The sequence below is a fragment of the Vibrio sp. D401a genome, from assembly GCF_030248515.1.
GTDB lineage: Bacteria > Pseudomonadota > Gammaproteobacteria > Enterobacterales > Vibrionaceae > Vibrio > Vibrio rotiferianus.
This window is the reverse complement of sequence record NZ_JAHGAI010000008.1, coordinates 173015-288357: the sequence shown is the minus strand read 5'-3', so window position 1 is coordinate 288357 and position 115343 is coordinate 173015. Positions and strand designations below refer to the sequence as shown.

Annotated in this window: 91 protein-coding genes (2 of these 91 running past the window's edge); 64 read left to right on the top strand and 27 right to left on the bottom strand. The window is 43.5% G+C overall.

What is annotated here, in order from left to right; translation table 11 throughout:
* The 7 genes from rbsA to KIV41_RS05435 all read left to right on the top strand — a co-directional run.
* Nucleotides 1-19: the 3' end of a ribose ABC transporter ATP-binding protein RbsA gene (gene rbsA / locus KIV41_RS05465; protein ID WP_285335851.1), read on the top strand. It extends 1487 nt beyond the left edge of the window; only the last 19 of its 1506 coding nucleotides appear in the window; the start codon falls outside the window, past its left edge; the stop codon is at nt 17-19.
* On the top strand, nt 16-999 hold the full coding sequence (gene rbsC, locus KIV41_RS05460; RefSeq protein WP_005452248.1) for a ribose ABC transporter permease: 984 nt from the start codon (nt 16-18) through the stop codon (nt 997-999). Before rbsA ends, rbsC begins: the two co-directional genes overlap by 4 nt.
* Before the next feature lie 91 nt (nt 1000-1090).
* On the top strand, nt 1091-1969 hold the full coding sequence (gene rbsB, locus KIV41_RS05455; RefSeq protein ID WP_252042626.1) for a ribose ABC transporter substrate-binding protein RbsB: 879 nt from the start codon (nt 1091-1093) through the stop codon (nt 1967-1969).
* Between the two features lie 200 nt (nt 1970-2169).
* The gene (gene rbsK, locus KIV41_RS05450) at nt 2170-3087 is read left to right on the top strand and encodes a ribokinase (RefSeq protein ID WP_045389065.1); all 918 of its coding nucleotides are present in this window, start codon (nt 2170-2172) and stop codon (nt 3085-3087) included.
* Nucleotides 3088-3104: 17 nt separating this feature from the next.
* On the top strand, nt 3105-4109 hold the full coding sequence (locus KIV41_RS05445; protein WP_010452383.1) for a substrate-binding domain-containing protein: 1005 nt from the start codon (nt 3105-3107) through the stop codon (nt 4107-4109).
* A gap of 146 nt (nt 4110-4255) precedes the next feature.
* Nucleotides 4256-4987, top strand: coding sequence for a nucleoside phosphorylase (locus tag KIV41_RS05440; RefSeq protein WP_045389062.1), 732 nt, complete (start codon nt 4256-4258; stop codon nt 4985-4987).
* 146 nt (nt 4988-5133) lie between these two features.
* Nucleotides 5134-5814 (top strand): Crp/Fnr family transcriptional regulator, encoded by a 681-nt coding sequence (locus KIV41_RS05435; protein WP_010452378.1) that lies wholly within the window; start codon nt 5134-5136, stop codon nt 5812-5814.
* Nucleotides 5815-5931: 117 nt separating this feature from the next.
* Here KIV41_RS05435 and KIV41_RS05430 read toward each other — a convergent pair whose 3' ends face one another.
* Nucleotides 5932-6087 (bottom strand): DUF3012 domain-containing protein, encoded by a 156-nt coding sequence (locus KIV41_RS05430; protein ID WP_005452237.1) that lies wholly within the window; start codon nt 6085-6087, stop codon nt 5932-5934.
* Nucleotides 6088-6333: 246 nt separating this feature from the next.
* Here KIV41_RS05430 and KIV41_RS05425 point away from each other — a divergent pair, with 246 nt between their 5' ends.
* Genes KIV41_RS05425 through vctC form a run of 4 tightly spaced genes read left to right on the top strand, consistent with a single transcriptional unit; the run spans nt 6334 to nt 9901 of the window.
* Nucleotides 6334-7242 (top strand): siderophore ABC transporter substrate-binding protein, encoded by a 909-nt coding sequence (locus KIV41_RS05425; protein ID WP_045389056.1) that lies wholly within the window; start codon nt 6334-6336, stop codon nt 7240-7242.
* A 22-nt stretch (nt 7243-7264) separates the two neighbouring features.
* Complete coding sequence (gene vctD / locus KIV41_RS05420; protein WP_010452373.1) at nt 7265-8200, top strand: iron chelate uptake ABC transporter permease subunit VctD; 936 nt, start codon at nt 7265-7267, stop codon at nt 8198-8200.
* On the top strand, nt 8193-9143 hold the full coding sequence (vctG, locus tag KIV41_RS05415) for an iron chelate uptake ABC transporter permease subunit VctG (protein ID WP_285335848.1): 951 nt from the start codon (nt 8193-8195) through the stop codon (nt 9141-9143). Before vctD ends, vctG begins: the two co-directional genes overlap by 8 nt.
* Nucleotides 9144-9145: 2 nt before the next feature.
* Nucleotides 9146-9901, top strand: coding sequence for an iron chelate ABC transporter ATP-binding protein VctC (gene vctC / locus KIV41_RS05410; protein WP_285335847.1), 756 nt, complete (start codon nt 9146-9148; stop codon nt 9899-9901).
* Nucleotides 9902-9925: 24 nt separating this feature from the next.
* On the opposite strand, the gene cueR is transcribed toward vctC, so the two are convergent.
* Together cueR and KIV41_RS05400 are read right to left on the bottom strand one after the other, a co-directional pair.
* On the bottom strand, nt 9926-10312 hold the full coding sequence (gene cueR, locus KIV41_RS05405; protein WP_010452367.1) for a Cu(I)-responsive transcriptional regulator: 387 nt from the start codon (nt 10310-10312) through the stop codon (nt 9926-9928).
* Nucleotides 10313-10401: 89 nt separating this feature from the next.
* Nucleotides 10402-11373 carry a helix-turn-helix transcriptional regulator gene (locus tag KIV41_RS05400; RefSeq protein WP_285335846.1) on the bottom strand — a complete coding sequence of 324 codons (972 nt, stop codon included), beginning with the start codon at nt 11371-11373 and terminating at the stop codon, nt 10402-10404.
* 116 nt (nt 11374-11489) lie between these two features.
* Here KIV41_RS05400 and KIV41_RS05395 point away from each other — a divergent pair, with 116 nt between their 5' ends.
* A complete protein-coding gene (locus KIV41_RS05395; protein ID WP_285335845.1) occupies nt 11490-13496 on the top strand; it encodes a TonB-dependent siderophore receptor in 2007 nt (668 codons plus the stop codon).
* Nucleotides 13497-13812: 316 nt separating this feature from the next.
* Here KIV41_RS05395 and KIV41_RS05390 read toward each other — a convergent pair whose 3' ends face one another.
* The 5 genes from KIV41_RS05390 to yccS all read right to left on the bottom strand — a co-directional run bounded on the left by KIV41_RS05390 (nt 13813) and on the right by yccS (nt 30334).
* A complete protein-coding gene (locus KIV41_RS05390) occupies nt 13813-14061 on the bottom strand; it encodes a YgjV family protein (protein ID WP_010452360.1) in 249 nt (82 codons plus the stop codon).
* 743 nt (nt 14062-14804) lie between these two features.
* A complete protein-coding gene (locus tag KIV41_RS05385; protein ID WP_285335843.1) occupies nt 14805-27218 on the bottom strand; it encodes a VCBS domain-containing protein in 12414 nt (4137 codons plus the stop codon).
* A gap of 204 nt (nt 27219-27422) precedes the next feature.
* Nucleotides 27423-27716 (bottom strand): hypothetical protein, encoded by a 294-nt coding sequence (locus KIV41_RS05380; RefSeq protein WP_285335842.1) that lies wholly within the window; start codon nt 27714-27716, stop codon nt 27423-27425.
* A 78-nt stretch (nt 27717-27794) separates the two neighbouring features.
* Nucleotides 27795-27989 (bottom strand): hypothetical protein, encoded by a 195-nt coding sequence (locus tag KIV41_RS05375; RefSeq protein ID WP_010452353.1) that lies wholly within the window; start codon nt 27987-27989, stop codon nt 27795-27797.
* Nucleotides 27990-28180: 191 nt separating this feature from the next.
* The gene (gene yccS, locus KIV41_RS05370) at nt 28181-30334 is read right to left on the bottom strand and encodes a YccS family putative transporter (protein WP_010452351.1); all 2154 of its coding nucleotides are present in this window, start codon (nt 30332-30334) and stop codon (nt 28181-28183) included.
* Between the two features lie 292 nt (nt 30335-30626).
* On the opposite strand from yccS, the gene helD reads away from it, so the two are divergent.
* The gene (gene helD / locus KIV41_RS05365; protein WP_285335840.1) at nt 30627-32696 is read left to right on the top strand and encodes a DNA helicase IV; all 2070 of its coding nucleotides are present in this window, start codon (nt 30627-30629) and stop codon (nt 32694-32696) included.
* 51 nt (nt 32697-32747) lie between these two features.
* Here helD and KIV41_RS05360 read toward each other — a convergent pair whose 3' ends face one another.
* Both KIV41_RS05360 and torT read right to left on the bottom strand, forming a co-directional pair.
* On the bottom strand, nt 32748-33203 hold the full coding sequence (locus KIV41_RS05360; RefSeq protein WP_010452347.1) for a methylglyoxal synthase: 456 nt from the start codon (nt 33201-33203) through the stop codon (nt 32748-32750).
* Between the two features lie 69 nt (nt 33204-33272).
* Nucleotides 33273-34277 carry a TMAO reductase system periplasmic protein TorT gene (gene torT, locus KIV41_RS05355; protein WP_038886757.1) on the bottom strand — a complete coding sequence of 335 codons (1005 nt, stop codon included), beginning with the start codon at nt 34275-34277 and terminating at the stop codon, nt 33273-33275.
* Between the two features lie 88 nt (nt 34278-34365).
* Between torT and torS the strand changes: the two genes are divergently transcribed.
* Nucleotides 34366-37323, top strand: coding sequence for a TMAO reductase system sensor histidine kinase/response regulator TorS (gene torS / locus KIV41_RS05350; RefSeq protein WP_285335837.1), 2958 nt, complete (start codon nt 34366-34368; stop codon nt 37321-37323).
* A 119-nt stretch (nt 37324-37442) separates the two neighbouring features.
* On the opposite strand, the gene KIV41_RS05345 is transcribed toward torS, so the two are convergent.
* Both KIV41_RS05345 and KIV41_RS05340 read right to left on the bottom strand, forming a co-directional pair.
* Nucleotides 37443-37634, bottom strand: a complete 192-nt coding sequence (locus tag KIV41_RS05345) for a hypothetical protein (RefSeq protein ID WP_138954636.1) — start codon at nt 37632-37634, stop codon at nt 37443-37445.
* A gap of 18 nt (nt 37635-37652) precedes the next feature.
* Nucleotides 37653-40010 (bottom strand): fatty acid cis/trans isomerase, encoded by a 2358-nt coding sequence (locus KIV41_RS05340; RefSeq protein ID WP_285335836.1) that lies wholly within the window; start codon nt 40008-40010, stop codon nt 37653-37655.
* Between the two features lie 370 nt (nt 40011-40380).
* Here KIV41_RS05340 and KIV41_RS05335 point away from each other — a divergent pair, with 370 nt between their 5' ends.
* The 4 genes from KIV41_RS05335 to KIV41_RS05320 all read left to right on the top strand — a co-directional run bounded on the left by KIV41_RS05335 (nt 40381) and on the right by KIV41_RS05320 (nt 46380).
* Nucleotides 40381-41493 carry a PEGA domain-containing protein gene (locus KIV41_RS05335; protein WP_285335835.1) on the top strand — a complete coding sequence of 371 codons (1113 nt, stop codon included), beginning with the start codon at nt 40381-40383 and terminating at the stop codon, nt 41491-41493.
* Between the two features lie 90 nt (nt 41494-41583).
* Complete coding sequence (locus KIV41_RS05330; RefSeq protein WP_088880016.1) at nt 41584-43404, top strand: formylglycine-generating enzyme family protein; 1821 nt, start codon at nt 41584-41586, stop codon at nt 43402-43404.
* A gap of 624 nt (nt 43405-44028) precedes the next feature.
* The gene (locus KIV41_RS05325) at nt 44029-44958 is read left to right on the top strand and encodes an SRPBCC family protein (RefSeq protein ID WP_285335834.1); all 930 of its coding nucleotides are present in this window, start codon (nt 44029-44031) and stop codon (nt 44956-44958) included.
* Nucleotides 44959-45090: 132 nt separating this feature from the next.
* On the top strand, nt 45091-46380 hold the full coding sequence (locus KIV41_RS05320) for an alkaline phosphatase (protein WP_285335833.1): 1290 nt from the start codon (nt 45091-45093) through the stop codon (nt 46378-46380).
* A gap of 106 nt (nt 46381-46486) precedes the next feature.
* Here KIV41_RS05320 and KIV41_RS05315 read toward each other — a convergent pair whose 3' ends face one another.
* The 4 genes from KIV41_RS05315 to KIV41_RS05300 all read right to left on the bottom strand — a co-directional run bounded on the left by KIV41_RS05315 (nt 46487) and on the right by KIV41_RS05300 (nt 50809).
* Nucleotides 46487-46933: a hypothetical protein gene (locus tag KIV41_RS05315; RefSeq protein WP_285335832.1), complete on the bottom strand. Its 447-nt coding sequence runs from the start codon at nt 46931-46933 to the stop codon at nt 46487-46489.
* A gap of 12 nt (nt 46934-46945) precedes the next feature.
* On the bottom strand, nt 46946-48724 hold the full coding sequence (locus KIV41_RS05310; RefSeq protein ID WP_088880066.1) for a S8 family peptidase: 1779 nt from the start codon (nt 48722-48724) through the stop codon (nt 46946-46948).
* A gap of 255 nt (nt 48725-48979) precedes the next feature.
* Nucleotides 48980-49315: a hypothetical protein gene (locus tag KIV41_RS05305; protein WP_010452324.1), complete on the bottom strand. Its 336-nt coding sequence runs from the start codon at nt 49313-49315 to the stop codon at nt 48980-48982.
* 3 nt (nt 49316-49318) lie between these two features.
* Nucleotides 49319-50809, bottom strand: coding sequence for a diguanylate cyclase (locus KIV41_RS05300; RefSeq protein WP_373417595.1), 1491 nt, complete (start codon nt 50807-50809; stop codon nt 49319-49321).
* Nucleotides 50810-51423: 614 nt separating this feature from the next.
* Here KIV41_RS05300 and KIV41_RS05295 point away from each other — a divergent pair.
* Entirely contained in the window at nt 51424-51792 is a 369-nt protein-coding gene (locus KIV41_RS05295) for a PilZ domain-containing protein (RefSeq protein WP_138955392.1), read from the top strand.
* Nucleotides 51793-52160: 368 nt separating this feature from the next.
* Here KIV41_RS05295 and KIV41_RS05290 read toward each other — a convergent pair whose 3' ends face one another.
* Both KIV41_RS05290 and KIV41_RS05285 read right to left on the bottom strand, forming a co-directional pair.
* Complete coding sequence (locus tag KIV41_RS05290) at nt 52161-53417, bottom strand: aromatic amino acid transport family protein (protein WP_252042647.1); 1257 nt, start codon at nt 53415-53417, stop codon at nt 52161-52163.
* A 220-nt stretch (nt 53418-53637) separates the two neighbouring features.
* Nucleotides 53638-55851, bottom strand: a complete 2214-nt coding sequence (locus tag KIV41_RS05285; RefSeq protein ID WP_252042648.1) for an EAL domain-containing protein — start codon at nt 55849-55851, stop codon at nt 53638-53640.
* A 347-nt stretch (nt 55852-56198) separates the two neighbouring features.
* On the opposite strand from KIV41_RS05285, the gene KIV41_RS05280 reads away from it, so the two are divergent.
* From KIV41_RS05280 to nirD, 11 genes are all read left to right on the top strand, one after another.
* Complete coding sequence (locus KIV41_RS05280; protein ID WP_252042649.1) at nt 56199-56633, top strand: N-acetyltransferase; 435 nt, start codon at nt 56199-56201, stop codon at nt 56631-56633.
* A 290-nt stretch (nt 56634-56923) separates the two neighbouring features.
* A complete protein-coding gene (locus KIV41_RS05275) occupies nt 56924-59587 on the top strand; it encodes a nitrate reductase (protein ID WP_285335830.1) in 2664 nt (887 codons plus the stop codon).
* Between the two features lie 20 nt (nt 59588-59607).
* Nucleotides 59608-60513: a uroporphyrinogen-III C-methyltransferase gene (cobA, locus tag KIV41_RS05270; RefSeq protein WP_285335829.1), complete on the top strand. Its 906-nt coding sequence runs from the start codon at nt 59608-59610 to the stop codon at nt 60511-60513.
* Nucleotides 60510-61463 (top strand): glycosyl transferase family protein, encoded by a 954-nt coding sequence (locus tag KIV41_RS05265; protein ID WP_104037393.1) that lies wholly within the window; start codon nt 60510-60512, stop codon nt 61461-61463. Before cobA ends, KIV41_RS05265 begins: the two co-directional genes overlap by 4 nt.
* A gap of 229 nt (nt 61464-61692) precedes the next feature.
* A complete protein-coding gene (locus tag KIV41_RS05260; protein WP_009704599.1) occupies nt 61693-62610 on the top strand; it encodes a dienelactone hydrolase family protein in 918 nt (305 codons plus the stop codon).
* A 73-nt stretch (nt 62611-62683) separates the two neighbouring features.
* Nucleotides 62684-63265 carry an ANTAR domain-containing response regulator gene (locus tag KIV41_RS05255; RefSeq protein WP_012129218.1) on the top strand — a complete coding sequence of 194 codons (582 nt, stop codon included), beginning with the start codon at nt 62684-62686 and terminating at the stop codon, nt 63263-63265.
* 265 nt (nt 63266-63530) lie between these two features.
* Entirely contained in the window at nt 63531-64895 is a 1365-nt protein-coding gene (locus tag KIV41_RS05250; protein ID WP_005387573.1) for a CmpA/NrtA family ABC transporter substrate-binding protein, read from the top strand.
* Between the two features lie 72 nt (nt 64896-64967).
* Nucleotides 64968-65933, top strand: a complete 966-nt coding sequence (locus tag KIV41_RS05245) for an ABC transporter permease (RefSeq protein ID WP_005375889.1) — start codon at nt 64968-64970, stop codon at nt 65931-65933.
* An 11-nt stretch (nt 65934-65944) separates the two neighbouring features.
* Nucleotides 65945-66781, top strand: a complete 837-nt coding sequence (locus KIV41_RS05240; RefSeq protein WP_005450080.1) for an ABC transporter ATP-binding protein — start codon at nt 65945-65947, stop codon at nt 66779-66781.
* 10 nt (nt 66782-66791) lie between these two features.
* Nucleotides 66792-69311: a nitrite reductase large subunit NirB gene (gene nirB / locus KIV41_RS05235; RefSeq protein ID WP_285335828.1), complete on the top strand. Its 2520-nt coding sequence runs from the start codon at nt 66792-66794 to the stop codon at nt 69309-69311.
* Nucleotides 69312-69647, top strand: a complete 336-nt coding sequence (nirD, locus tag KIV41_RS05230) for a nitrite reductase small subunit NirD (RefSeq protein ID WP_031412669.1) — start codon at nt 69312-69314, stop codon at nt 69645-69647.
* A gap of 98 nt (nt 69648-69745) precedes the next feature.
* Here nirD and KIV41_RS05225 read toward each other — a convergent pair whose 3' ends face one another.
* Both KIV41_RS05225 and KIV41_RS05220 read right to left on the bottom strand, forming a co-directional pair.
* Nucleotides 69746-70150 carry a PPC domain-containing DNA-binding protein gene (locus KIV41_RS05225; RefSeq protein ID WP_064354658.1) on the bottom strand — a complete coding sequence of 135 codons (405 nt, stop codon included), beginning with the start codon at nt 70148-70150 and terminating at the stop codon, nt 69746-69748.
* A 1-nt stretch (nt 70151) separates the two neighbouring features.
* Entirely contained in the window at nt 70152-70727 is a 576-nt protein-coding gene (locus KIV41_RS05220; RefSeq protein WP_005387553.1) for a TetR/AcrR family transcriptional regulator, read from the bottom strand.
* 284 nt (nt 70728-71011) lie between these two features.
* Between KIV41_RS05220 and KIV41_RS05215 the strand changes: the two genes are divergently transcribed.
* The 4 genes from KIV41_RS05215 to KIV41_RS05200 all read left to right on the top strand — a co-directional run bounded on the left by KIV41_RS05215 (nt 71012) and on the right by KIV41_RS05200 (nt 73821).
* On the top strand, nt 71012-71626 hold the full coding sequence (locus tag KIV41_RS05215) for a glutathione S-transferase (protein ID WP_005450075.1): 615 nt from the start codon (nt 71012-71014) through the stop codon (nt 71624-71626).
* A gap of 254 nt (nt 71627-71880) precedes the next feature.
* Nucleotides 71881-72141, top strand: a complete 261-nt coding sequence (locus KIV41_RS05210; RefSeq protein WP_005443088.1) for a hypothetical protein — start codon at nt 71881-71883, stop codon at nt 72139-72141.
* Nucleotides 72142-72162: 21 nt separating this feature from the next.
* The gene (locus KIV41_RS05205; protein WP_045388969.1) at nt 72163-73344 is read left to right on the top strand and encodes a PP2C family protein-serine/threonine phosphatase; all 1182 of its coding nucleotides are present in this window, start codon (nt 72163-72165) and stop codon (nt 73342-73344) included.
* Nucleotides 73345-73359: 15 nt separating this feature from the next.
* Nucleotides 73360-73821, top strand: a complete 462-nt coding sequence (locus tag KIV41_RS05200; protein WP_045388967.1) for an ATP-binding protein — start codon at nt 73360-73362, stop codon at nt 73819-73821.
* A gap of 38 nt (nt 73822-73859) precedes the next feature.
* Here KIV41_RS05200 and KIV41_RS05195 read toward each other — a convergent pair whose 3' ends face one another.
* The 4 genes from KIV41_RS05195 to KIV41_RS05180 all read right to left on the bottom strand — a co-directional run bounded on the left by KIV41_RS05195 (nt 73860) and on the right by KIV41_RS05180 (nt 78252).
* Nucleotides 73860-74045: a hypothetical protein gene (locus KIV41_RS05195; protein WP_045388965.1), complete on the bottom strand. Its 186-nt coding sequence runs from the start codon at nt 74043-74045 to the stop codon at nt 73860-73862.
* Nucleotides 74046-74097: 52 nt separating this feature from the next.
* Nucleotides 74098-74433 (bottom strand): Hpt domain-containing protein, encoded by a 336-nt coding sequence (locus tag KIV41_RS05190; RefSeq protein ID WP_252042657.1) that lies wholly within the window; start codon nt 74431-74433, stop codon nt 74098-74100.
* 10 nt (nt 74434-74443) lie between these two features.
* The gene (locus KIV41_RS05185) at nt 74444-75991 is read right to left on the bottom strand and encodes a response regulator (protein WP_285335827.1); all 1548 of its coding nucleotides are present in this window, start codon (nt 75989-75991) and stop codon (nt 74444-74446) included.
* 131 nt (nt 75992-76122) lie between these two features.
* A complete protein-coding gene (locus tag KIV41_RS05180) occupies nt 76123-78252 on the bottom strand; it encodes a serine/threonine-protein kinase (RefSeq protein WP_285335826.1) in 2130 nt (709 codons plus the stop codon).
* A gap of 315 nt (nt 78253-78567) precedes the next feature.
* On the opposite strand from KIV41_RS05180, the gene tagH reads away from it, so the two are divergent.
* From tagH to KIV41_RS05070, 22 genes are all read left to right on the top strand, one after another.
* Entirely contained in the window at nt 78568-79752 is a 1185-nt protein-coding gene (gene tagH / locus KIV41_RS05175) for a type VI secretion system-associated FHA domain protein TagH (RefSeq protein WP_045388957.1), read from the top strand.
* A 15-nt stretch (nt 79753-79767) separates the two neighbouring features.
* Complete coding sequence (gene tssJ / locus KIV41_RS05170) at nt 79768-80217, top strand: type VI secretion system lipoprotein TssJ (RefSeq protein WP_285335825.1); 450 nt, start codon at nt 79768-79770, stop codon at nt 80215-80217.
* Between the two features lie 16 nt (nt 80218-80233).
* The gene (gene tssK / locus KIV41_RS05165) at nt 80234-81559 is read left to right on the top strand and encodes a type VI secretion system baseplate subunit TssK (RefSeq protein WP_269429121.1); all 1326 of its coding nucleotides are present in this window, start codon (nt 80234-80236) and stop codon (nt 81557-81559) included.
* Nucleotides 81560-81570: 11 nt separating this feature from the next.
* Nucleotides 81571-82857, top strand: coding sequence for a type VI secretion system protein TssL, long form (gene tssL, locus KIV41_RS05160; RefSeq protein ID WP_285335824.1), 1287 nt, complete (start codon nt 81571-81573; stop codon nt 82855-82857).
* A 17-nt stretch (nt 82858-82874) separates the two neighbouring features.
* On the top strand, nt 82875-86393 hold the full coding sequence (tssM, locus tag KIV41_RS05155; protein ID WP_285335823.1) for a type VI secretion system membrane subunit TssM: 3519 nt from the start codon (nt 82875-82877) through the stop codon (nt 86391-86393).
* On the top strand, nt 86375-87070 hold the full coding sequence (gene tagF / locus KIV41_RS05150; protein WP_285335822.1) for a type VI secretion system-associated protein TagF: 696 nt from the start codon (nt 86375-86377) through the stop codon (nt 87068-87070). The genes tssM and tagF overlap by 19 nt, the downstream gene beginning before the upstream one ends.
* Before the next feature lie 4 nt (nt 87071-87074).
* Entirely contained in the window at nt 87075-87866 is a 792-nt protein-coding gene (locus KIV41_RS05145; RefSeq protein ID WP_038886809.1) for a PP2C family serine/threonine-protein phosphatase, read from the top strand.
* Entirely contained in the window at nt 87863-88993 is a 1131-nt protein-coding gene (tssA, locus tag KIV41_RS05140; protein ID WP_252042664.1) for a type VI secretion system protein TssA, read from the top strand. Before KIV41_RS05145 ends, tssA begins: the two co-directional genes overlap by 4 nt.
* A 12-nt stretch (nt 88994-89005) precedes the next feature.
* Nucleotides 89006-89530, top strand: coding sequence for a type VI secretion system contractile sheath small subunit (gene tssB / locus KIV41_RS05135; RefSeq protein WP_010452261.1), 525 nt, complete (start codon nt 89006-89008; stop codon nt 89528-89530).
* Nucleotides 89530-91023 (top strand): type VI secretion system contractile sheath large subunit, encoded by a 1494-nt coding sequence (gene tssC, locus KIV41_RS05130; RefSeq protein ID WP_171357244.1) that lies wholly within the window; start codon nt 89530-89532, stop codon nt 91021-91023. Before tssB ends, tssC (KIV41_RS05130) begins: the two co-directional genes overlap by 1 nt.
* Before the next feature lie 52 nt (nt 91024-91075).
* The gene (tssC, locus tag KIV41_RS05125) at nt 91076-92581 is read left to right on the top strand and encodes a type VI secretion system contractile sheath large subunit (protein WP_252042665.1); all 1506 of its coding nucleotides are present in this window, start codon (nt 91076-91078) and stop codon (nt 92579-92581) included.
* 10 nt (nt 92582-92591) lie between these two features.
* A complete protein-coding gene (locus KIV41_RS05120) occupies nt 92592-93386 on the top strand; it encodes a type VI secretion system accessory protein TagJ (protein WP_285335821.1) in 795 nt (264 codons plus the stop codon).
* 3 nt (nt 93387-93389) lie between these two features.
* A complete protein-coding gene (gene tssE / locus KIV41_RS05115; RefSeq protein ID WP_010452256.1) occupies nt 93390-93851 on the top strand; it encodes a type VI secretion system baseplate subunit TssE in 462 nt (153 codons plus the stop codon).
* Nucleotides 93848-95671 carry a type VI secretion system baseplate subunit TssF gene (gene tssF / locus KIV41_RS05110; protein WP_252042666.1) on the top strand — a complete coding sequence of 608 codons (1824 nt, stop codon included), beginning with the start codon at nt 93848-93850 and terminating at the stop codon, nt 95669-95671. Before tssE ends, tssF begins: the two co-directional genes overlap by 4 nt.
* Nucleotides 95668-96633, top strand: a complete 966-nt coding sequence (gene tssG, locus KIV41_RS05105; protein ID WP_285335872.1) for a type VI secretion system baseplate subunit TssG — start codon at nt 95668-95670, stop codon at nt 96631-96633. Before tssF ends, tssG begins: the two co-directional genes overlap by 4 nt.
* Nucleotides 96634-96644: 11 nt before the next feature.
* Nucleotides 96645-99200, top strand: coding sequence for a type VI secretion system ATPase TssH (gene tssH, locus KIV41_RS05100; protein ID WP_285335819.1), 2556 nt, complete (start codon nt 96645-96647; stop codon nt 99198-99200).
* Between the two features lie 207 nt (nt 99201-99407).
* Nucleotides 99408-99887, top strand: a complete 480-nt coding sequence (locus tag KIV41_RS05095; protein WP_038886696.1) for a type VI secretion system tube protein Hcp — start codon at nt 99408-99410, stop codon at nt 99885-99887.
* An 83-nt stretch (nt 99888-99970) separates the two neighbouring features.
* A complete protein-coding gene (tssI, locus tag KIV41_RS05090; protein WP_045388924.1) occupies nt 99971-101806 on the top strand; it encodes a type VI secretion system tip protein TssI/VgrG in 1836 nt (611 codons plus the stop codon).
* A 9-nt stretch (nt 101807-101815) separates the two neighbouring features.
* Nucleotides 101816-102106 carry a PAAR domain-containing protein gene (locus tag KIV41_RS05085; RefSeq protein WP_010452246.1) on the top strand — a complete coding sequence of 97 codons (291 nt, stop codon included), beginning with the start codon at nt 101816-101818 and terminating at the stop codon, nt 102104-102106.
* A gap of 1 nt (nt 102107) precedes the next feature.
* Nucleotides 102108-102938, top strand: coding sequence for a hypothetical protein (locus KIV41_RS05080; RefSeq protein ID WP_252042669.1), 831 nt, complete (start codon nt 102108-102110; stop codon nt 102936-102938).
* 125 nt (nt 102939-103063) lie between these two features.
* Nucleotides 103064-104203: an exonuclease SbcCD subunit D gene (locus tag KIV41_RS05075; protein WP_252042671.1), complete on the top strand. Its 1140-nt coding sequence runs from the start codon at nt 103064-103066 to the stop codon at nt 104201-104203.
* 9 nt (nt 104204-104212) lie between these two features.
* The gene (locus KIV41_RS05070) at nt 104213-107269 is read left to right on the top strand and encodes an SMC family ATPase (protein ID WP_285335818.1); all 3057 of its coding nucleotides are present in this window, start codon (nt 104213-104215) and stop codon (nt 107267-107269) included.
* An 88-nt stretch (nt 107270-107357) separates the two neighbouring features.
* Here the strand turns inward: KIV41_RS05070 and KIV41_RS05065 are convergent, their stop codons facing one another.
* Nucleotides 107358-107738 (bottom strand): cystatin domain-containing protein, encoded by a 381-nt coding sequence (locus KIV41_RS05065; RefSeq protein ID WP_252042673.1) that lies wholly within the window; start codon nt 107736-107738, stop codon nt 107358-107360.
* 375 nt (nt 107739-108113) lie between these two features.
* On the opposite strand from KIV41_RS05065, the gene KIV41_RS05060 reads away from it, so the two are divergent.
* The 7 genes from KIV41_RS05060 (at nt 108114) to KIV41_RS05030 (ending at nt 113161) form a co-directional block, all read left to right on the top strand.
* Nucleotides 108114-109799, top strand: coding sequence for an immunoglobulin-like domain-containing protein (locus KIV41_RS05060; protein WP_252042674.1), 1686 nt, complete (start codon nt 108114-108116; stop codon nt 109797-109799).
* Between the two features lie 184 nt (nt 109800-109983).
* Nucleotides 109984-110526 (top strand): (d)CMP kinase, encoded by a 543-nt coding sequence (locus tag KIV41_RS05055; RefSeq protein WP_252042676.1) that lies wholly within the window; start codon nt 109984-109986, stop codon nt 110524-110526.
* Between the two features lie 117 nt (nt 110527-110643).
* A complete protein-coding gene (locus KIV41_RS05050) occupies nt 110644-110889 on the top strand; it encodes a hypothetical protein (protein WP_005444063.1) in 246 nt (81 codons plus the stop codon).
* A gap of 70 nt (nt 110890-110959) precedes the next feature.
* Nucleotides 110960-111613: an amino-acid racemase gene (locus KIV41_RS05045; protein WP_285335817.1), complete on the top strand. Its 654-nt coding sequence runs from the start codon at nt 110960-110962 to the stop codon at nt 111611-111613.
* Nucleotides 111600-112028, top strand: coding sequence for a hypothetical protein (locus KIV41_RS05040; RefSeq protein WP_252042677.1), 429 nt, complete (start codon nt 111600-111602; stop codon nt 112026-112028). Before KIV41_RS05045 ends, KIV41_RS05040 begins: the two co-directional genes overlap by 14 nt.
* A gap of 27 nt (nt 112029-112055) precedes the next feature.
* Nucleotides 112056-112583 carry a histidine phosphatase family protein gene (locus tag KIV41_RS05035; protein WP_252042678.1) on the top strand — a complete coding sequence of 176 codons (528 nt, stop codon included), beginning with the start codon at nt 112056-112058 and terminating at the stop codon, nt 112581-112583.
* Nucleotides 112584-112639: 56 nt separating this feature from the next.
* Complete coding sequence (locus KIV41_RS05030; protein ID WP_252042680.1) at nt 112640-113161, top strand: lipocalin family protein; 522 nt, start codon at nt 112640-112642, stop codon at nt 113159-113161.
* Nucleotides 113162-113178: 17 nt separating this feature from the next.
* Here the strand turns inward: KIV41_RS05030 and KIV41_RS05025 are convergent, their stop codons facing one another.
* The gene (locus tag KIV41_RS05025) at nt 113179-113958 is read right to left on the bottom strand and encodes a helix-turn-helix domain-containing protein (RefSeq protein WP_244663155.1); all 780 of its coding nucleotides are present in this window, start codon (nt 113956-113958) and stop codon (nt 113179-113181) included.
* Nucleotides 113959-114086: 128 nt separating this feature from the next.
* Between KIV41_RS05025 and KIV41_RS05020 the strand changes: the two genes are divergently transcribed.
* A complete protein-coding gene (locus KIV41_RS05020; RefSeq protein WP_285335814.1) occupies nt 114087-115208 on the top strand; it encodes a multidrug effflux MFS transporter in 1122 nt (373 codons plus the stop codon).
* A 112-nt stretch (nt 115209-115320) separates the two neighbouring features.
* On the opposite strand, the gene KIV41_RS05015 is transcribed toward KIV41_RS05020, so the two are convergent.
* Nucleotides 115321-115343 carry the final stretch of a succinylglutamate desuccinylase/aspartoacylase family protein gene (locus KIV41_RS05015; protein WP_038867648.1) on the bottom strand. It continues 973 nt past the right edge of the window, so the window shows 23 of its 996 coding nt (coding positions 974-996); the start codon falls outside the window, past its right edge — the gene reads right to left on this strand; its stop codon occupies nt 115321-115323.

Sequence of the window (115343 nt, the reverse complement as noted above, 5' to 3'; positions counted from 1 at the left end):
GAATGAGGAAGCAGCATGAGTACTAATACCATGAGCAAACCAAACGAAACTGGCAGCAAGAAGCTGTTCACCAAAGAGTGGCTGATTGAGCAAAAATCATTGATTGCACTGCTGTTTTTGATTGTTGTCGTGTCATTTTTAAACCCGAACTTTTTTACGGTAGACAACATTCTTAATATCTTGCGTCAAACCTCTGTCAACGCGATCATCGCAGTGGGTATGACACTGGTTATATTAACAGCGGGTATTGACTTAAGCGTAGGCTCTGTACTTGCGTTATGTGGTGCCTTCGCAGCGAGCATGATTGCGCTAGAAGTGCCAGTACTCATCGCGGTTCCAACAGCATTGTTTGCTGGTGCGGCACTGGGTGCGATAAGCGGTATTATCATTGCCAAAGGTAAGGTGCAAGCCTTTATCGCAACGCTGGTTACCATGACGTTACTGCGCGGTGTAACCATGGTTTACACAGACGGTCGACCTATCTCAACAGGCTTTACTGATACTGCAGACGCATTTGCATGGTTCGGTACAGGTTACGCTCTTGGTATCCCAGTTCCAGTTTGGTTGATGGTGATTGTCTTTGCTGCGGCATGGTATCTACTAAACCACACTCGCTTTGGTCGCTATGTGTACGCACTTGGTGGCAACGAATCAGCAACGCGCCTTTCTGGTATCAATGTTGATCGTGTGAAGATCGGTGTATACGCAATTTGCGGTATGTTGGCAGCGCTTGCAGGCATTATCGTGACGTCTCGTCTGTCTTCAGCACAGCCAACTGCGGGTATGGGCTACGAGCTAGACGCTATCGCAGCGGTTGTTCTTGGCGGTACTAGCTTGATGGGCGGTAAAGGTCGCATCATGGGTACCTTGATTGGTGCTTTAATCATCGGCTTCTTGAACAATGCGCTGAACCTACTCGATGTTTCTTCTTACTACCAAATGATTGCGAAAGCAGTGGTTATCTTGCTAGCGGTACTGGTAGACAACAAAAACAAGTAATCCATAACAACTAATACATTAAAGCTAAATCCTGAATACAAACCGAGCCAGAGGACGTGTGCTGGCTCACCCTACACAAAGGACTAGAACGATGAAAAAACTCGCAACTCTTATCTCTGCTGCACTTCTTTCTTCAACCGTATCGGTAGCGGCGCAAGCTCAAGATACCATGGCGATTGTAGTTTCTACGCTAAATAACCCGTTCTTCGTAACGATGAAAGACGGTGCAGAAGCTAAAGCGAAAGAACTGGGATACGACTTGATTGTACTGGACTCGCAAAACGACCCGAGTAAAGAACTGTCAAACATCGAAGACCTGACGATACGCGGTGTAAAAGCGATTCTGATCAACCCAACAGATTCAGACGCTGTGTCAAACGCGATTCGTATGGCGAACCGTTCTAAGATCCCTGTATTGACACTTGACCGTGGTGCAAGCCGTGGTGAAGTGGTTAGCCACATCGCTTCTGACAACGTAGTTGGTGGCGAAATGGCGGGTCACTACATCATGGAAAAAGTGGGCGAGAAAGCGAAAGTCATCCAACTCGAAGGTATTGCTGGTACGTCTGCGGCGCGTGAGCGTGGTGAAGGCTTCATGACAGCAGTGAAGGGTAGCAACATGGATCTACTAGCAAGCCAACCTGCGGATTTTGACCGTACTAAAGGTCTAAACGTAATGGAAAACTTGCTTGCAGCGAACCCAGACGTTCAAGCGGTATTTGCTCAAAACGATGAGATGGCACTGGGTGCGCTTCGCGCAGTTCAGGCATCAGGTAAAGATGTACTTATCGTCGGCTTCGACGGTACTGACGACGGCATTGCAGCAGTTAACCGTGGCAAGCTCGCAGCAACCATCGCGCAGCAGCCAGATCTTATTGGTGCTTTGGGCGTAGAAACGGCCGACAAAGTATTGAAAGGTGAGAAGGTTGAGGAGTACATTCCTGTTCCGCTTAAAGTCGTGACTAAGTAAGTTTAGCGCCCGACTCAGTGATTCTCTTTGTTGAAGTAACGGAATGACCCAATGAGTGTGTTGGGTCATTCCAGACAATGAAAGCGTTAAGTTACAAATTAAATCTAGTTGAATCGTAATACGCTTACGTTTTTTCAAAGAGCGTAAACCTATTACTCCTGTTCAAATATAAAGGGTTCAATCAGAACCGAGGATACCGTATGAATAAGTTAGTGGTGTTAGGTAGTGTAAACGCTGACCATGTTCTTCAAGTGCCTTCTTTCCCTCGCCCTGGCGAGACGCTACATGGTCGCAACTATCAAGTTATCCCAGGTGGCAAGGGTGCCAACCAAGCTGTTGCAGCAGCTCGATTAAACGCAGAAATCGGTTTTATTGCGTGTGTGGGTGACGATTCGTTCGGCATCAACATTCGTGAGAACTTCAAAATGGATGGCATCGACATCACTGGTGTGAAGATGCAGCCTAATTGCCCAACTGGCATTGCCATGATTCAAGTAGCAGACAGCGGTGAGAACAGCATTTGTATCTCCGCCGAAGCGAACGCCAAACTTACCGCAGAAGCGATTGAACCCGATTTAGAGCGCATTCGTCAGGCAGAATACCTGTTGATGCAATTGGAAACGCCAATGTGTGGCATCGAGAAAGCTGCGCGAATCGCGAAGGATGCCAAAACTAACGTGGTTCTCAACCCTGCGCCAGCACGTGAATTGTCAGATGAGCTGTTGTCTTGCATTGATGTTATCACACCCAATGAAACGGAAGCCGAAGTGCTAACTGGTGTGACCGTAACTGACGATGATAGCGCGCAAGAGGCGGCAAATATTCTGCACTCAAAGGGCATCGAAATTGTGATGATTACGCTCGGGGCAAAAGGTGTTTGGCTGAGTCAAAATGGCCGTGGTGAAATCATTCCTGGTTTCCGCGTAGAGGCAACGGACACGACCGCAGCTGGGGATACGTTTAATGGGGCATTCGTCACTGGTTTATTGGAAGACTTACCTTTAGAATCAGCGATTAAGTTTGCTCATGCAGCAGCAGCGATCTCTGTGACTCGCTTTGGCGCGCAAACTTCGATTCCAACCCGTCAAGAGGTTGAGGAGTTCCTTGAACAACAATAATCAAAAGGAGAAATAGCATGGCAACGATGAAAGACATCGCAAAACTGGCAGGGGTTTCCACTTCAACTGTGAGCCATGTTATTAACAAAACTCGCTTTGTCAGCGAAGAGATCTCAGAACGAGTCAACAACGCTGCCCAAGAGCTTAATTACTACGCGCCTTCAGCATTGGCGCGTAGCCTCAAAGTCAACCGCACCAAAACCATTGGTATGTTGGTGACTACCTCAACAAACCCATTCTTTGGTGAAGTCGTAAAAGGCGTTGAGCGCAGTTGCTACCACAAAGGTTATAGCCTGATCCTGTGTAACACTGAAGGCGATAATGAACGCATGCGCGACTCCATCAATACGTTGCTACAGAAGCGCGTTGATGGGCTTATTTTGATGTGTTCATCGTTAGAAGGGGAGCGCATTGATGTATTCGAGCGTTACTCTGACATTCCGGTTGTAGTGATGGATTGGGGGCCAATGTTGTTCACGAGCGATAAGATTCAAGATAACTCGCTTCGTGGTGGTTATCTGGCTGCTAAATACCTTATCGACTGCGGCCACAAAGAGATTGGTTGTATCACGGGGCCATTAATTAAGCACCAAGCGCAAATGCGTTATGAAGGCTATAAGCGTGCAATGATTGAAGCTGAACTGGATTTCAATGCCAACTGGATTGTGGAGTCCGATTTTGAGTGTGAAGGTGGTTATCAAGCCCTCAAGAAAATGGTTCAACGCGGTCCGCTACCAAGCTCGATTTTTGTATCCAATGATATGATGGCGATGGGCGTAATTAATGCAGCAAATGAGCTTGGAATCAAAATTCCTGATGATCTTTCGATTATCGGATATGATGACATTCATATCGCAAAATTCATGTCTCCGTCACTCACTACTATTCACCAGCCCAAGTATCGCTTGGGTCAAGCCGCAGTCGAAACCTTACTGACTAAACTCGAAAATTATTCTAAAGAGCCGAATGTAGTGCAACTAGAGCCAACACTCGTGGAGCGAAACAGTGTCCTGCACAAATAGATTTAAGGCTTAAATTAGGGATTGCATCCGGTTAATGCCGAATTATGATCAATCGCGAAATTAGGGGGACAAAAGTCCTCCTTTTTTATTGTCCAAAGCTCCTAAACTGCCTTGAGTTAATTTGTATTAAAGCTTAAGGATTCAAAGTGAGTAAACAACCACATATTTGTGTCGATAAAACACAGGTTGCACCACGAGTTATTGTTTGCGGTGAACCAAATCGAGCTAATCGTATTGCATCTTTATTGGAACAAGCAGAATTGGTCGCTGAGAACCGAGAATACCGCGTCTTTACTGGCACTTATAAAGGTCAACCTGTTTCTATTTGCAGTACCGGCATTGGCTCACCCTCTATGATTATTGCAGTAGAGGAGTTAAAGCAATGCGGTGTGACACATATTGTTCGTGTAGGCTCCGCGGGTGCGATGCAAGAAGGCATTCAGCTTGGTGAGTTGATCGTAGCCGAAGCGGCTGTACGCGATGAAGGAGGCTCTAAGTCATATGTCGAACCGTCATTTCCCGCTTATGCAAGCTTCGAGTTACTTGCCAGCTTTGAACGCTTTTTAAATAACCAGCGGGTCACATATCATCGTGGTGTTGTACGCTCTCATGATAGTTTTTATACCGACGATGAGGAGCGAATTTGCCAATACTGGAATAGTAAAGGTGTGCTAGGCGCTGATATGGAAACTTCTGCTCTATTCACCGTAGGCAGATTACGTGGTATCGAAACTGCCTCTATCCTCAATAATGTTGTTCTGTACCAACAGGATGTTAAAGAAGGTGTAGGGCAGTATGTCGATGCTGAGCGAGATATGATGGATGGTGAGAAGCTTGCATCCATTGCCGCGTTAGAAGCGTTGATGACTCGGAACTGATAGCGACCAATGAACCGTTAATAGAGTGTGTTCTCGCTTTGGAAAAGTGCAGTACAAGATACGGCTGATTCTTATCGCGACATCGTTCTCCCAAATACGTAGAATGTGTCGTTTACGTGTTATAGCTCAGACAATATGGCGGCGTTATGAGAATTAGTCCGTACTCAACGGGGCGTTTCAAATCTTTCCTTAGTGATCAAAGCAAAGCGTTTAAAGACCTTGTTTATCAATGCCAAATCAGTACTCGTTACTTTGATGCTGGTCAGGAGATCCTCCAGCAAGGTGCAAAGTTAGACTACTTATACATTGTTCCTGTGGGTCGTGTTTCAATGAGTATTCTCGCGGCGAACGGACGTAGATTTCAGCTAGGTGAAGCGAACTGTGATTATCATGTTTTTGGTGAAATGGAGTTTTTTACCAAAACCGCCTGCCAGTGGAATGTGATTGCAGACGAGCACCTTCAGGTGGATGTGATTTGTTTAAACCTTCTCACTGAAGCATTACACAAACACCCTGAAATGATGTTCTTTTTTGCTTCTGCATTAGCGGAAGATTATCAAGACTCGCTGGATATCTATACCAATCGACTGTTGCATCCTATCACTTACAATATCGCCTATGATTTGCTGGTGCAAAAGCAGACCAATACAATGCTAGGTGGGTTTGGCAAGGTAAACCAAGAGGCAGAACGATTTGGTACTTCAGGTCGGGTTTATCGCCGTGCAGTAAAAGATCTGATGGACAAAGGTCTGATTAGAAAAGGTGAGCAGGGGCTTGAGATTGTCGATGAAGTAGCGTTAAAAGCCTTTCTTGATGCCTACGAATAAACCGCAATGAGCAAGTCTATATAGCGAAGCTGCGGACTACCGTACTTTGTTTGTTTCGGAACATACCCAAGCATCTCAAGATTACTTGGGTATAAGATCATTTAGCGTTTATTTAGTCTAGAAAACGCAGTGCTTAGCAAAATCAGAAGCTTCGTTGGCAGTCCAATCGCCTTTTGGTTTCTCTTTCATGTCATTACACCATGCCTCGCTGCCCACTTCAGTACACGCCATCAGTTGTGCTGCTACAAATAAAACTAATGCTAACTTCTTCATTCTCTAGTCCTTTTTAATGAGTTGTTTAAAAGTAGTATAAAATAACGCTAATGTGATAAATACTAAAATTATAACTTTGCGCTTATCGTCTCAAATTCTGTATAGGATTAGAGTAATTCGTTGATTTATTGAGCCAATTAAGAAGTGTAACGAATGTAAAGTTGTTAAATAATCGGTTGAATGCCTGAATGAGTAACGATATATTGCGAATGCGCATGATAATGGATCTCATTTAAGGCTAAAATAATGGAAAAACTCGTCAGTGCGGCTCTTATTTCGCTGCTCACAATCTCACCTTCTTTTGCTGCAACCGTCAAAATCGATCACTACATGGGAACAACAGAAATTGAGCAATCGCCCAAGCGCGTGGTTGTAATTGGCTTTGGTCCACTCGATACTTTGGATAGTTTCGGTATTGATCCTGTGGCGGTATCTAACGCTTCCCACCTGCCTAAATATCTCTCTAAGTACGGTAAAGACAATTACACTTCTGCAGGTAGCTTGTTCGAACCAGATTTCGAAACCATCTATATGCAAAAGCCGGACTTGATTTTGGTTGGACCCCGAGGTTCAGCAAAATACGACGAGCTTAGTGAAATTGCACCAACGGTTGTCTTTGCATCAGGTGAGAACGAAGATTATTGGCAGGGCACAAAAGCGCAATGGCGCAATGTTGGCAAGATCTTCAATATTGAAGGCAAGGTTGAACAAAAGATCGAAAACTTAGACGCTCAGTTCAAGGCGATTCGTGACTATAACCAAGCTCATAATAACGATGCGCTTACGATTCTAAGTATTGGTGACAACATCAGTGCATTTGGCGCGAAATCTCGCTTTGGCGCGATTTATACGGACTTTGGTTTTAAGGAAACTGTACAAAACCTGAAAACAGGAACACATGGCGACGTTATTTCTTATGAGTTTATTCGTGAAGCCAATCCAAAGAACATCTTAGTCATTGATAGAAACTCTTTGCACGCAAAATCCGATCACGACTTAGCAAAAGCGCTGAATAACGATCTGGTTAAAGCGACTTCGGCTTATAAGAACAAGAAAATTACTTTCCTAGACGTGGATGCTTGGTACTTAGCAATGTCCGGTGTAACTGCAACGGAAAAGATGGTGAGTGAAATTAAACACACCATCGATCTGTAAGCGAAGTACGCTGAGGTTAACTTTGAAAAAGTTATTGCTTGTTCTTGTTGTTCTAAGCGTCGCATCGTTGTTTGTTGGGGTGGCAAATATGACACCCCAACAGTTGTTTTCAGGCGATGCAAAGGCACTAGAACTTTTCTTTACGAGTCGGATTCCACGTTTATTTGCCATTCTCCTTGCTGGGGCAGGGCTTAGCATCGCTGGATTAGTGATGCAGCAAATTAGTCAAAACCGATTCGCCGCACCTTCGACGACAGGCACCATTGAATGCGCCATGCTCGGTTATGTCATGAGTGTTGTGTTCTTTGGCAATGGTGAACAACTGTGGCTTGTTTTCGCCGTCTCCATTTTGGGCACCTTAGTGTTCATTCAGTTCATTCAACGAATTCAGTTCAAAACCGTGGTGTTTGTGCCTCTCGTCGGAATCATCTTTGGCAACGTTGTGGATGCTGTCACTACTTTCATTGCCTACAAATACGATGCGCTGCAAAGCCTTTCAGCTTGGAGCGTCGCAAACTTTGCTAACATTCTGCGCGGGGATTTTGAGCTGCTTTATATTGCTGTGCCTGTCGCGCTTTTAAGTTACCTGTTTGCTGCTCGTATCTCTGCTGTGGGCATTGGCAAAGACTTTGCGGTAAACCTTGGTCTTAACTATCAGCAAGTGGTGACGTTAGGCGTACTTTTGGTGTCGGTAATGTCAGCCAGTGTGGTGATGATCGTTGGTCAACTGCCGTTTCTTGGACTTATCGTGCCAAACTTAGTCAGTTACTTCTACGGTGATAATCTTAAACGCAATATCCCGCTTACTGCTATGTATGGGGCGATTCTCGTTTTAGCGTGTGACTTGGTTAGCCGAGTGATCATCTTCCCTCATGAAATGCCGATTTCGATTGTGATCAGTATATTGGGTGGTGTTGTGTTTATCGCGATGTTGTTGCGAGGTAAGCAAAGTGCGTGATTCCAATAAACTTCTTTTATTGGCGGCCATAGCGCTGCTTTTCGCATTTTTGTTCATCGGTATTGGCTTAACCGACGACAACTACCAGTACTTCCTGTCACGACGCGTGCCTAAAGTATTGGCCATGGTGTTGGCTGGTGTGGCGATTGCTCAATCTTCGTTGGTATTTCAAACGATTACCCATAACCGAATCCTCACCCCAAGCATAATGGGGTTTGATGCTCTGTATGTATTAACACAGGTTCTCATTGTTTTGCTGTTTGGTGGCTTGAGTGCTCTGGTACTCAATGTATATATCAACTTCTCCATTGCGGTATTGGTGATGGTGGGCTTTTCACTGTTGTTGTTTGGGTTCTATTTCTCAAAAGGTGGACGCAACCTTATTACGTTGCTTTTGGTCGGATTAATCTTTGGGCAATTGTTCAACAATATTGCCGTGTTCTTTTCCCTTCTGATGGACCCAAATACCTTTGCATTTGTGCAATCTAAACTGTACGCGAGTTTTAACAATGTAAAGGTGAATTTGGTATACCTAAGCTCACCAATGTTGCTATTTGCCTGTTGGTTACTGTATCGCATGCATCGCACTCTCGATGTGTTTTGGCTCGACCAAGACAATGCAAAGAGCTTGGGTGTGGATGTGCCAAAAGTAACGCGCAACGTTTTCGTTCTCTCTGCGGTGCTCATCGCTATTTCTACTGCATTGGTTGGGCCCATCATGTTCTTTGGTTTATTGGTGACGAATTTGAGCCGTGAAATGTTCCGTTCTTACCAGCATCGAACCTTGTTGGTTGGTTGCTCCTTGATGGCAATTTGTGCCTTGCTTTCAGGGCAATGGATTATTGAAAACATCTTTTCATTTGAAACGACGCTGAGCGTAGTGATTAACTTTATTGGCGGTATCTACTTCTTGTATCTATTGCTGAAAAACAAAGTCGTATAAACATGATTATTATAGATAAACTAACTAAAGCATTTGGTTCCAACAAAGTGGTTGATGAGGCCGATACTCAATTTGAAAAAGGGAAAGTAACGTCAATTATTGGCCCTAATGGGGCAGGGAAGAGTACCTTGCTCTCGATGGCATCGCGATTGACCGATCGAGATGGCGGGAGTGTCATGATTGATTGCAAAGAGATTGCTGAATGGGACACCAAAGAGCTCGCGAAAAAGTTGGCGGTGCTACGCCAAGCAAACATGATTACAATGCGTTTTACTGTCAAAGAGTTGGTCTCATTTGGACGTTTCCCGTATTCGAAAGGTAACCTAACCAAAGATGATCACACGCTAATCAACCAAGCCATCGATTACTTAGACCTGAAAGAAATCCAAGATAAGTTCTTAGATGAATTGAGTGGGGGTCAACGACAATTGGCGTTCATTGCGATGGTGATTGCCCAAGATACGGATTATGTCTTTCTTGATGAGCCCTTGAACAACCTTGATATCAAGCATTCATTGCAGATCATGAAAGTGGTTCAGCGTCTTGCGCACGATATGAACAAAGCCATGGTGGTAGTGATTCATGATATTAACTTTGCGGCTTGTTATTCCGATGAGATCCTTGCTCTGAAGAAGGGAAAAGTGGTTGCAAGTGGCGGGGTTGAAGAGGTGATTCAGGCATCCACGTTAGAAGATATCTACGAGACACCTTTTAATATCATCGAGCTTAATGGTAAGCGTATGTGTACTTACCACTAAGTGTCTTTTCAAATGCTGGCGAGCTTACTTGGTGAGCTCGTCCATGATCGGGCAGCGGCTCTTTGCATCCCCTGGGCAAGAAGAAACCCAGCCTTCCAACTGCTTTTTAATCTCCAATAAGTGGGCAATTTTTTGCTCCACTTCATGAAGTTTGTCCATGGTTCGTGCTTTTACTTCGCTACTTTTACGGTTTGGGTTGTGTGCCAAGTGCACGAACTCTTTGCACTCTTGTAGTGAGAAACCTGCGTTCTTTGCTCGAGAAACCAAGTTGAGTTCTTGAATGTGTTTTTCCGAATATTCGCGATAGCCTGAGTCGCTGCGTGTTGGTGACGAGATAATACCTTTATCTTCGTACATACGAATGGACTTAGATGATAGGCCCGTTAATTTGGCCACTGCACCAATATTCATGATGACCTCTGTATTTCAGATAACCTTTATCGCGAGTATAACCTCAAGTGTTGCTTGACCCAAAGGGCTTTACACGAGCCAGTCCTTTCTTAGTGGCTATTAACCACTTCATGGGGCGCAACGCCGAATACTTTCTTAAATGCGTTCGTGAAGTTTGATGGGTGGTGGTAGCCAGCCTCATAAGCGGCTTCAGTTATGGACATGAGCCCATGCTCCAAGTTTTGACGCGCAATCTCTAAGCGGCGATGGCGTATATAACCATTAACCGTCATGTCTAGAGACTGTTTAAAGCGGCGTTGGAGATTTGAAACACTCATCGAAAACTCCTCAGCTAAACGTTCTAAACTCAACTCTTCTTCAAGGTGTGTTTCGATGTAGCTAATGATATTTTCAATTCGAGCATCGACCGAATGTTTCTTCTGTTCGGATTTTTCACAGTATTCGTCAGGCATTTGGCCTATCGCATAGGTGACAACTTGGTAGATTAGACTTTCAACTTCTAGGCGTTCTTTTACGTTGACTGGAGGCTCACGCCGAGAGAGTGTAAGGATAAGATCAATGACTGCCGAGTTAAGCTTTAGTTGATAAAAGGCGTTATGCGTTTCAATAAAGCGTTGATGATCAATACTGCCTTCTATTCTCGACTCTAACCATGTGGGTTTGATGGCTATATTGATCTTGTTCATATGATTATTTTGGATAAGCGAACGGTGGAAATTTGCAGGTTTGGTCAAGTTCACAACGACACCTTGCGGCGATGAATTTGCATCAAAATCGAACTTAAGATCGTCGTAGCCAAATGAGAGTTTGCCTTCTAAAAGAATGGTAATCAGCATGGCGGGACGAGCAGTAGAAACAATATGAGAATCTACGAGTTCTATGCAACCTCCACCATGGACAAAAATCTGGTCATTGTACTGATAGGAGAAGAAGCTTCCTTCTGCCAGTTGCGTTTGACGGCTTTGCCCTTGACTTACGATGTACTGCGTTTCTGTACCCTCAAGTTTTTTAGTTATAGCTACTTTGGCAATTCTAGTTCTTTTTTTGGTCTCTTCCGTCATTTGACGTTTCCTCATAACACCTAGGCGATTCTGCATAAGTGATTCGTCTTTTTATTTATCATTAGCGACCCTATCATACGTGAGAATTATTATCATTTATATTTAGGAAGACGTTTATGGAAAGCCCAGTTCGCTCACCAATTAAGCTTTCAAGCCTATGCCTGGCGGTGAGTATGGCACTTGCTCATCCAGTTTTAGCCCAAGGCCAAGATTCTCATTTCGAAGAGGTTGTTGTTTGGGGTACTAAAGTATCCAGCAATACTGAATCCATGTTTGCCGACGACATGTCATTAAAACAAGCGGACCATATGTCCGATTTGCTGCGTGAGATTCCGGGTGTTGATGTTGGTGGTACGCATTCTGTCAACCAACGCATTACGATTCGTGGCTTAGGTGAAACCGACCTTGATATCCGTTTAGACGGTGCATCGCAGCACGCCAACATGTTCCACCATATTGGCAACCTGACTCTTAACCCAGATATTCTCAAGTCCGCGGATATCCAAGTAGGTAACAACTCGGTGACGCAAAGTGGTCTTGGTGGTTCGGTGTACTTTGAAACTAAAGATGCACGTGATCTGCTGCGTTACGATGAAAACTTTGGTGCGCGCGTGTATGGTGGTTATGCGTCCAACGACAATCAACAGGGTTCATTAACGTTTTATGGATTGCTGTCTGAAAACGTGGACGCGATGGTCTATGGCCACTACGTAACACGAGATGACTTTGAAGATGGCGATGGCAATAAAACCTTTGGTTCAGAGGGCGACGTTTATAACATCTTAGGCAAACTAGGGTACGAGTTTGGCGACATCCATCGCTTTGAAATCTCTTACGACATGTACCGTGACAGTGGTGACTACAACCCGCGTCCTGATATGTCGGGCAGTGCGAACAATGGTCTATCCAATAACCTACTGGTTCCGACGGATTACGACCGTGACACGGTCACTCTTAGTTATGAGTTACGCGGTGAGCAACATCAAGGTGACGTGACGCTTTACAATACCGAGACTGAAGTTGTACGTGATGAATCAGTGATGGCACCGCGTTGGCCTGCTAATCGATTATCGGAAAACACCGCAAAAAACCGGAACGTAGGCTTAAGTGCAAAATTCCAATCATTGGTGACGTTGGGTAACCTTGATCACCGTGCGACATACGGTCTTGATTACATGGATAAGACGTCAGAGAGTTACTACGGTAGAAGTAAGTTCATGTCTGAATCAGCGGTTTCTACAGCGCTATTCGTTGAGGACCAAATTTTCATTTCTGATGCTCTTTCTATTACTGCAGGTTTGCGTTTTGATGACTATCAGCGTAAAGCGGAAACGGGGGACAACGATTACGATGAAGTGACCTGGTCGCTCGCAGCGGAGTGGGCGGTAACGCAAGATTGGACACTATTCGCTAGTTCACGCTCGCTATTTAAAGGACCAGAATTAATGGAAACCTTTATCGCTTACCAAGATGTGGCGTATCTACAAGATGGTTTGAAGCCAGAAACGGGACTCAACACACAAGGTGGTGTGCGTTTCAATAAGAGCATGGATGAGCACTCCTTTGGTGCAAATCTGACGGTATTCCAAACAGATATTGATAACTACATTGCTGACGAGTACCAACGCGATACTCAAACTTATCTTATTTACAATTTAGGTGATGCGGAAATCAAAGGCTTCGAAGCTAGCGCCTTCTACGGTTTCGAAAGCTTTGGCAGCAAACTGTCTTACTCTAAGTCAGACACCAAAAACAAAGATACTGGCGGTCCAGTAGCCGGCGGCAATGGGCGCAGTATTGATATGGGTGACAGCATCTCGCTGACGTTGGATTACCAATCTGATTCGCTAGAAACCATCTTTGGTTGGAACTCAATGTTTGTTCTTGAAGAAGACAACGTCTTTGATGGTCAGCCTAAAAAAGACAACTATGACGTGCATAATTTATATGCCCAATGGGTGCCTTCCAATATCGATGGTCTATCAGTAACGTTCGGTATTGATAACGTCTTTGATGAGTTATATACGTCCCATGCCTCTCGTTCGGGTACCGCGCGAGGAATCACGCTGGATGACTATGAACCAGGAAGAAACTATAAGTTATCGGCCGCATACCAGTTCTAATTTTAAGAGTAATAACAACCTTAGATATTTGGCTTTTGAGCAGGAGGTTATACCAGTCACAGTAATTGATCAGAATTAGCGTAGGAAAAATGCTTGAGAACAAGGCCGAAATTTTCGATAAGTAGTTATTCTACAATCAAACTTTTAAACGAAGTAATCGAGCATTATGACAAGTTAGAATGACCGGTTATTTACTACGATTGGTATTACCCCACCAATACAGATTGGGAGTAGGGCGGGGATTCTGCATCGGATGCGTTAGAACGAAAAAGGCCCGCTGGTTATTCACCTAGCGGGCCTTTTTAAAACTAAATTTTTACGCTTTTTCAGGCGTTAGGCTTTTTTTTTCCTGCTGCATTTTTGCAAGGAAGTACACGTTAACACACGCGATGAAGCCGTTAGTCAGTACTACAGGCCATGAATCAATCATTAGACCGTAAGCGGTGAACAGTGCACAGCCAACAAAGTTAAGAATACGAAGCTTAACGATATCTTTCATTGTTAGCGAAATTGCAACCATGATTGAAGCTGCATAACCCAAAATTTCAACCATATTCATTTCCATTATTTGACCCTCTAAATCTGCCGAATTCTGTCGGTACCAATTCTTCTCATCTTGAGATTAGTGAGGAAGCTCCATGCCTCGAATGGTCTTGTTCGTTTTGATGGGTTAACTATAGCAATGGAAAAACCGTGATGAAAGCCTCAATTAGAGGTTAAGAGAAGGTTAGCGATTACGCAAACGTTTAAGAGAAAAATCATTGATAGTTTTACTTATTATGTTGATTAATAGTAAGAGGGTATTTATCTGCTTAGTTGATAGAAACACTTTGAACATGAACCTTTGTTTAGCGCATGCTATTGAGGAGGGGGTCGTCCTGAGTTTGTATCCGTAAGGAATTGTGAACTAATTGTCCTTATGAGTTGAACCTGAGTGATTATCTACACTATAATGCAAGTGAGAATTATTATCATATAGATGTAGTATGCCGATTGTTATTAGTTTTATATTTACGTTTGCTTTGGTACTGCGTACTAAACCCCACTATTGGTGTGTGCTAGCACATTTGTTTTCGCATGTAAGTATGCTGTTATTGATCCCTCAGGATTACGTTCTTCAGTATTTGATTGTTATGTTCTTCTCAGCACCAATATTGATTAGGTTATCGAAGAGAAGTGAGTATTTCGATGTGTTTTTCGCTTTTATGCCTTTGCTAGTAGGGAGCGGTGGGTTGGCGTTAGCCTAACTTACCTTTTTAGGCATAATGATAAGAGTAAACCGCCCCTAAAGGGCGGCGTACCCAAAAACTAATTATGCTCTGTTAAAACATGTAAGGTGCTAAGCAGCGACTCGGTAGTGATCGAGCTTACGTCACTTACATTATTCACATTGAGCGTATCCCAACCAATCCCTTCTAAAGTAATATTCGTTACCGCACCAGTAGTATCCTCTACGGTAATCGTTGTAGATGAACTTGCTGAACTATCTGGCAGTGCAGGATCGTCATTGACGGTGACTTGAATTAAGTTTGCGTCGAGTAAATCACTCACACTGGTGTTCGCTGGGAGTAGATCGGTGAGATCAATTTCATCACCACTTGGGTCATAATCGGTGATGGTATTAGTGCTACCAGAGTTCTCTTGTAAGAACACAAAGCTGTCGATGCCTCCTCCCGAAGTCAATATATCATTTCCTGAGGTTCCACTAAGGGTGTCATTGCCCTCATGTCCAAAGGTCTTAGAAACAACGAGTTGACCTGTCTCAACGAGAGAACTAACGCGCTCTTGATTAGAGAGGTTATCAACATTTTGGCCGTATAAGTTTGATAAGCTCACACCATCAAGCGTAATGGATTGAAGTAACTGACTATCAGTTTGTGTGATTTGCAGTACTGCGTTCCCGTCCACCTCAGTAATGGTTAATTCGTTGCTTAGAGTGCTCGAATCCCATGCGCCGGTCAGATTGAAAACTTGCTCCAAGTCGATAACATCAGCGTTGACATCGAAATCTTTGATGATGTCATCTCCAGGTGTTGCGCTGGTTCCCAGTACATTATCGCTCCATAGGAAGGTATCTGAGGTGCCAATATCAGAACCATCAGTAGGGCCTCCCCATAAGATCTCGTCATAACTAGATGCGACGAGAATATCGGAGCCCAATGAACCTATATGTGTAGTACCAAGAACAGTCACTGTGACCTGTTTAGCCGTGATGGTTGTTCCATCACTAACGTTTATTGTGAACAGTTCATCAAATGTCTGCCCCGCAGATAGTGTATCAGCTGCTCCTGGAGTGAGTGTATACGTCCACGTCAAGGTTGAATCATCAAACGAGAGTGTGCCATAGCTACCGCTGGTATCATCAACGGACCATGTTAAGTTACTGGTGTTAGTATCCACGTCATCAACAGTTAGCAATCCCGAAGCTTGGTCGATAAAGCCCGCTTTGACCTGTCCTGCGGCAACGCCATCAACGGTCGCAGGATCATTATTACCATTTAGCGTGATGGTAATGAGTTGGTTGGTTTCATTTGCCGAACTATCTTTAACCACGACAGTGAAGACTTCTTCAGTTATGCCGCCAGGCAAGGCCTGAGATAGCACAGGGTCTAATGTGTATGTCCATTCTCCGTTCGGCTGTAGAATAAAGGTACCATAAGGCGAAGCAGGGGAGTTGAGCTCAAACGTCACAGAGCCGCCTTCAGGATCCGACGCTTCAACTTTTCCTGATGTTTGTTGCTCTAATGCTGTGCCATCTTCCGTAACACTACCTGATATTTCGCTTGTATTTTCGATGATTGGAGAATCGTCGTTTCCGTTTAAGGTGATAGTAATGGTCTGATTTACTGATTTACCTTCGGTATCTTCAATCGCGACAACAAACAGTTCAGTCGTTATGCCTGCAGGTAATGTTTGAGATTTAACTGGGTCAAGTACGTAGTCCCATTCTCCATCATTGTTGACAGAGAAAGTACCATACTGGGATTGATTTGAAGTTAGGCTAAACGTTAAATCCTGGTTTTCTGCATCATCAGCAGTGATTGTGCCAGTCGCAGATTGTTCCGAAGCCGTACCATCTTCAGTAACTTCTCCTGAAGTATCTGTTTGGTTGTCAACCACGAATGGCACATCATTATCGCCAAATACTTGAATAACGACGTCCTGAGTTATCACTCCACCATTTTCATCATCAATAGTAACCGTAAAGGTGTCAAAGATGTTTTGGTCTGTATCAGTCAACGACTCCACTAGCGCTGGCGTCATGACATAGGTCCAAACACCAGTGTTCTTATCAATCGTAAGTTCACCATATTGACCTTGCTTGGTCTGAGAGCCCGCATTGTTGTCAAAAGTGAATAAGTGATTGTCTGATGCATCGACATCATCGATATCGATAGTACCTGTTGCAGTTCCCGAACCTTGGCTAGGATCTTCAAATACTTCTCCGGTTGTTACAGAATCTTGGGTAACTTCAGGTAAGTCATTGGTACCAGTTATCTTAAATGTAACGGGTTGCGTGTCCTCTAAGCCATGCTCATCTTTAGCTTTGATTTCATATTGCAAGGTTAATGATTCACCTACCGCAAGCGCTTGTACTTCAGGAAGGTTATTATCATAAGTAAACTCCCAATCTCCACTAGATGAGTCAATCGTTAGCGTGCCTCTAGGATCAGAATTGATGACACTCCAAGTGATGGCATCTCCAATATCTGGGTCCCCACTGTCGAACGTTCCTGTAAGTGGACTTGTATCGTCTTCGGCTACGGTTTGCGTTGCAATCGTCGCTATTTCAGGAGCATCATTCGTACCATTAATGGTGATAGTAATATCAAGCGGAACAGAGTTTCCTTTTCCATCAGTGGCAACGATGGAGATAGTGTCGGTTGTTGAACCACCTTTCGGGAGCGCATTGATATCTGGATGAGCACTATTGAGCTCGTACTTCCAAGTGTTTCCATCTATGGTCACGTTTGAACCAAAGGTGCCTGAATTGACGACTTGATAACTAAGTACATCACCAAAGTCGACATCATTCGCCCCGAGATTGCCGGTTGCAAGCGTAGGGCTATCCTCGGTTACTGTTCCCGTCGTTGTACCTTGGATTGTCGGGATATCGTTGTCACCTAATATAGTAACAACAACTTCTTGAGTGACTTCTGCTCCAAAACTATCGGTCGCAGTTACGAAGAAGCTTTCAGTTACAATAGCGCCTTCAGGCAGTGCTTGAATATGTGGGTCATTGTATAGCGTGTAACTCCACTTTCCGTCGGATCCGAGAACAAACTGGCCGTATGTACCAGAAAGGTCTTTTGGTGCAAAAGTTACCGAATCAGCATTATCAACATCAATCGAAGTTAATTGCAGTTCTCCAGTAGTCACTTTAATGTCTTCCTGAACTTCTCCCGTGACATCTCCTGTGATCTGTGGTTCTTGGTTGGTACCTTTAATCGTGATCACGACGTTTGTTGAGTCCGTAGCATTGGCACCATCGGTCACAGATACGGGAAAGAACTCTGTCAGCGTTTCGTTCGGGTTCAATGCAATGACATCAGGATGGTTTTCGTTGAGATCGTAGGTCCACTTGCCGTTTGAATTAAGTGTAAATGTACCGTACTGACCATTGATCGTGGTTAATGGATTCCACGTTGCTGTATCGCCAGTATCAACGTCACCACTTGCAAGTTGACCAGTGATGTTACTGGTGTTTTGGGCACTGACTGAGCCCGTTGTAGCTCCACTAATCACAGGGGCGTCGTTTGTGCCAGTCACCTCGACTTCGATTTTTAGTGGAATCGGGTTGCCATTCTCATCGACAACCGTTTTACCATATTGATCAGTGACGAATACGGTAAATGTATCCGTCACTGTTTCACCTTCCCATAGTGACTGAACGGCTGAACTGTTGTTATCTAATGTGTACTCATAACTACCATCAGGATTGATAGTTATGCTTCCATAGGAGCCTGAGCCATCTACAAGCTGCCAAGTAGGATTGCTACCAAGTTCACTTGGAGGCGTAAGGTTGCCACTCTGGATAAAGGTGTTGTTTTGGTCTTCTGTTGCATCGAGCTCTAAAATAACATCTGGATCCACGGTGATATCATCCGCAGAACCATTTACTTTAATCTTGATTTCTTGCGTATCAGAGTCACCTTTTTCGTCGGTCACTTTTACGGTGAAGGTATCGTATTCAACGTCACCAGCATTCAATGGTTGAACGGCGTTGTTGTCGATATTGTATTCCCACTCTCCTGTATCAGGGTTTAGGGTTAGTGTGCCGTAGTCACCTTGCAGTTGGGTTACTTCGCTGTTGCCATTACTTGTATCGACAATTACCCAATCTTGTGAGTCGTTGAAGTCAGGGTCGTTATCTTCTAGCACTCCTGAGCTAGATAGAGTGACATCTTCGGTAACCTCGCCAATGACATCGGGTTCAGATATCGAGATTGGTTGGTAAGAAATTTGCGGAGCATCATTGACACCTTTGATGGTGACTTCAACTGTGAAGGTGACGCCATTGTTTGAAATGTGCCAAACCTCAGTGACTGTTTCACCTTCTTGTAAGCCATCTACTAATGGATTGTTATTGTCGATAACATAGAACCATTTCTTGGCGCTGTCATCGTAGACTAATTCACCATATGCACCGCCTGAATGAGGTGTTGCTGTCGCTGAATTATTTAAACCACCACCAACAGGGATCTCTACCGACTCTGTTGGGCCAGCAGTTTCATCGCCTTCGGTGATGTCTACAATTCGGTCGGGTGGGTTACCACCACCACCGCCCGCAGCATCGTCATCCCAACCATGGACAAATACGGTTACTTTGTAAGGTTGTGAGTTTTCGCCTTTGTCGTCGGTACCAATAACCCAAAATTCCTCTGTAACTACTTGGCCTGGATCTAGGTCTTGAATGGCGTTTCCTACTACTTGATAGGTCCATTTCCCATCGTCAGTGATAGTAAACTGACCATATGTGCCAAGGCCTGTACTTTGGCTGCTATCTATACTCCAGCCAGAAATCGATGAGTTATCATCAACATCTATAGCGGTCAACTGGCCTTCGGTTATCGACAAAGAACCGTCATTGCGGCCTGCATCATCTTCAACGATATAACCTGTGTTATCACCACTAATGATTGGTGGATCATTTTCACCATTAATGGTGATCACAACTTGATCAGTGATGACAGCCCCAAAACTATCTTTACCAATTACGTTAAAGGTTTCAGTGACGATCGCACCTTGTTCAAGGCTGTTGATTGCAGAATCGTTCGGAATAAACTTCCAATTACCTTGAGCATCAATAGAGAAGCTGCCGTAGTTTCCTTGAGAGGGGGTGCTTTCACTGATGACATTGAAGGTTGGTGAATCGCCATCGTCGATATCAATCAGGTTCAGTTTGCCGGTAACTAGATCGGTTGAATCTTCTAAAAATGTTGCGCTTAAATCGCCAGTGATGGTTGGAGAGTCGTTAACACCGTCAATAGTAATCGTGATGGGCTTAGTCGATGTTTCTCCTTTGCTGTCAATCACTGTGACATTAAAGGTTTCTTGATAACTTTGATTTGGGTTTAGTTGCTGAACTTGGGCTGTGTCTAATGTGTAAGTCCATTTCCCGGTATCGGAATCAATGCTGAAGCTGCCATAGCTACCAACCCCGTTATCAACAAAATATGTGTGGGTATCGCCAGCGTCAGGGTCACCTGAGGATAAATTGCCTGTGGTAGTAACAGTGTCTTCTGTCGTGTGCGGAGACAGGTTTCCAGACAGATTTGGGGCGTCATTTGTTCCGTCGATGTTGATGGTCAGATCTTTGGTTGATGATTGACCGTATTGATCGACAACTCGAATGGTTATGACATCTTGTAGGCCTGCAATGTCCTCATCAGTTAGCGCATTTACAGCAGGGTTTGAGTTATCTAGCTTATAAGAGAACTCACCCGTGGTTGGGTCAACGAATGTAAGTGTGCCATACTGGCCAGTCGAACCGACGATACTCCATGTGAGTGACTCTCCATCATCAGGATCTCCAGAATTGATGGTACCTGTAATGGTATCGGGTATGGCATCTTCTTTAATTGAGTAAGTATCGGTAATGATGATATCTGGTGGGTTATTAACACCGGCAACATTGATCACCACGTCGATAATAGCAGTTGCTCCATTTAAGTCTTCTACTTCAACTTGGAAGATATCTTGTCTCGTTTCACCGGGTGGAATTTGTTGTGTTTCAAACTTATCGTTGTGTAATTGGTAAGTCCATTTACCGTTTTGATCAACAATTAGCGACCCATACTTTCCGGCTGGATCACCCGCTGGATCTGTATCGAGAACATCCCAAGTATGAGAGTCGTTTACATCAATGTCAGAGACGACTAATTGACCTTGAGCAGAATCTCTATTGTTTGTATTTTCAACTACGCTACCAGTATCACCAGACAAAGATGGAGTGTCATTGTCACCGTGTATCGTTACGGTGATCGTTTCCGTGGTAGAGCTTAAACCATTGTTGTCTGTAACCGTGACGGTAAACGTGTCGGTTAAAGACTCGTTAGGTAACAGTCCTTGAACGCTCGAGTTTGAATTATTAAGTTCGTATATCCACTTGCCATCATTATCTATGGATATGGTTCCGTACTTACCTTGATCTGAGTTTAAAGACCAAGTGTGGGTGTCAAGCGTATCCACATCATTTACTGAAAGGTCACCCGTTGTTGTGATCGGCTGGCTCGGGTCTGGGGTGTCTTCTGTGACAGAGCCATTGAGCTGTTCGTTAACAACTATTGAAGGTTGATCATTGGTACCAATCACAGTAATGGTTACTGTGACATCATCTGTTGCTCCGTATTGGTCTGTTGCATGGACGGTAAACGTTTCAAGGGTACCAACTTCCCCTTCAGACAATGCTTGTAGAGCGTCATCCTGCGACTGTGTCGTTGAAGGAGTATAAGTCCATCGACCATTATCTGCGATTGTTAGCGTACCGTATTTGCCTTCAGCACTATCTATTGTCCAAGTGATGTCTTTGTTGTCATCAGGGTCATTATCGTAAAGGCGACCACGGCGAAATGCTTCTACATCTTCAGTCAGTGTTCTACTTGTTCTGCCGGTGATCTCAGGCGCATCATTGCTACCTACAATGTTAACGACGATAGGAATTTCGTCTGTACCACCGTTGCCGTCAGAAACAACAGCTGTAAATGTGTCTTGGTAATTTTTGCCTTCTTCCATACGGTTAGATAACGCAGGATCAAGGTTGTAAACCCAATTACCATTATTATCGATGCTAACTGTACCGAATAGCCCTTGGTCTGAGTTTTTAATAGACCAGGTGAGGGTGTCAGGTGTGAGTTCGGTATCAATATCGTCTGCGATAAGCGTACCACCACCAGTTACAGTCACGTCTTCTACGAGATCATCTGTCGCAGTACTTAACGTAGTGTTTATTACCGGGTCGTCGTTGGTACCAGTTACCCTGACAACGATAACTTCAGTGTCTATGCCTCCATCATTATCGTTTACTTGGATAGTGAATCGTTCTTCAACAACAGCACCTGCGGCAAGCTCTTGGGCTCTGTCATTATCTAGCGTGTAGCTCCAAGTTCCCGTTGTTGGATCAATGCTAAACAGACCGTATTCACCCGAGGCACTGTTAGGATCGACTAATGACCAGCTATGGGTATTGCTCAGGTCTGGATCGGAATCAGATAGGTTTCCCGAAACGGTTAACTGATTAGCGTCTTCTGCGACAGTTTGGGTTAGAGTACCTGAGATATCTGGCACATCATTGCTACCCTTGATAGTGACAACCAAGTCAAACTCATCAGTACCGCCATTGCCATCGTCTACTTTGATGGTGAATGTTTCTTCACGAGTTTCGTAACTTGCTAAAAAGTCGACTTTTGTATCATCTAGCGTGTATTTCCAAACGCCATTGGAGTCTAGAGTAATAGTGCCAAAAGTTGCATTTATTGAAGCCGCTGTTCCGGATGTCGCTTCTTGGCCATCAATTGACCAAGTGTGCCCATCCTGTAAATCCACATCGGTAACACCTAAGTCACCCGTAACCATGTTCGCTAGGGCGTTGTCTTCTTCAACGTTATTGTTCGTCGTAATGTTTGTGATAGTTGGTTCGTCGTTCTCACCAGTGATAGTAATCGTTACGGTCTGACTAATAGTCCCACCGAGACCATCTTCTGCTTGAACAACAAAGCGCTCAGTGATGATTTGTCCTTTTGCCAGTTCTTGGGCTTTGTCATTATCAAGGTTGTAGGTCCAGAAACCGTCTGCAGTAATGCCAAAGTCACCATAGGTTGAGTCTGTTTGCCCAAGCGCTGACCATGTATGTGATGCTCCTTGATCGGCATCGACCACTGCAAGCTGCCCATTGGCGAGTTGTGTTCCATCTTCGTCTACATTACCAATCAGAGGGCCCGTAATTTGGCTAGGGCTATCATTTTCACCTGTTATGTTGATGGTAACTGTCTTGACTTCACTCGCTGTCCCGTTGTTATCGATAGCGATATATGTAAAGGAAACAGAGGTTTGCTGGCCTTGAGCTAAATAGTCAAAGTCAGTGCCTGTATCAAAGATGAATGTCCCATCTTGGTTTAAACTCAGTGTTCCTTGACCGGAGGGGATATCGTCAACGAGTTGGTACGCAGTAATCGTACCGTCAACGTCTGATGCTGCCGGGACACTACTGCTTAGAACGTCATTTTCATCGATATTTTCTGTACTATGAAAAGCAACTGGAGCGTCGTTGGTTCCTTGGATAGTAACCTGAATTGTGTGCTCAGTGCCGTCAACAGATTTAACGATAAAATCACTAACCAAAGGTGTACTGTTTACATTGAGGTAATCATAAGCCTCGTCTGCAACAAACGTCCAATTACCTTGAGCATCTATCGAAAAGGTACCGTACTTTCCTACATAGCCCGTTTGAGGAACAAACTCATCAGTATTATCAACATCTGATACATTCAATTTGCCAGACGTTTGCAATGGTGCATCGGTTTCACTAAGTACTTTAGTGTCATCTCCATCGATAATAGCAGGGTCATTGACCCCGTCTACGGTAATGGTGACCATGGATTGTGATACGCCACCGTGATCGTCAGTGACCTGATAGTTTATAACGACAGTGGCTGACTCATTATCGTTTAAGTATTCAAACTCATCATTAGTGAAGAACACTAATTGGTTGTTAACAACGCTAACACTACCTAAGAGGTTATTTGGGTCACCATTAACAGAAGCTACCTGAGCGTTTGTAATATTTAGAACCGTGTCGTCAACATCGCTATCGTTCGCAAGTGCGTCGATAATGTAACCCGTTTCGGTATTCGTATTCGGGTCTCTGATACCATCTTCAGTAATTTTGCCAACATCAGCTACAAGTTCCGGAAGGTCGTTTGTACCTGATATAGTCATTGTGATAGTTTGCTCTGTGCCATCAGCTGCTTTGACCACAAACTGATCTACGAGTGGTACGCTGTCGGTATTTAGGTTGTTGAATCCATCGTTGGTAACGTATGTCCAGTTACCATCCTTATCGATATTAAATACCCCGTAGCTCCCGGCTTGGTTGGTGACAACCTGAAATTCGTTTGGCCCATCAACATCCTGAACAGTTAGTTTGCCACTATCTGTTAGAATTGCGTCGGTCTCTAGGAGTTGAACATCAACATCACCAGTGATTATTGCAGGATCATCTTGGCCATTTATTGTAATGGTTATTTGATGCTCAGTTCCATCAATTGTTGAAACAGTAAATATCTCTGTTTTACTCTCACCAGACTTCAAATATTGAACATCATCATTCGCTACCGAATAACTCCAACTGCCATTCTCACTAATGGTCAACGTACCTAAGGCATTGGCCGGAGGCACTATCGTTGATGGATCGAACTTAGCTTCATCGGTGCCATCAGGGTCGCTGATAGTAAGCGTATCACCGACTTGCAAAAATGGTGTGCTCTCATCTTCAGTGACTTCACCAAAGTCTACACCACCAATTATGGCGTCATCGTTGACACCAATAATAGTCACGGTGACAGTATGCTGCGTTCCATCCAATGAATTAACGGTAAAGGTTTCGATTTTTTGTTCGTCTTTACCAAGGTATTGAACTAGCGAGTTGTCAACTTCATAAACCCACTGACCTGCGGCTGTAATAGTGAGCGCGCCTAAGTTGGAAGGATTGGTAGCGACGCTTGATGGGTCGAAAGACTCCTCATCAGAGCCATCTACATCGTTTATCGTTAGTAGTCCAGTATCACGCAGAGTAGGGGAGGCGCTGTCTTCAATCACTTGACCAATATCATCCCCTCCGATAACTGCGCTGTCATTAACGCCAGTGATAGTGATTTCTACAGTATGTTCGGTGCCATCAATAGATGTAACAGTGAAGGTCTCTAGTTTGGTTTCACCTTCACCTAGGAATTGCACATCAGCGTTGTTTACTTGGTAATTCCAATTCCCTTCAGGGTCAATTGTTAAGGCGCCGAGAGTACCTGGCGCAGACGTGATGCCATTTGGATCAAATACAGCTTGCCCTTGGTCGACATCAGTCACAGTTAGTTTGCCAAAGTCGGTCAATAAAGGATCACTTTCATCTTCGGTGACTACACCAATAGCATCACCGGTGATGATTGCGCCGTCATTAACACCTGTGATCGTGATCGTGATGACTTGTTCTGTTCCGTCATCTGTTTGAACCGTGAATTGCTCAATTTTGGTTTCGCCTTCACCTAGGTATTGAACCAAAGCGTTGTCGACTTGATATTGCCAATCTCCTAACTCATTGATAGAAAGACTGCCAAGAACGGCTCCGACAGCTGACACACTATTAATATTAAATAGGCCACTGTTGTTGGTATCAACGTCGCTCGCTCGTAAAGAGCCGTTATCGGTAAGGAGAGGGGTGCTAGTATCTTCTACAACCGCGCCTATATCATCGCCAGAAATGATCGCAGAATCGTTAACGCCAATTATTGTTACGGTAATGGAATGCTGAGAGCCGTCGACAGATTGAACCGTAAAGCTTTCAACTTTAGTCCCACCTTCACCTAAAAACTGAACGTCGGCATTAGGAACTTGGTAATCCCAGTTGCCATTCGCATCAATAGTTAATGAACCAAGGTTACCTTGCGCTGGCACGACACTACTAGGGTCAAAGGCTTCTTGTTCTTGCCCGTCGGCATCAGTAATCGTAAGGGCACCAGTTTCGGTGAGTAAAGGGTTACTCTCATCTTCAGTAACTGTGCCAGTGTCAATGCCACCAATTATCGCAGTATCATTAATGCCGACAATGGTTATGGTTATCGTATGTTGAGTTCCGTCTTCAGACTGTACAGTAAAGGTTTCAAGTTTAGTTTCACCTTCATCTAGGTACTGAACCAAACTATTGTCTACCTGATAATTCCAATTGCCGTTAGCGTCAATGGTTAGAGAGCCTAACACATCAGGTTCAGCTACAACGCTATCGACTCTGAATGATTCTTGGTCAGAACCGTCAGCATCAGAAATTGTCAGGGTGCCTGACTCTAAAAGTAGCGGCGTACTTTCGTCTTCTACGACCTTACCAGTATCAACACCATCAACACCAGTACCACCGATTACAGCACTATCATTAACGCCGATAATCGTAACGTTGACAGTATGCTGTGTGCCATCAATAGATTGAACCGTAAACGTTTCAAGTTTAGTTTCGCCCTCATCTAGATACTGCACCAAATTGTTATCAACTTGGTAGTTCCATTGCCCACTATCACTGATGGTTAATGTTCCTAGTGTCCCTTGACTTGGAGTTACTGAATTAGGGTTGAACTGGGCTTCATTACTGCCATCTATATCAGTGATGGTTAGCTGGCCTGTTTCAATTAAGAAAGGGGCAGATTCGTCTTCAACGACTTCTCCTGAGTCTACGCCACCAATATTTGCTGCATCGTTGACACCGTTTACGACTATCGTAATAGTCACTGGGTCGCTTGGTGCACCTTGGTCATCAATCGATATATAGCTGAATATTTGAGTCTCGGACTCACCCTCAGCGAGAGAATCAAACTCTCCATTTGTGTCAAAAGAGTAACTACCATCAGGGTTGAATGTCAGAATGCCTTTATTTACATCATCGACAAGTTGGTAAGACGAGATGCTACCGTCGTCATCAACTGCTGTCGGTACATTTGTAGAGATATTGTCATCTTCAGATAATTCGATAATGTCAGCGAAAGATAGTGGAGAGGCGTTTGCGGTAAGGTCTGTGTCCAACTGCTCGGTCTGGGACAGTGTTGGAGTACCTTGAGATCCGGTTTCGAAGAATGTTGAGACGTCTGCTTCAGGGTTATTAAATTCTACCGTCGCCGCGCCAGCAATCGATGAGCTCAAACCTTCACCGGCAGCAGGGGCAATATCTTCAAATTGAGTCGGATCGCTACCTTGCTCGATGGCAGCAATGATATCGCCAACATCGTCCGGCAGAAGATTGTTATCAAGACTGTTGGATTCGTCAACGTCGTCCGAGGTAAAGTCAATGGTTTGTGTGCTTTGCGTTTCCAATACCTCGACCATTTCACCTTTGTCATCAATATAACCGACTAGTGTGTATTTCCCAGTAGCGAACTGTTTTTCTGAAACTGTGATGAGCTGTCCTTTACTGTTAAGGACAACGTATTTCTCGACACCTTGAGGAATGAAATCGTTCTTTGCGGTCATTTAGAATCCCCTTTGAAGCAAAACTTACTAATCACATTAAAGAACTCTCTTAGACTTATAGTTAGCGTTAATTGATTGTCTAGAGAAATCACGTCTTTAATGACACTTTATTAACATGCATTGTCATGTTTTTGAAGAGATATGTCTTCGTAAATAATTATTAAATTATAAATTAAGCGGCTTAAAAGTGAGACAAAATCAACTTTAAACATGAATATCGAGCAAACTGCCGATTACTTCACTATTTTTTTCAACAACTGACGCACCGATGCGGTTATAAGTCGAGGCTTGGATAAGTGATACTAAAGGGTCGATAGCATCGTTTGAAGGAGGGGGAAGGGTTGAGTCAATTAGGGTGTTAAGTGATTCAACTTTGTTGAAGCTGAGAGTTTCATCTAATGCAAGTTCAGGTTGTTGTATTTCCTGCACGGCTTGCTCAGCCATCTTTTGAGAGAGCTGAATCATCTGGTTACCGGTACTAATCCCTGATACTGGCATACCGCCTCCATCACTTAATATGCTATATGAAGCATAGTTGGGTAGGGGCTAATTTGCAATGTTGACGTCTATCGCCAATTAGACAAAGAGCTTTGACAACATGTCTTTTTCTTCGCTGGATAGTACTGGTGAGCTAGTCTTATCCAGTTGGTGATTAATCTGGCTCTTTAAGGTTTTCAATTGATTTGAGTTTAGTAGATCCAGTTTATCCATCAGCTCATTAAATTGTTGAGTCGTCATCTCTTTTATCTCTCTCGTCTTTATCACTGCCATGTTTAACCCCTTTGTCATAGTGGCTAGGTGGAGTTGATTACACGTCTAATGATTTTGAGAGTAGATTTTGAACGGTGATTTATTGTCCGAAAATTGTCAGGTGACGTAAGCAGAAGGTAAGAATTTTCTGACTTTGTAGGGCATCAATGACTTACAAGCACCAGAATATTTCTGGCGCAGGATTTGCTGTTTTAGTTTGCTCTGACTGCAAACTTGGAGGCGAGAGAATGTAGTTCAGGTAGCATCCGGTAGATAAGATGTAATTGCTGCAGCACCATTCGAGCTGAGTGGTCATCTTCATCGCGCCATTCATTCAGGCGTTGTTCCAAGTTGGAGTCGTCAATTGATGACAAATCACACTCTTCACAATGTTGATGTAACTGCTGATGAAGAACGTCTAAGTGCTGGTGGATGCAGCGGTGAGCATCGAGCACCAATTGATGGATTGCCTCGTCTTCAATTCTCGTACGGTGCGCACCAAGTGCGGAGATGTAGCTTAGCATTGCATGATTAAGCGTTAAGAATCGGAAGCTTTCATCCACAGCTGTTCGATATTTACCCGGCTCTGCCAGCATCGTACTGATGGCAGAAGAAAGGTTGGCGTCGTTATTGTGAGCCTGACGACGGGCGATTCGGTAACTGAGGTTATCCTTTTTACCAATACGATACTGACCAATGATCTGACCAAGGTATTGTTTGTTTGCATCTATCGCATCTGACATCACTTTGTGTAGGCGTTTCGATTGCCAATCAGGTAGAACAACTAAAACTGCCCCCACCGCGAGCACACAGCCAATCAGTGTATCTGCGAGTCGAGGGAGTACAACTGCATAGCCTTCGCCTAACTGGTTGAACAAGAAAAGTACCAGCAAGGTAATGAAGCCTGTAGCGTAGCCGTAGTTGTTGATGCGGAAGGCGAAGAACATCACGCCTGATAGCACGATGAATACTAACTGGCTTTCTTGTGAAGGAAAAAAGGTGAGAAGCGGAACACCAATTAGTAAGCCTGCTAATGTGCCTATCACACGCGCTGTTAGTTTTTGTCGCGTTGCACTGTAGTTGGGCTGGCACACGAACAACGTGGTGAGCAAAATCCAGTAGCCACGGTCAATATCGAAGGCTTGAATGATTCCATAGCCTACGGTCAGTGCTATCGACATGCGCAGCGCATGGCGAAACAGCATTGAGTCTTTATGTAGGTTGGCAGCAATGCGTTGCCACATCGCTTTTAACGTGTGTGGGTTGGTGTCATCAAGCACGTCTTCTTCTAAACGTTCTGCATCGGGGTTGTTGATATTGCTTAACTGTTTCTCTACCGTCGCAAGGTTGTTGAAGAGGTAGGTAAGTTGAGCCAACAAACGCTTCCAGTGGCTTTGTTGCTGCTCTTCCAAATACCCTAATGAGTTTTGTAACTCCGCCAATGCCAAAATAGATTGGTCTGTGTGGGTGTATTCGTTTCCTAATCGAATAGCATGAGCAATATCACGACAAGCTTGAGCTTGTGATTCCAATAAGTATTTAAAGCGGAACAATACATCTGAACGTTCGAATTCTGTGGCTAAGTCTTGATAGCGATAGTGGCTTGAACTGACGCGCTCATGGATATCTTGTGCAATAAAATAGATGTTCAAGAATCGGTCACTCGGGCCGTCAATGTGTCCACGCTTAGAGCGGCTTAATAACGTGGCTTTACACGCATTGAGTGCATTTACTGTTGCTGCATTGAGTTTTGCAGCCTCAATTCGCATTGGCTGTGGCGTCAGGTTCGTGACCGGGTGAAATAGCTTTGCTTTAGCGTCTAGGTAGTTGGCAATTTGTAAGAACACAGTTGCAAGGCTTTGTTGAACTGGCTGAAGGGGCCAGAATATTTGCCAAATCATGGACATAAAGTAATACCATGCAGCACCTGTCAATAGCAGTAATGGTTGGAACCAAATGTTGGTACTTTCATGCGCTCCGAGCATGGCGTAGATAGCTATGAGTAGTGAACCAAATGCAATGCTTGCGTATTTGGGGCCAATAGCGCCAAGCATAATAAAGCCAAAGGTTGACACAAATAGACCAACAGCAAACGCCCAAGGTGTATTAAACAGAATCTCAATAGAGAATGCGGCGACAGCAAAACAAATAAAGGTAAGAATTAGTGCTTTAATCCTACCAGTGAAGCTATCATCACTTTCCGCCAATGCGGCTGCAATAACACCCAATATAAGGGGCGTTATTAGTACATTTTGATCGAAGTACCAAGCAGGAATCACTACCCCTAACAAGGTAATTAAAATCAGAATGCTGTAATTAATGGTTTTGTTTGCCCAATAGAGGCGTAATTTTAAAGCAGCTTGCACAATGCGCCTTTCGTTGCCGGTGGAAAACGAGAGAATTCTAACAAACTCACTATAACGTGTTTATGACCTATTTTAATAAAAAACGTCACATGGTCAGGAAATCAACAGAATAGTCATTGACTTAACGTGTTGGTTGTCGAAGAAGAAGTGATACGTGTATACAAATTCTACAGTAATGTGATTTTTAATTAAGAATACAGACAGAAGGCGATTTGTGCTTCATCCATCGCTACAATTTGAGCGTCTAAAATGATATAAAACGAAAACTTCTATACTAAAAGGCGCACCTTTCATGCAGCTTACTGCCTCCAATAAAGCACAGTTTTTTATTCAAAATGAGTATTACCAGGTAGAAATAAAAGAAAACAGTGTTTTATTGAGTTCAGTGGGCAGTGAAGAACACATACCATTTACGATTTGGAATGGAAAAGTTAGCGTTAAACGTGGTCTACTTTGGAGCTCGCTTCAGTTCTTCGCTCATGAACAAGATAGCATGCAACAGAGCTGGTTAGTGCAAGGTTTGCCGTGGCCGCAGTGTCGCAAGTTTGCCGTCGAGGCGGTTAGAAAATATCAAGAGTGGCACAATAATCAGTGCCGTAAGCTCGCAGAATACCTTCCTAAGTGGGAAGATGAGTTGTATCAACTTCAGCATTTACCTGCTTATCTACCGCATTCGAAAGTGCAAAATTGGGTCGAACAACTTAATTCTGAGCTCGTTGAAATCAAGACCAGCTTGGCAGAAGCGAAAATGCGTATGCCAAATCGTATGGCAGAGATTGAACCATGGCTTTCTGACACTTCTAACACATTGAGCAAACGAAATCATGAGTGGCTGGAGAATGAACGCCCAAATTGGGAAGTGCTATTTAGCCGTATTGAGTCTTCACCGTTGAATCTTTCGCAGCAGCATGCAGTACTGCTTAACGATGATCATAACCTTGTTTTAGCTGGGGCTGGGTCAGGTAAAACAAGCGTACTGACGGCACGTGTGGCGTATTTGCTGCAAAGCCACCAAGCTCAAGCTGAAGAACTATTGATGCTCGCGTTTGGCCGTGATGCTGCAACAGAGATGAAAGGTCGTTTGGTCGACAAAGTGGGATTGGCTGCAGAAGGCGTACGCGTCAATACTTTCCATCAACTTGGTTTGCGCATTCTAAATCAAGTTGAGCCGCAACCTGTAGAGATCAGCCCGCTCGCATTGGATGACAATCAACGTACAGCATGGTGCATCGATTGGCTCAAGAAACACTGGATGACTCCGACTAACTTTAAGCGTTGGCAAAAGCACTTGGACAAATGGCCGATCGCTTATTTGAAAGGTGACGATGAGTTAGGCAGTCACTCAGAAAACCCAAAACTGATCGCTTGGCTAGATCAACAACTGTCTCAGCTTGCGGCGGTTGGTCTTACCAAGAAGCAAGTGCAAGAGAGGCTGGTTAATCATCAAGACTACACGCGTTTGAACAGTGAGTTGGCGCTGTGTTGGCCATGTTTTAGTGCGTGGCAAAAGATGCTGAAAGAGACTAATCACGTTGATTTTCCAACCATGATCAGTCGTGCAACCGACTACGTGAGTAAAGGTAAATATATATCACCTTGGCGCTTTATCATGGTGGATGAGTACCAAGATATTTCCCCTGATCGTTTGGCTCTGATTGAAGCATTGTGTGAGTCAACACAAAAGCAAGCCGGTGCGACCTTGTTTGCTGTCGGAGATGACTGGCAGGCGATTTATCAGTTTGCCGGAGCAGATGTTGATTTGACGACAGGCTTCCAAGACCGCTTCATTCATTCGACAGTGCATCACCTAGATACGACCTATCGCTTTAACAACCAAATTGGTGATGTGGCGAATACTTTTGTGCAAGAGAACCCGTCTCAGTTGCCGAAGACACTTAATAGTCATAAGCAACGTAAGCAGAAGAGTGTGCATACTACACCGAGTAATCAAGTTGAGAAGATTCTTGATCAACTTAATCAACAAGCGAAGAAAACCAAATCTGTGCTGTTGTTGGGACGTAACCATTACCATAAGCCAGATCTATACGATGATTGGTTGAAGCGTTTTCCAAATCTTGATGTTCGCTTTATGACTTGTCATGCGAGCAAGGGGAGGGAAGCAGACTTTGTTATTATTCTCTCGGTCGATGAAGGACAGTTTCCTGCTAAGAAGAAGCAAGTGCATATCGACGGTGCACTTTGTGAATCAAAAGACAAGTTCCCATATGCAGAAGATCGCCGCTTGTTCTATGTTGCGTTAACACGAGCAAAAGAAAAGGTATGGATTACTCATACTGGTGCGGGTTCTGGTTTTGTTCAAGAATTGGTAAACGGAGATTACCCGGTTGCAAGTATGCAATAGAATGAAGGCGAAGCGATTGTTCGCCCTCTCTATTCTCACGGTAAGGGCAAATTAAGTACGTTCCGCTAAATAGGCATCGTAATCAGGGACTTCCACTTCTACTTCTTGATTAAGTAGTGGAGACTCAAACAAGAACTTTGCTGTTGCTCTGTTGGTTGCAACAGGGATGTTCCAGACACTTGCAATACGCAGGAGTGCTTTTACATCTGGGTCATGTGGAACAGCATTAAGTGGATCCCAGAAGAAAATAAGCATATCGATTTTCCCTTCTGAGATCAGAGCACCAAGCTGTTGGTCTCCTCCCATCGGGCCACTGATCATGCTTTTGATTGCAAGGCCAGTTTCTTTACTTAACATATGGCCTGTTGTGCCAGTCGCGTAGAGAAAATGTCCCTGTAACTTCTCTTTGTTCTGTTTCACCCAGCGTAGAAGTTCAGGCTTGTAGTTGTCATGTGCAACCAATGCAATATGCTTGTGGGTAGGCATGGTGCGAATCGTTTTTTGCATCAAGTTATTTCCGTTATCGATTTTATTCTGTGTAATTTGTTGTTACTTATAGAACACGTTTTTCGATCTTCATTCAACCGCTTTAACGCTGAATGTCGGCCTATACTCTGACGGAGATAACGATTCTTCAATTGTTTCGTCATGAAGGGTCTTTGGGGTCAGTGCTTTTATCTTAGGGCTAGCTTGTTTTTCGTACGATTGGTTTCGTAAATAGCTTGCAGCTTGAATCAAAGATAAACGGCCTTGCTCGACCATCTTGTCGGTAGGAGCGAACAATACTTTATCTCGAAGTAGCCCCCGATAGACACCATGACTCAAATAAACAGACACTAAGCCAATTTCATCTGTCTTTTGTGCACTACGTAACTCACTAATTGCAGCCTCAATAGCCACGGCACTTCCAACAATGTAGTCAATGTCACCCATGTCAATAACACGTTGAACAATGTTTCGCTGTAGTTCTTTATCGTTGTCAGCCCAGAAGCTATCAACAACATGGATGTCGCTACCCTTAATGGCTTCATAGAAACCCTCGGTAACGGGCTTTGTGCCTCCGCGAGTTTTTGGGCCTAATAACAAAGCGATATTGGTTTGACCGCTACCCTTAGGATGACGCTGAGCTAAGAATTTCCCGGACTTGTAACCCATCCAATACCAGTCAACCCCAACAACACCTTTTAAAAGTTTGCTTTGCTCGTCATCTAGCTTGAGTTCGTTGACTGTCGCAAATACGGGAGTGTTACCTACCCATGATTTTAGGTTGTGTTCGTAAGCTTGCGGATCGACAGTACCCAGAATAATAGCGTCTGCACCCCATTGGGTGCATAGGGCTAATTGTTGTTCCTGGCGAGACTTATTTGGATAACCGCCTGCCTCAAGTACACGTAAGTCGACACCGAGTTTTTCCGCTTCGGAAACCATTCCATAGTTTACTGATAGCCAGTATGAGTCCTTTAAATGTGGATAAATGGCACATATTTTTTCAGCTGCGAACGTTGGCACTGACGCGAAAAGCGACAGTGTTAAGGCAGAATGTCCGAAAATTGTGCGAATTAAGCGCTGATTTATAACCATGAAATGAAGTTCGTTGGCATAGATTAAGTAAACACTGCAAAATATAACGTAAACTAACGCCGAACACGAACATTAAGGTAAGGAATATATGTTGCTAGCAACAGCGAGCATCGGTCGCAAGTTACTTTTGTCTTTTATTGCGATGGCGATGTTGGTGATGGCATCTGCGTTAATTGGGGTGTCAGGGTTTTCTTTGGTCGCCAAAACTGAAAGGAATGTCGTAGATGCCGCTATCCCTGCAATGATTGAGGCTCGTCAGGTTTCTGAGCTGAGTACGCGTATCATTTCTTCTGTTCAAATGCTTTCTAATGCACAAAATGAAAAAGAGCGTAAAGAAGCAGGAAAGGTACTATTTGAACAGCTCGAATCACTACTTTCCCATATTAAAGAACTGGGAGGGGAGTCTTTCGACGCGGGTCTTTTAGAAAAGTTAGAGACGAATGTTCAAAATGTCATCAATAACTTGGCAGATCTTGGTGTCTCGGTAGAACGCAAGCTTTGGCTCGCTAAGGAAATAGAAACTCGTGTTGAGGAAATGCGCTTATTGAGTGAGGAGTTAGAACAACTAACACGTACCCAAGTGCAAAATACAAGCACGATTGCAGTAGCGAATGTCACCCATATTTACGACTTGCTAGAGGCAAATAAGAAGCAACAAGTTTACCAAGCGTTAGATGCTTTGGTAGAAGTGGACCTAGACCTCTCTGAACGTTTGCACGAGTTACATTTGTTGGCTTTTAAAATGCTCAATCAGATTGAAGAAGCCCGCACGCTAACAAATATGGATCGTATCCAGCAAGTTCAGCATGCATTTGAAGATAATCTGAAGATAATGAAGCGTCGCGTACTTGCTGTTGAAGACCCGACTCGTTCGAAGCAAATGGCCCAGCTTCTAACTGAACTGGGTAAGCGTCAGGTTGTGTTCACCATATTAATGCAACAATATGAAAATAATGACCAATCTCAGCAGTTAATGCACAAAACGTTGGAGTTATTCTCGGAACTAAACAGCACTGTTAACAAATTGGTGGATGACTCAAATCAAACTACTACAGTTGCGGTTGATCAGCTCACTAGCACACTGAAGTTTGCTCAGTGGTCGCTTACAGTTATTTCTATCGTTGGCCTTATTATCGTGGTGCTTATCTTATGGCGAGTCGTTTATGTTTCGGTCGTAAAACGTTTGGCTGAATACTCTGCGGCACTGTTGTCTGTCGCTCAAGGGAATCTGGCTGTAGAGTTAGAGGTTAAAGGGAAAGATGAACTGGCTCATATGGGGCAGGCGATTATTACGGCAAGAAACACAGCACAAGCTTTAAAAGTCGTCGCTGAAGGTGAAGCGAAAGCAAAGCGTGATTTAGAGGAGCATAAGGAGCACCTTGAAGAGCTAGTTGAAGATCGCACCTCTCAGTTGAAACAAGCGAACCGACGTCTGAATGAAGAAGTGCTAAATCATGCGGAAGCCCGCAAGCAAGCTGAGCAAGCAAGTCGAGCAAAATCGGCGTTCTTAGCCACAATGAGTCATGAAATTCGCACACCTATGAACGGTGTGTTGGGGACGGCTCGATTATTGATTGATTCGGGTTTGAATCCTATTCAGAAACGTTATGCCGAAATCATCAACCGCAGTGGTAAAACGTTGCTGGCGATTTTGAATGACGTACTGGATTACTCGAAAATTGAAGCTGGGCATTTGGAGATCCGCAGTTTAGGTTTCGATTTACATCAAATGATTGAAGACACCTTCCAGCTAATGAACGGCAAGGCTCAAGAGAAGAAGCTTCTTTTCTCTTACCACATTGAGAGCGATGTAGGCCGTTACTGGAAGGGAGATGTAACTCGCATTAACCAAGTTCTAAGCAATTTAGTCGGTAATGCGATTAAGTTCACCGAAGAAGGCGAGATTGATATTTACGTCAGCCTAAATCCTGAAGATGAGTCCCAAGTTCTGTTTGAAGTCTCTGATTCAGGGATAGGTATAGCGAAGAAAGATCAGAAGACACTGTTCGATGCTTTTACTCAAGCTGAGGGTGGCTTGAATCAAACGGGTGGTACAGGTTTAGGCTTGGCGATCAGCCGTCGGATTATTCAAGCGATGGGCGGCTGCTTGGATGTAGACTCGGATGAAGGGCAAGGCAGTAGGTTTTGGTTCTCTATTCCTTTAGAAGAAAGTGAACCTGTAGAAACAGTGTCTATTGCAAGTGCGCGCTGTAAAGTCCGTGCGAAAGTACTCGTTGTAGAAGATAACCCGGTCAATCGTGTCGTTGCTGAAGGGTTCTTAGAAAGCATGGGGCACGAAGTTATGATGGCAGAGACTGGTTTAGAAGCGGAACAGATCATTGACAAGCATGATTTTGACATCGCATTAGTCGATATCAACTTGCCAGATTGCAACGGTGCTGATTTAATCCACCGCCTTAAACGTATTGAGAGAAACAAACCAGCCGACAAAGCGTTGGTGCCAACTCCATTGGTGGCCGTTTCTGCTCATGTTTTTGCAGAAGAAGTAGAAAGCTATTTGGCAGCGGGTTTTGATGGCTACTTACCTAAACCCATGGAAAAAGAAGCGCTTGCGGCACTGATTCAAGATATGCTTGAAGGTAGACAACTCCTACTTCCTCAAAATTGCGTGGCTCAACAAGAGCAGAACACAACAACAGAAAACAATGAAAAAACGGTCCTTGGTGACCCAATAGCAGAGGAGCCAGCGATGGTTATCATTAACCCTAACGTGATTCAGTCTGACATGAAGATTTTGGGCAGAGAGAAAATGCTGCACATTATCGACCTGTTTAGACAAACGAGCGCGGATGTATTGAGCCAACTTGAGACCTCTGATAAAAATGGTGACAGCCGAGCGGTAAAAGATCTCGCTCACAAGCTCAAAGGCAGCGCGGGTAGCTTAGGTTTGACGGCGTTGATGAATACTTGTCAAGTTATCGAGATTGCACCAGAGCCGTTAGAAGCGTACGCAAAGACTAGTGACGCGTTGAAGCAGCAAGTTAATGAGTCAGTCATCGCTCTTGATGAGCTTATGGTAGAATAACTTCGGATTTCTAGCTTAATAGCGAAAGTACAACAGCATTCAACTTGTATGTAGTCAAGCGCGTTGGGGTTACTTGAGTATATAAACAAAAACCTCCGGCTCAATCCGGAGGTTTTTTTCTATTTGGTCAAATTATCATCCCACTCAAACCGAGTGTCTATGGCGTATGGATCATCGTCCAACGGATGCTCCACCTTGCCACGTAAGTATTCGAGTTGGTGCTCAAGCATATTGACCGTATCGTAGTCTCCCTCTGAGCAGGCAACGTAAATTTGTTGCTCGAGAGCGGCAATGTTATCTCGGATACTCATGAGAACCCCCTTAAATCATCATCGATTCTCAAAACGATTATAGTCAAGTAAACCAAATTCGATCGGTTGTTTTGTACGATACCAATCATGTAAACGATCGCTAAATGGCCAGAATTCGTCAGAGCTGCGGCGAATCGCAAACTTATCCAACAACTTAACGTACTCGTCCTCTGATTTAAGGTTGCCGAAATTATCGACAAATTCTATTATCTGATTTTCTTTAAGCGAGAAAAATACGGCTGGGTAACTGCCAACAACACCTCGAACGATGGTCATATCATCGTTCTCGAAATCGCGGTTACTTTCTTCATCAAACAAACTAGAAATATTGATATGTGCGTTATTATGCAGCAGGGTAAACAGCTCATCTTGACCGGAATTACTGCGCACCATCAGCATGGTGATTTGCGGCACAGTTTGGAGTCCCTCTCCACGAATTTGGTTGATGCTTGCCAACTGCTGTTCACTCTCCACCGTTAGCGCGGTATCTACAATATCATAACGTGGTAACAGGATAGGTGAAACCTGCTTACGCAAGATGTCGAGCAGTTCGGATTTCGGGTCGTCAGTATGGTACACAACGCTAGTCGGTTGGCTAAATGGTACGACATTACGCTGCAAGAAGTCGCTTAGCTGACGTGGTTGATCTTGGTACCAGCTTGAGTGCTCTTGGTGGCGCATGTCTGCAGGAAGTAAGGTGATAAAGTTGCTTTCCCCTTCAAGACGAAGGAAGTCCATGAACATACGAGTGATCAACTGATGGCCAAAGTTACCATAAACATCAAACCCAGCAACGAGTAGGTAGTGAATTCGCTCAAGTAGGGCATAGTCCAGCACCCAAGCTGTTTTTGGTTGTTCTCCGACTAAACCCTGCACGACAGATGCACTGTCAAAGTGACGGAATACCGTTAGCGCTGCATTCGGATTAGTGCCGTTACCATCCCAAATCACATCCGTAGAAAGATGCTCGCCGTTTTTGAACCATTTGTTGATGAAGTCTGATTTAGCCTCTAGGTAACGAGCTTGCTGGCGTGAGTACTTCACCCAGTTTGTTACTGGTACGGTATTGCTTTCTAACTCGCCCGGAAGCTTCAAATTGTCTGCTTGGTAACGATAAAACTCATTCACCTCGGGAATATCCGCTTTGTCTGGATCGAGGAAGAACACCCAGAAACGGTCGTTAATTACATTCAATGCTAATTGACCGCGACACACCGGACCTTTGATGTAAGCCATGATGGTGTTTTGCGCATTATCCAACATGAACTTGAAGCGAGATTTCACTGGTAGGTCAATGAATGCAGTCATCGGGTTAGCAGCGACTTCCGGCTCGTAGCTTGGTAGCTGTGCCACTTTGTAATCGGCATCAATGAACCACTTTTTCCAGTTATCAATGCGTTGTTTATTCAAGGCAAACGGCATATGGGTCTTATCCACGATAGTGCCTTGCTCTGGAATAATACGGTAGTAAACGCGTTCCACTTTGGGATCATCATATGGACGACGTGTGGTAATGCGTTTTACAGGCTCGCCGGGAGGCGTCGCAGAGCGAACTAATATAAAGAATCGAGGCTGTTCTCCATCTAATTCAGAGAAATATATGTGAGACAAAAACAGATGTTCGTAGATGTAGCGAGCAGCAAGTTGATTCTTACGAGAGCTCTTGTTGAGTAACGCTTCGTACTTGTCTACTTCTGCTTGTTGTTGCTCGGTCAACGGTACATGTGCGTTCATGATCGCGCCGTTCTTTAACCAAAGCATCAATGTTTGATACTCCGCTGAAGTTAAGTTCGGCATACCAAAAGGCATTCCCCATGTTGGGTTGTCTTGCTCATATTGCGCGTATTCTTCAATCGTCGGACAGGTTTGTTCACGATCGATAGAAAAATCGAAGCCTTCTAGCTGAACTTGGTCGGGAAGAGGGTGTCGCTCCTTTTGTTGCAGCATTCGTGCAATTAGACCGGCATCCATGTTAGCCGCCATGCTCTGCTCACGTTCGTTAAGCACAGGATGGAAGCCAGCGTCACGCCACTCCTGAGTGGTTTGTGCATCTTCAAATAGACGAGTTGGGGCAGCGGCAGTGAGGCGAGTGCCTTCATATACTAAAGCTTTGCTTGCTCCTCGGTCTATGCCTTCTACGGAAGAAAGTTTGAGCTGACAAGGGGCATCGTAGCAGGCATGGCAAACCACACAGCGATTATCAACAATAGGTTTGACGTCATGTTGAAAGAAATCCGCTTGTGGTTTATCAATCGTTGCGGTTCGTTCACGTACTTGTTCAGGACCGAGCAAGCTATCGTAGTTCAATCCAGCATAGGTTGCGCAGCCTGCAAACAGAGTCACAAAGCTAACAATAATAATATGTTTATATCTCATGAATATTGAAGGTTTTAGTTATTGTATGTTTATTATACCTAAGTGGCTTAATTGTGCAGGGTTGATTCCAAACTCGCGCTTGAATGTATCATTTAAATGTGAAACTACGTGCGGTAGGTTTGTGTGAATTACTTAATTTACCATTAATAAAAAGCTCAGAAATGTGATTTAAGCATACCTTTGTGGGGGATTTTAAATTTCTTTTTGTTATACAATGCCTTGATAGGTTTGGGGATTTGAAGTGCAAATTTTAACCACTCCTCGGTTTCTCTATAAAGCTCAAAAATAAAAATAGAGATAAGTTGTCTATTGGGTAAATTGCCATTACCCCGGCGTATAGTTTGATGCCGCGTTACATTAGCAGGGAATTATGAAAACACGTTCAGTTTCAGCGCTTACCATTGCGCTAGCTTGCTCTATGGGTTCGACTTACGTACTAGCCCAAGACGGTGCTCAGCCAGACCTTGTTGCTGCTGTTGACCAAAAAATCGAAATTAAGCATCAAGAGATTCAAGATTTAGACGCAAAGTATGACGAGCAAAAATCGGCACTGCGTCAATTACAGAATGATAAAGTGCGTTTGGCATCTGCGGGTGAAGAGCTAGAGGCTAAAAGAAACCGTGCTAAGTCAGCGCTTGATAAGCAGTATTCCCGCTTGCTAGAAGACCCTGATACAGATCTTGTCTCTTTCCAAAAGCAGTACCAAGAGAGTTGGGCCGCAGTAAAAGATAATCAAACAGAACAGCTTAAGCTAACCCAGTCTATAGAAGAATCCGAATCTCGCCTTTCACAGCTTAAGCATAAGTTAGCTAGAATGAATAGTGAGTACACAAACCTTCAAGAGTCGCGTTTTGATGCTCGTGTAAAGCGTCTGGAAACAGAGCTAAGAGAAAGTGCCGTTTTAGAGACTCGTTATACAACAAACTGTTCACCTTCTATGACTTTGGGCGAGTGTAGTAATCAAGGTCAGTACCTGACAAAGCAAAAAGCGGTGAATACCTTTAAAGGTAAGTTGATCAACGAGTTAACTGAATCAGAGCTTGTACGTCAGAATTTGCAAGGAGTTCAGCTGAACATTTACGTACAGGAAAGCCAAGTAATTGAAAGTGGTTTCTCTGGTAACGGTGATTACGCGACACATATTCAAGCGCAACTTCAGGCAAGACCGGAAGCGACGGCTGCATGTAAGCTTCTGGGGCTATCAACTCGTTACTGTCTAAATGGTCAAGCAACAACAAAAACATCAAGTAAGAAGCAGCCACCTAAAAGTTGGGTTAACTTGACAGTTCGTTCTGATCAATATGGTGATGCGGTGACGATTAACGGTGTAAGCTATGGCAGCACACCCGTTGAGTTGATGCTGCCGAAAGGTAAGCACCAAGTTACGGTATCCAAGCAAGGCTATGAAACTTACAATCGTGAAATTTACCTTAACAACCGTGATACGGTTTGGGTTAAGCTTGCCGAAAACAGCGAAGGCTAAGAGTCTTCAAAGCTATTGAATCATCGCCACTTTACTATACATATGGTGAAGTGGCGTTTTGCGTCATAACTAGAAATATAAGTAGGAACAATGCGTTACGGTTTATCTGCTCTTGTGTTGGCGATGGTCCCTTCACTTGCATCACTGCCAACTCTCGCTCAAATTGAGCCTAGCCAGACTCCAACGGCTATTCAAAGTACGTTGTTTGAGAAAAACTCAGAATTGCAGGATGCGAAGGAACATGTTTCTGAAATCCAAACGCGATTTGACAATCAAATTGCTGAGACTTCCAGGCTCTCAAAGCAGATTAACAGCTTGGAAACGAAGCTAGCCAAAGCGAAATCACAATTATCAGCGGATTATGCCAAGATGATTGATGAACCAGAGCTTGATATTACTCCTAGCCAGCAACATTACCAAAGTGCTTGGAATGACGTTAAAAAAGCGCAGTCAGATTTATTAGCATCGCAGCAGAAGCAGGAAGAAATCAAGAACGAGCTTTCAGAAGCCAAGGCAATTCAACATCAAGTCGAGTTGACGATTCATGAGTTAAGCGAGAAGAAAAAACGAGCTCGAGTTGCGTTGCTTCGAGAAGAGATTCAAAAAACCGGTACAGAGACAGTGAGTTATGTAAATACCTGTGCCAGTGACATGACATTGGATGCGTGTAAGAAGCAAACATTAAACTTAGCGATTCAGAAAGCGGTTGGGCAATTTAAATCAAATGTCATATCCAACACTTCAGAATCGCAAATCGTGTTGCAAAATCAAGCTTCGGCTTCTTTGAATATCCATGTATCAGAGTACTCAGAGGGGTCGTCTCGTTTCTTTGACCAGAACAGGTATAAAACCACTTTAAAAGTGGGCCTGACGTCAAAGCCTGCCGATAACGCTGCGTGTAAGTTGTTAGACCTTGATTCAAAGTACTGTTTTGCACCATCACTAGGAGAGGAGCAATCGCAAAGTGTCGAGATTGCTTGGCATACGGTGATGATTCGCTCTAGTCAATTTGATGATCGTGTGACAATTGATGGTGTTCGCTATGGCTCAACGCCAATAGAGGTGATGCTATCAGGTGGCACTCATCAAATTACGATTGAGAAAGAGGGTTACAAATCATTTAGCCGCCAATTTACCATTGGGCAGGATCAAACAATCCGTGCAAACCTAGTTGCAAAATCTAATGCACCAAAGGCTGGGGAGACTTTTGCCGACTACATCAATAAAAACACTAATGCACCAGAAATGTCTGTGGTTACCGCTGGTACTTTTTTAGTCGGTGAAAATGCGGCAAAACAGGTTACCCTGTCTAAAGGATTTGCATTGGGGATTGCCCCAGTGACGGTCGAAGAGTTCAACGCATTTGTGACAGCAACGGGTTACAAAACCGACGCTGAGTTGACTCATATTTGTACAACCATTGATGAAGCGACGATTGTGCCAGTGGCAGGAAACAATTGGCAGTCACCTGGTTACAAGCAAAATACCGATTATCCAGTGGTTTGTGTGAGTAAAAATGATGCTAATGCGTACGCTAATTGGTTATCTAAGCAGACAGGCTACAAGTACCGTCTACCTTCTGAGGATGAGTGGGAAATCGCCAGTCGAGCAGGTTCTACAGATGCGTACTGGTGGGGCAGTGATTTCGGTGTAGGTAGAGCAAACACAGGTTGGGGCGGTACACCTTGGTCAAACCAAAGTGCGTCTCCTGTTAAGTCATTCGCAGCCAACCATTTGGGCATGTACGATATGGTAGGTAATGTTTGGGAGTGGACAGCCGACCCGAAAGGTATATTAAAGGGTGGAGCATGGAGCTTCTCCGCGGATAAAGCAAAATCTGAAGCTCAACTGTTTATCTCACCGTCGTCTGCTGCAAACTTTGCCGGATTCAGGGTTTTAAGAGAGCTATAAAAAGGATAGGGCAACCCTGGTGATTGGCTTTTTAAACCAGATGTTGCTCTACCGTTTTAGTCTAAATTTCAACCTGTTGACCATCGGGTTGATATTTTTTACTCTTATTGATTTTACTTTGGCTTTACATCTAACAGGTATGATAACAAGAGTTAAATCGTTGCGAAATGTTGAGCACGGATCACGCCTCCCATCTTTAAAGTGATGCACAGTAATATAGGGTGCAACCGAATTCAGCTTATACCATGGTACTTGTTGGTTTCTTTCATTGTTAGCTAAGGTTGTTGATTCGGGCATTCCGTATTGGGTTCTCTGAAAGGGAATCTTCTGAGCTAACACAGCATATTTGCTTTGATCATGTTGGGCATTGTGCGATCTATGACTTTCATTCTACCTATAAGACTCTTCATAGAGTGCTAAAACTATGTGCGTTGTACATTAGAAATTTGAGGGTGTGACAACATACTGAAGACATAACTATTTGCATTAGAGGTTACGTCATTTAATCACGCGGCATGGGTAGTTGTGTCCTGTCTTTATTTCTGCCTAACTGTCAGTGAAACAAGAAAAAACTTCGATATCGATTAGACTCAAAAGAGTCAAAGTGAATTGCAAGGAGTGGTTATGCTCTCGTATCAGGTCAATCGAAGTATCGAAATTGAAAAGACACAAAGTGACATCATCGAGTATTTGAAAGACTTTACCCATTGGCCTGATTGGTCACCATGGATCATTATGGAACCGGAATGCGAACTCACTTACAGTGAGGAACAAGGTGTCGTTGGCTCTGGGTATCAGTGGAACGGTAAGCGTATCGGAACAGGTGCGATCGTGCTAGAAAGTACCCAAGAACATCGTCTAGACATGGAGTTACACTTCTTTCGCCCTTTTCAAAGTCACGCAAAAGTTACCTTTATTGTCATGCCGTCTTCTAATGGTTGTACTGTAGAGTGGCAGATGCAATCACGTGTTCCATGGTTTCTCGTCTTCTTTAAAACTATGGTTAAGTCCATGATAGAAATGGATTATGAGCGTGGTTTGCGTATGCTTAAAAGTCAACTGGAAACGGGACAAATCCTTTCACAGCTCACGGATCTTGGTTTACGTAAACAAAATGAGATTAGCTACATTGGTTTGACTGGAGCCGGAACGCTCTCAGAGGTTCCTGCTGTTATGCAAGAGCATGTCTCGCGTTTGTTTGATATGGCAGACAAAGAAAATCTCCCCGTGACTGGCGAACTGTTTTGTTTTTACCTTTCGATGGACATGAAACGCGGTTATTTCGAGTTCATTACATGTTTACCAGTACAAACAGGTGTTGTAGCGACCGGAGATTTTGTTGCTGGAACTATCCCGACTTGCGAAACTTATGCAGTGGAACACAAGGGTGAATATCAATTTTTAGGTAATGCATGGTCGTATGCGATGAATCTCACAAGGTACAATGGTATCAAAGTGAAGACGAAACCCTTGGGCATTGAACGTTACCTTAATAACCCAAATGACACTGACAAAGCAGACTTGTTGACCGAGGTGATTGTGTTCAAGAAATGATGTGCGTTGTAAAACTATGAAGCTACGCCATGTTTCATCCTAAGTGCATGATAGTATTCGTTTGCAAATTAGAACGATACTCAAGTTGATGTGTGCCTTTATGGTGCCTTCGCATTATGTCATGGATGAGATATGAGACTTAAATACTCCCTAATTACCGCGAGCCTCTTGGCTACCCATTCTTACGCAGGTGACGCGCCGAAGAACATTATCTATATGATCGGTGATGGCATGGGGCCAGCCTTTACGACCGCTTATCGCTATTATCATGATGATCCAAATACAGATGAAATAGAGCCGACGGTTTTTGATTCTATTTTGGTTGGTATGGCGAAAACGTATCCTGATGATGCGACTTACGTTACTGACAGTGCTGCAAGTGCTACAGCGCTAAGTACCGGTGTCAAAAGTTACAATGGTGCTATCGCGGTGGATACAGATAAGAAACCGATCAAAACAATGCTAGAAATGGCGAAAGAGAAGGGCATGACCACAGGCTTGGTGGCAACATCGCAAATTAACCACGCGACGCCAGCCAGTTTTGCCGCTCATAATGAATCTCGCCGAAACTATGACGATATTGCCAATGATTACATCGACAATAAAGTGGGTGAGAAATTACCAGTCGATCTACTTTTGGGCGGTGGTGTTCGCTATTTCGAGCGTGAAGACCGTAATTTAGTTGAGGAGTTCAAGCAGCAAGGCTACCAATACGTTGCCGACTTTGGTCAGCTTCCTGCACTACAAACTTTACCCGCCTTAGGCTTGTTCGCAGATAAGGCATTTCCGTTCGCACTAGATGAAAATCCCACTCGCCTAGAAGAGATGACCAACAAAGCGCTTTCTCTATTACAACGTCAAGACAATGGCTTCTTCGTGATGATTGAAGGTAGCCAGATCGATTGGTGTGGGCATGCGAACGACATTGCGTGTGCGATGGCGGAGATGAATGATTTTGCTAAGTCAATTGAATTGGCTAAAGCGTATGTCGATGCTCACCCCGATACTTTATTGGTGATCACCGCTGATCACTCAACTGGCGGCTTAACAATTGGTGCGAATGGGCAGTATCAGTGGGACACAGAGGTGATTAAGGGTGTTCGTAAAACCGCATGGCCTTTGGCGATGTCTCTTGCGCAATCCCACGACATGATCGCGACATGGAATGAGTCGGTTGATTGGTCATTATCTAAAGATCAAGGTCGAAAGCTGGCATACGCCAAATTGAGTGAAGAGCCAGCTAAAGCCCTCTACAAGGAAGTGAAAGCAATCATTAATGAGAAGAGCTACACCGGTTGGACGACAAAAGGGCATACCGCTGTTGACGTCCAAGTGTTTGCTTATGGGCAAGGTGCGGATAAGTTTGTTGGTTCACAAAATAACACTGATATCGCGAAGAAGTTAATCAGCTTTATTCAGTAGGCTCTCAACTCAATAGATTTAAACTGTCCGTTTCTCGTAAGCGAAAAGAAAATGCCTCAGCATGTGCTGAGGCATTTTTTATAGGCCAACTTCTCTTGTTAGAGAATTATTGTGCACGGTATTTACCGCTGTTTAGTTCAATTTTAGACGCTTTTACGCGACTGTCAGCATTTAGGTAATCGCTAATGCTCAGAAGATCTTGGCCTTCGGCTGCTCTGAACACGGCTGATTCACCTTGAGCAAAGACGACGTCAAGTTTGAGCTCTTTAGCTACTGCCTTAGCATCGGCTGGGCTTTTCACCGTAACAAAGATAAGGCCCGTTGCTTTAGATACGTTACTAAACGCATTCTTAAACACCTCATCACCAGCGTGTAGCTCTGCCGCTTCGGCAAGGCTATCAACAGAAAGTTTTCGGTAATCTTGACCATTAATTTGTACAGCATCAGATGCGACAAACAGTTCAGGTGTAGGTTGCTGAGCCAATTGTTGCTCTGCTTGTACAGCCGTTGCCATTGTCGATAGAGCCAGAATAGAAAATGTCATAAATTTCATGTGAATGACTCCTTAGTGACCGAAGATACGCATAGACCAGTTTTTGATAACACCTGGTTTTGCGTTGTTAGCCATCGGTACATCATAGATAGCTGAAGAATTGAAATATGCAATAAATGAGAACACTTCATCGCCGTTGGTATCGATAGCTCGTAGTGTCCATTCGCCTTTTGCGTTTTCACCGTAGAATTGGTTAGAAAGCATTAATTGGTTTTCATAACCCGCTACTGTTGAATCCAGAGATTGACCAACGAGACCATTACGTGGTGTTTGCAGAACTGAACGTGTACCTGATGGAGAAATCAGCTCGATTGCTAAATCCGGTAGACGCGAGTGTTCAAGTGTTAGTTTCACTTGTACTGACTCAACAGTAATGTCATCGGTAACAGCAATCGCTGAAGAGCCACCCGCTAAGTTAGCGTCTGGAACAATCACTTCCGTCGCATTGCTTGCCCAAGGTGTAATAACTTGTGCAGGTAGAACGTTGTTTGTCATACGAGCACGTTTCATTGCTTCATCTAGGTTGACTGCGCCAAAACCGTAGAAGGTATGGAAGTCAACGCCAGCTGCGTTTTTCTGCCATGGTGAAATCGCTTCGTAGCTTACCAAGTCACCTTGGCTATTAACGAACTCAAGTTGAACACCTGGGTGGTCTTTGTCTGTTACGCTTGCTGTTTCTGCCAGTAACGCACGGACATCACGAGCGGTTAGCGCATGGTTGGTTGACATAATCGCTGCAATTGCACCAGACGTGTTTGGCGCCGCTGAAGACGTACCATTCATTGTGCTGGTGTAGTTACAGTTCGGATCTTGCTCAGTACCGCCGTGCAGGCCGTTAATACCTAAATCTGCACTGGTGTTTTGACCTTCTTCACAGCCTACTAGATCTGTCGTTACCATTGCTGGGAAGTCTTGACCGTATTCACCTGCTGGTGCTGCGACCCACACGTTAGCACCAACTGATGAGTAGCTGGCGCGAGTTCCGTCAGCACGAAGTGCGCTGGTTACAAGGTTGTAGTAACTCGCATTGTCGTAAGACTGTGCCGAGTTATGCATTGGTAGGCCTTTGTTGCCACCGCCTGCGAAAAAGTCGCTAGGAAGCACGAAAAAGCGGCCAGTGTTGAAGTAGCGGTAACCGTTACCGGCAGATTTAACGAAGACAGCACCACGACCCCAAGCATTACCTTCGCTGACGTCTTTCATTACATCCATTTCAAGCTTGAACTGCGGATCGTTCTCGTCGAATGGAATAGGGTAGATTGGGCTAAAACCATAACTTTGGTTGAAAACGCGAACATCGCTGGTTGCAGCGTCCACGCCGTGAGAAATCAACCAGCCTTCCAGCGTTTGGTTTGCGAGCCAGTTAAAGCCCATTAGAGAAGAGCGAGAAGCTACGCCGCGAACGCCCTCACCGTTGTTACCAACAGCGCTGATTAAGCCGGCTACAGCGGTACCATGGCCATTTGTATCAACTGGGTAATCGGCTGGGAATGAAGAGTCTTCAACGAAGTTTCTGCTACCTGTGACTACGTTACCTGCAAGGTCTGGGTGATCGATCTGTACGCCAGAGTCAATAACGGCAACTTTTACACCAACACCAGCAATGCCCATGGCTTGTGTCAGTTTGGTGTTCAAGTCATTACCCGCAACGGCAGGGTTTGCTGCAAATGCAGTTTGGCCAGTGTTGTCTAGGTGCCATTGCTCAGAGTAGAGCGGATCATAAGCCGAGACGGCAGGTGAAAGGCCTACTGCTAACATTGCAGCGAATAGGCGATTAATGCGTGTTTCCATTTGTGACCTCATGTCTTTGTTTGGAATTTTTGTCCCTGTTCGATACTCCTTTAAACAGGTCTAAACAAAGCTAGCGGCTTAGAATGGAAACGAAAACCGTTTACATTCTCTTTACTTTCATTTTTCGACGGATCGCGTTGTAATAACGCTTAGGGGTTGATAGAACATAAGATTCTAGATATTGGATATGGGGAAGAGATGTGAAAAGTCGCAAAAAAGTAGCGATTATTCTCGCTACTTAAATGTGTGAGGTTCTCATATAGCAGGTTGTATCGTAACCTCGCTTTCAGTGTGGCTTTCTTCCTTCTTCGTAATCAGCGTATCGACCCATTTTTCGATGTACCACTTATTGCGTTCTTTATCGCACCACTTTTTGTTTAAGCCTCGTCGGTTGAACTCAGAGCCAATTGCTGCCAATGTCTGGTTTGTTTGGCGTTTATAAAACAACGTCTCACATAGTTGCATGTTGCTCATTTGCTGCGCGTACACATTGACACTACTGCCTCTCATGCCCATTTCAGCGGCTTGTTGGTTCGAGCAGGCGCTAACTAACAAACAAGCGATGATCGTGACGAATAGATGTTTTTTCATAATTTAACCAGAATTGATTTTGTATTGGTTTCTTCCTGCTTGTTTCGCTTCGTAAAGCGCTTGGTCGGCAGCCATAAAACAGTCATCCCAATTAGTATTGAGCATAGTGACGTTCATTGTTTTTATCGCACCAATCGAGATGGTCGCGCTAAGGGTTAAACTATTAATGCTAAGCTTTTCGTTTTCAACTGCTTTCCTTAGTCTTTCTAAAGTTTTTGAGCATTCGTCGATGTTTTTGGCTTCAAAAACTAAAACAAACTCCTCGCCTCCCCAGCGGGCAAGTAAATCTTTAGATCGGACCGAACGCTTAATCACAGAAGATACATGTTTCAGCATTTGATCTCCCTTATCATGACCGTACGTGTCATTGAACTGTTTGAAATAGTCGATATCAATGACTGCTAAAGAAAACATACTCTCAGGTGCGGTGTTGGCCATGTTACGCAACCAATGGGGTAAGTAGCGACGATTATGAACTTGGGTTAAAGGATCAATAACGTTTTGCTCAGCGAGTTCTCGGTTGACTCTTTTGATTCGAGATACATACCTTATCCCTAAAGATGCGATACCAATGAGTGATAAGAAATAGAAAATTTCTCTGTATCGCTGGGCTTGTAACTTAGATGCTTGTAGATCATTTTGAGCTTCCAATAGCTTCAATTCTTTTTGGGCGAGTTTAGCTTCTAACTCAAATTTAATGTCTAGCATCTCTTCGCCATTGACATGGCTGGCATACTCTTTTTCTAGGCTTCGGAGCTTAGAAAGTTGATAGAAGGCTTTCTCATACCGCCCTAGAGCTTGATTTGCTTTGACGAGCACCAAAAGCATCCCAATTCTTTCTTGCGACTCTGGAGTTAAGGTTAAAGACATTTGTTCGAGTGCTTTATTCGCATGTACAATTGCTAGCTCGAACTGTTTTTTGCTCATATAAGTTTCAGAAAAAGCTTCATAACAAGAAGCTTTTGCACCACTTTTAGGGCTGCTAGTAGGTAGCTCTAAGCATTGCTGCGCGAGCTCTAAAGACTCATCGTGTTTACCCATCGCATTCAATAGCTGAGATAGGTTCGCCAAAGATGTATGCTTCAAGCTGTCAGACCCTGTCTCCATACTTAATTTTACTGCTTGCTCAAAGTAGTATTCTGATTCGGAATACTTTTCTTTGGCAAAGCCAACGACGCTTTTGTTGGCGTAAAGAATGCCAAGGAATAAGCTATTATCAAAGTTGTTGGCTTTATCAAGATAAGTGCTGATGGCTTGATTGATGTAGTTTTCAGCTCGGACCCAATCGGATGTATCCATATATACAGAAGCAATATTGTTTAGGGTCATTGCAACTTGAATTTCAAAATGCGAATCGTCAAGTAAATCAAAGGCAGTTCGATAATACCTCATGCCAGTTTTTATCTGTGCTCGACGAATTTCAGCGTTGCCAAGCCAACGGTAGGCACGGCCTTGCAGAGCCTTGTAACCAATTTCACGGCTAATATTGATCACGTCGTGCAACAACAGCTCCCCTTGCCAGACATCATCCGTTTCTATGTATTCTATCGCTTTGTTCAGTTTAGCTTCGGCGATTACCCATTGGAGTTGGTGCTTGTTCCCAAAGGCCACCATATCAGGCAGGTCAGATATTGGAACACCTTCATATCGTTCTAAGTAGATACGAGCGAAATAATACAGTGCCTGGGCGTGTGGGGAGGTAAGGTCAGGCTGCTCTAAATCAGTGTTTTTGATTGCTCTTGGTTTACCGATCGACTCAAAGTAAAACTGCAGTGTAGGCAGGTCTTCAGGTGCCGTATTCTGCATTAGGTAACACGAGTGTTTTTTGTCTTCCTTTGCTGCAGAAGGAAGCGATAATGACACTAGAAAAGCAGTTAGAATGGCTAAACAGGGCTTTGAGAAAGAAAGTACACGCATTTATAAGAGACTAATACCGAGAGTGGTGCAAAGACATTGGTAATATAACATTTATAAGATTGCATTACTTGAAAATTAAGTTGTGGTATGTAAGTTGCAGTAGTTACGACAACCTAGTTTAAACGTAGTTAATCAGAGGAAAAATAAAACGCTTGTAGAATGGATGCCGTCATAAACATAAGGAGGTGGTTATGCTCAAATCCACAACGTTTTTATCTGGGGCAATAGCAGAGAAAGCCACACAACAACGAGCTTACTACCGATTACAGTACCCTAGTTGCGCTAGACCAAGTCTACTGATATCAGGTACTAGATACTTAGTGAGTGAATTATCGGAGCAAGGTTTAAGATTATTGAAAGCCCACCACTCTTTAGACGCAGTTGGAGTCAAGGTTAGAGGCGAACTTTCTCTGCATGACAATACAGAATTATCACTAGCCGGACACGTAATAAGAATGGAAGAGAAAGAAGTCATTGTAAAACTTGATGCGGGGCCGAGCTTCAAAAATATGCTCGATGAGCAACGCTTTATGCGATCAAATTATCCAGAAATTACTTGATAGACTCGACTGATTAAACGAGTAAGTCATTCGACATCTAAAATTTCATCTGACTGTCATAAATATTTAATACAGGTATGTATTGTGTGGAAAGTCGTTTTTGTACATAGTGTTATTAAGCCATGAAAAACTGGCTGTTCCCATCAAAAAGGAGATTGCCTATGCACAACGAAATGATTCAACCTTCTCGCTTCGGTATTATCGGTCGTACTTGTATTGCTTCAGTTCTGATGATCGCAGGTGTTTTCACTCTCATTCAATGAGACAGTAACGAATCATCACTGACAAGAAAACCATAGCAAAATTCAGGGAATTACCTTAATAAAAAATAAGGTATTCCCCTGAAAATCTCGCCTAAGTCTCTTTTCTTAACTCAACAAGCTAAAAACCAACGCACTTACTGCAACAATACCTGTCATTAGTACAAAGTATGTAGATGCTTTTCCACGATACTTCTGCAGTCCTTTCACTTTGTATACCGCTAACATCGGCATAATAAATAAGATCATGGCAATGACTGGACCTGATAGAGCTTCCATCATGCCTAGTATGCTAGGGTTCATGATTGCTGCGATCCAAATCGATACAAACAGTACGACAACACTAATGTGATCAACACGTCGTTTTGGCATATCAGAATGTTTAGAGATCAAACCATTAAGGCTTTCGCGTGCGCCAAGGAAGTGCCCAAGGAATGAAGAAGTAATTGCCACGAAGGCAACAAGCGGACCTAAGGTTGCAATGAATGGGTTTTCCGTCGCGTTAGCTAAGTAAGACAATACCGATACGTTTTGTGCTTTTGCTTCTGCCAGTTGCTCCGGGGAAAGAGTAAGTACGCATGAGAAGACAAACAGCAACACGAATGCGATCAGCATGACACTTGTACGGCGCAAGATCAGTTCTGATTTTACATCGGCGCCTTCACCGTAATGTCGGCGTTGTACGTTTGCAAAACTTGAGATCGCTGCTGCGTGGCTAAATGAGAAGATAACGACTGGAATCGCAAGCCACATCGTGCTCGCAAATGAAGACATTTCTGGTGCATCCATAACAGGCATACTCCAGTTTGGCATTAGGTAGAATGATAAAAATGCCAGAATCGCAACCAATGGGTAAACCATGATAGCGAACGCACGAAGCATCACTTTTTCACCTGCCATCATGATTGCAATCAAACTGAATACTAATACGCCAGACAGTAGGGCGCGTGGCAGCGGCTCCATACCTGCTTGGTTGACCATAAAGCTGTCAACAGTGTTGGTAATGCCTACGCCATAGATCAGTAGAATAGGGAAGATAGAAAGAAAATACAGCAGCGAAATCGAACGACCAGCTTTCGCCCCAAAGTGTTCTTCTACTACATCGGTAAAGTCTGCGTTTTTGATTTTTGATGACAGTACAAAGCGAGCAAGACCTCGGTGTGCCAAGTAAGTCATTGGGTAAGCGAGGACTGCCATAACAACCAATGGCCAGAAACCACCGATGCCCAAGTTAATAGGAAGAAATAGAATGCCAGCACCCACGGCGGTACCAAACAGACTTAATACCCAATGAGTATCGTGTTTCGTCCAAGTAGTAGTTGTGTTTAATTCACTAAAATTTAACGTTTCTCGAGATTCTTTCACTTAAAACTCGCCTTTATAAAAATAATAATCGCGCGGATGTTATATGTTTTAGTGATTGTTATCACATTGATGTGGTGGTGAATCGTGCTAGTGAAAAGGCAAAGGTGTAAACTATCGAACCATGAAAATTTGCAAAAAGCGATATATAGTTCTGGCTTTCTGTGTAGAAATTGAAACTATATCGCGAAATTTAACGAATTTTTGGTTTTAGATGTTGCGGTTAAGCTTTGTTCGATACCTTTTTAAGGTAGTCCTGCAAAGGAAGTGGCTTAGCAACGCCAAACCCTTGAGCAAACTGAATATTTAGTGATTTTAGCGTTTCTATGTGTGCTTCTGATTCCACAAACTCGGCTACCGTTACAAGTTTCATACTGTTAGCGACTTGGCTGATGGCTTGAACGATAATCCGGTCATTTTCACTACTAACAATGTCTTTGACAAAAGAACCATCTACCTTAAGTACATCAAGTGGAAGGCGGCGCAGATAGTCAAAACTTGCGTAGCCAGTACCAAAGTCGTCTAACGCAATAGTACAACCGGCTTCTCTCAATAGAGAAAGATTCTGTATAGCTATGGATTCATTTCGAAGTGCATCTGACTCAGTGATCTCAAAACATACCTTTTTAAGGGGAACACCATATATATCAGCGTGCAGTCGAATGTTATGTGCCAGTGACGGAGAGTTTAATGCTTTTGCTGTCAAATTTATGGAGCATTTCCCTAAGTTATCCCAGTCGACGATATTCTGGCTCAATTTGCAAAATGTATTGGTAATTACCCATTCGTCCAGTTCAATCTCAAGTCCAAACTCATGAATTAATGGAAAAAATTCAGCTGGTGACATCACGTGTGAATCATCTTGGTTCAATCTGAGTAGAACTTCAAAATAGCTCCCGGTATTTTTCGTATTCAACGCTAGATATGGTTGGCAGTACAGTTCAAACTTGTTTTCTCTGAAACAAGATTGAATAAAGCTGAGCTTGTTGAGTTTACTTTTGCTTGTGCTTGCTGCGTCTAGCCAGTTAATGGCTAGAGTGCTTTGAGGTCGTTGCTGACACAGTTTGGAAACTAAAGCTTCGACATTGTCACTTTCAGCAATATCGACACACTGAATGGTTCGTTTCACTAAACTCACCGAACTATCCTCAAAATAGAAGTAGAAGTCATCAAGCAATTGAATCAGCTTTTTTAGCTCAGTATTAATATACGGAAGACGTGGTGCGAAACATATCAAGCCGTTTGCAAATGGTGGTAAGTAAGCCCGCTGCAAGTACTCGGTGTTTTGTGCGAGGTATTGGCTCAATTGTCTCATTAATTGCGCTTGGCCTTGGTGGCCTAAGCCGTTCAATTTAGAAAGCGTGGGTTTCAAGTCTATGTATATCAAAACCACATTGTTTCTTGGTGATATGTCCTCTTGTAGTTGAGACAGAGTGTACAGGCCTGTAAAGCTATCAACACGTTCTTTTTCTACTGCTTTACGGGCAGTTATAAAGTTCTTGATTGTATGAGCGCCAAGCAGAAATGTTAGCATTGATAATACAAATAAGACCAAAAGCATGCCGTATAGGTGCTCTTGTTGAATTAGGCCTGCATTGTATTGACTGACAATGTTTTCCACACAAATCAATAGTGTGATAGAGGCAATGAGAAATGGCCTAATGAGACCAAACTTACCAAGTCCGACTCCCACTAAACAAAGCAAAGAAAGACAGAGTGTATTGATCAAAAGCGAGTTATTTGACGTAATCGCTCCAAGCAATATCATCCCACAAATAATGAGCCATATCCGATAACCTTGTTGAGAAGGTTGATTCCTCAGCATAGTGAGATCTAGCTTGAGATAAGGAGACTTATTGCCATCAAGAATATAGCTAAAGCCCAGGCTCAATAGAGGAGTTAGGGTCATGTGAGTGAGTACGCCACTGAGTATTGAGTAAGAGAAAAAGTCAAAAGATAGTGGAGAGTGCTCAATATATATATGGCTCATACTCCATAGTATGACGGTGTTCGCTACTGGATAAAGCAGGCCGAGTATAAGCACATAGTACCCAAGCTTTAATGTATAGTTTGAGTCTTCAATAGAAATTAATGCCCTTTTATACAAAGCAGCAAACACAAGTGGGATACAAGGTAGAAGAGACGAAAACAAAAGCGCTACGTTGCTCGGGCGCCCTGAGATAACCAAATAGTAAAAAAGCAAACTAATACTGAGAGTGGGCAGTACTTTCCAGCCGTATCGGATTAAAGCGGAAACGACTAAAGCAGCCGTGAATGACAGTACCTGAACGCTGTCTTTAGACACGACAAAAAAGCTAGAGATGCTGAAGCTAACTTGAACGGCAACAAAAAGTAGGATTTGCATACCCAGCCAGTGCCAAATGGATAGTTTATTGTCGAAAGCAGAACGACCTTGTTTGAGACTGTATAACGACATTACTCAACTACACTTAAAATTAGAATAATAAAAACAAATGGTTAGCTATCCTGAGCTCAATGGTTCTAATAATAGGAAAACTAACGAGTAAGTAACGAGCCTTTAGTAGGCCCAGTTATGCACTTTATTATTGTTATTTCTATCTATAAGTGCTCGAAACATTCTACAAAATTATGACAATAAGTAAACCACATTAAGAATGCCGTTCCATTAATGAATAGTGGTTTTACAATTAACCTTTGACTCGAGATGATAAAGAACTATTAGTTTAACTAACTGAAAAATATTAAACTTTAGCAATAAACTTAGATGTTACACTTTAGAACAGAGCGTAGAACTAAAACACCATGGAATTAGTTATTACCCAAAAGTCAGATATTGACGCTATTTTTAAGCTAGAACAGAAATTATTTGGTCATCACGCTTACCCTCAGTTTTTCTTTCGACAAGCATTTGATTGCTGGCAACAGGGGTTGGTGGTTTCCAAACAAAGCGAGCAAGTCACTGGCTATATTTTGATGGCACAAAGTGATGAACAAAACACCCATTGGATCTTGTCACTTGCGGTAGATAGTCAGCATCGAGGAAAGGGGATTGCACGTTCGCTTGTGGGGAATGTGATCGCAAAAGCAAGTTCCGGTTCTGTTATTAAGTTAACTGTCGATCCAAACAATGCGCCGGCTTACAAGTTGTACACTTCGTTAGGCTTTAAGGTTCTGGAAAAAGAAGAAGATTATTTCGGTGATGGAGAGCCGAGACTGGTCATGGCACTAGCCCGTTAATCTTGCACTTCTGTGATTCAAACTCGCACCTAATCAGTGCATTGCCAATTATAAAGTGAGAGCTGGTTTTATTAAGTTATTGAAATATAGTGAAATATAAAATTGGCATCGGGTTTGCAATTTAGATTACGTTCATCGTTAACTCGATGCGCCGCTTTCCCTTAGCAGGCGGTTAAGCGGATGGGGTATTACTTTTTTGAGCTTTTATAGGCAATGCAGCCTCTCTCGTTTCGGGAGAGGTTTTTTTTCGCTTGTAGCTCGTCATTCTAAGGAAAGAATCAGGGGGCGGAATGTCGCAAGGATGCAAAAAAACCACTTGTCCCTATTGTGGTGTTGGATGTGGTGTCGAGGTCAATGCGAAAGGAATCGTTGGGGATGCGTGTCATCCTGCAAATGCGGGATCACTGTGCGTAAAGGGCGTCGCGTTGGCAGAGAGCTTGAATATGCCTTCGCGTTTGCTGTATCCAAAGTTTGTCACCAAGCAGCGACCTCAAGGGCAAGAAGTACAATGGCAACAAGCCACGGATCTAATTGCAGAAAAGATTCATCAAGCGAAAGCAGAGTTTGGACCGGATTCCGTCGCGATGTACGTGTCAGGCCAGTTGTTAACGGAAGACTATTACGTCGCCAACAAACTCATGAAAGGCTATGTTGGCAGCGCAAACATCGATACGAACTCCCGTTTGTGTATGTCTTCGGCGGTTGCGGCTCATGTACGAGCATTTGGTGAAGACGTCGTTCCCGTCAATTACGACGATATTGATAAGACTGAGCTATTGATAATTTGCGGTGCTAATACCGCTTGGACGCATCCTGTTTTATTCCGACGTATTCAACAAGCGAGAGAGAGCAATCCTAACCTCAAGCTGGTGGTCATTGACCCGCGTGAAACGGTCACAGCACAGCAAGCCGATTTGCATCTACCGATTAAAAACGATGGGGATGTGTCACTTTTTAATGGGCTGCTCAAGTTTCTTATCGAGCAGCAATACGTTGATTCTCAATACATAAATTCCTATACCGACGGGTTTGATGCGCTTGCAGAAGAAGTTTCTGACTTGCGTTACGATGTCACTAATTTGACGTCTTCCATTGGCATTTCAGAAGAAAAACTCACGACATTCTTCCAATGGTTTGCGCAAAGCCCAACCGCAATCACGTTGTTTTGCCAAGGGGTTAACCAAGCCGAAAATGGTGTCGACAAAGGCAATGCCATTATTAATGCACATTTGGCGTCAGGTAAAATTGCCAAGTCAGGTTGCGGACCATTTTCGATTACAGGTCAGCCGAATGCGATGGGCGGACGAGAAGTCGGTGGTTTAGCAAATCAATTAGCGGTACATCGTGCTTTTGACGCAGAGTCTATCAAGCAAGTGCAGGCGTTCTGGGATTCACCAGAAATTGCCACTCAGCCCGGTTTAAAAGCCGTTGAACTGTTTGAGGCGGTAGAACGTGGTGAGATTAAAGTTCTGTGGATTATGGCTACCAATCCCGTTGTCTCTTTACCAGATAACCAATTGGTAAAACGTGCACTAGAGATTTGTCCGTTTGTGATTGTTTCCGATATCACAGCGGATTCGGATGTAGCGCATTACGCGGACCTGTTGCTGCCCGCCGCTGGCTGGGGGGAGAAGCAAGGCATGGTGACCAACTCTGAGCGTCGACTTTCAAGGCAGCGTCAGTTTCAAACGCCTCCAGGTGAAGCAAAATCAGATTGGTGGGCGATAAGCCAAGTTGGACAAGCTTTGTGTGCATTGGAAAAGACACAAAATGGCTTTGCGTTTACTTCTGAGCGGGCGGTATTCAGAGAATATGCCGCGATGACAGGCATGAATGCAGATTCGCCATTGAAGCTAGATCTTTCTCAATACGCCAACTTAACCGAGCAAGAATACGAAGAGTGGATGCCGACACAATGGGGAGGAGAGCGTCCTTTTGCTGATGGTATCTATTCGCACCCAGATGGTAAAGCGCGTTTTGTCGTGACCAGTGAATCTCCAACGCGTTTAGAAAGAACAAAAGGCTGGTGGCTCAATACGGGTAGGCAACGCGACCAATGGCATACCATGACGCGCACAGGGCATATCGCACACCTTGCCGCCTCTGAGTTAGAACCAACCGTGTACATGAACACACTCTCTGCTACTCAAAATCGCTTAAAAGCAGGACAACTCACCAAGCTGTTCCAGCCTACTTCAAACACCAGTATTTATGCCAAAGTTGCCATTGATGAAGGTTTGGGTTTTCAGGAGCTGTTTATGTCAATGCACTGGGCGGGTCGATATGGCGGTGAAAGCAGCGTTAATGCGATATTAAACAGCGCAAAAGACCCTATTTCCGGGCAGCCTGCATTTAAGTCGTCTTATGTTGAAGTGCAAGATGCGGCGGTAAAAACCTACGGTATGTTCATCGGTACACAGTTTGATTCCGGTAAATTTCTGTACAGCGCATTTCAAGCAGAAAGCAATTTGGGTATTTGGCGCTTTGCACACGATAAGCGCCCAAAGAAGCAGAGTTTTTGTCGAACGGAAAAGAGCCGCAGAATTACGATAGATATTGCCCAGGGTTGGCTCGCGGTGGATTACGACCTTGTTGGAGACGTTCGTATCATTCGTTCTGTTTTAGTGGTGTCTAGTGAACCGATTCAAACCGACTACACGAACTTTACCGGCTTGATTGGCAAACCGATGGAGCTATCGCAACTGCTTACCATCACTCAATCGCAAAGCAGTGCCAAACTGGTTTGTAGTTGTTTCCGCGTCACCGATAAACAAATACATGACGCGATGGAGAAACAAGACTGCACGTCACTGACTCAACTTCAAAACAAACTCAAATGCGGCACTAACTGTGGCTCGTGCGTCTCTCAAATCAAACAAATGGTCGACAGCCATCAGCGTCAAAAGGGCAAACAGCAAGCGAGCCAGCAAAGTCTGGCGATTCAAATAAAGTAAGTCATAAAGAGGATAAGCACATGGAAGCGCCTTATCAAAAGTCTTGGTTTAAGAAAGGACAAGCGAGTCAGAAACAAGAACGCTCGTCTCGCTTTTCTAAGCATGATCAAGCAAGCAAACTGAACCAACTTTTAGAAGACCATTCAGTAGACCTGAACGCGAACCACAAAGGTTTTGTCTCGATTGTCGGAGCAGGGCCGCACGACCCAGACTTGTTAACCGTAAAGGCAGTGAAAGCGATTATGTCGGCAGAGATTCTGCTGTACGACCGTTTGGTTAACAAAGATATTTTGGAGTTGGCTTCGCCACAAGCCGATTGGATTTACGTGGGCAAAAGATGCGGACAACCTAGTATTGGTCAGGAAGAAATTTGTGACTTGATGGTATCCCTCGCTCAGCAAGGAAAGCGAGTTGTACGCTTAAAAGGGGGAGATCCTTTCGTATTTGGTCGTGGAGGCGAAGAAGCATTAGCGCTCGTCAAACACTCAATCGCGTACGAAGTCATTCCCGGCATTACCGCTGCGATTGGATGTGCAGCAAACAGCTTGATTCCGCTGACTCATCGTGGCGTTGCTCGCAGCGTTACCTTTGTGACGGGGCAAGTGGTAACAGGCTCATTTGAAGCGTGGAGCCAACTGATGCAAAGCGGACAAACGTTAGTCTTCTATATGGGGTTAGAAAAGTCATCGCAAATACAAACGGGATTAATCAACTCCGGTTTGAGAGCAGATTTCCCTGTCGCGATCATCACTCATGGTTGCAGCCCTCAACAACAAGTGCACGTTACACAACTCAATCAGCTCAATGATTTATCGATTACACTTAAAGGCGTGAGCCCAGCATTGATTGTGATGGGAGAAGTTGTCAAACTGCGCGAACAACTAATTGAAACCGTACAGTCAGTGACGGAATACGAGGGAATATGAGCAGCATTTTGGAATGTATTAGAACAGTCGGTCGTGGCGAACGTGGTAGAAAACCACTGAACTTTGACCAAGCGTTTCGAGTTATGGATGAATACCTAAACGGTGAGTGCGACGACGATCAGATGGCAATGCTGTTGATGCTGATCCGCGTACAGAACGAGACTCAACAAGAAATCGCTGGATTTGTGAAAGCATTCCAATCCCGCATGCCAGCTATTGGTGCAGATATTGATTGGCCATGTTATGCGGGCAAACGTGAAGCGGCAGGTCAGCCTTGGCATCTGTTGGCAGCGAAGATCCTTGCCGATAATGGCCACAAAGTGCTGATGCACGGCTATCATGACCGTCAATCTGGTCGTTTACACGCTGAAGACTACCTCGACAAATTTGCTATCAAGAAAGCGGAATCAGCAGAAGACGCAAAGCGTGTCTTAGAAACACAAAACATTGTGTATCTACCGCTAAGTTCGTTTGCACCCCAAGCAGAAACCATGATCGGTTGGAAGAATCGTTATGGGCTTAGAACGCCGATTAATACCGTGGTTCGTGCATTGAATCCGGGGCAGGCGACGGTTGGTATTCGTGGTAGCTTCCATCCGGGATTCCAACAACTTCATGCTGAAGTCGAATACGAGATTGGTCAAACCGCTCATGCCGTTGTGTCATTCAAAGGACAATCGGGTGAGTCAGAATACAACCCGAAAGTAAGTCAAACCGTATGGTTAAGCCAAACAAGCGGCGTGACATCGCACTACTGGACGGAGCAAATGCTGTCTGAGGTGCCAATGCCTGCGAACTGCCCGTTTGGGACGTCAGAAGATGACATGAACCAAATGGCGAATACGGTTCTCGCCACAATGACAGTGGTCTTGTTTGCACAAATGCACGACAGGGAAAAAGCATTCGAACGAGCTTTCTCTTACTGGCAAGCCTATTGCGGCCAGCAATAAGATACTATTGTCAATTAATGTAAAACCAACGACGCAAAGTTGTTGAATCTGAATCCATTATCTATTGTTTGAAGAAGGTAAAAGATCCTAGCTCGCCAATGATGTGTTTCACCACCTTGCTCCGTATCAGAGTGGTGAAACCGCAGTTTTAGCCTCAATCGCGTTCGTTTTTAGCTTCGCGTTTGAGAATGAGAAAATCCCATATGGTAAGACACAGAGGACATGGATAATGGTTCTAAAGCATACCACTCCTAGTGAAAAGGCTTCTCATCCGATCCCGCAAGAAGCCTTCGATTGGTACGACGAATACGCCCACGGAAAAATCTCGCGACGTGAGTTTCTAAATAGGCTGGGTGGCCTTGCTGTGCTTGGCTTTAGCATGACAGCACTGGTCGACGCGCTAACCCCGAATTATGCACTCGCAGAACAAGTTTCATTTAACGATCCTGACATCAAAGCAACTTACGAAACCTTTCCATCTCCAAATGGGCATGGAGAAGGGCGTGGTTATTTGGTGATGCCACAGAAGAAGACCTTAAAATCGCCGACTGTGTTGGTGATCCATGAAAATCGAGGTCTGAACCCTTATATCAAAGATGTCGCAAGACGACTTGCAAAAGATGGCTTTATTGCTTTCGCTCCAGACGCGCTTTATCCACTCGGCGGCTATCCGGGGAACGACGATGAAGGTCGCGCAATGCAGAAAGAGATGGACAGAGCCAAGATCGAACAAGACTTTATTGCAGCGGCTAACTTCCTTAAGCAATACGAGGGTGGTAACGGTAAATTGGGCGCGGTTGGATTCTGCTTCGGTGGATACATTGTCAATATGCTAGCAGCGGTAATGCCTGAAGAGCTCGATGCAGGTGTGCCTTTTTATGGAACACCAGCGGCACAAGAGATCCAAAAGCAAGTCAAAGGGCCATTGATGATTCACTTTGCAGGGCTCGATAAGCGTGTTAACGACACATGGCCTGCTTATGAGCAGCAATTGATCGCAACCGACGCACAGTATCAAGCGTTAATGTATGAGAACGTCAACCACGGCTTCCATAACGACTCAACAGCACGCTACGCACCGGAAGAAGCAGCACTCGCTTGGGAGCGCACACTCGGCTTCTTCAAAGAGCATCTAGCCTCTAGTTAAAACGCTTCAACCTTAGTTGGCACACTCCTTGTTATGTCTCTCTTAGTGAGTGAGATATAAACAAGGAATGTGCATGACTCAATCAACGTCAAAAACACCCATCATAGTATGCTGTGATAGCCTCCAAGAGCAGGCTCGATTGTCCGGCTTATTGAGCAAAGATTACGACAACATCATCGGCTGCCAATTGGCACAACTAGAAACGTTAATGCAACGAGAACCGTCAGCAAGCGTTGTAGTCGGATGGCAGCAGCCGACGGCAGAACTGCGTTTGATAGTCGATTTCTGCCGCAGAAAATCGGCACCACTTCTTATCGTCTTAAAGCAGTTATCATCCAATGATATCAATCGGTTATCAGAAAAAATGGACTATGTTCTTATGCCGCACGATAGTGAGTTTGCACTTCAACCTTGGATTGAACATGCGACATTAGTGAGAGCGAAATTCGAAAGTATGCAATCGGAAATTGAATCGCTGACCCACAAGATTGAAGAGCGCAAGCTGGTGGAAAAAGCCAAGGGTCTGCTGATGAAGATGCACAGCGTTGATGAAGATCAGGCTTATAAAGCGCTTAGAAATTCAGCCATGCAATCGAGCCAAACGCTCGCACAAGTTGCCAAGAATTTGATAACTACTTTGGAAGTGTTGGATTAGTCTTTCTACCACTTTGGGGTTAGAGTGCGTTTTCTAACGTGGTGCGTGTTGCACTATCAGCAAGCAATAACAGGGAATAACAAACGGCAAGATATACTAATCTATTGTATTTACTGTGAAAAATAAGTTGGCACAGTAATTGGATTAGAAGAATTGGGTTTATTGTTGAATCGCTTATCTCAATTATCAACGGCGGTAATTGTAGACTTAGCAACGGCGCTACTGCTCTTCGGAGTAGTGGCGCTTTTTTTATGGGAGCAAACCAATGAAATGGAGTTCGATGCTGAAAGTGTCAGCAATTTCGTTATCGGTATTCACCACGGTCAGCGTAAAGGCAGAGTTGGGAGAGCCAGAAATTGAAGACCTGAAGTTTGGTTTTATTAAGTTAACCGATATGGCACCGCTGGCGGTTGCTTATGAGAAAGGCTTTTTTGAAGACGAAGGCTTGTATGTAACTTTAGAGGCGCAAGCAAACTGGAAGGTGCTTCTAGACCGAGTCATCGACGGTGAACTTGCCGGTGCGCACATGCTTGCTGGTCAGCCATTGGGCGCAACGATTGGTGTCGGCACAAAAGCAGAAGTGATTACCGCGTTCAGTATGGATTTGAACGGCAACGCAATCACGGTTTCCAATGATACTTGGGAGCAGATGAAGCAGTACATTCCAAAGCAACCAGATGGCAAACCTGTTCACCCAATCAAAGCGGATGCATTGAAGCCTGTGGTCGACAGCTATCTGGATAAAGGCAAACCATTCAATATGGGGATGGTGTTCCCTGTATCGACGCACAACTATGAGTTGCGATACTGGCTAGCGGCAGGTGGGATTCACCCAGGTTTTTATGCACCAGAATCCGGTGACAACAGTGGTCAGTTGGATGCTGACGTTCTTTTGAGTGTTACACCGCCACCACAAATGCCAGCAACAATGGAAGCGGGCACGATCAAAGGGTACTGCGTAGGCGAACCATGGAACCAACAAGCCGTATTTAAAGGCATCGGTACGCCAGTCGTGACCGATTACGAGATCTGGAAGAACAACCCAGAGAAAGTGTTTGGTGTTTCTAAAGCTTGGGCTGAGAAGTATCCAAACACGCACATTCGCGTAGTGAAAGCCTTGATTCGAGCTGCACATTGGTTGGATGAAAACGACAATGCCAACCGCCAAGAAGCAGTGAAGATGCTGTCAAAGAGCGAGTACGTTGGAGCCGATGCCGAAGTTATCGCTAACTCAATGACTGGCACATTTGAATACGAGAAAGGCGACAAACGAGACGTGCCAGACTTCAACGTGTTCTTCCGTCATAACGCCACTTATCCGTATTACAGCGATGCGATTTGGTACCTGACCCAAATGCGTCGCTGGGGGCAAATCTCAAGCGAGAAATCCGATGATTGGTACATGGATGTGGCGAAAGAGGTGTACCGTCCAGATATCTACCAACAAGCGGCTCAAGCGCTAATTGAAGATGGAGTGTTGAGCAAAAAAGACTTCCCAGATTTCAGTGCTGAAGATGGTTTTCGTGCGCCACAAACACACTTTATCGACAACATCGTTTATGACGGTCGCGAGCCAAATAAATATCTAGAGAAGTTCTCTATCGGGCTTAAAGGAAAAGACAAGGTTTAACCATAACGATAAACGCCACAGGCGAGGGAATTCGCTTGTGGCAACAAGGATGTAAATTTCTTAGGAGTGAGTATGTCTAGTAATGTCATTTCCCTTTTTCCTGCTAAGCAGGTAGTGAACCGAAGTCGGTTGGTACTTTTGCCCGTCATTGGTTTGCTGATCTTTTTGGCAATGTGGCACTTGGCAGCGAGAGAAGTGCAAACCTCATTAGGTACGCTACCGGGGCCTGTGCAAACTTTTCAGCAGTTCAGCAACCTTGTCGATGACCATTGGCAAGAGCGAGAAAAGGAACAAGCGTTTATCGAACGTCAGGAAAAACGTAATGCTGCGAAGTTAGCCAAGAATCCGGACGCGGAAGTGAAGATTCGTCCCTACACAGGTAAACCGACGTTCTTCGACCAAATCATAACAAGCTTAGTGACCGTAACTGCGGGCTTTTTGCTGGCGACGGTTATCGCGATTCCGCTAGGCATCGTGCTTGGTCTTAATCAAGGGCTGTATCAAGCGTTCAACCCAATCATTCAACTGCTCAAGCCCGTATCACCTTTAGCTTGGCTGCCTATCGTCACTATGGTTGTAAGTGCCACTTATGTGAGTGATGACCCGATGTTTGCTAAGTCGTTCATCAACTCTCTGATCACAGTAGCGCTGTGTAGCTTATGGCCGACGCTGATTAATACCGCAGTGGGTGTAACGAGCGTTGATAAAGACTTAATCAACGTGAGTAAAGTGCTTCAACTTTCGTGGTGGCAGCACATTCGCACCATCGTTTTACCTTCTGCCATTCCAATGATCTTCACCGGTTTACGTCTCTCTTTAGGTATCGCTTGGATGGTATTGATTGCGGCAGAGATGCTCGCGCAGAACCCAGGGTTAGGCAAGTTCGTTTGGGATGAGTTCCAGAACGGCAGCTCGGCATCATTGGGTCGCATCATGGTGGCAGTCATCACTATTGGTTTTATCGGTTTGATGCTCGATAGAGGCATGCTGCAACTTCAAAAGTGGCTGTCTTGGAATAAACAACAAGCGTTGAGATAAGGGAAAAGATCATGGAAAAAGCATTATTAGATCTAACGCGTTTAGGGATGCGATTCCCAACGCCAGATGGCGAGTTCATCGCGCTTAAGAACGTCGATTTACAAATCAATAAAGGCGAGTTTGTATCCCTGATTGGCCACTCTGGCTGCGGTAAATCAACGGTATTGAACTTAGTTGCGGGTCTGCACATGCCAACAGACGGCGGCGTAATAGTCGATGGACGAGAAGTAGCTGGACCGGGACCTGACCGCGCAGTGGTGTTCCAAAACCATTCATTATTGCCTTGGCTCACCGTATATCAAAACGTTGAGCTAGCTGTAAAACAAATTGCCGGCAAAAAGGGCAAAGCGTGGATTCAGGAACAAGTGAATCACTACTTGGAGTTGATTCAAATGCAGCATGCCGCGCACAAAAAACCGGATGAAATCTCGGGTGGTATGAAGCAGCGGGTCGGTATTGCCAGAGCACTGGCACTTCAACCAAAGGTTTTGCTGATGGATGAACCATTTGGTGCGTTGGATGCGTTAACTCGTGCGCATTTGCAGGATGCACTGATGAAGATTCAAGCCGAGCTAAACAACACCGTCATCATGATTACCCACGACGTGGATGAAGCGGTGCTGCTCTCCGACAAAATCGTGATGATGACTAACGGACCGGCGGCAACTATTGGTGAAGTGTTAGAAGTGAATCTGCCTCGCCCTCGTGAGCGTGTCGCACTGGCTGATGATGCGCAGTATCAGAAGTGTCGACAAGCCGTGTTGAAGTTTCTTTACGAGAAGCAATCCAAAGTCGAGATTCCTGCTTCGAAAGAAGACAAACCCAAAACCGCAGCGCAAACGGCATAAGGAGGTAGCGATGAACAGTCCTTTAACGATTCCAGTAAAGAACGCATTGAGCCACATCGTTGTGGTAGGCAACGGTATGGTCGGGCAACACCTCGTCGAGCAGTTAGTGCAGAAAAACGCGCATTTGGAGCACCGAATTACCGTGATTGGTGCAGAGCGTTTTATCGCGTATGACCGTGTACAGTTGTCCTCTTTGTTCGCGGGTAAGTCTCATGATGATTTGATGCTGAGTAACCAAGAATGGTACGACATGCATGGCATCCAACTCGTACTTGGCAGCCAAGTAACAGGCATAGACAGAGAGCAAAAGCGCATTCTGCTTGATGGTGAAGATGTGCTGGGTTACGACCAACTCGTGCTCGCAACCGGTTCATACCCATTTGTGCCGCCAATTGAAGGTAAAGACCGCGCCAACGTGTTTGTCTACCGCACACTTGATGACCTTTCACAAATCAAAAAGGCATGTGAAGGCGCAAGAACAGGCGCAGTGATTGGCGGTGGCTTATTGGGTTTAGAAGCGGCAAACGCACTCAAACTATTGGGGCTAGAAACTCACGTCATTGAGTTTGCACCTCGCCTGATGCCCGTACAGTTAGATGATGGTGCTGGCTTAGTGCTAAAAGAGAAGATTGAAGCGCTAGGGCTAACCGTCCATACCTCGACGGGTACGGAACGAATCTGCGATGGTGAAACGGCTAAGCATCGTATGGTGTTTAAAGACAAAGATCCTCTCGAAGTGGATGTGATTGTCTTTTCCGCAGGCATTCGCCCTCAAGATGAGTTGGCAAGGCTGGCTGAGCTAGAAGTAGGCGAGCGAGGTGGCATTGTGATTAACAACCTATGCCAAACCAGCGATGAGAACATATACGCGATTGGCGAATGTGCCCTTTGGGAGCAGAAGATCTTTGGTTTAGTCGCACCCGGTTACACCATGGCGAGAACCACTGCTGATGTCTTGACTGGTATGCCAAGCGAAGGTTTTAAAGGCGCAGACATGAGCACCAAACTCAAGCTACTTGGAGTGGATGTCGCGTCTATCGGAGATGCACAAATGCAAACCGAAGGCGCACAAGAAATGGTATTGCAAGATGCGGTTGCAGGCATCTACAAAAAGCTGGTGGTTGATGCGAGCGGTACCCAATTGCTCGGCGCGATTCTCGTCGGTGATAATAGCGACTACGATGCGCTCTTACAGTGTTATTTGAACAAAACGGTCCTGCCAGACCACGCGGCGAACCTGCTGTTTGATACCGGAATGCTTGATGGAGAGATGCCAGACAGCGCTATCATCTGCTCTTGTCACAACGTCACAAAAGGCGACTTAGTTGCCGAGATACAAGCTGGCACTACCAACCTGACGGACCTTAAAGCCAACACCAAAGCCGGTACTGGCTGTGGTGGGTGTAGTAATATGGTGAAGTCGGTATTGGATACTCAACTGGCAGCTATGGGGGTAGAGGTTAACAACCACCTTTGTGAGCACTTTGAGTTAAGTCGCCAAGAGATGTTCCATATTTGCCAAGTGGAACAAATCAAAGACTTCGACACCTTAATTGCACTGCATGGCAAAGGGCATGGGTGTGATATTTGTAAGCCGACAGCGGCATCTGTGTTTGCTTCTTTGTGGAATGAACACATCATGGAGCCACAGCATCAATCTCTGCAAGATTCTAACGATGCCTTTATGGCGAACCTGCAAAAAGATGGCTCTTACTCGATTGTGCCTCGTGTTCCGGGCGGCGAAATTACACCAGACAAACTTATCGTGCTAGGCGAAGTTGCTCAGCAATACGATCTATACACCAAGATCACTGGCGGTCAGCGCGTGGATTTATTTGGCGCGCAGTTAGAACAACTCCCAGAAATCTGGCAAACCTTAATCGATGCTGGTTTTGAAACAGGGCACGCCTACGGAAAATCGGTCCGCACCGTGAAATCTTGCGTCGGTTCTACTTGGTGTCGCTATGGTGTTGATGACTCGGTCGGATTAGCTATTGAGTTAGAGAACCGCTACAAAGGATTGCGAGCGCCCCATAAGCTTAAGTTTGCCGTATCGGGCTGTACTCGCGAGTGTGCAGAAGCGCAAAGTAAAGACATTGGGGTGATCGCCACCGAAAACGGCTGGAATCTATACGTTTGTGGTAATGGCGGCATGAGACCACGACACGCTGATTTGTTTGCATCCGACTTATCCAAATCAGAGTTGATCACCATGATCGACCGAGTATTGATGTTCTACGTCAGCACCGCAGATCGCTTGCAGCGTACATCGGTGTGGATGGAGAACATGGAAGGGGGCTTAGATTACCTTAAACAAGTGATTTTGGATGACTCTCTCAACCTATGTGATTCTTTGGATGAACAAATGGCGCGCGTCGTAGAGACCTATCAATGTGAGTGGAAGAGTACGTTGGATAATCCTCAAAAACTGCAACGCTTCCGTCCTTTCTTGAACAGTACGTCGGGCAGCAAAGTCTTGCCGTACCAACGTGTGCGCGGTCAGCGTATTCCAGTGAAACAGGAGGTGTAAATGGCAGCTTTAACCAAAGTGAAATTGTGTCAGCTTGATGACCTAATGCCGTTCATCGGTGCCACGGTGTTGATTGAAGGCGAGCATGTGGCGTTGTTCTACATTCCCGATAACGGTGTTTACGCTGTTCAGGATTGGGACCCAATAGGTAAGGCTTATGTAATGAGTCGAGGGATTGTCGGTGATATTGATGGTGAGATGTGTGTTGCATCACCACTGTACAAACAGCATTTCAGTTTAAAGAGCGGGCAGTGTTTGGAAGACGAAGCGCACTGTCTAAAAACGTGGCAAGTAACGGTTGACGATAATCAGGTTTGTTATTTAGTCGAAGAATGATCTCCGAAGTTAGCTTGCTCGATATGAGTGAATGCTTAGCGTAAGAGATAAGCGAGTAAAGCTCCAGAGACCACACTGTAAGGCTCTGGAGCTTTTAATTATTTGGAAGGATTCACTTGGAGTTCGGTATAGCCAGTCGAGTCGTCCATCGCTCTAGTGAACTCAAGTTCTGAGTAAGAATGGATGATCAATTCTGCGGTAGTATCAATCACTGTGTCTTCCAGCAAATGCCCACCCCAAACTCGTCCTTCACAATCAGACACCGAGATATGAACGTGTTGATGTTCAGCCGTTAGGGTTCCCATCACAGAGACGATTTCAAATGGCTCTTGTTTGGTTAACGTACTCTCTGCTCCTGCCAAACGAAGGTTGAGGTGAGAGACACAGCCAACGCATGAAGCAATCGAGCCTGCTTTGATACCATGCTGCTCGACCAATTTCGCTAGGCTCAGCTTTAAGTCCATGCCTTTGGTAAGACGTACTGCTATCACTTCAATCGACATGTCACTTCCTAATCAAAACCAGCAAGCAGGAAAGCGCCGTATCCAAGTCGGCATAACGTTTGGCTTTGCCAAGTACGCGCATGCCTTGCATGTTGTTGAGAACAAAACGAGCAAGCTCTTCTGGTTTCAGCGTTTTCGGCACTAAGGTTTCTTTTTGTGCATTGGTCAGCGCATCCGCAATGATGTCGATAAGATGGTCAAACAAAAAATGCCCTTTGCGCAGTACATCATCGTCTTCACCAGCGTGCTCAATCAACGCATTTTGAATAAAACACCCACAGCTGCGTTTGCGTTGCAGCTCAGCAAAAGATTTAAGGAACGATTCCAACTCAGGTAAAGACGCGTCGTCTTTTTCCAAATCATTGAGTGACGGTAGCGAGACCTTTTTTAAGTAAGTATCGAGCGCTTCGTAGTAGAGCTGTTGCTTGTCACCATAGGTGTTGTAAAGACTGAAGCGGTTGATGTTCAACTCGTCGGTGAGATCCGAGATAGACGTGTTCGCAAAGCCCTTGCGCCAAAACACATCCATAGCCACGAGAAGCTTTTCATCTCGGTCGAAGTTGGCTTTTCTTGCCATAAATTACCTGCCTGGGTCTGCTTATCGGGTAATTAAATTGCTTTGGAGGGATGGTACAGAGAACCTCTAGCGTTCGAACTGAACCAATATGATGAATACCCATCTATGCTTGGGTATCAGCCTCCAAATTCATGTGAACTCACAAACGGCATCAAAAATCTCGCTCAGCAAACAGACCCACAACTGTTTGAAAATTTTTGATAGTGAAGTTCTTGACTGATCGTTTATAAACTGGCTACAGTATATCCTAACCAATCGGTTAGAAAAAGATAAAAGGATGTGAAATGAAGCTCTATGAAACCGCAATGACTCCAAGTTGTAAGCGAGTTAGCATTTTTCTAAAGGAAATCGGTGGCGAGGTTGAGCGAATTGCGCTGAACGTTCGTGAGGGCGATAACCTATCTGAACCGTTTAAATCGAAAAGCGTGAACGGCAAAGTGCCTCTGCTGGAATTGGATGATGGTACGACGATCTGTGAAAGCGTTGCGATTTGTCGCTACCTAGATGAAGCGTTTGAAAATGATCTGGCGCTGTTTGGTGCTAACCAGCTTGAACGTGCTCAGGTGGAAATGTGGCATCGCGTTGTCGAATTCCAAGGCTTGTACACGGCTTTTCAGGCGTTTCGCAATATCACAGCAATTTACCAAGACCGTGAAAACTGTGTGGCTGCCTGGGGTGACGAGTCGAAATCTCGCGTATTAGAATTCCTACCAATTCTCGACAAGCGCTTGTCAGAAAGTGAGCACATCGCCACGGACAACTTCACCATCGTAGACATTACCGGCTACATTTTTGTTGGTTTTGCCGTAAATGGTTTGAGTATTGAAGTGTTCGAAACCTACCCAAATATTGCACGTTGGTTTGAACAAGTATCGGTGCGTGAAGCGTTTCAAGGCTAACTTCTAGCGTGATTTTTCTAAGCAGCAAGGCTTTTGTAGACTTGCTGCTTTTTGTCGTTTTAAGCGCAAAGATCTTCAATTTGTTCAGGTTTTCTCTTCTTTTTCTGCCTTTCTCCTATAATTAACTCTGTTAATGAAACAACATCAATTGGCTCTCACGGCGTTTTGGAACCTTGAGTTCTTAGTTTGTAGACGTCCCAATCATTATTGGACTTCACCAAGTAATGAAGGACACCAAGCGACAAGGAGAGGTTATGCGTGTTCGAAGTAAAACCATCAATGGCGTGTTGTGTACGCTGCTCGTAGCGTCTGTGTGCGGACTCGTTGCCATGTATCAAAACCACAGTCAGCAGCATCAACAGATCGAGTTGCTGCGTGGGCAATTGATGGAAAAAGAAAACCAAATCGTCATCTCTAATGAGGCGTTGTCTTACACTCGTTATCAACATCAACTTTTAGCGGAAGATTACAGCCGTTTCAGAGATGCCCAATCCATGAGTAGCGTACTGCAATAGAACAAACAGGCAAGGAGAGGTATGAAGTCCATATTGTTGGTCGACGACAGCAAAACGGTCCTGCTCTACATGACCAGTGCATTGCAAAAGCAGGGGTACGAGGTCATTGCCGTTGAAGATGGTGAGTCTGCGTTAGAAGTGCTGACTCACCGAACTGACATTCAGTTTGTCCTCAGTGATTTGATGATGCCGGGCATCAGTGGCATCGAGCTTTGCCGTGAGCTTAAATCGTCGGCTTTTTCTCGTTATATCTTCTTTGTGCTTCTCTCTTCCCGTAACGATCAAGAATCCATCATCAAAGGTATGGATGCGGGCGCTGATGACTTTGTCGACAAGAAGACACCGGTTGAAGAGCTTGAAGCGAGGGTTCGCGCAGGCTTTCGTAGCTTGGATTTGCACAATATAGTATCTTTAAAAAACAAACAGTTATCTGAATCAAACGCTGTGATGAGTCGAGATCTAGAGGCTGCAGAAGAACTTGTCAGCCAGCTCCTTCCAACATCAAACCAGCTTCTAAACACTGAATTTGCATATTTACATCTACCTAGCTCCAAAATTGGTGGTGATATGCTGGGTTATATGCGGTTGGACGAACAGAATATTGCAATGTACGTTTTAGATGTATCTGGGCATGGAATCTCATCAGCACTGCTTTCTTTTTCAATACAGCAGTTACTCTCTCAAAGTGAACCCAAAGACCAGATAACAATGGATTATGTTGATGGTTCGTATAGAGTTGCAGAGCCGGAAAAAGTCGTAGAGAAGTTAAATTCTAGGTATGCCAGAAACAATAAATCTGCTCTCTTTTTTACGATTTCCTATCTGGTCTTGGATACATTGTCTGGTCTAGTAAGGTATTGTACTGCCGGGCACCCAAGCTTTTTTATCGTAGGAAAAAACGGCCTAGAGGCTGTTGGGAACAACAATTTTATGGTGGGCGCATTTGAAGGTGTGGAGTATTTGGGTGGCAGTATTCAATTAGCTCCTGGAGATTTGGTTTGGATGTTTTCTGATGGAATAATCGAGCCTAAGAAAAATGGAGAGTGTTTTTCTCAGGAACGCCTTTCCTCTGTTGTTTTCTCGGGCTCAAGCTTACCTTTGCAAGTACAAATTTCTAGAGTTATAGATGAAGTACATTCGTGGGTTGATGGAAGCGATTTTGACGACGATGTAACGTTACTCGCCGCGAAGTGGAATGATTGAGCGAGGAAGATGACAATGATGGAAAAGCTTGTGATGAAAAAGACATACTTCAGTTCACTTGATGCTCCCAGACAAGTCGCGAATGATGTTCTTCATTCCTTACATCGCTATGAGCTTTTGACGGAAGAAGCAATGTGGGTGGAGTTAGCTGTCTTTGAACTCGTCACCAATGTGTATGAGCATGCATACAACAGAGTTGACGGGTTAGATTTTAGTACTAGCGTTTACACTTTGTATGGGCAGGCTAACTTAAGTCCCAAAATCAAAATCCTGGTTTCTGATAAAGGTATAGGGATGGAAATGTCTGTATTTGAGTCACATATCAACAAGAGAATAGACAACGCCAAAATTTTGGGCATTTCGAGTTTGGAAACCTCCGGAAGAGGTCTCATGCTCGTTAACCATTTAATGGACGATATTCATTATCAAAGTAAAGGTGGCTTAAATACGTTTACAATTATTAAACAGCTGTCATAGCTGCTTAGCAGGAGTTTTATGCCCCTGCCTACGCATGCTTACTTCGCCTGTTTGTCGAGTATCAACAGTGCATCTAGTTCATCTTGGGATAGTACATCCATAATATGCGCGTTGGCATGGACATGCTCCAGTGATAGCTGTGTTTTACTTATTAGGTATTTCTTTTGTGGCTCTGTTAAGTCATCTAGCTTTGCTAGCAACTCTCTGAAACGTACATCGTCCATTATGTAACCTCCCATGGCGATATCAGAGTTTAGTTAAGTGCTCTCGAAGTATTCAAGTGACCTCAATAAGATATCTTCGTATTTGTTTGTGGATGAGGTCCAGCTCGGTATTTATGATGGTAATATCTCCATGATTAGGCGCTAGACCATCTCTCGTTTTGTTTTCTACGTTTTCAAGTGCGTTGACCGCAATCTTTTCTCCAAAACCAGCTAAAATCCCTTTCAAACTATGAGATAACAAGAATAGTCCTTGCCAATCATGTTCTTTATTGAAGTAATTCAGATCTTGTAATGCATTCTCATAGTCCTCCATGTAGGTAAGAAGTACAGCAGTTATAATCTCCTGATCGTTATCCATATACTGGTTGAGTAACTCAAAATTGAGCATGTGTATTCCTTTAGACAAAGTTTAGATTAAATGGTTTTGGTAGAGGAGAGACCTTGGAGCCATTTAGAAAGTCGCTAACCCACATCGACCAGTTTGGAGGTAAAGCGAGTTGCGTCAGGCTCTCAAGTATTCCCTTTACTTCCGGATGATTTACGTCACCGTTTTGACTGAGTAAGTGCTTGAGCTTTGCCTCTATAGAGAAAGGGAAGTTATCCACCGGGATGCTCTCTTGAGTATGGTTCTGACTAAATTGATGCCCCTTTTCTACGTTGGTTTTATGTTGCTTGTGTTTTAAGACTAATTGTAGAGAGCTAACTAATTCAAACTCACCAAATAATTCCATCAATGGGATCGCTAGCTCTATTACTGTGATTGGACATCTCGGCATGTTTTGATAATACAAACTTATGGCGAGTAGCAGCTTTTTGTGAGCTTCTTGAGGTCTAGACTCCTTTAAAAGTAGGTTGCATTGCATAAGCAATCTTACCGCATAGAGATCAGCTTTTTGATTTTGGTTTAGCTGTTCGAATGCGATTTCACAAAAATAATTCAATTTAGTGAGCAGCTCCCTTTTGTCCCTTTGATTTGTTAACTCATTGTATAGCTCGGATACGAAACTGACGTAATGCCTGATAGTAGATAACCAATTCGGATCTGTGGGAGAGAGGCATGTCGCATAAGTAAGGCCAATATCATACAACTTGTCTTTTTGTTTGAGCTTGCTTGCGACTCTGGAAACGCTCAGCATTCTATGGCTGTTGCTAGGTGTTGCTTTAAACGCTCTCTCTGTCATAAGAAAAGCATTGCTTAGTTGTCCCTCTGATTCATATAGACCTGCTAGGTTGTCAACTGCTCTCAAGCAAAGAGGGTTTTTGGCCACATAGTCGGCCAATAGTTTAATGGATTGGAAAATAGCGCCTTTATCTCTTAGTAAGTAGGCTTGAGCACATATCAAACTAGCGTGCTCTTTGTACTGGCAATAAGGGAGGAAAAGTGCCAGAAGCGAAGTGTTGTTGCGTTTAACAAGAGTGTCGATCAAAAGCGATTCAACACAAACACTATTTGGATGCTTTTCGAGAACAACAGCGAGTTGAGATAAAGTTAGGTGCTTAGATTGCTGTAACTCACTTTCAACCTGAGCTATTCGCTTTTGTTCTTGTATAGCAGTCTTCATTTTATTGTTGAGAGCTTTAGTTTGAAGTGGTTTTTTAAGGAAGTGTCTTACGTGACCAGATAGCGAGGTCAATACAGTTTCTTGTCTTGCGTCCCCAGAGATCATTAAGACGGCTGTAAGTTGAGATATCAATTTAGATCGCAGCATCAAATTTAGTAATTCAACACCAGTCAACCTTTCTCCTAAATGATAGTCTAGGATGATGAATGAGTAGAACCTAGACTTTACCGCTCGCAATGCGTCAGAGGCGTTGTTAACGCAAGTAATATTTGGCTGGCTTACTCCAAGCGATTGTAGCTGATGTCTGATCAATACACTGGATGTTGAACAGTCATCAACTACTAATATGTTTATTTGACTAACGTGGACCTTTTCAATGTTCAAGATGCCATCCTTTGCATATTATGTACTATTTAAAAGATAGTAATCGTGTTGCATATTGGCAAGGTGTTTTGCTGCAAATTTAGCTAGTTAGAACATATCGCTGGAGTAGTGTTCGAGTCCTTAATCCTGCATTAGCTTCTTTCCATTTGTTGCATTAATGCGTTCGCTTTTTGCATTGCCCGCCTCGCACTTTTTGCCTTACGTTTGTTCAGAAGAATGTCTGAGAAGTCTAGGTACTTATTAGCAATTTGGAATTTCAATGCGTTAATATCTTCGAAATTTTCTGGAAACCGCTTAGATAGTACGTTGAGGTCGTCAACGAGTTTGTCGAGATGAACAGTTGTCTTCGCCTTATCTAAGCGGAAATGCAAACCATCAAAATCTTCTTTATACAAAATTCTTGCGGCGTGAGCTGGGAAAGGTAGTGGCGTATTTGAATCTAAAGATTGAATATACAACTTCATCTCCAGTATAGAGTCTTTCATTTGGTTGCTTGTGACCAACTTATCCTTATATTCCTCGACGCCAGAAAAAAACGTGTTGCCAACTTTTAGCAAAGTAACGAGAGAGGCTGCGTCTTTTTCTTTAAGTGCTTCCGTTAATTGTTGGCCAAACACCTCAGAGGCAAGCGAACTTGGTACAAAACGGTACTCACGATGAATCGTATTTAAATCGTGTTTAAGATCGTAAATAGAACGTACATCGGGCTCTTTGACGTAGCGTGACTTCTCGAGGTGACTATTGATTTGTCGGGATATTGATAGCAAGGTCGAGTGCTTGCTAGATTGAATGTCTACGGACAAAACTTCTATTTTGTGAGAGTCAGGGTAGTAACTCCTCGCATTAGATAGCACAAGTTCAATTTGATCATAGTTTGGATAGCTAGTGTTGCTTGTGTTTAGGATACTATCAATCTCAGATTCAAATTGTCCGAGAATACTCTCTTTGTGTACGCGTAAATAGCCTTCCTTGATAACAGGGTGCACAGTTACTTCACTGTCAACGAGCTGTTTAGCTTCAGTAGCAGTTAGCTTCAGTAAGTCTAGCTGTTCACTTAATGCCTCTTCACTTTTCTTTAAGGTTAACGCTAATTCTGAAATTTTATCTTGTTGGTGCTGGAAGGTATAAGCTGCGCCAATAGCTAAAATTACGGTTGCAGCCAGTGGAGTGATTAGCTTCAAGTGGTTCTTATTAAGTTTAGCTAATAGTAGCCGTGCATTTACATCTTCTTTCACACTGCCACTATTGAGGATAGAGGCTAAAACAGGCCACTTGCTAAATGGAAGGTTGTTGGGCTTTACAACTTTTAAGCTTTTCTTTAAGGCTTCATTGACAGGGGTTCTGTTATAAGGGTGCTTACAAGATAGCAACTCATAAATAATGCAACAGAAAGCGAATAAATCATCTTGAAATGTGGGTTCCTTGCCTTCAAGAACGGGTTTTGATGCATAATTTGGAGTGTAGCCCAACGTGTCAAGGCTTTGAGATGGTCGTCTAGCCGCATACTTATCTTCTTGTACCCTGTGAGTCTTGGATACTCCGAAGTCAAGTAGCTTAACGTTGCCTTCAGGTGTGATCATAATATTAGCAGGTTTTAGATCGGCATGAACAACGCCTTTCGTATGAGCGTAATCAAGGGCATTGAGTGCCTGCCCAACAATACTCATAGTGGCAGAAAAAGATAATCCATTTGGCCTAGAACGTTGAATTAATTGCTCTAGTGTTTCGCCGTCGACATACTCCATGACCAAAAAGTACACATTAGCATCTACGCCGAAATCATATACTCTAAGTATATTGGGATGGCTCAGCTTCTGAGTTTGCTGTGCTTCTCTAATCAGCATGCGGGCAGTTTCAGGCTGTTCAGCGAACTCATCCTGAAGGATCTTCAATGCTACGTGAGGGTTATCTGCACCGGAAGAATCAAGGATTATATCCTTGGCTAAATAGACATCACATAACCCTCCGTGGCCAATCAGAGATTCAATTTCATATCGATTCTTGATGACCTTTCCGAGCAGCGAGCTACCATCGGAAGTTGATGCAGGTTTAATGGAATTTTGATTATTAATTGCATTCTTAGCGTCGTTGCAAAATTGAGATGAATTTTCATTTCTTGTGCTATTCGATTTGAAGTTACCCTCAGTTTTTAAATTTCTTTTATTAACTTTATTGTTGTCTTTATTTTGACTCTTTACAACTTTCGTCTTATCACCATCAGATCTATTACTAATAGATTTGTCTTTATTACTGTCAGCCATCAAAAGTGCTCCATAAATAATGATGAGTGAAATATATGATTTCCTATCTACATAAAAATGATTAGATTCCTGTTTCTCGGTCAAGCTAACATCAGAAATTTGACGCATGAAACTTGACGCGTCAAAACTTTGAACTCCGCTGTATTATTGGAGTAATTCAATATTCACTTATTGCTTTGGGTTGAAAATGATTCATTATTCTTTCCGTGTAATTAATTAGTGGTCTTTTCTAAACTATTTACTTATTTGAAAATATTGTTATTGATTGAATTGTATTTTATTTTTGCTACGTGAATTTTCGGCGAGGTTTATTCGATGTTGCTTTTAAGCATTACAAGTTTTCACAAGTTTACTCCAGAGATTGAAACGGAATTTAAATTTAATGAGGGAAGTGAACATGCTAAAGCTACGTTTGGTCGCTCAGAAGATTGTGATTGGATCTTGCCAGACCCTGAACGAGTAGTATCTAGCTTACATGGTGAACTAGTCAAATTTGGTGACACCTTCTTAATTCGCGACATGTCAACTAATGGCATTTTTGTTAATAACGCTGTAAGCCCGATCGGACAAGGGAATGAAGTTCACTTAAATGATGGTGATACATTATCTATTGGTGATTACCAAGTTACGGTGGAAGTCGCTTTTGAGAGCGAAATTGGGTCAACTAGGTTAGACAATAATGCGAATGAAGAGCACCAAAAGACCCTCGTACCAACAGTTAAACCGGACTACGATGATTTTGGCTTTAGTATCCCAGAAGTGCTGGAAACCAAGCCAAAAGAGGAATGTAGCACTCAATTAGATATTGGTTTGACTGATGATTTCTTTGATGTAAGTGACACACCACATGTTATTGATAATAAGGTTGAAGCAGATGGGCTTAGGGATAATAAATCATCAATTAATGTTGGAGGGTGCGAAGAGTTAAACGCATTCATTACTGGGCTTGGTATAAACCCGCAATTGATACCTGAAAGCAACAAAGAAGACTGGTACAAGCAAATTGGAGAATCATTTTCTTTGATGTTAATCGGGTTGATGGAAACGCTACACAAGCGGGCTCAATTTAAGCAAAACAATCGGCTTAACCATACTGCATTTCAAAAGCAAGAAAATAACCCGTTGAAGTTCTCTGCTAACTTAGAAGACGCAATTCACAATTTGTATAATAGACAGACGTCTAGCTTTATAGATCCCAATGCAGCTATTCGAGAAGCGTTTCTAGATATCGAAAAGCATGAGAGTGCTTTGATGAAGGGTGTTGAAGGTTCAGTGCTTGGTATTATGTCTCTTGTGGATCCGGAGTCAATCTCAACATCAAATCAAAGTGACAGTTCACTAATTAACAAGATTAATCCATCAAGAAAATATGTCACTAATTGGATAAGTTTCCAAAATATACACCGTCAACTTTTTGATGAGATAGTAAATAGTGATACGCCTTTTTATTTGGATGATTTTGCTAAATATTATGATTCATCACAGCGTGGGGAACATTAGAAGAAGGGATTTAGTATGTTGAGAATATTTTTAATATTGTTTTTGTCAATTGTGATTGTAGGTTGTAGTGCCGCAAACTTTGTTGTTAAGCCTTATTCTACTTTAGAGGTAAAGTCAGCGCATAATATCAACCCGGACTCAAATGGAAGGCCGTCACCTGTTGTGTTTTATGTGTTTGAGCTTACTTCTGATACTATTTTTTCTAATCAGGATTTCTTTTCGTTATATGAAGATCCGGAAAAAGTACTTGGTCCAGATCTGGTTAATAAGTTTGAGTTTTCGCTGACACCAGACTCAGTGGAAAACTATCAAGCAAGTATGAACCCTAAGACAGAGTTTATTGGGCTAGTTGCAGCTTTCAGGGATATAGAAAACTCCAATTGGCGACAAGTTATCAAGGTAGATAAAACTGGCTATAACACCTATGAAGTCTTGATTGATGATTTATCACTAGTAGTAAAATAAATATTGGCAATAATAAATGACTGAATACTCTTTAACTGCATGGTGTGAGGGGATGTTTTTACGTCCCCAACACTTTCAACAGCAAGATAGGGCTTTAACCTCTGAATTTAGGGATTTAGCAAAGTACATATCTCCTTATTACTGGGGAATATGGAACTTACATTTGTCAGAAGCAGCCTTGAAAGACGGACAAGTAAGAATCGATTCTTTGACCGCCATTTTTCCAGATATGACGGTAATAGACTGTCCAAACAAACACAAATCTCCAAAGCCAGTCTCTATAGATAGAGGTGTGGAGAATACGTTGATAAAAATTGTACTGCCAGAATTAAACTGTCAAGAAAAGAGTGTAAGTCCTGATAATGCTGAGGAGATTAAACGGTTTTCTCTTGATGATGTCGAACTTATCGACTCGAATACTGGTTTAGATGAAGAAACTATCCAAGTAAAAACGTTTAATATCGAACTCAAGTGTTCTAATGAAAAGTTAGCGGGTTATGTAGAGATCCCAGTTTGTCGAATAAAGGAAGTGACGCCCGAAGGAGAAGTTGTTTTAGATGAGGGTTTCATTCCACCTAGTTTGAATGTGAAGAAGAACTCACAGCTTACAGAGTGTTTAGACAACGTTACAGCAATGACAAAGATCCGAGCTGACTCAATTTCTCAGAGGTTAGGTCAAGGTAAGGCTGCGTCAGCCTCTGCGGTTGATTTCATTATGCTGCAGATGTTGAACAAATATGAAGCTAAATTTCGCCATATAAAAGAGTTAGATCACATCACTCCAGTCGATTTTTCAATGTTGTTACAAAGTTATCTTGGAGAGTTGGCGACATTTTCAAATAAGTCCAAACGTTTACCTAGCGTAGAGCAATATGACCATTTAGAACTGGGCTGTTTCTTCCAATCTTTAAACCAAACAATAAGCCAATACCTAAGTGTTGTCTTGGATCAGACCGCGACTAAACTGCCATTAGAGTCAAGGCAATATGGGATACACGTTGCGCCTCTTCCGGATAAAAAGTTGCTCGAAAGCTGTCAGTTCGTACTAGCAGTTAAAGCGGACATTAATACTGAAGAAATTCGACGCCTTGTTCCTGGACAATTGAAATTTGGTGCAGTGGAGCAAATTCGCGATCTAATCAACAACCAAATTAACGGTATCTCTGTTGCGCCTCTATCGGTTGTTCCTCGTCAAATCGCTTACCAAACTGGCTATGTTTACTTTGAAGTCATAAAGAAAGGACATTTTTGGACACGACTCAGTGAAAGTGGCGGTATGGCGTTACACCTGTCAGGTAACTTTCCCAACGCTGCATTAGAGCTTTGGTGTATCAGTCAATAAGAGTGACACGAATGGAACAAACAATAGTCAAGCCGAGCCCTGGTCGAAAGAAACCACCGACAACGAAAGAGGTATCATCGGATAGTACGATAGTACTTAGCTCAAATTCTGAACATATTAACAATGACAGTATCGTTGCTTATGGTAGCAACCCAGTTCTCGCGGAAGCTAATGGGATCTTGTCTATAGTGGCTCAGATCCGAGCCACGGCGACTCATTCGGATATTCACCACTTAAAGGAGTCACTAGCTCAAAAGTTACGTGACTATGAGAATCGTCTGCGTCAACAGGAAGTAAGTCTAGAAACGATAGATATTGCTCGTTATAGCCTCTGCTGCGTTATTGATGAGGCTGTCTTAAATACGAATTGGGGCGGGCAATCTGCATGGAGTCATGATTCTTTATTGTCATCTTTTTACTCGTCTTCAAAGGGGGGAGAGGCATTTTATGAGAATCTGAAAAAATGTATGGGTACCGCAGAAAGTAACCTTGATTTGCTAGAGCTAATGTTTGTATGTATGTCTCTTGGCTTCGTCGGCCAGTACCGTTTAGAGCAAAATGGCCTAGAGTCCCACAGGAGGCTACGAAAACAAATTACTTCCATACTTAAAAATTTTGGCCGTTGTAATAACATCGAATGGGCTTACGACCCAACTGAAAGTGTCACGAGTGGCTCTCAGTCAGCAGAGAGTGCGCCTATATGGGTATTATGCTCTGTAACTGCCGCAATTTTGGTATGTGTTTTTATGTACTTTAACCATGCTCTCAACTCGGCGTCGAACAAGACTTTCTCAAGCCTGATGAACCTTGTTTCTAAAGACCAATCCATTATTTCTACATCTACGATTATCAACACTAAGCCGATTGCGGAAAAAATCTCAGTTTATCTTGCGACTGAAATTGAGAAAGGCATCGTATCTGTAGATTCCTTGCAGGATAGAGTAAGGATCACCATTAAAGCTCAAGATTTATTTGAATCTGGGAGTGCTGACCTTGTTGAGTATATTGACCCGATCATTTTTAAGATTGCTCAGACTTTGGAGTCTGTCGAAGGGAAAATAGTGATTACCGGACACACTGACGATAAACCGATATTCACTAGCAAATTTCCATCCAATTGGCACTTATCTCTTGCAAGAGCGACAGCACTAACAGACAGACTTTTAGATAACGGCGCTTTGAAGAGTAGGGTAATTCCTGAAGGTGTAGGTGATGCGAGACCTTTGGTGGAAAATGACAGTGAATCAAACAGGTCAATAAACCGTCGTATTGAAATTGATTTGTTATTAACCAAATAACTATTGGGATCATTAAAATGAATATGAAAGACATTGGAAGGTTCTTTTCCCAAAGGTGGCTTATTAGCCTAGTAGGAGTTTTTGCCTTCTCAATCTTTATTTGGTTTGTTGGCCCGCTTATTAGTATTTCATTTTATGAGCCATTAAAAACTGACTTTCAACGGTTAATCACTATTCTTACTGTTGTTCTAGTATGGGCGTTAGTTTCTATTTTGAAGCAACATAGGCAAAAAGCTCAGGATGATGCAAGTATTCAAAACTTGTTAGAAGTCGACAGTCAGTTTGATAAAGAGGCTGCATCAGAGATTGCTCTAATGCGCGATAAAATAGAGCAAGCGGTAAAAACAGCAACTCACAGTCATAAAGGAAAGAGAAGCCTATACAGCCTACCTTGGTACGTACTAATTGGACCACCGGGAACAGGTAAAACCACGGTTCTCAAACAATCTGGATTGGAATTTCCTTTAGCCAGCACTATGGGGGCTGAATCAGTCGAGGGCATAGGTGGTACTAGGCATTGTGATTGGTGGTTTGCAAACAAGGCTGTGCTTATAGATACAGCTGGTCGATATACAACGCAGGACAGCCAGGCCGCAGTTGACTCTAAGGCATGGCATGGTTTTCTCGGACTACTTAAAAAGTATCGAACACAGCGGCCAATCAACGGTGCAATTGTTACTGTGAGCTTAGCGAGTGTGATGTCGCTGACACGAACGGAGAGAAGTTTGCATGCTCGTGCAATTAAATCTCGCTTGCAAGAACTTAAAAATCAGCTGGGAATGCAGTTTCCGATTTATGTGTTACTAACAAAAGCAGATCTTGTTGCGGGATTCAGTGAATTTTTTGCCGATGTCACAAAGGAAGAGCGTGACGAACTGTTAGGGTTTATGTTTCCAACGGAAGTTATTGATGAGCGCGGTTCTATTGGATTGTTTAATAAAGAGTTCTATGGGTTATTAGAGCGTTTAGATAAGAGAATGCTACGTATTTTAGAAACAGAGGATGACTTAGATAAACGCGCGTTGGTATTCGAGTTCCCAAAACAGTTAAGGATGATGCAAGCGAATTTAGATGAATTTTTGTCAGAAATTTTCGCTCAGAACAGCTTTGAAGAACCAGCCATGATCCGTGGTATTTTTATTGTAAGCTCCGTTCAAGAGGGGGCACCTGTAGACCGACTAATGCATGAATCCGCAAGTGGCTTAGGGTTAAATCGGTTAACACTAAAAATGACTAAGCGAGCATCACATAGCTATTTCGTAAGAAGTCTGTTTGAAAAGGTCATTTTTAAGGAACAATGGCTAGGTAGTGTTAATAAACACTATCAAAAACAGAATCGATGGCTCAGAAAGGGGGTACTTGTCGGTTGTTTAAGTCTATTAGTATGTGCGTCGTTATTGTGGTTTTTTAGCTATCGCTGGAATATAGATCTTATTAAAGAAGTTAATCAACAAACCCGTGATATTGAGGTGATGATTAATGCTGAGGGACTCGATTTTGATAAAGACATCATAAATGCAGTCGCAACACTCGACCGAATAATGATGCTTCCACTGGGAGCGGATAACCACTACCCAGATTCACAGCTTTTTAACAAATTGGGTCTGTATCAAGGGGATAAAATTTCTCAGTCAGCCAATCAAGCCTATAAAGATGCACTATCGTTCTATTTTTCAGAGTTGATTTCGAGCGCACTTGTATCTGAGATGGATGACAACAAGCATCATCGCGAGTATTTATATGAAACATTAAAAATATACTTAATGTTATTTCACTCAGATAAGTTTGACATGCAGCAAGTCATGAATTGGTTTGATTTCTATTTTCAACGAGAGTTCCCAGGAGCCCTGAATGAAGCACTACGAGAGCGACTAAGTGTTCATACGCAACACTTTCTAGTAGCGAGCGAACGAGGACTCAATTTTAACGAAAATTCCGTCAAAGATGCGAGGGATGTATTAACGAAAATGTCGCTCCCAGAAAGGGCTTATCAGCGAATGAAGGTACAATTCTCTAAGAGTCATGTTCCTTCGTTTCGACTCACTGATGTTCTTGGCCCGAAGAGTTTAGAGCAGTTTGAAAGGCGAAGTGGAAAGCCTCTCTCTCAAGGTATTCCAGGCTTTTATACTTACAATGGATTCCATAGCATTTTCCAAATACAACTCGGCCGAACTGTGAAAAGTTTGATGGAGGAAAACTGGGTATATGGTGATGATATAGAAGTAAGGAACATTGACGAGAATGCTGCTATTAAAGGGGTTCAACAAAGATACTATCAGGACTATGTTAATGAGTGGAAGGGACTCGTAGAAGATATTCAACTAAAGCAAGCGCCAACCTTGTCAATGGCAACTGAGCAAGCTCGTATTTTAAGTGGTGTCGAAAGGCCGATAGAGTCTTTGTTACGAGCCATTCAAAAAGAAGTTGGTCTAACTAAAGTGACGTTGACTCAAAACCAAAAAGCAGCGTCAGAGGTTACGGCTAAAGTTGCCAAGGTCAAGTTTTCGAATACTGCAGATAAGTTAGATCTTTATTTACCTGATGAAAGTGAATTCGCCGTATCACTGCCAGGAAAGGAGGTAGAAGTACACTTTGCGGATATTCTGCATTTAAGTGAGCAGGACTATAGCGACATCCAAGATGCTATGTTGAATCTAAGATCTTACCTCACTGATTTGTCTAGCTCGGGAAATAATCAAAAAATAGCATATAAAAGTATACTGGACGGCACTCTTACTCAAGAAGTAGCGTCTTCATTTTCTGCAGCGAAGGCCGTATTGCCAAAACCATTTAATAATTGGTTGGGTGAGCTTTCCCAAGAATCCGTCAAGTTTGCGGAGTCGGGTTCTAAGGATCATCTCAACAGACTTTGGCAAACCAGAGTCGTCAAAGCATACAACCAAACTATTGCAGGAAGATACCCTTTTAAACCCAGTGCTGAGAAAGAAGTTCGCTTGAAAGATTTTAAGCGCTTCTTCGGGTACGGCGGTACTTTGGACGCTTTTTTTCAAGAGTACCTAGAACCATTTGTTGATACTTCTCAGGGGCGTTGGAAGTTTGAAAAAGAGATTGGAGTGAAAACGCAAACGTTACATGTCTTCCAACGAGCTCAAAAAATCAGACAGTCATTCTTTGAATTAGACAACTCGTTAAAAGTCGATTTTGGAATGAAACCTGTCTATCTAGATCAGCATATAACAAGGTTTGTATTAGAACTTGGTAAGCAAGACTTAGTTTATAAACATGGGCCAGCAAGAGCGAGAGACCTCACTTGGCCATCGAATACGGCGCAAACGAGGATTGTATTTACACCACCGGACTCGAAGCGTGAGATATCACACACTTATGAAGGTGAATGGGGCATCTTTAAGCTACTGGACCAATCTTTGAAAGCAAGACCGGAGTCAAGAAATGACAACATTGTCATGATTGATTTGAAAGGAAATAAGGTGCAACTCGAATTGATTCCCAAAAGTGCTTTTAATCCATTTTGGTCTAACGATATGGAGAGGTTTAGATGTCCACAAACCTTATAACCGAAAGTTGGGGCTATATTGGTAAAATTCCTTCTAAGGGGGACTTTATCAAGGAAGGATTACCATCTGAGTTTGTTTCACAGTTTCATGATTGGCAACAAGCCGTGTTAGCGGTGAGCAAAGAGCAGTTAAATGAGACTTGGGTTGAGTTATTTCTTAATGCTCCAATTTGGCACTTTGCTTTAGACCAAAATTATATTGGAGGTGCTACTTATATCGGCACTTTGATTCCGAGTGTCGATGCCGCTGGACGTTATTTTCACTTTTCTGTAGTTAGGCCGGTTCGCGGCCGGGCTATTGATTACTGGGAAAGCCGGGATTGGACTCAAACGACAGAACGCTTGGCCCTTGAGGTATTAGGTGATGAGTTTCAATTTGATAAGTGGCATCACAGTTTAAAAGAAACCGGTGAAGGTTTAGATACCATAGAGCCAACTAGTTATATCGCAGAGTTGTTAGATCCGAGTACCTCGAACGCCGTGTTTAGATTTTCGGAGTTGTTCGGTCAACGAGTTTTGCTAAACCACATGCTCGCCACAAAGGGAAATCATCCGTGTTTTTGGTGGACTGAGGGGGCACAAGCTGTGGAGTCATCGATGGTTATCACAAGTGGCTTGCCTTCAATTGGCCAGTTTTCAGCGATGCTTGATGGAAACTGGAAACAGTGGGGATGGTAGTAGAGTGAATTGGAATTATTTTACATTTGCGAAGAGCCATGCCGGCAAGGTAAGGCCATACAACGAAGATGCTTTATTGGATATGACCGAAAAAAGAGTCTGGGTTGTTGCTGACGGAATGGGGGGACACTGCGCTGGTGATATCGCAAGCCAGATGTTAGTTGATCATATTGAGCGCAGAATTATCGACGACGATGTAAGCAGTATTGATGATTTGAGAGTCACAATACAACAAGCAAACGCGGCTATATATCAATACGCGCAATCGGAACTAGATGGGGCAACAATGGGAACAACTTTGACATTGTTATTCATCAATGATGGTTACTTTCATTGCCTGTGGGTTGGAGATAGCCGAATCTATCAACTCAGGCACAATGTTTTTACTCAGAAAACTCGTGATCATAGCCAAGTAATGGATTTGGTTGACCAAGGCTTACTGGCGTTGGAGGACGCAGAATCACACCCGCTAGCGAATGTAATAACTAGAGCAATTGGTGTTGATGAATATGTCACTATTGATCAGGTTTCTGGTCAACTTTTGGACGGTGACCAATTTTTGCTATGCAGTGATGGATTAACGAAAGAACTTAGTGACCAAGAGATTAAAGCTACGCTACAAGCTGATACGGTGAGTCAAGCTGGGCTAGCGCTATTGCATTCAGCTTTGGTGAGAGGGGCGAGTGATAACGTCACTTGTACGATCGTAAAAGCGCGTAGCGATAAAGTCGCGTTGGAAGTCGATGGTAACAATGATGCGACGATTCCTGTCTTTATGAATGGAGGCTCTAGATGAATACCAACTCTCATTTGTTTGATTGGTATGAGGCTGCATTGGAGCCAATTAAGGGTAGTTTGGCTACCGGAATTGATCCCAGAGAAGATGTTTCCCCGCAGTCCGCATACTATCGATTAAAAGATCAACGTATGCTTGCCCGAAATGAAGAACGTAATGCAATCATTGAAGAAGAATCCATATTGCTCCATAGCGGGTTATGGCGAGTATTCTTGGAAGAGGTGCCTGATGTCTTGTCAAACCAAGCCAAAGACCTTGAGTTTGTCGCTTGGCTAATAGAAGCATTGACTCGATTGTATGGGTTTAGAGGGATGGGTATCGGCTATGAGCTAGCAACCGGGTTGGTAGATACTTACTGGGATGATATCTATCCCATGCCTGATGAAGATGGGATGGAAACGCGTATCTCCTCGCTAATTGGTCTAAATGGGATTGAGTCAGAAGGTACGCTAATATTTCCAATTGCTTCTATTCCTTTAACTGAAATGGGCATTGATCAGGCATTTGCCTATTGGGAATATCAACAGGCCATAGACTTAGAGCGATTAGATGAAGATAAGCGTCGTTATAAGGTTGATGGGGGAGCGATTGAACTGGCTAAGATTCTTGAAACGGTAAAAACGACCTCTGATGAGTTTTATATCGATTTAATAGCCGACCTCGAGTATGCAATTGCTTCATTTGGTAAATTTTCTAATACGTTAGACAAAGCTGTTGGTGATGTAACACCTAGCTCTTACATATCTCAAAAGTTAGATTCAATACTCTCGGCACTTAAGCATGTGCTTGGGGGGCGTTACCCAAGCCAAAGGGGAAAGGTAGAAACCATCAAAGATGAGCTTGAACAAGATTATGTTCCAGAAGAGACTATTTCTCAGGTCGACTCCACAGAGCTGTTAGCAACTAATATGCGCTCGAGAGAGCAGGCAATCAATCAGTTACAGAGTGTCGCGGATTTTTTCCGTGAAACGGAACCTCACTCACCAGTTTCTTACACCATCGAGCAAGTTATCCGTTGGTGTGGAATGCCTCTGCCAGATTTATTGGCGGAACTAATTTCCGATGGGGATGCAAAAAACAGCTATTTCCGTCTGGTTGGCATAGCAAATCAAAACAATGAAGGATAAAGGGAGAACGGTATGACGAGTATCCACTCGAAACTATCACGAGTAAGGAAGCCTCGTGTTCACATTACCTATGATGTTGAAACAGAAGGCGCAACGCTTAAAAAAGAGCTTCCTTTTGTTGTAGGCGTGATGGGGGACTTTGCTGGACAGAACACTTCGGAGTTAAAGCCTCTTAAAGATCGCCGATTTATTCAAATTGACCGAGATAATTTTGATGATGTGCTAAAGAAAATGAGCCCATCTGTTCGGTTCAAGGTTGCGAATAAGTTAGCGAATGACGACTCGGAATTCGCAGTAGATTTGAGTTTTAATTCGATGCAAGACTTTGAACCCGCGGCAATTGTTAATCAAGTCGATCCCTTGCGTAAGTTAATGGAAACAAGAAATAAATTGAGAGATCTGATGACCAAGGTCGATCGTTCTGAAGAGTTGGAAAATATCCTCGAAGATGTTCTGAATAATACCGACAACCTTACGAAGTTGGCAGGAGAGCTAAAACTTGGTGAGCAGGAACCAAGTAAAGAGGGGGCTGAATAATGAGTACTGAGCTTGAAAAGCAACTCGATCCAACAGTAGAAGAGCAGTCTTACTCATTTTTAGAGCAAGCGATTGGAGCTACTAAGCAAACGGAAGCTTCTCGTGCACAAGAGTTGATTAAGACTCTTACTGAAGAAGCGATGAAAGGTACCGTCTCGTGGAATAAAAACCTCACAGTTACTTTTCGTGAAGCAATAACTCTATTAGACAAGCAGATTTCGGAGCAGTTATCTGAAGTCATGCACCACCCGGAATTACAGAAGTTAGAGGGTTCTTGGCGTGGGTTAAACTATCTAGTGATGAACTCAGAGACAAGCTCTTCATTGAAAATTAGAATGATGAGTACAACCAAGAAAGAGTTGCACAAAGACTTGAGTAAAGCGGTTGAGTTTGACCAAAGCCAGATCTTTAAAAAAGTCTACGAGTCAGAGTTTGGTAGTGCAGGCGGCGAACCATATGGCGCTCTAATCGGTGACTATGAGTTTACAAATCATCCGGAAGATATCGAAACACTTCGTCTAATGTCGAACGTCGCGGCTTCTGGCTTTTCTCCGTTCCTTTCCGCAGCATCACCTGCTTTATTTGGTTTCGATGAATGGACTGAGCTCTCTAAGCCTCGTGATCTTGAGAAAGTCTTCGAATCACTTGAATATACTCAGTGGCGTTCTTTTAGAGAAAGTGCGGATTCACGCTTTGTAAGTTTGACCATGCCAAAAGTACTTGCTCGATTACCATATGGCGAAGCGACATCACCCGTTGAAGAGTTTGGGTTTGAAGAGTTTGATGTAGATGCGGTTTCAGGCGTCGCCGTCAATGCGGACCACAATGATTACTGTTGGATGAACTCTTCATATGTGTTGGGTGCAAAATTGACAGATGCATTTTCAAAATACGGTTTCTGCACCGCGATTCGAGGCGCTGAAGGCGGTGGGCGTGTTGAAAATCTACCAACTCACTTCTTTATGAGTGACGATGGTGATCCGGACATGAAGTGTCCAACTGAAATTGGTATTACTGATAGGCGCGAAGCGGAGCTAGGTAAGCTTGGGTTTTTACCACTGTGTCACTACAAGAATACCAATTATGCTGTTTTCTTTGGCGCTCAAACCTGTCAAAAACCTGCTAAGTATGACTCACCAGATGCAACAGCAAATGCTGCTATCTCAGCTCGACTACCTTATATGATGGCAACTTCACGTTTTGCACATTACTTAAAAGTGATGGCGCGAGACAAGATAGGTAGTTTCATGGAAGCTGAAGATGTTGAATCATGGCTAAATCGATGGATCCTCAGTTATGTCAATGCGTCCGAAGGCGGTGGGCAGGAGATCCGTGCGAAATACCCTCTGGCGGATGCTCGTGTACAAGTGAAAGAGATTCCTGGAGCTCCAGGTTCATACAACGCGGTCGCTTGGTTAAAGCCATGGCTACAAATGGAAGAGCTAACGACCTCTTTACGTTTAGTCGCTAAAATTCCCCAATCAGGTGGATAACAGCCTAGTGCGCTACAAGCTCTGTTAATAATCGAAGAGTACTTATTAGGTCATGAATACGAAATCTGGATTGAATTTTGTTGAACCCACTCAGTTAAAACATGAGTTTATCGACAGTGGTCATGCAGAACTAGATAGCTATTGGTTTTCTAATTTTTTAGATTTATCTGATTCAATACTCTCGGCACGAATGTGGCTGGAAGGATCAAAGTCTGAGAATTTGGAAATGTTTCGTCACAGCCTAATGAGTACTATCAATCATATCGATGAGCTATTACAAAATCAGTTGAATGAAATTATTCATCATCCAACATTTCAAAAACTGGAGCGCACTTGGATTGGCACGCAATATCTTTGCGAGCAGATAGACAAGCAATCTGTAGATACGGTGAAGATAAAGGTAATGACTGCGACTTGGGAGGAGATTAGCAAAGATTCACTGAAAGCAATTGAGTTCGATCAATCTGCACTTTTCAAATTGATTTACCAAAATGAATACTCCATGCCGGGAGGTGAGCCTTTTGGTGTTGTGATCGGGGACTATGAGCTTGGAAACAATGCCAGTAAACTCGATAAAGATATCTCGGTGGTTCGTAAGATCTCTCAAAGTGCGGCTGCCGCGTTTAGCCCATTCATTTTCTCGGCTTCGCCAGAGATATTTGGTGTAGACAGGTTTTGTGATTTATCGTCGATAAAAGAGTTTTCATCTCAGTTTGATCAAATTGAATATTTAAAGTGGCGAGAACTTAGAAATTCTGATGACTCTAAGTTCATAGGGATGACAGCTCCCAATGTTTTGTTCCGTTTACCCTATCAGTCGGATGGTTCGAGAGGTGAGCATTTCGTCTTCGAAGAACGTGTAAAGCTTTCAGACAACGAGCTTTTATGGGGAAGTGGGGCGTATTGCTTTGCTGCAGTTGCGATCCGAGCATACCAAGAGCATGGCTGGTTTACTCATATTAGGGGAGTCAAGCAAGGGGACTATAGCCAGGGTCTGGTTGTTGCTCCAGCACGTTCGAAGCTGAAGTTAGACGCCAAAAACTACCGCGAGCGTTGTCCGTTAAATTTAAAGTTATCTGAAAAGAAAGAGCAAGCGCTTTCAGATTGTGGCTTTATTCCAATTTCTCCCGTAGCTGAAACCGATATGGTTGGGTTGATGTCCAATGTCTCCATTTATCAATCTACAAAATACCAAGACAAAACAGTTGAAGCGAACGACAAGTTAACTTCCATGCTCCAGTATACCTTGTGTGTATCACGAATTGCTCATTACATTAAAGTGATGGGGAGAGATAAAGTTGGTAGTTACCAAGATGCGAGTGCGATTGAGAGAGATTTTCAAAAGTGGTTGCATCAATACACAACAGCCTCTGATGAAGCATCAGATGAATTGAGGGCAAAGTACCCTTTAAATGAAGCTCAAATAAGAGTGCGTGAAAAACGAGACAGCCCGGGACACTACTATTCAACTGTCCATCTAAGACCGCATTTTCAGTTAGACCAAATGGTCTCAAGTATTAAATTAATAACAGAGTTATCACCAGAACGCTCTGCATAAGGAAAAAAAGATGCAATGGAAAGATCTATTAGCACAATCAGAACTAGACTCTGCTTTGAATATGATCACCGATAATATTAAAGGTGAACCAAAAGATGCAAACCTTCGCAGCGTGTTTATCGAGTTATTGTGCATCAAGGGCGATTATGAGCGCGCAGATGAGCAGTTGATGCAGTCGATAAAGCTATTTCCAGAATACTTAGCTGGCGCTAGCCAACTAAGACATCTTGTGAAAGCCGCGCAGGCTCGTGCGGATTTTGCTTTCGGAGCCGCGTCGGCGCAAATCCTTGGAAAAAATGAGCAAATGACTAAGTCTCAGGTTGATTTAAACCTTGCTTTTACTAGCTCCAATTTTGAACAAGCCCTAGCACTATCTCGGAAGCTTGAATCAGACAGAACCATTGAACCATTTTTGGTCAATGGTACTGAAACATTAGATGTTAGAGATATTGATGACCGACTAGGTGGCTATCTAGAACTTTTCTCAAGTAAAGGGAATTACTTCCTAGTTCCCCTTAGTAGTGTTGTGTATTTAGAGTTGAAACCCGCCCAAACAATCCTAGAAAACATTTGGCGACCAATAGAATTTGATATTGAAGGATTAGGTGAAGGGGAAGCTCATATGCCTTTAACCTATATTGACTCTGAGAGTAATGCTCAGAAACTCGGACGGGAAACAGATTGGAAACCGTTTGGGGAAAAAGTTTTTCTTGGTCAGGGGCAAAAATGTTGGCTAGTCGGTGATGATTCGTTACCAATCTGCAATCTAACTACTCTGGAGCGTCAGGTTGAGGTACCACAGTAGAATATGGTCGGTGCATCAATAATCGATAAGCTAATAGATAGTGAGCCTTCATCTCGAATCGAAAAAGACTTTCCGATCACACAGCAATGTGTTCTTGATAACTTATTGAGGGATTTAGAAGCAATGCTTAACAGCCGTATTGGTTGGGCGGCATTACCTGATGATTTGTTGGAATTGCGTTATTCGATACTGAACTATGGTTTACCTGATTTTTCATCAATGCCATACAGTAGCCAAGATGGTCAAAAGCAGTTGTGTGACATTGTAAGCACTGCAATTAAAGAGTTCGAACCTCGTTTGAAAGAGGTATCTGTATCCATTGCAAATGAAAATAACTCAATTGACCGCTCTCTAAGTTTAAGAATTGGTGCGGTGTGCTTGATCGACAAAAGCATGCACAAAGTTACGTTTAATTCTGCAATTGAACCAGTCAGCCTAGGAATGAAACTGAGTAAAGCAAAATGAGCGAAGATTTTCTAAAGTATTATAATCGTGAACTGGCTTATTTACGCCATAAGGGACAGGAGTTTGGGGAACAGTACCCTAAAATTGCCTCTAGGCTACGAATTAGTGAAGAACGAGTAGATGACCCTCATGTTGAACGTTTACTCGAAGGCTGTGCTTTTTTAACCGCTAGAATCAGGCAGAATTTAGACAACAGTTATCCTCAGTTTACTGAAGCCTTAGCTGGGCAGCTATTTCCGGATTTTCATGCTCCAATTCCATCAATGTCGATCATAAAAATGCGTTGCTCTGACTCTACCACAGATCATTTTGAAGTACCGGTAGGGGAAAAGGTAGTAATAGGAGCCCCTGGTTTTAAAGAATGCGAGTTTAGAACGTGTTATCTCACTAAGATGTACCCAGTTGAAGTGGTGAATAGCTCGTTCGAAAACGCACCTGTAAAGCCGGTAGGATCGAGATGGGAATCGAAAGCGCAATCTATGCTAAAGGTCTGTCTTTCATCAAATGATGAGGAAAGTTCATTAGCCGATTTAGGTGTTGAATCTCTAAAGTTCTATCTAAATGGCCAACCTCAACTATCTTTGCGACTTTATCAGATGGTATTTCAACACTTGATTGGGATTTCATTCGTTATTAATGGCAAGGAAGTTCATTCCGTTTCGAAAAGATGTATTAAAGAGGTTGGATTCTCCGATTCAGATCGAGTTGTACCATATAGTAAAAGAAGCTTTTCAGGATCGCGTTTGCTTGTTGAGTACTTACATTTTCCTCAAAAATTTATGTTTTTTGAGCTAGATAAACTCCAATCCGACTTGATTGGTAGCACTCATGAGTTGGAGATCAATTTCTATTTTGATGTAAGTGACGATTGGCTACCTAAACAAGTGGGTGAGGATAGCCTCATGCTTGGTTGTACACCAATCATCAATTTGTTCCAAAGTACGATGGAGCCCCATCGATTAACACCTTCGGATTATGACTATCATTTGGTTCCTCAATACCAAGATGCAGAGAGCACAGAAGTTGTTTCTATCTCTGATGTGACCTTAAGAAACTGGAATAAAGCATATAAAAACCTCCCTAGTTATTACTCTGGTGAGCATACCCATTACCTAGGAAGCGGTGAAATATACTGGCTGATGAGGAGAGAAGATAAGAACTGGGCAGGGGGATATGATGAACCTGGGCGAGAAACCTATTTGTCTTTCGTTGACAAAAAGCATCAAATCTTCGCTCCCGAAAGTAGAGAAAATTGGTTGATGTATGTCCAAGCTAAATGTTGCAATCGAAACCTTCCTCAAAAGTTGCCATTTGGTGGCGGGCTTCCCGAAGTGGCCTTACCCGACGTAAATGACAATTTCTCTAGTGTGAAGTGCCTCACTTCTTTATCTGCAACCATTAGACCAGAAATGGATGAAAGCACCCGTTGGCAGTTAACCAAGCTTTTGACTCTGAATCATTTTTCTGGCGAAGATGGGTTATCTACATTAAAGCAGACACTAAACCTCTTCGCTTTCAATGGTACAGCAGAAACAAAGGCGCTGGTTGATTCATTAGTTCATCTTGAATATGAGCAGACCACGGGACGTATAAGCGCTGGAGGCAAAGTGGGCTTTGCGCATGGAATCAGAATTACGCTGATGATTTCCGACCAAATCCTACCGCCAGAGCAGATTTTTCTATTAGGAAGTGTGTTGTCTATTTACTTTTCTCAATACGCTGAAGTCAACATTTTTACCCAGCTAGAGGTAAAACTTAAGTCGACCGGTAAGCGCTTTCATTTATGGCCAGCGATGACAGGAGAGAAGCCACTCCTATGAATGCAGAACCGTTCTTGGACGAAATAACTAAGCATCCCTTGTTTGAGGCTCTTCACCTTCTCGAGTTTGAAGTCTTAAAGCGTGAGGCTCAAATAGGGACCGATGCTCTTCCAAAAAATGAACGCATTAATCTGAAAGTCAATGCAAAACTAGGGTATGAGAACAACCAAGTTTGTCGTGTTGAACAGGGAGGCAACGACCGTTTAGAAGTCAAAACAAACTTGATTGGGCTGATAGGAGAGCAGGGCGTTCTACCGCAACACTATAGTGAGCTTGCACTAGCGAGGCTGCGAGAGAGCGATTCTGCAATGGTCGACTTTTACGACATTTTTAACCATCGCCTGCTCTCTTTGTATTATCGAAGTTGGCAGTTAAGTCAGGTAACGGTCCAAGTACGAGCTCACTCTAGAATGGAAAGGTCACCTTATGCAGACTGCTTGAATTCAATCTCCGGCGATAATAGTCATTTAGCGCAACACTTTGGCGGTTATCATTCTTCACCAGTTAAAAGTAAATATGCGTTGAAGAGCATTATCGAATCCTTAGCAAGTTGCGACGCAAAGGTGCATGAATTTACAGGGCAATGGCTGTATCTGAAGCCGAAAGAGCAGACTCGCTTAACATCTAAGTCAAATCCAGAGGGGCAGTTTTCTCAATTAGGAAATGGCGCGTCAATTGGAAAACGAGCATGGGATATTAATGCTAGTGCAACAATAGAACTACTTCCAGAAACGTCAGAACAAGTAAGCGAGCTCCTTCCATTTCATGCTCGGCTAAAAACAGTTAAGCGTGCTGCATCAGCATTCATAGGCGAACACAAACAGCTTCACTGGAAGCTAACAACACAACATAGCATGCTTCCTAAAGCGCGTCTGTCTAAGCAACAAGGGCAGCTAGGTTTTGGCTCTGTTTTAAAAAAACATGATCGTACAGAAGATCGTGAAATAACAATTAATATTTAAAGGGAAATAAAATGGCTTCGTTATCATTATCAGCGTTAGTTGAGCGGTTGTCACCTCATGCTAAAGAAACATTGGAACAAGCAGCGGCATTGGCAAGCTCGCGGACTCACCATAGTATTGAATTATCCCATTGGCTTACAGCAATAATTCAGCACCCAGAAGATCTGTATTTAGATGTGTTCGACAAGTTAGATTTAGATAAGCAAACGGTACTGAATGAATTACTCACTCAGTTGGAAAAATATAAGACAGGATGTGAAACAGTCCCTGGTTTATCTGCACATACAGTGACCGTTATGCAAAATGCATTTATGGCTGCAACTATTGAGTTCAAGCAAGATAAGCTGACTTGTATTCATGTGCTATACGCATATTTGTCTGATGATACGCTGATTAATATGTTGAGTGCGGTGAGCCCTGAATTAAGTCAAATCGATCCAAATAAGTTGTTAAATCTTGGAGAGCATACCGAAAGCAAAACACATGTGAGCCAAACCGCTGGTGGAGCTTTAGAGCAGTTTACCATTGACCTGACTGAGCAAGCACGACTGGGACTTATTGACCCTGTGATAGGTCGAGATGATGAAATCAGGTTAATGATAGATATTCTTCTAAGGCGTAGGCAGAACAATCCCATTTTAACTGGTGAGGCTGGTGTAGGTAAAACTGCAGTGGTCGAAGGTTTAGCGCAGAGAATAGTCGATAAAGATGTTCCCCCTGCTTTGCAAAATGTATCGGTCAAGTCTCTTGACCTAGCCCTTTTGCAAGCTGGTGCGGGTATGAAAGGGGAGTTTGAAAATCGTTTAAAAAATCTAATTAAGGAAGTTAATCAATCAGTTGATCCTGTCATTCTGTTTATTGATGAGGCTCATGGACTTATTGGTAGCGGTGGACAAGCTGGTCAAGGTGATGCAGCCAATATACTCAAACCCGCTTTAGCTCGAGGGGAACTCCGAACGATTGCTGCAACAACTTGGGCAGAATACAAGAAATACTTTGAAAAAGATGCAGCCTTAACTCGGAGATTTCAAGTTGTCAAAGTTGACGAACCATCCACTGAGTTAGCGATTGATATGTTACGAGGTTTACTGACGGTTATGGCAGACCATCATGACGTATATATTACTAGCCAGGCTTTGGCCTCTGCTGTTCAACTTTCTGCTAGGTACATTAATGGTCGCCAACTCCCGGACAAGGCAGTCTCTGTTCTTGATACGGCTTGTTCTAGGGTTGCGTTGAGTCAGTCATCAACGCCAGGATTGCTCGATTCTAAACGCAAGAAATTAACCTTGAAAGAAGAAGAACTCACCCAGTTATCTAAGGAAGCTTTATTTGGTTCAGATCTCGGGCATAACGTTGGCCAAGTCGGTAACGAAATTGAGGTGTTAAAGGGAGAAATAATAGCGCTAGAAGAACGTTGGCGTGAAGAAGTTGAGTGGGTCTCTCAAGCAAAAGCATTACGTCTAAAGATAGCCGAAGATGGTTTAGATGAAGATAGACGAGAGCTAGTGGAAATAGAAGAAAAACTGTCTCTTAGTGCAGACCCGCTTGTATTCTCGCATGTGAATGAAACCTTAGTTGCGGAAGTTATATCAGACTGGACTGGTATTCCACTTGGTAAACTTCAAAATGATGAAATTGAAGCGGTATTGAACCTGAAAGACAGTTTGTGTGAAAGAGTCGTTGGGCAAGATCATGCTTTAGAGGTTATGGCAGAAGTAATAAAGACTGCCCGAGCTCAACTTATGGATGAGACTAAACCTAATGGTGTCTTTTTACTAGTCGGGCCAAGTGGTGTAGGCAAAACAGAGTCTGCACTAGCTATCGCGGAGAAGGTCTATGGGAGTGAAGATAGTGTCACGACAATCAACATGTCTGAATTTAAAGAAGAGCACAAAGTTTCCTTACTATTGGGTGCTCCACCTGGGTATGTCGGCTATGGTGAGGGAGGAGTTCTTACTGAAGCCGTAAGGAGAAAACCATATAGTGTAATTTTGCTTGATGAGATGGAAAAAGCTCATCCTGGAGTACAAGATATTTTTTATCAAATCTTTGATAAGGGAATCATTAAAGATGGCGAAGGACGTGATATTGATTTTAAGAACACGATTATAATCATGACTGCTAATACAGGTTCTGATACGACTACCACTTTGTTTAGTGATCCAGAACTTGCGCCAGAACCTCAATCACTAAAAGAAGCGCTACGTGAAGACTTACTTAAGGATTTCAAACCAGCGTTTTTAGGGCGAGTCAATATTTTACCATACGTACCACTTAGAAAATCAGTATTGATTAATATTAGTCAGCTAAAGATTAATAAGATAAAAGCGCGTGTTTTGGATCATTATGGTGCAACTCTTACAGTTACAGATGATTACATCTTACATCTAGTAGAAAGTAGCAATGAATCTGAAAGTGGTGCGAGGGCCATTCAAACTATGATGGAAAACCTTCTTCTTCCTCGAATTTCTAATGAAATATTGTCGTCAGTTCTCAGTAATAAGAAAATTAAAGATATTTTTGTGGATTATACCAATGATGATTTAATTGTCTCAGTTTCTTAACATCTGTTTCATTGGGAAAGTAAACTGAGAAGAGAATCGAATTAAATTAAATTTAAGTAATTCAGTGCTTAAAAATATAACAAAATAAAGTTATAAAAGTTTGTATTTAAAACTAACCTTTTGATACATGAATCAATAATCATTTCACTTAGCTGATATGATTTTAATATAGTTAAATGTCAATTATTAATGCTATAGGAGATTAGCATGCAGTCTAATACGTATCTTAAATACGCAGATATTAAAGGTGAGGCAACCGCTGAGCAATACAAGGATTTAATCACACTGCTATCTGTTGACTGGAGTGTGGGTCGTGAGATTTCGTCATACACTGGTACAGCAATGGATCGTGAAGCCAGCGCGACTCGTTTGTATGACCTTACTATCACTAAACTTCAAGATCGTGCTTCACCAGATTTGTTTAAAGAAGCAACGATCGGTAAAGGTAAACCTGCTGTTTTCCACATCACGAAGCAGGGTGAGAAAGTAGAAGAAATCATGAAGATCGAACTTACAGATGCAATGATTTCAAACTACTCAGTATCAATTCAAGATGACCGTCCAATGGAAACAATCACTATTTCCTACACAGAAATGATGATGACAGTGACACCGACGGATGATAAGAACAACACTTCTGCGCCACTTGTATATGGCTATAGTGGTGTTAAAGGTCAACAAATGTAATTTGGCTATAGTGGTGTTAAAGGTCAACAAATGTAATTTGGCTGCGGGGGCAAATGCCCCCGCTATTTTTAAAGAAGTATGTAATGAAAAAAGCAACACAAGATAATAACTTTATAAGCATCTCTACTCCTTTTGGCAAAGATGCCGTTATTTTGAATTCCTTTGAATACAGAGAAAAGGCTTCAGAGCTTTTCTCATTGCGTGCCAATGCCTACTTTAATGGTCAAAAAGGTGAACTAAATAGTATTATTGGCCATGAGGTTGTCATCACACTAGAGAATAATGAAGATGTTTCTTCTCAACCAAGATATTTTCATGGTGTTGTTTCAAGAGCAAAACTAACTGGAACAAGAATAAGTAAAGAAAATGATGGCGAGAACTATAAGAACATAGAGATTTTTATTGAACCTAAATTTAGATTTTGTCAATACCGTGTTAATTGCAGAGTTTTCCAAAACAAAGACTTGAAAGAAATTATTTCTGAAGTTTTGTCGGAGCATGGAGTTTTGTTCAGCTTCAAGTTAAATAAAAGTTACCCCAAATATACTTATAGAGTTCAATACGAAGAGTCTGACTTAAGCTTTGTAAAGAGAATATTGGCTGAAGAGGGTCTATCATTCTGCTTTGTGCATTCGAAATCTTCTCATACTATTGAAATATTTGATGATGTAAGCTACTACAAGCCAGGGGTGGAATTTATGGTAGACCATGACAGTGGTACTGCCAGCGCAAGTCACATATCTGCCTGGAGTGAAAGCCAAGCTATTGCTACGAAAGCAAGCCATAAAACGGGTTTTAACATGTTAAAGCCAGCGGCTTTCCCGAAAAACAGTGTAAATGGGGCTTCGGCGTTATTTACCATTCCCTCCAGTGAGCACTTTGAATATATGGGAGAGTCCGAGACTGCCGACCATTATGCTTCTAGGAATATGCATGCAATTGAGTCAATTCAACAAAACATATACTTGTGTGGTGGAGAAGCGACATGTCGAACCTTTACAGTTGGTAAGTGCTTTAAATTCAAAAAACATGAAGATAAATCTCGAATAGGCAAAGAGTACGTTTTAGAGTCTGTTGTCTTATCAGCTTCTGTTTTCAACCAGACTGGCCAAGGCGGTACCGCCTCTCAAGGGGTAAGGGTTGCATTTACTTGCGTTGATTCGACAACGATTTTGCGTCCGGCAGTAAACTATGTGAAACCGGAAATAAAAGGGCTACAAACCGCAATTGTGACTGGTAATAAAGATGGTGAGATATACATTGATAAACATGGTCGAATTAAGGTCCAGTTTCACTGGGATAGGAAAGGCAAGTACGATGTAAACAGCTCTTGTTGGATTAGGGTCGCTCAGAATATCGCTGGCAATGGTTGGGGAGCAGTTTTTCACCCTAGGGTTGGTCAAGAAGTAATAGTTGAATTTGTTAATGGTGACCCCGATCAACCAATAGTTACTGGGGCTCTATACAACGGTAGTCAGTTACCTCCTTATTCGTTACCAGAGCAGAGTTCACAAAGCGGTTATAAATCGCGTTCTATCCAGAAAGGCGCTAGCAACTTCAATGAGTTACGCTTTGATGATAAACCAGGTGAGGAACATATTTACCTTCACGCCGAAAAACTCTTTCAAATGCTTGTTGAAGATAATGCTGAAATCTCAATAGAAAACTGTCGAACCGAGCAGGTTACTAATGATTCGATGCAAACTATAGGTAAGAACCTGTCAGTTGAAGTAGGCGAGAACTATTCCGGAGATATCGGGAAGTCACTTGCCTTAAAAGCGGGTAAGAGCATTGAAATTAAAGTCGGAGGGGCATCAATAGAGATGTCTAGCTCTGGAGAAATTAACATCAAAGGGAGCAAGATATCTATTAATGGATCTGCGATTGCTCTAAAAGCGGGTCAAATCTCTCTTAACTAAGGAGGAGTCATGGGTAAGCCTTCGGCAGTGATTGGTAGTTTTCATGTCTGTCCTAAAAAAACAGGAAAGATCCCTCATGTTGGTGGGCCTGTAGTGATGGGATCCCCCAATGTTAAAATTGGGGGGATTCCCGCCGCAAGACAAGGAGACAAGCTAGTATGCGTTGGACCGCCAGACAGTATTTCCGCAGGTTCATCTAGTGTAAAAATCAACGGAAAAGCAGCAGCTCGCGCTGGTGATGCAACCTCCCATGGAGGACGAATTGTCATAGGAAACCCAACTGTACTCATTGGTGGTTAAATTGGCGTTAGGTTTTGAAACACAGGTGATATGTTTAAATGGCCACGAATTCTCTAGCATTAAACCGCTCTTCGACTTTGCTGATACCAACATCTCAATGTCTATGAATCCGCTGGAGTATCATTTTGATAGTAGACCGAGCGAAACTATCAGTTCCTATTCGCAACAGCTTAAGAATTTCTTTATTAAAGGAACTTTGATTGTTCTTTTACCCGCCGATACTAAAAAGCATGAAGTTCAATCCACGATGCAAATGCTAAGAGCGACAGTTGAATTTGAAAGTGATACTAAATTTCAAATATATCCATACGGAAATGCATCTTTCTTGCTAGCGCTTTCTCATATTGAAAGAGCAACAAAGCAAAACGATTGCTGGATCTTGGCTATACAGCCAGCTACCAATCAGGCATCAACAAAGCTTAACAACGGTGCGCTCATCTTAGCTAGAGCGTTCCCTTGTGATACAGGACTTGAGTGTTTGCCTGCTAGAGTTGACCTCGCAAACTCCACCAATCAAAGCGCGATTGATAAGGTAGTGTCGCAGCTATCATTCAGAAGTAGTTCCTTGTTTACCTCGCTCTCCTTATCTCTCGATGCTAATGAGCCACTTTGGTTAAATTCAATAAAGTATCTGGCTCCTTGGATAACGGAAGCAACGAACTACGAATTTCTAGATGCTAAATTGGGCTCTCTTGGTGTATGTGGTGGTTTGTTGAAAGCAATAAATGCATTCGAGAAACAAATTAGGGAGCCCGAAAAGGGCTTTCATCAATTACAGCTAGATATCGAGCCTAGAGGGTACGTAGTTGGTACAACATATACGTGGGTTTGAGTGTTGAAAAACGTATAGCTTTATTCGCTGTGTTACTTGATAAACCACATGAAAAGCTTACGAACTCACGATATCCTAGGGGGATAATAAGATAGCGCCATGTAGATGGCAGAAAGTGAATTCGAATGAAGTTTATCCATACCTCAGATTGGCACCTTGGCCGACAGTTTCATAACGTCTCTTTGCTTGACGATCAGCAAGCGGTTCTCGACCAGTTAATCCAATACATTGAAGACAACCCTGTTGATGCGGTGGTTGTTGCTGGTGATATTTATGATCGTTCTGTCCCACCAACCATTGCGATTGAACTACTTAACAAAGTGGTGAAGCGAATCTGTGGTGAGCTAAATACGCCGATGATTCTGATTTCTGGCAACCATGATGGTGCTGAGCGCCTAGGTTTTGGCTCAGAACAGATGAAAAATGCAGGTCTTCACATTATCAGTAACTTCGAAGACATGCTTACCCCTGTTGTTATTGAAACCGCAAGCGCAGGGCAAGTGGCTTTTTATGGCATGCCTTATAACGACCCTGAGCAAGTCCGTTTTGCCTACCAAGAACCCGTTTCGACCCACGATCAAGCGCACAAGTTACTTGCCGAGAAAATCACTGAGCAGTTCCAACCAGAGCAACGTAACGTGTTAGTCAGTCACTGCTTTGTCGATGGTGCCATTGAGTCTGAATCTGAGCGTCCACTTTCGATTGGCGGTTCCGACCGTGTCAGTCACGAGCATTTTCTCAACTTTGACTATGTAGCGTTGGGGCATTTGCACCAGCCACAGAAAAAAGGCGAAGAGTACATTCGTTATTCTGGTTCACTGATGAAATACAGTTTTGGTGAACAAAACCAGAAGAAAGGTTTCACGCTGGTGGAAATTGACCAAAACGGTTTTGTCACGGCAGAGCATATTGACCTTGCCGCACCTCATGAGATGCGAATCGTTGAAGGCGAACTTGAACAAGTAATAGAGCAGGGCAAAACCGATCCGAAAAACGAAGACTACCTGTTGGTACGTTTGATGGATAAGCACGCGATCTTAAACCCAATGGAAAAGCTACGTACTGTTTACCCGAATGTTTTGCACCTAGAAAAACCGGGCATGTTAATAGGTGTCGAGCAGGAAATGGCGCAAGCGAAATTGGCGAGAAGTGAGATAGACATGTTTCGAGACTTCTTTTCGGAAGCTCAAGACGGCCAATTATCGCAAGAACAAGATCAAGCGATCAGTGACATCATCAAACAACTTTCTCAGCAAGCTCAGTAAGGACCAAACATGAAACCCATTAAACTGACAATGCAGGCTTTTGGTCCGTTTGCTCAAACAGAAACGATTGAATTCGACAAGCTGGGAACTAACCCTCTGTTTCTTATCAACGGTCCTACTGGTTCGGGTAAAACCTCGATTCTCGATGCGATTTGTTTTGCGCTTTATGGTGAAACAACGGGTAACGAGCGTCAAGGCATTCAAATGCGTTGCGATATGGCAGCACCAACGTTGCTAACTGAAGTGACGCTAGAGTTCTCTTTGCACGGTAAGTCTTATCGAGTGATTCGCTCACCAGAACAAGAAGCACCAAAGGCGCGTGGTGAGGGCATGACGGTGCGTAAGCATACCGCAGCTTTGTATGAGATTACGGACGAAGATAAGCTCATCACCAGCAAAACAACGCAAGTAAAGACAGAAGTGACCAATATTATTGGCTTGAACGAAACTCAGTTCCGCCAAGTGATGGTGCTACCGCAAGGTAAGTTTCGAGAGTTGTTACTTGCGACGTCCAAAGAGCGTGAAGAGATATTTGGTCAGCTATTCCAAACGGATATCTACAAGAAGATTGAATATGCGCTGAAAGACAAAGCGAGTGCCATTAGCAAAGCCAAAGACGAGTTTGATAACCAAATTCGAGGCGCGCTGCAGGTAGCTGGTGTTTCTTCCGAAGCGGAGTTAACAGAGCAGCGTGAAGCCTTATCTGCTCAATTTGAATCGGTGCAAAAGCAAGAGCAAGAATCTCTGGCGCAATTAAATGCGGTAAAAACGGAACTGCAAAAAGCAGAAGCGCTGAGCAATGAGTTCAAAAAGCGCGAGCAAGCCGAAATTGCGTTGAAGCAACACTTGGAACAGAGCGATGCTGTCTCATCACGTCAATTGCAGTTAGACAATGCGAAGAAGGCAAGCAAGGTTGAGTTGCCTTATGTCACGTTACAAAACGCCTCAAAGCAAACGCAAGAACTTGAGCAAAAGGTGGCTAAGTTATCTCAAGATCTTACTGTGGCAAATGACGCGGTAAAATCCAAAGAAGGCGCACTGCAAACCGCGAAAGAACAAGCTGCACAATTGCCAAAACTGACAGAACAGAAATACCAACTTGAAGGTATGAAAGGAAAGTTGGTTGAAAAGTCAGAGCTAGAGAAAGCCATTAATGCAGGTTTGACGCAAAAGTCGGAGTTTGAGGCAACGCTTAATAAATATATCGCTCTGAAAGAGAAGTTAACGCTAGAGGCGCAACAAGGTCAGAAGTCACTGGATCAAGCTCGAGTCGATGTTGCAAGTATTGGCAGTGTAGAGGCTGAGATAAAACAGCAACAACGTTTGATGCAAGACCTACAGAAGCTAACTGGCTTAAGCCAAGAGCTAGCTAAATTGGATGCATTGACGCCTAGCAAACAAGCTTCGGTTGACCAAGCAAAAGCGCGATACGTAGAACTTCAACGCTCAGCAGATACACTTGAATTGAGCTGGCACAATGCTCAAGCCGCTGTATTGGCTCAGCGTTTACAAGCCGGTGAAATGTGTCCGGTGTGCGGTAGTGTAGAACACCCTCAACCCGCTCAATTTGTTGGTGAAGAGGTAACAAAAGAGCAAGTTCAGCGTGCTCGAAACACGGAGCGAGAAGGGCAAGTTGTACTTAACCAATTGAACAATCAGTTGGAGCAGCACAATATCGCAATCGGACAATACAAGCAGCAGATTGAGCAACTATCCGTTGAGCTTGGTCAAAACGCATCAATGGATTTAAGCGCGTTACAAGCGTCCATGCAGCAGCTCAATGAACGTTTACAGCAATTGTCATCGATTAACTTGGTTCAGCTGGAACAAAGCGTCAATGAGTTAAACCAACGTTGTGTTACTGGGGAAGGTAAGATCAATGATCTCCAAAACCAGATGGCAGCGAATGAATCGACGATAAAAGTGAACCAAGAGCAACTGGCTAAACTGTCTGCTTCGTTAGATGCTAAGTACTCATCTCTTGAAGTTCTTGAACAAGACATTGTTGCGATTCAAAAACAGATTGCGGAGTTAAATGCCACATTCGAGGTTGCACAAAACCATTTGCAAAAAGCGGTGCTGGCTAAGACCAATATTGAAAGCCAACTGACAACCAATCAACAGTGGTTGAATGAGGCACATGAACGTTTGAACACAGCCAAAACTGATTGGGCGCAAGCGTTGCAGGCGAGTGCATTCGAGGATGAAGCGCAATTCCTAGCATGTAAAGTTGATGAAGCCGAGATGCAGGTTTGGCAGCAAGAAATTGATGCGTTCAAACAGACTCAAATCAAGCTAGAACAAACATTGGCAGATTTGAGTTCAACGTTGAAAGATTTGGCGTTGCCCGACTTAGAAGAGCTTAACGTTAAGTTAAACAGCACTCAGCAAAGTTACGTTGAAGCGCGCAATCAGCTTGATAGCACGCGCTCTTTGTTTGAACGTCTAGAGAAAGTGCGTAATGACATCGCGACGTTACATGACAAGAACACTAAGTTAGAAGACGAATATAAAGTGTTTGGTACTTTGTATGACGTTGCAAGCGGTAAAACGGGTAGCCGTATTAGTTTGCACCGATTTGTCCTTGGTGTGTTATTAGACGATGTACTGATTCAAGCCTCACAGCGTCTAAGTCTGATGAGTAAAGGCCGCTATATCTTGGCTCGCAAAACCGAAGGCTTTAAAGGTGCAGCAGGGCGAGGCTTGGATTTGGTGGTTGAGGATAGCTACACAGGCAAAACGCGCGATGTCGCGACATTATCAGGCGGTGAATCTTTCATGGCTGCGTTGGCATTAGCGCTCGGTCTGTCTGATGTTGTGCAGTCTTACAGCGGTGGTATTCGTTTAGATACACTGTTTATTGATGAAGGTTTTGGCAGCTTAGATCCGGAGTCTTTGGATCTTGCGATTCAAACCTTGGTCGACTTACAGCAAACGGGTCGCATGATTGGCGTGATTTCTCACGTTTCCGAGCTGAAAGAGCAAATGGCGCAACGCATTGATGTCGAACCGTCGCGACTTGGTTCTACAGTTTCTGTGAAGTCTCAGATGGCATTTGATTCTTAATCAGTACTGGAAAATATGAATAAACAAAAAGCCCCACTAAATTACGGTGTAAAATAGCGGGGCTTTTTGGTTCTCAGTTTCGAAGCATTTATTGTTCGCAGAAGCGACCTTCTTTCGGTGATTGCGTAATCGCATATTCACCATCAAGGTTGCGATAAACAACTGTGTTCCATACTGATCCGTCATTCAATTCAAACTCTATCGCGTAGTTCACACCACTCACAATTTGTGCATGAACGGACAAGATCTGTTTAAACGAAGCGAGAGTTTCCATTTTGTTTAGGACAAAGGCCATTGCCTTTTGAGCGTCTGGGGTAGCATCGAATTCGTTCCACCCACTTGGCATATTTCCTTGTGTATTACATACATCTGCCGAGGTTGTTGACTGTGTCGCTTCATCTTGAGTTTTTTGCTGACATCCGACAAGCAAAACCAAGATTGCGCAAGCTGACACTGTTTTTAATTTCATAAAAATAACCTCTATTTATGTAAGCCCGCATTATATAAGTTGGCGTTCCAGCCCAATGTCTACGTTGTGCAAACTTTTTATATGAACAGGGTTAAATCCTGATTAAATCGTTGCGAGCGAGCTCCAAAAAATAGATTTTGGTTAACTTTTTGCCTAATTTTGCTAGTAAGTCACGCTTAAGAGCGAACGCTAATTTCCTATTCGTTTCGCGTCGTGAATTAAGATCACAATTATAAAATAGACTTGGAAAACATAACTTTGCACGTGTATCTGTTTTCGCAATACAGCCATATAATCCAATGAAAATTCATTAGGCACTAATATAAAGTGCTGAATGATTGTTGTGATGAAGCAAAATGGATGAGAGGTAACACGATGAAGCAAAAAGCGCTATATCTAGCAGTAGCATTGGGTTTGAGTGGTCTTTCAAACGTAGCATCCGCTAATGAAATGGTGAATCCAGATGGCGGTGTTGTAGTCGGTTATTGGCATAACTGGTGCGATGGGGCTGGTTACAAGGGCGGTAATGCGCCGTGTGTGACGCTGGATGAAGTTGACCCAATGTACAATGTGGTTAACGTCTCCTTCATGAAGGTGTTCAATACCAGCGAAGGTCGCATTCCAACCTTTAAGCTCGATCCAAATATTGGTGTTTCAGAACAACAATTTATTGATCAAATTAGCGCACTAAACCAACAAGGACGCGCCGTTCTTATTGCGCTTGGTGGTGCAGATGCGCACGTCGAGCTGAAAACTGGCGATGAGCAAGCATTCGCACAAGAGATCATCCGCCTTACTGATAAGTTCGGCTTTGATGGTCTGGATATCGATTTAGAGCAATCTGCAGTAACCGCGTCAGACAACCAAACAGTAATCCCAGCTGCACTTCGCCTTGTAAAAGAACACTATCAACAGCAGGGCAAAAACTTCCTAATTACGATGGCGCCTGAGTTTCCATACTTAACAGAAGGTGGCAAATACGTTCCTTATATTACTGGATTAGAAGGGTACTACGATTGGATCAACCCTCAATTTTACAACCAAGGTGGTGATGGTATTTGGGTTGAAGGTGTGGGTTGGATTGCACAAAACAATGATGCGCTAAAACAAGAATTCATTTACTACATTTCAGACTCTCTATCGAACGGTACACGTGGTTTCCATAAAATTCCGCATGACAAATTGGTGTTTGGTATTCCATCTAACATTGATGCAGCAGCAACGGGCTTTGTACAAGATCCTCAAGATCTTTACGACGCGTTTGACCAACTTAAAGCGCAAGGGCAAGCACTTCGTGGCGTAATGACATGGTCAGTTAACTGGGATATGGGCACCAACAAGAATGGTCAGGCGTACGGTGAAAAATTTGTGAAGGATTACGGTCCGTTTATCCACGGTCAGACTCCACCACCGCCAAGTGAAGGCGAACCGGTGTTTAGCGGCATCAACGATGTTCGAGTGCATCACGGTAGTGCATTTGATCCGTATGCAGGTGTTACCGCATCTGATAAAGAAGATGGAGACCTAACTAACAGCATTACTGTCGAAGGTTCAGTTGATGTGAACACTGTTGGCACTTATGTTTTGGTTTACAGTGTAAAAGACAGCGACAACAATGAAACCAAGCAAAGCAGAACGGTTGTTGTTTACAGTCTTGTGCCTGAGTTTGAAGGTGTCGCGGATACAACTATCCAGCTTGGTGATGCATTTGACCCAATGGCAGGTGTAAAAGCCACGGATGCAGAAGACGGTGATTTGACTGATCAAGTTCGTGTAGAGGGCCGTGTAGATGTGAACGTTCTAGGCGCCTACAACTTGGTTTACCGCGTAACGGACAGTGCTAATCAAACTACGACAGCTCAACGCTCTGTGATTGTTTCTGATGGCAGCAGTTACCCTCCGTATGAATCTGGAAAAGCGTATGAAGCAGGTGACATTGTCACAGGTTCAGATGGCAACTTGTATCAATGTAAACCATGGCCATACACGGGGTGGTGTTCAAATCCTTCTTATGCGCCAGGTGAAACCGTTTATTGGTCAGACGCATGGGATAAGTTGTAATTAGTTCATTTGCAAGCCTCCTTCACTGGAGGCTTTTTTATGCGCGTAACTTCACATCTTATTGAACCTACACTAGAACTTTAAAGCGTAATCATTAATATCCCGCCTCCGCATTTTCCAGACTTACCTATAGTTGGAATGCGTCGCTCTTTGTCAATTTGGTACGGTCACCTAGGAGGATTTAATGAAAAGGATCAATGTAGTAGGCAGCAGTGCAAGCGGTAAATCGACGTTTTCAAAGCAACTCGCAATGAAATTAGGTGTCACGTACATAGAAATGGACAGGTTGTTCTGGCTTCCCGATTGGAAAGAACTCGATGATGAGACGTTCTTCGATAAAGTCGTTGACGTAACTCAACAAGACGCTTGGGTACTCGACGGGAACTACAGCCGAACACAACCGTACAAATGGCAAAGGGTCGATACCATCATCTGGCTCGATTATTCACGTTCTATCACCACTTATCGCTCCGTAACTCGTGCTATCAAAAGGGCATGGACTAAAGAAGAGTTCTGGGAAGGAACTGGCAATAGAGAAAGCTTTAGAAAAGCGTTTTTGAGTAAGGATTCGATTATTTGGTGGTCGGTTAAGAATTACCGAAAGAATCGGAAGCGTTATCTAAAACTGAAAGAGGACTTAAAAGGTTCACCGATCAAGTTCATCCACATCACTTCACCAAAAATGGCACAAGATTTTCTTGGTTCTCAAGATTTTATAAATAGATAAGTAACTTATTTAAAGGACTTTTTGGCAACGGCTCGCAGCTGTGTAAATCCTGACATTTCGCCTCCGTTAGATGATGAATACTAACCAAGTTCCCGTCGTATTCATTGTGGAGGTATTATGATCGGTTACGAGGAAATGGCGATATCCGGCTACTTAGGTTGGTTACTCGCTGTTTTGTTGGTTTACCCCTTTGCCTATGTTGGTATTCATATCGGAGTATTCGATATAAAAATCCGTACCAAAGTCAGCCGTTATTTCAATCGCTTTATATTAGCTTTGATTGCATTTTTACTGATTATGCATATGCAAACTGAAGTGGTTTACGGCAAGTACTTTCTTGGTCTTTGGGAAGCACAACAGTAACTCTGATCGCATTAATTCCCATCGCCTTGTGCTAAGTTGTCGAAATTGAACTAAAAATCGACAACTTAGCATGAAGCCATACGACCTATATTTTCTTCATACTTCACCCGTACACATTCCACCTTTCTCCAAACTGATGACAGAGCTCGCGCCTGATTTAAAAGTCGCACACTTTGCCGATGCCGACTTGTTGGAGTGTTTGGTTGCTGGAGAGGACGAATCTGAGGTGGAGCAATCAGTACAAGGCAAAGTACGAGAGCTTTCTGAACAAGCAAACTTGGTGGTTTGTACTTGCTCCTCAATTGGTCGCTTTCCTGAGTCGCTTACAGAGCAGGGCGTTAACGTTCAGCGTATCGACCGCGCGATGGGTGACCAAGCTGTAACTCATGAGCGAGTGTTGTTACTCGCGGCATTATCGACAACCATTGAACCTAGCTTGGCGTTACTTGAGACGAGTGAGGGCAATTGTATCAGTCAGTTAGATACGTTTGTGGTTGAAGGTGCTTGGGAACGCTTTCTCGACCAAGATAACCAAGGCTATTACGACAAGATAAAAGCGGTAATAGAGCAAAAGGCTCGTGATTATGACGTAATCGTACTGGCACAAGCTTCGATGTCAGGTGCTGCATCATTAGTTGATGTCGACATTCCAGTATTAAGCAGCCCACGTTTAGGCGTAAAAAGGGCAATTGAAACCTTAAGGATATTCCATGCAAATAACTAGTTGGATTCAGCTTTGCTTGCGCGAGCTTGAAGGGACGCCCATAAAAGAACATTCCGATATCGAAGCATCTTTTGCTGAGTCGGAACGTTTCTCAAAATGGAAGGCAAGCAAAAGAGAAATACGCCTCGAAGAAGTCAGTGATCGTTGCTGGATCAAGAGCTGCACGGGTGGCTACATCACAGAGGTACATTTGCATGCAGATGGTTCACTTGATGAATACACCTTGTTTGGACGCCTTCATACCAAAGGGCATTGGGAGCTAGACGCTGGCGTACTTCATATCACGATCTACAAAGGTGAAAACACTTATGAACTTTCTGTTGTGGGAAACCGTGAACCTTCCATCCACTCGGCGATTGAATACAAAAATGGAGAAGTGCACTCCTATCTAAAACTGACTCCAATTTCTCAATAGCAATTTAACAAGGACGAGCACCACAATATGGACATTGTATTTGTAAGGCATGGCGTGCCAGATTTTACGTTAGCGGATGAGCGGCAGATGACTCAGCTTGAGAAGGACTATGCGCCGCTTTGTCGAGAGCATTTGCCCGTGCTGCAAGAAAAGCTCAATCATCCAGTCTTCAATGATGCTGAAATCATCATCAGCTCTCCTTACACAAGAGCCCTTCAAACTGCAGAAATCCTCAATCGTCACCGCGGTTTGCCTTTGATTGTTGAGCATGACTTGAGAGAGTGGCGTGCTGACAAAGAAGGCGGCTACATTACCTTGAATGAGAGAGACCGACGCTGGCACGAATACCGAGAGTTGTTAAAAGCGGGTATTCCAATGACCGATAATCGTTACGAACATGTTGATGAGCTACAAGCACGGGCTGAATTGGTGCTGGATCGTTACCGCCAATATCGAAAGGTTGTTGTCGTGAGCCACTTTAATGTGTTTGAAGCACTACAAGGTTTCCAAGACGTAGGACTGTCCTGTGGAGAATTTCGATACATTAATTTCTGATCGAATTTTTATCTTCTATAGTAAAATCAGACACTAAATTAATTTCAGGTTGCTGTATGAAATCTCTTAAAACACTTTTACTTTTGTCTCTTGCAACGTTGTTTGGCTGTACGTCTAAACCGGACGGCGTGGAGCCGGTCAATAACTTTGAACTTCAACCATATCTAGGCAAGTGGTATGAAATTGCCCGTCTTGATCACTCCTTTGAGCGCGGTCTATCTAATGTGACGGCTGAATACGAGCTTCGTGAGGATGGTGGCGTAACGGTTATCAACCGAGGTTATTCAGAAGAAGATAAAGAATGGACGCAAGCTGACGGCAAAGCGTATTTCGTTGATGGTGAAAACACAGGGCATTTAAAAGTGTCGTTCTTCGGTCCGTTTTATTCGTCTTACATCGTATTTGAGCTAGGTGAGAACTACGACTACGCGTTTATCTCTGGTTTCAATCACGACTACCTATGGCTACTGTCACGCACACCAACTGTCGATAAAGCAACGGTCGAGCGTTTCAAACAAGTAGCAAAAGATAAAGGCTTTGCGTTGGACGAGCTAATTCTCGTAGACCAAACCAAATAACGCGCGAAATGATCGTCTTATAACAACGATCTGTGCTTCATAAAACTCAGTGGTGTCTGTCCGGTTTGTTTCTTAAAGAACGCAATAAATGCGCTGTCTGATGAGAACTCTAAACAATGGGCAACATCACTGACTTGTCTTTCTTCACATAAGAGCTCAATAGCCTTAAGTAGCCGCCATTGTTGACGCCAATCTTGATAAGACATGCCAGTCTCAGCCTTAAATAGGCGAGTGATAGTTTTGCTGCTCGCGCCAACGGTTTGTGACAGTTGGTTTAACTCAGGAGCTATAAAATCACCCTTGGTCATTGCCTTGCGAAACCCTGTTAAACGCCTATCAGAAGGCAAGGGTAAAGAGAACTCAAACTGCTTCGCTTGGTAAAACTCTTCCCAAAACAAAGCGCTCGTAGCCTGAGTTTTCGTTTCTTCAATATCCCATTCCCACAATGCCATTTTGTCGATCAGTGCTTTTAAAAGATCGTTCACCTCAATCATCACTATTTCATCAGGGCAGTTGTATTCACTGCAATCAAAATAGAGTGAACGGTAAGCCACAACGTTGGTCATGACGGCTCTGTGAGAAGTATGTGGCGGAATCCACACCGCTTTAGTTGGTGGTAAGGTACAAATAGAGTTATCGAGTGCGAACGTCATGCAGCCTTGTGGCGCATAAAGCAATTGTCCTTTCTTGTGTTCGTGCATACCGGAATCATGTTTGCCGACATCCGCTGCAATGCCAACCACACTCGCGGCAATCGCGTCCGCATCAAATCGAGTATTATCTTCAATAATTGCCATTTGTCCGAATCTTGATGTTTTTGGTTTTAATGTTGTTAATGGGTAAAGCATAACGCCTTCTATACTGCACGCCAAGTTAAGTTCGTTACCCACTTAAACATCTGTAGGAGTGGGACAGAGAGGTAAAAATGAAAACGAAACCTTCTATTGGATTGATGGTGGTGATGCTGATGTTTCCGCAAATTGTGGAGACCATATACAGCCCAGCGCTAGGTAATATTGCTCAGTCATTTGCTGTGACGTATTCGCAAGCAGCGCAAACCATATCTATCTATTTTTCTGCATTTGCTATTGGCGTGGTGGTTTGGGGAATCTTGGCAGATAAGTGGGGCAGACGCCCGACCATGCTGGCAGGGTTGTTGGTTTACGGCGCATCTGCTTTGGTCGCTATGCAAACAGAAAGCTTTGACGTGATGATGATAGCTCGCGCGTTCAGTGCTTTTGGTATTGCGGTTGGGTCGGTCGTGACACAAACCATGCTAAGAGACAGCTTTTCAGGCGATGAGCTAAGCAAAGTATTTAGCGTTATGGGTTTGGGTATTTCCATTAGCCCAGTGATTGGCATGTTGCTCGGTGGTCAGTTAACAGCACTCGGTGGCTATCAGGTTGTGTTCTTTACGTTGTTTATTTTGGCGCTTGTTTTGCTGTGCTACAACGCGGTTAATCTACCTGAAACACAAACTCAAAAGCAGCCGCTAAACATCTGTTCATTACTTGGACGAATGTTGAAAGATGCTCAAATCTGGCAATCTGCGTTGTTGGTTGCGCTCTACAACATTGCTTTATTCGCATACTACCAATTGGGCGCATTCACTTTTGAGCAGCTCGGACTGACTTCTGAGCAGTTCGGATACAGCGGTGTGATATTGGGCGTTGGTACCTTAATTGGCAGTTTGATGAACAAGTCATTGCTAGCAAAAGGTCGCTCACAAACGCATTTGCTTTGGATTGCATCAGCATTTTTGATCATCGGAGGCTTCGGTGTGTTTATGCTGCAAACATCGATTTGGTTCTTGGCCCCAATGTTGTTCATTGTGATGGCATTTGGTATCGCGATTCCAAATGTTCTGAGCACCGCTTTAGTTGATTACAAGCAACAAGCGGGCAGTGCAGGGGCATTGCTAGGATTAATGTACTACTTGATGATTGGTTCAGGTCTAGGCTTAGCTGGAATGATTCAAAACCTTGGATTTGTTCTAATGTCGTGTGCTGCATTGGTTTTATTGGTGACATTGTCACGTAGAGCTTGACTGAAGCATGTTGAAAATACCAACAAAGAAAAGCCCTGCAAGTTATGCAGGGCTTTGTGTTATTGGTTTGAGCCTAACAATCTGAAATTACAAGCTATTAAATTCAAAGGTGTTACTTAATCAGTCGAACAACCA

Coding starts and splice junctions, on each gene's coding strand:
- rbsC (WP_005452248.1), top strand. CDS start 16: ATGAGTACTAATACCATGAGCAAACCAAACGAAACTGGCAGCAAGAAG.
- rbsB (WP_252042626.1), top strand. CDS start 1,091: ATGAAAAAACTCGCAACTCTTATCTCTGCTGCACTTCTTTCTTCAACC.
- rbsK (WP_045389065.1), top strand. CDS start 2,170: ATGAATAAGTTAGTGGTGTTAGGTAGTGTAAACGCTGACCATGTTCTT.
- KIV41_RS05445 (WP_010452383.1), top strand. CDS start 3,105: ATGGCAACGATGAAAGACATCGCAAAACTGGCAGGGGTTTCCACTTCA.
- KIV41_RS05435 (WP_010452378.1), top strand. CDS start 5,134: ATGAGAATTAGTCCGTACTCAACGGGGCGTTTCAAATCTTTCCTTAGT.
- KIV41_RS05430 (WP_005452237.1), bottom strand. CDS start 6,087: ATGAAGAAGTTAGCATTAGTTTTATTTGTAGCAGCACAACTGATGGCG.
- KIV41_RS05425 (WP_045389056.1), top strand. CDS start 6,334: ATGGAAAAACTCGTCAGTGCGGCTCTTATTTCGCTGCTCACAATCTCA.
- vctC (WP_285335847.1), top strand. CDS start 9,146: ATGATTATTATAGATAAACTAACTAAAGCATTTGGTTCCAACAAAGTG.
- cueR (WP_010452367.1), bottom strand. CDS start 10,312: ATGAATATTGGTGCAGTGGCCAAATTAACGGGCCTATCATCTAAGTCC.
- KIV41_RS05400 (WP_285335846.1), bottom strand. CDS start 11,373: ATGACGGAAGAGACCAAAAAAAGAACTAGAATTGCCAAAGTAGCTATA.
- KIV41_RS05395 (WP_285335845.1), top strand. CDS start 11,490: ATGGAAAGCCCAGTTCGCTCACCAATTAAGCTTTCAAGCCTATGCCTG.
- KIV41_RS05390 (WP_010452360.1), bottom strand. CDS start 14,061: ATGGAAATGAATATGGTTGAAATTTTGGGTTATGCAGCTTCAATCATG.
- KIV41_RS05385 (WP_285335843.1), bottom strand. CDS start 27,218: ATGACCGCAAAGAACGATTTCATTCCTCAAGGTGTCGAGAAATACGTT.
- KIV41_RS05380 (WP_285335842.1), bottom strand. CDS start 27,716: ATGCCAGTATCAGGGATTAGTACCGGTAACCAGATGATTCAGCTCTCT.
- KIV41_RS05375 (WP_010452353.1), bottom strand. CDS start 27,989: ATGGCAGTGATAAAGACGAGAGAGATAAAAGAGATGACGACTCAACAA.
- helD (WP_285335840.1), top strand. CDS start 30,627: ATGCAGCTTACTGCCTCCAATAAAGCACAGTTTTTTATTCAAAATGAG.
- KIV41_RS05360 (WP_010452347.1), bottom strand. CDS start 33,203: ATGCAAAAAACGATTCGCACCATGCCTACCCACAAGCATATTGCATTG.
- torT (WP_038886757.1), bottom strand. CDS start 34,277: ATGGTTATAAATCAGCGCTTAATTCGCACAATTTTCGGACATTCTGCC.
- torS (WP_285335837.1), top strand. CDS start 34,366: ATGTTGCTAGCAACAGCGAGCATCGGTCGCAAGTTACTTTTGTCTTTT.
- KIV41_RS05345 (WP_138954636.1), bottom strand. CDS start 37,634: ATGAGTATCCGAGATAACATTGCCGCTCTCGAGCAACAAATTTACGTT.
- KIV41_RS05340 (WP_285335836.1), bottom strand. CDS start 40,010: ATGAGATATAAACATATTATTATTGTTAGCTTTGTGACTCTGTTTGCA.
- KIV41_RS05335 (WP_285335835.1), top strand. CDS start 40,381: ATGAAAACACGTTCAGTTTCAGCGCTTACCATTGCGCTAGCTTGCTCT.
- KIV41_RS05330 (WP_088880016.1), top strand. CDS start 41,584: ATGCGTTACGGTTTATCTGCTCTTGTGTTGGCGATGGTCCCTTCACTT.
- KIV41_RS05325 (WP_285335834.1), top strand. CDS start 44,029: ATGCTCTCGTATCAGGTCAATCGAAGTATCGAAATTGAAAAGACACAA.
- KIV41_RS05320 (WP_285335833.1), top strand. CDS start 45,091: ATGAGACTTAAATACTCCCTAATTACCGCGAGCCTCTTGGCTACCCAT.
- KIV41_RS05315 (WP_285335832.1), bottom strand. CDS start 46,933: ATGAAATTTATGACATTTTCTATTCTGGCTCTATCGACAATGGCAACG.
- KIV41_RS05310 (WP_088880066.1), bottom strand. CDS start 48,724: ATGGAAACACGCATTAATCGCCTATTCGCTGCAATGTTAGCAGTAGGC.
- KIV41_RS05305 (WP_010452324.1), bottom strand. CDS start 49,315: ATGAAAAAACATCTATTCGTCACGATCATCGCTTGTTTGTTAGTTAGC.
- KIV41_RS05295 (WP_138955392.1), top strand. CDS start 51,424: ATGCTCAAATCCACAACGTTTTTATCTGGGGCAATAGCAGAGAAAGCC.
- KIV41_RS05285 (WP_252042648.1), bottom strand. CDS start 55,851: ATGTCGTTATACAGTCTCAAACAAGGTCGTTCTGCTTTCGACAATAAA.
- KIV41_RS05280 (WP_252042649.1), top strand. CDS start 56,199: ATGGAATTAGTTATTACCCAAAAGTCAGATATTGACGCTATTTTTAAG.
- KIV41_RS05275 (WP_285335830.1), top strand. CDS start 56,924: ATGTCGCAAGGATGCAAAAAAACCACTTGTCCCTATTGTGGTGTTGGA.
- cobA (WP_285335829.1), top strand. CDS start 59,608: ATGGAAGCGCCTTATCAAAAGTCTTGGTTTAAGAAAGGACAAGCGAGT.
- KIV41_RS05265 (WP_104037393.1), top strand. CDS start 60,510: ATGAGCAGCATTTTGGAATGTATTAGAACAGTCGGTCGTGGCGAACGT.
- KIV41_RS05260 (WP_009704599.1), top strand. CDS start 61,693: ATGGTTCTAAAGCATACCACTCCTAGTGAAAAGGCTTCTCATCCGATC.
- KIV41_RS05255 (WP_012129218.1), top strand. CDS start 62,684: ATGACTCAATCAACGTCAAAAACACCCATCATAGTATGCTGTGATAGC.
- KIV41_RS05250 (WP_005387573.1), top strand. CDS start 63,531: ATGAAATGGAGTTCGATGCTGAAAGTGTCAGCAATTTCGTTATCGGTA.
- KIV41_RS05245 (WP_005375889.1), top strand. CDS start 64,968: ATGTCTAGTAATGTCATTTCCCTTTTTCCTGCTAAGCAGGTAGTGAAC.
- KIV41_RS05240 (WP_005450080.1), top strand. CDS start 65,945: ATGGAAAAAGCATTATTAGATCTAACGCGTTTAGGGATGCGATTCCCA.
- nirB (WP_285335828.1), top strand. CDS start 66,792: ATGAACAGTCCTTTAACGATTCCAGTAAAGAACGCATTGAGCCACATC.
- nirD (WP_031412669.1), top strand. CDS start 69,312: ATGGCAGCTTTAACCAAAGTGAAATTGTGTCAGCTTGATGACCTAATG.
- KIV41_RS05225 (WP_064354658.1), bottom strand. CDS start 70,150: ATGTCGATTGAAGTGATAGCAGTACGTCTTACCAAAGGCATGGACTTA.
- KIV41_RS05220 (WP_005387553.1), bottom strand. CDS start 70,727: ATGGCAAGAAAAGCCAACTTCGACCGAGATGAAAAGCTTCTCGTGGCT.
- KIV41_RS05215 (WP_005450075.1), top strand. CDS start 71,012: ATGAAGCTCTATGAAACCGCAATGACTCCAAGTTGTAAGCGAGTTAGC.
- KIV41_RS05210 (WP_005443088.1), top strand. CDS start 71,881: ATGCGTGTTCGAAGTAAAACCATCAATGGCGTGTTGTGTACGCTGCTC.
- KIV41_RS05205 (WP_045388969.1), top strand. CDS start 72,163: ATGAAGTCCATATTGTTGGTCGACGACAGCAAAACGGTCCTGCTCTAC.
- KIV41_RS05200 (WP_045388967.1), top strand. CDS start 73,360: ATGATGGAAAAGCTTGTGATGAAAAAGACATACTTCAGTTCACTTGAT.
- KIV41_RS05195 (WP_045388965.1), bottom strand. CDS start 74,045: ATGGACGATGTACGTTTCAGAGAGTTGCTAGCAAAGCTAGATGACTTA.
- KIV41_RS05190 (WP_252042657.1), bottom strand. CDS start 74,433: ATGCTCAATTTTGAGTTACTCAACCAGTATATGGATAACGATCAGGAG.
- KIV41_RS05180 (WP_285335826.1), bottom strand. CDS start 78,252: ATGGCTGACAGTAATAAAGACAAATCTATTAGTAATAGATCTGATGGT.
- tagH (WP_045388957.1), top strand. CDS start 78,568: ATGTTGCTTTTAAGCATTACAAGTTTTCACAAGTTTACTCCAGAGATT.
- tssJ (WP_285335825.1), top strand. CDS start 79,768: ATGTTGAGAATATTTTTAATATTGTTTTTGTCAATTGTGATTGTAGGT.
- tssK (WP_269429121.1), top strand. CDS start 80,234: ATGACTGAATACTCTTTAACTGCATGGTGTGAGGGGATGTTTTTACGT.
- tssL (WP_285335824.1), top strand. CDS start 81,571: ATGGAACAAACAATAGTCAAGCCGAGCCCTGGTCGAAAGAAACCACCG.
- tssM (WP_285335823.1), top strand. CDS start 82,875: ATGAATATGAAAGACATTGGAAGGTTCTTTTCCCAAAGGTGGCTTATT.
- tagF (WP_285335822.1), top strand. CDS start 86,375: ATGTCCACAAACCTTATAACCGAAAGTTGGGGCTATATTGGTAAAATT.
- tssA (WP_252042664.1), top strand. CDS start 87,863: ATGAATACCAACTCTCATTTGTTTGATTGGTATGAGGCTGCATTGGAG.
- tssB (WP_010452261.1), top strand. CDS start 89,006: ATGACGAGTATCCACTCGAAACTATCACGAGTAAGGAAGCCTCGTGTT.
- tssC (WP_171357244.1), top strand. CDS start 89,530: ATGAGTACTGAGCTTGAAAAGCAACTCGATCCAACAGTAGAAGAGCAG.
- tssC (WP_252042665.1), top strand. CDS start 91,076: ATGAATACGAAATCTGGATTGAATTTTGTTGAACCCACTCAGTTAAAA.
- KIV41_RS05120 (WP_285335821.1), top strand. CDS start 92,592: ATGCAATGGAAAGATCTATTAGCACAATCAGAACTAGACTCTGCTTTG.
- tssE (WP_010452256.1), top strand. CDS start 93,390: ATGGTCGGTGCATCAATAATCGATAAGCTAATAGATAGTGAGCCTTCA.
- tssF (WP_252042666.1), top strand. CDS start 93,848: ATGAGCGAAGATTTTCTAAAGTATTATAATCGTGAACTGGCTTATTTA.
- tssG (WP_285335872.1), top strand. CDS start 95,668: ATGAATGCAGAACCGTTCTTGGACGAAATAACTAAGCATCCCTTGTTT.
- tssH (WP_285335819.1), top strand. CDS start 96,645: ATGGCTTCGTTATCATTATCAGCGTTAGTTGAGCGGTTGTCACCTCAT.
- KIV41_RS05095 (WP_038886696.1), top strand. CDS start 99,408: ATGCAGTCTAATACGTATCTTAAATACGCAGATATTAAAGGTGAGGCA.
- tssI (WP_045388924.1), top strand. CDS start 99,971: ATGAAAAAAGCAACACAAGATAATAACTTTATAAGCATCTCTACTCCT.
- KIV41_RS05085 (WP_010452246.1), top strand. CDS start 101,816: ATGGGTAAGCCTTCGGCAGTGATTGGTAGTTTTCATGTCTGTCCTAAA.
- KIV41_RS05075 (WP_252042671.1), top strand. CDS start 103,064: ATGAAGTTTATCCATACCTCAGATTGGCACCTTGGCCGACAGTTTCAT.
- KIV41_RS05070 (WP_285335818.1), top strand. CDS start 104,213: ATGAAACCCATTAAACTGACAATGCAGGCTTTTGGTCCGTTTGCTCAA.
- KIV41_RS05065 (WP_252042673.1), bottom strand. CDS start 107,738: ATGAAATTAAAAACAGTGTCAGCTTGCGCAATCTTGGTTTTGCTTGTC.
- KIV41_RS05060 (WP_252042674.1), top strand. CDS start 108,114: ATGAAGCAAAAAGCGCTATATCTAGCAGTAGCATTGGGTTTGAGTGGT.
- KIV41_RS05055 (WP_252042676.1), top strand. CDS start 109,984: ATGAAAAGGATCAATGTAGTAGGCAGCAGTGCAAGCGGTAAATCGACG.
- KIV41_RS05050 (WP_005444063.1), top strand. CDS start 110,644: ATGATCGGTTACGAGGAAATGGCGATATCCGGCTACTTAGGTTGGTTA.
- KIV41_RS05045 (WP_285335817.1), top strand. CDS start 110,960: ATGAAGCCATACGACCTATATTTTCTTCATACTTCACCCGTACACATT.
- KIV41_RS05040 (WP_252042677.1), top strand. CDS start 111,600: ATGCAAATAACTAGTTGGATTCAGCTTTGCTTGCGCGAGCTTGAAGGG.
- KIV41_RS05035 (WP_252042678.1), top strand. CDS start 112,056: ATGGACATTGTATTTGTAAGGCATGGCGTGCCAGATTTTACGTTAGCG.
- KIV41_RS05030 (WP_252042680.1), top strand. CDS start 112,640: ATGAAATCTCTTAAAACACTTTTACTTTTGTCTCTTGCAACGTTGTTT.
- KIV41_RS05025 (WP_244663155.1), bottom strand. CDS start 113,958: ATGGCAATTATTGAAGATAATACTCGATTTGATGCGGACGCGATTGCC.
- KIV41_RS05020 (WP_285335814.1), top strand. CDS start 114,087: ATGAAAACGAAACCTTCTATTGGATTGATGGTGGTGATGCTGATGTTT.